This is a genomic window from Enterococcus sp. AMC1157 (genome assembly GCF_058216555.1).
On the sequence record NZ_CM177099.1, the window covers coordinates 2,636,872 to 2,752,214 of the forward strand.

Annotated in this window: 106 protein-coding genes, 1 tRNA gene, 1 pseudogene and 1 other annotated feature (1 of these 109 running past the window's edge); of the genes and pseudogenes, 77 read left to right on the plus strand and 31 right to left on the minus strand. The window is 34.8% G+C overall.

Annotated features, from left to right (window positions below):
- The first annotated feature begins 358 nt into the window (after positions 1-358).
- The 4 genes and pseudogenes from AC4BBX_RS12895 (at position 359) to AC4BBX_RS12910 (ending at position 4,004) form a co-directional block, all read left to right on the plus strand.
- Positions 359-1,879: a phytoene desaturase family protein gene (locus AC4BBX_RS12895; RefSeq protein ID WP_490454215.1), complete on the plus strand. Its 1,521-nt coding sequence runs from the start codon at positions 359-361 to the stop codon at positions 1,877-1,879.
- 5 nt (positions 1,880-1,884) lie between these two features.
- A complete protein-coding gene (locus AC4BBX_RS12900; protein WP_490454216.1) occupies positions 1,885-2,766 on the plus strand; it encodes a phytoene/squalene synthase family protein in 882 nt (293 codons plus the stop codon).
- A 4-nt stretch (positions 2,767-2,770) separates the two neighbouring features.
- Complete coding sequence (locus tag AC4BBX_RS12905) at positions 2,771-3,223, plus strand: MarR family winged helix-turn-helix transcriptional regulator (RefSeq protein WP_490454217.1); 453 nt, start codon at positions 2,771-2,773, stop codon at positions 3,221-3,223.
- 40 nt (positions 3,224-3,263) lie between these two features.
- Positions 3,264-4,004 (plus strand): annotated as a pseudogene (locus AC4BBX_RS12910) (TspO-related membrane protein).
- Positions 4,005-4,139: 135 nt separating this feature from the next.
- Here the strand turns inward: AC4BBX_RS12910 and nrdF are convergent.
- The 5 genes from nrdF to AC4BBX_RS12935 form a co-directional block, all read right to left on the minus strand.
- Complete coding sequence (nrdF, locus tag AC4BBX_RS12915) at positions 4,140-5,105, minus strand: class 1b ribonucleoside-diphosphate reductase subunit beta (RefSeq protein WP_490454218.1); 966 nt, start codon at positions 5,103-5,105, stop codon at positions 4,140-4,142.
- A gap of 21 nt (positions 5,106-5,126) precedes the next feature.
- The gene (gene nrdE, locus AC4BBX_RS12920; RefSeq protein WP_490454219.1) at positions 5,127-7,286 is read right to left on the minus strand and encodes a class 1b ribonucleoside-diphosphate reductase subunit alpha; all 2,160 of its coding nucleotides are present in this window, start codon (positions 7,284-7,286) and stop codon (positions 5,127-5,129) included.
- A 123-nt stretch (positions 7,287-7,409) separates the two neighbouring features.
- Positions 7,410-7,634 (minus strand): glutaredoxin-like protein NrdH, encoded by a 225-nt coding sequence (gene nrdH, locus AC4BBX_RS12925; protein WP_490454220.1) that lies wholly within the window; start codon positions 7,632-7,634, stop codon positions 7,410-7,412.
- A 320-nt stretch (positions 7,635-7,954) separates the two neighbouring features.
- Positions 7,955-8,488 carry an isochorismatase family protein gene (locus AC4BBX_RS12930; protein ID WP_490454221.1) on the minus strand — a complete coding sequence of 178 codons (534 nt, stop codon included), beginning with the start codon at positions 8,486-8,488 and terminating at the stop codon, positions 7,955-7,957.
- Positions 8,489-8,520: 32 nt separating this feature from the next.
- Positions 8,521-9,522 (minus strand): ROK family protein, encoded by a 1,002-nt coding sequence (locus AC4BBX_RS12935; protein WP_490454222.1) that lies wholly within the window; start codon positions 9,520-9,522, stop codon positions 8,521-8,523.
- 168 nt (positions 9,523-9,690) lie between these two features.
- Between AC4BBX_RS12935 and AC4BBX_RS12940 the strand changes: the two genes are divergently transcribed.
- The 5 genes from AC4BBX_RS12940 to AC4BBX_RS12960 all read left to right on the plus strand — a co-directional run bounded on the left by AC4BBX_RS12940 (position 9,691) and on the right by AC4BBX_RS12960 (position 13,959).
- Positions 9,691-9,879 (plus strand): maltose acetyltransferase domain-containing protein, encoded by a 189-nt coding sequence (locus tag AC4BBX_RS12940; RefSeq protein ID WP_490454223.1) that lies wholly within the window; start codon positions 9,691-9,693, stop codon positions 9,877-9,879.
- Positions 9,880-9,963: 84 nt separating this feature from the next.
- Positions 9,964-11,277, plus strand: coding sequence for an IS3 family transposase (locus AC4BBX_RS12945; RefSeq protein ID WP_490454224.1), 1,314 nt, complete (start codon positions 9,964-9,966; stop codon positions 11,275-11,277).
- A 168-nt stretch (positions 11,278-11,445) separates the two neighbouring features.
- Positions 11,446-11,778, plus strand: coding sequence for a DapH/DapD/GlmU-related protein (locus tag AC4BBX_RS12950; protein ID WP_490454225.1), 333 nt, complete (start codon positions 11,446-11,448; stop codon positions 11,776-11,778).
- Between the two features lie 17 nt (positions 11,779-11,795).
- Complete coding sequence (locus AC4BBX_RS12955) at positions 11,796-12,593, plus strand: Cof-type HAD-IIB family hydrolase (protein WP_490454226.1); 798 nt, start codon at positions 11,796-11,798, stop codon at positions 12,591-12,593.
- Between the two features lie 538 nt (positions 12,594-13,131).
- The gene (locus AC4BBX_RS12960) at positions 13,132-13,959 is read left to right on the plus strand and encodes a dihydrodipicolinate synthase family protein (RefSeq protein ID WP_490454227.1); all 828 of its coding nucleotides are present in this window, start codon (positions 13,132-13,134) and stop codon (positions 13,957-13,959) included.
- A 115-nt stretch (positions 13,960-14,074) separates the two neighbouring features.
- Here AC4BBX_RS12960 and AC4BBX_RS12965 read toward each other — a convergent pair whose 3' ends face one another.
- Entirely contained in the window at positions 14,075-14,749 is a 675-nt protein-coding gene (locus AC4BBX_RS12965) for a YczE/YyaS/YitT family protein (protein ID WP_490454228.1), read from the minus strand.
- Between the two features lie 99 nt (positions 14,750-14,848).
- Here AC4BBX_RS12965 and AC4BBX_RS12970 point away from each other — a divergent pair, with 99 nt between their 5' ends.
- Both AC4BBX_RS12970 and AC4BBX_RS12975 read left to right on the plus strand, forming a co-directional pair.
- Entirely contained in the window at positions 14,849-15,622 is a 774-nt protein-coding gene (locus tag AC4BBX_RS12970) for an ankyrin repeat domain-containing protein (RefSeq protein ID WP_490454229.1), read from the plus strand.
- Positions 15,623-15,871: 249 nt separating this feature from the next.
- A tRNA-Lys gene (locus AC4BBX_RS12975) sits at positions 15,872-15,944 on the plus strand.
- A gap of 336 nt (positions 15,945-16,280) precedes the next feature.
- Here the strand turns inward: AC4BBX_RS12975 and AC4BBX_RS12980 are convergent.
- From AC4BBX_RS12980 to AC4BBX_RS12995, 4 genes are all read right to left on the minus strand, one after another.
- Positions 16,281-16,595 carry a hypothetical protein gene (locus tag AC4BBX_RS12980; protein ID WP_490454230.1) on the minus strand — a complete coding sequence of 105 codons (315 nt, stop codon included), beginning with the start codon at positions 16,593-16,595 and terminating at the stop codon, positions 16,281-16,283.
- 158 nt (positions 16,596-16,753) lie between these two features.
- Entirely contained in the window at positions 16,754-17,116 is a 363-nt protein-coding gene (locus AC4BBX_RS12985; protein ID WP_490454231.1) for a MurR/RpiR family transcriptional regulator, read from the minus strand.
- Positions 17,117-17,243: 127 nt separating this feature from the next.
- Positions 17,244-17,657, minus strand: a complete 414-nt coding sequence (locus AC4BBX_RS12990) for a ribosomal protein L7/L12 (RefSeq protein WP_490454232.1) — start codon at positions 17,655-17,657, stop codon at positions 17,244-17,246.
- Between the two features lie 75 nt (positions 17,658-17,732).
- Positions 17,733-18,287, minus strand: coding sequence for a TetR/AcrR family transcriptional regulator (locus tag AC4BBX_RS12995; protein WP_490454233.1), 555 nt, complete (start codon positions 18,285-18,287; stop codon positions 17,733-17,735).
- Between the two features lie 180 nt (positions 18,288-18,467).
- On the opposite strand from AC4BBX_RS12995, the gene AC4BBX_RS13000 reads away from it, so the two are divergent.
- Complete coding sequence (locus tag AC4BBX_RS13000) at positions 18,468-19,397, plus strand: alpha/beta hydrolase (RefSeq protein WP_490454234.1); 930 nt, start codon at positions 18,468-18,470, stop codon at positions 19,395-19,397.
- Positions 19,398-19,448: 51 nt separating this feature from the next.
- On the opposite strand, the gene AC4BBX_RS13005 is transcribed toward AC4BBX_RS13000, so the two are convergent.
- Positions 19,449-20,963, minus strand: coding sequence for a flavocytochrome c (locus AC4BBX_RS13005; RefSeq protein WP_490454235.1), 1,515 nt, complete (start codon positions 20,961-20,963; stop codon positions 19,449-19,451).
- A 363-nt stretch (positions 20,964-21,326) separates the two neighbouring features.
- Here AC4BBX_RS13005 and AC4BBX_RS13010 point away from each other — a divergent pair, with 363 nt between their 5' ends.
- Positions 21,327-21,713, plus strand: coding sequence for a ChbG/HpnK family deacetylase (locus AC4BBX_RS13010; RefSeq protein WP_490454236.1), 387 nt, complete (start codon positions 21,327-21,329; stop codon positions 21,711-21,713).
- A 3-nt stretch (positions 21,714-21,716) separates the two neighbouring features.
- A complete protein-coding gene (locus tag AC4BBX_RS13015; RefSeq protein WP_490454237.1) occupies positions 21,717-22,097 on the plus strand; it encodes a hypothetical protein in 381 nt (126 codons plus the stop codon).
- Between the two features lie 50 nt (positions 22,098-22,147).
- Here the strand turns inward: AC4BBX_RS13015 and AC4BBX_RS13020 are convergent, their stop codons facing one another.
- Positions 22,148-22,762 (minus strand): hypothetical protein, encoded by a 615-nt coding sequence (locus AC4BBX_RS13020; protein WP_490454238.1) that lies wholly within the window; start codon positions 22,760-22,762, stop codon positions 22,148-22,150.
- 251 nt (positions 22,763-23,013) lie between these two features.
- Between AC4BBX_RS13020 and AC4BBX_RS13025 the strand changes: the two genes are divergently transcribed.
- From AC4BBX_RS13025 to AC4BBX_RS13035, 3 genes are all read left to right on the plus strand, one after another.
- Entirely contained in the window at positions 23,014-24,015 is a 1,002-nt protein-coding gene (locus tag AC4BBX_RS13025) for a DUF1002 domain-containing protein (RefSeq protein ID WP_490454239.1), read from the plus strand.
- A gap of 176 nt (positions 24,016-24,191) precedes the next feature.
- Entirely contained in the window at positions 24,192-24,803 is a 612-nt protein-coding gene (locus AC4BBX_RS13030; RefSeq protein WP_490454240.1) for a histidine phosphatase family protein, read from the plus strand.
- A gap of 603 nt (positions 24,804-25,406) precedes the next feature.
- Positions 25,407-26,504 (plus strand): PLP-dependent transferase, encoded by a 1,098-nt coding sequence (locus AC4BBX_RS13035; protein WP_490454241.1) that lies wholly within the window; start codon positions 25,407-25,409, stop codon positions 26,502-26,504.
- A gap of 118 nt (positions 26,505-26,622) precedes the next feature.
- Here AC4BBX_RS13035 and AC4BBX_RS13040 read toward each other — a convergent pair whose 3' ends face one another.
- On the minus strand, positions 26,623-27,936 hold the full coding sequence (locus AC4BBX_RS13040) for an IS3 family transposase (protein WP_490454242.1): 1,314 nt from the start codon (positions 27,934-27,936) through the stop codon (positions 26,623-26,625).
- A 314-nt stretch (positions 27,937-28,250) separates the two neighbouring features.
- On the opposite strand from AC4BBX_RS13040, the gene lplA reads away from it, so the two are divergent.
- From lplA to AC4BBX_RS13060, 4 genes are read left to right on the plus strand one after another with little or no spacing between them, the layout of a single operon-like run.
- Entirely contained in the window at positions 28,251-29,267 is a 1,017-nt protein-coding gene (gene lplA, locus AC4BBX_RS13045) for a lipoate--protein ligase (protein ID WP_490454243.1), read from the plus strand.
- Between the two features lie 9 nt (positions 29,268-29,276).
- On the plus strand, positions 29,277-29,999 hold the full coding sequence (locus tag AC4BBX_RS13050) for an ATP-binding cassette domain-containing protein (RefSeq protein ID WP_490454244.1): 723 nt from the start codon (positions 29,277-29,279) through the stop codon (positions 29,997-29,999).
- Positions 29,996-30,664, plus strand: a complete 669-nt coding sequence (emtB, locus tag AC4BBX_RS13055) for a metal ABC transporter permease EmtB (RefSeq protein ID WP_490454245.1) — start codon at positions 29,996-29,998, stop codon at positions 30,662-30,664. The genes AC4BBX_RS13050 and emtB overlap by 4 nt, the downstream gene beginning before the upstream one ends.
- Before the next feature lie 9 nt (positions 30,665-30,673).
- A complete protein-coding gene (locus tag AC4BBX_RS13060; protein ID WP_490454246.1) occupies positions 30,674-31,483 on the plus strand; it encodes a MetQ/NlpA family ABC transporter substrate-binding protein in 810 nt (269 codons plus the stop codon).
- Positions 31,484-32,334: 851 nt separating this feature from the next.
- On the opposite strand, the gene AC4BBX_RS13065 is transcribed toward AC4BBX_RS13060, so the two are convergent.
- Positions 32,335-32,709: a GNAT family N-acetyltransferase gene (locus AC4BBX_RS13065; RefSeq protein WP_490454247.1), complete on the minus strand. Its 375-nt coding sequence runs from the start codon at positions 32,707-32,709 to the stop codon at positions 32,335-32,337.
- A 344-nt stretch (positions 32,710-33,053) separates the two neighbouring features.
- On the opposite strand from AC4BBX_RS13065, the gene AC4BBX_RS13070 reads away from it, so the two are divergent.
- The 4 genes from AC4BBX_RS13070 (at position 33,054) to AC4BBX_RS13085 (ending at position 38,114) form a co-directional block, all read left to right on the plus strand.
- On the plus strand, positions 33,054-34,859 hold the full coding sequence (locus tag AC4BBX_RS13070; RefSeq protein WP_490454248.1) for an LTA synthase family protein: 1,806 nt from the start codon (positions 33,054-33,056) through the stop codon (positions 34,857-34,859).
- A 176-nt stretch (positions 34,860-35,035) separates the two neighbouring features.
- A complete protein-coding gene (locus AC4BBX_RS13075) occupies positions 35,036-35,467 on the plus strand; it encodes a nuclease-related domain-containing protein (RefSeq protein WP_490454249.1) in 432 nt (143 codons plus the stop codon).
- A gap of 823 nt (positions 35,468-36,290) precedes the next feature.
- Positions 36,291-36,854 carry an elongation factor P gene (efp, locus tag AC4BBX_RS13080; protein ID WP_490454250.1) on the plus strand — a complete coding sequence of 188 codons (564 nt, stop codon included), beginning with the start codon at positions 36,291-36,293 and terminating at the stop codon, positions 36,852-36,854.
- A gap of 72 nt (positions 36,855-36,926) precedes the next feature.
- The gene (locus tag AC4BBX_RS13085) at positions 36,927-38,114 is read left to right on the plus strand and encodes a chloride channel protein (protein WP_490454251.1); all 1,188 of its coding nucleotides are present in this window, start codon (positions 36,927-36,929) and stop codon (positions 38,112-38,114) included.
- A gap of 47 nt (positions 38,115-38,161) precedes the next feature.
- On the opposite strand, the gene AC4BBX_RS13090 is transcribed toward AC4BBX_RS13085, so the two are convergent.
- Both AC4BBX_RS13090 and AC4BBX_RS13095 read right to left on the minus strand, forming a co-directional pair.
- Positions 38,162-38,452 (minus strand): GIY-YIG nuclease family protein, encoded by a 291-nt coding sequence (locus AC4BBX_RS13090; protein WP_490454252.1) that lies wholly within the window; start codon positions 38,450-38,452, stop codon positions 38,162-38,164.
- Positions 38,442-39,179 (minus strand): tRNA1(Val) (adenine(37)-N6)-methyltransferase, encoded by a 738-nt coding sequence (locus AC4BBX_RS13095; RefSeq protein ID WP_490454253.1) that lies wholly within the window; start codon positions 39,177-39,179, stop codon positions 38,442-38,444. The genes AC4BBX_RS13090 and AC4BBX_RS13095 overlap by 11 nt, the downstream gene beginning before the upstream one ends.
- A gap of 157 nt (positions 39,180-39,336) precedes the next feature.
- On the opposite strand from AC4BBX_RS13095, the gene AC4BBX_RS13100 reads away from it, so the two are divergent.
- From AC4BBX_RS13100 to AC4BBX_RS13130, 7 genes are all read left to right on the plus strand, one after another.
- Complete coding sequence (locus AC4BBX_RS13100) at positions 39,337-39,957, plus strand: lysophospholipid acyltransferase family protein (RefSeq protein ID WP_490454254.1); 621 nt, start codon at positions 39,337-39,339, stop codon at positions 39,955-39,957.
- Positions 39,958-40,072: 115 nt separating this feature from the next.
- Positions 40,073-41,194, plus strand: coding sequence for an exonuclease SbcCD subunit D (locus AC4BBX_RS13105; protein ID WP_490454255.1), 1,122 nt, complete (start codon positions 40,073-40,075; stop codon positions 41,192-41,194).
- Complete coding sequence (locus AC4BBX_RS13110; RefSeq protein WP_490454256.1) at positions 41,195-44,290, plus strand: SbcC/MukB-like Walker B domain-containing protein; 3,096 nt, start codon at positions 41,195-41,197, stop codon at positions 44,288-44,290.
- Positions 44,291-44,307: 17 nt separating this feature from the next.
- Positions 44,308-47,484 carry an SNF2 helicase associated domain-containing protein gene (locus AC4BBX_RS13115; protein ID WP_490454257.1) on the plus strand — a complete coding sequence of 1,059 codons (3,177 nt, stop codon included), beginning with the start codon at positions 44,308-44,310 and terminating at the stop codon, positions 47,482-47,484.
- Positions 47,485-48,175: 691 nt separating this feature from the next.
- Entirely contained in the window at positions 48,176-49,891 is a 1,716-nt protein-coding gene (locus tag AC4BBX_RS13120) for an ABC transporter ATP-binding protein (protein ID WP_490454258.1), read from the plus strand.
- An 809-nt stretch (positions 49,892-50,700) separates the two neighbouring features.
- The gene (gene spxA, locus AC4BBX_RS13125) at positions 50,701-51,099 is read left to right on the plus strand and encodes a transcriptional regulator SpxA (RefSeq protein WP_490454259.1); all 399 of its coding nucleotides are present in this window, start codon (positions 50,701-50,703) and stop codon (positions 51,097-51,099) included.
- A gap of 162 nt (positions 51,100-51,261) precedes the next feature.
- Positions 51,262-51,966 (plus strand): adaptor protein MecA, encoded by a 705-nt coding sequence (locus tag AC4BBX_RS13130; protein ID WP_490454260.1) that lies wholly within the window; start codon positions 51,262-51,264, stop codon positions 51,964-51,966.
- A 68-nt stretch (positions 51,967-52,034) separates the two neighbouring features.
- Here the strand turns inward: AC4BBX_RS13130 and AC4BBX_RS13135 are convergent, their stop codons facing one another.
- Positions 52,035-52,553, minus strand: a complete 519-nt coding sequence (locus tag AC4BBX_RS13135) for a GNAT family N-acetyltransferase (protein ID WP_490454261.1) — start codon at positions 52,551-52,553, stop codon at positions 52,035-52,037.
- A gap of 365 nt (positions 52,554-52,918) precedes the next feature.
- Between AC4BBX_RS13135 and AC4BBX_RS13140 the strand changes: the two genes are divergently transcribed.
- Complete coding sequence (locus tag AC4BBX_RS13140) at positions 52,919-53,497, plus strand: DUF1836 domain-containing protein (protein ID WP_490454262.1); 579 nt, start codon at positions 52,919-52,921, stop codon at positions 53,495-53,497.
- A gap of 469 nt (positions 53,498-53,966) precedes the next feature.
- Here AC4BBX_RS13140 and AC4BBX_RS13145 read toward each other — a convergent pair whose 3' ends face one another.
- A complete protein-coding gene (locus tag AC4BBX_RS13145; RefSeq protein WP_490453847.1) occupies positions 53,967-54,926 on the minus strand; it encodes an IS30 family transposase in 960 nt (319 codons plus the stop codon).
- Between the two features lie 125 nt (positions 54,927-55,051).
- On the opposite strand from AC4BBX_RS13145, the gene AC4BBX_RS13150 reads away from it, so the two are divergent.
- The 6 genes from AC4BBX_RS13150 (at position 55,052) to AC4BBX_RS13175 (ending at position 61,750) form a co-directional block, all read left to right on the plus strand.
- On the plus strand, positions 55,052-55,909 hold the full coding sequence (locus tag AC4BBX_RS13150; protein WP_490454263.1) for a DegV family protein: 858 nt from the start codon (positions 55,052-55,054) through the stop codon (positions 55,907-55,909).
- A 269-nt stretch (positions 55,910-56,178) separates the two neighbouring features.
- Positions 56,179-56,883: a response regulator YycF gene (gene yycF, locus AC4BBX_RS13155; RefSeq protein WP_490454264.1), complete on the plus strand. Its 705-nt coding sequence runs from the start codon at positions 56,179-56,181 to the stop codon at positions 56,881-56,883.
- 6 nt (positions 56,884-56,889) lie between these two features.
- Positions 56,890-58,722: a cell wall metabolism sensor histidine kinase WalK gene (gene walK / locus AC4BBX_RS13160; protein ID WP_490454265.1), complete on the plus strand. Its 1,833-nt coding sequence runs from the start codon at positions 56,890-56,892 to the stop codon at positions 58,720-58,722.
- Entirely contained in the window at positions 58,719-60,038 is a 1,320-nt protein-coding gene (locus AC4BBX_RS13165) for a YycH family regulatory protein (protein WP_490454266.1), read from the plus strand. The genes walK and AC4BBX_RS13165 overlap by 4 nt, the downstream gene beginning before the upstream one ends.
- Positions 60,028-60,891 (plus strand): two-component system regulatory protein YycI, encoded by an 864-nt coding sequence (locus AC4BBX_RS13170; protein ID WP_490454267.1) that lies wholly within the window; start codon positions 60,028-60,030, stop codon positions 60,889-60,891. The genes AC4BBX_RS13165 and AC4BBX_RS13170 overlap by 11 nt, the downstream gene beginning before the upstream one ends.
- 52 nt (positions 60,892-60,943) lie before the next feature.
- On the plus strand, positions 60,944-61,750 hold the full coding sequence (locus AC4BBX_RS13175; RefSeq protein WP_490454268.1) for an MBL fold metallo-hydrolase: 807 nt from the start codon (positions 60,944-60,946) through the stop codon (positions 61,748-61,750).
- 92 nt (positions 61,751-61,842) lie between these two features.
- Here AC4BBX_RS13175 and AC4BBX_RS13180 read toward each other — a convergent pair whose 3' ends face one another.
- Positions 61,843-62,466 carry a CPBP family intramembrane glutamic endopeptidase gene (locus AC4BBX_RS13180; protein WP_490454269.1) on the minus strand — a complete coding sequence of 208 codons (624 nt, stop codon included), beginning with the start codon at positions 62,464-62,466 and terminating at the stop codon, positions 61,843-61,845.
- Positions 62,467-63,176: 710 nt separating this feature from the next.
- Between AC4BBX_RS13180 and groES the strand changes: the two genes are divergently transcribed.
- From groES to AC4BBX_RS13205, 5 genes are all read left to right on the plus strand, one after another.
- Positions 63,177-63,461, plus strand: a complete 285-nt coding sequence (gene groES / locus AC4BBX_RS13185; protein WP_490454270.1) for a co-chaperone GroES — start codon at positions 63,177-63,179, stop codon at positions 63,459-63,461.
- Positions 63,462-63,498: 37 nt separating this feature from the next.
- On the plus strand, positions 63,499-65,127 hold the full coding sequence (gene groL, locus AC4BBX_RS13190; protein WP_490454271.1) for a chaperonin GroEL: 1,629 nt from the start codon (positions 63,499-63,501) through the stop codon (positions 65,125-65,127).
- A gap of 452 nt (positions 65,128-65,579) precedes the next feature.
- Positions 65,580-67,064: a nicotinate phosphoribosyltransferase gene (locus AC4BBX_RS13195; RefSeq protein ID WP_490454272.1), complete on the plus strand. Its 1,485-nt coding sequence runs from the start codon at positions 65,580-65,582 to the stop codon at positions 67,062-67,064.
- Entirely contained in the window at positions 67,061-67,885 is an 825-nt protein-coding gene (nadE, locus tag AC4BBX_RS13200; RefSeq protein ID WP_490454273.1) for an NAD(+) synthase, read from the plus strand. Before AC4BBX_RS13195 ends, nadE begins: the two co-directional genes overlap by 4 nt.
- A 727-nt stretch (positions 67,886-68,612) precedes the next feature.
- Complete coding sequence (locus AC4BBX_RS13205; protein WP_490454274.1) at positions 68,613-70,409, plus strand: LTA synthase family protein; 1,797 nt, start codon at positions 68,613-68,615, stop codon at positions 70,407-70,409.
- Between the two features lie 213 nt (positions 70,410-70,622).
- Here AC4BBX_RS13205 and AC4BBX_RS13210 read toward each other — a convergent pair whose 3' ends face one another.
- The 3 genes from AC4BBX_RS13210 to nrdI all read right to left on the minus strand — a co-directional run bounded on the left by AC4BBX_RS13210 (position 70,623) and on the right by nrdI (position 73,665).
- Positions 70,623-72,263 carry a MutS-related protein gene (locus AC4BBX_RS13210; RefSeq protein ID WP_490454275.1) on the minus strand — a complete coding sequence of 547 codons (1,641 nt, stop codon included), beginning with the start codon at positions 72,261-72,263 and terminating at the stop codon, positions 70,623-70,625.
- Positions 72,264-72,355: 92 nt separating this feature from the next.
- Complete coding sequence (locus AC4BBX_RS13215; RefSeq protein ID WP_490454276.1) at positions 72,356-73,180, minus strand: LysR family transcriptional regulator; 825 nt, start codon at positions 73,178-73,180, stop codon at positions 72,356-72,358.
- A 26-nt stretch (positions 73,181-73,206) separates the two neighbouring features.
- Positions 73,207-73,665: a class Ib ribonucleoside-diphosphate reductase assembly flavoprotein NrdI gene (gene nrdI, locus AC4BBX_RS13220; RefSeq protein ID WP_490454277.1), complete on the minus strand. Its 459-nt coding sequence runs from the start codon at positions 73,663-73,665 to the stop codon at positions 73,207-73,209.
- Between the two features lie 117 nt (positions 73,666-73,782).
- On the opposite strand from nrdI, the gene AC4BBX_RS13225 reads away from it, so the two are divergent.
- Positions 73,783-74,352, plus strand: a complete 570-nt coding sequence (locus tag AC4BBX_RS13225) for a GNAT family N-acetyltransferase (RefSeq protein ID WP_490454278.1) — start codon at positions 73,783-73,785, stop codon at positions 74,350-74,352.
- A 179-nt stretch (positions 74,353-74,531) separates the two neighbouring features.
- Here AC4BBX_RS13225 and AC4BBX_RS13230 read toward each other — a convergent pair whose 3' ends face one another.
- Positions 74,532-75,053 carry an LURP-one-related/scramblase family protein gene (locus AC4BBX_RS13230; RefSeq protein ID WP_490454279.1) on the minus strand — a complete coding sequence of 174 codons (522 nt, stop codon included), beginning with the start codon at positions 75,051-75,053 and terminating at the stop codon, positions 74,532-74,534.
- A gap of 30 nt (positions 75,054-75,083) precedes the next feature.
- Positions 75,084-75,953 carry a Cof-type HAD-IIB family hydrolase gene (locus tag AC4BBX_RS13235; RefSeq protein ID WP_490454280.1) on the minus strand — a complete coding sequence of 290 codons (870 nt, stop codon included), beginning with the start codon at positions 75,951-75,953 and terminating at the stop codon, positions 75,084-75,086.
- 129 nt (positions 75,954-76,082) lie between these two features.
- On the opposite strand from AC4BBX_RS13235, the gene AC4BBX_RS13240 reads away from it, so the two are divergent.
- The 7 genes from AC4BBX_RS13240 (at position 76,083) to AC4BBX_RS13270 (ending at position 81,685) form a co-directional block, all read left to right on the plus strand.
- Positions 76,083-76,763, plus strand: coding sequence for a uracil-DNA glycosylase (locus AC4BBX_RS13240; RefSeq protein ID WP_490454281.1), 681 nt, complete (start codon positions 76,083-76,085; stop codon positions 76,761-76,763).
- Positions 76,764-76,915: 152 nt separating this feature from the next.
- Positions 76,916-77,899 (plus strand): phosphate acetyltransferase, encoded by a 984-nt coding sequence (gene pta / locus AC4BBX_RS13245; protein ID WP_490454282.1) that lies wholly within the window; start codon positions 76,916-76,918, stop codon positions 77,897-77,899.
- A gap of 154 nt (positions 77,900-78,053) precedes the next feature.
- Positions 78,054-78,527, plus strand: a complete 474-nt coding sequence (gene tsaE / locus AC4BBX_RS13250; RefSeq protein ID WP_490454283.1) for a tRNA (adenosine(37)-N6)-threonylcarbamoyltransferase complex ATPase subunit type 1 TsaE — start codon at positions 78,054-78,056, stop codon at positions 78,525-78,527.
- Positions 78,520-79,041, plus strand: coding sequence for a GNAT family N-acetyltransferase (locus tag AC4BBX_RS13255; protein WP_490454284.1), 522 nt, complete (start codon positions 78,520-78,522; stop codon positions 79,039-79,041). Before tsaE ends, AC4BBX_RS13255 begins: the two co-directional genes overlap by 8 nt.
- A 195-nt stretch (positions 79,042-79,236) precedes the next feature.
- Positions 79,237-80,286 carry an aldose epimerase family protein gene (locus tag AC4BBX_RS13260; protein ID WP_490454285.1) on the plus strand — a complete coding sequence of 350 codons (1,050 nt, stop codon included), beginning with the start codon at positions 79,237-79,239 and terminating at the stop codon, positions 80,284-80,286.
- On the plus strand, positions 80,287-80,925 hold the full coding sequence (locus tag AC4BBX_RS13265) for an ABC transporter ATP-binding protein (protein ID WP_490454286.1): 639 nt from the start codon (positions 80,287-80,289) through the stop codon (positions 80,923-80,925).
- Positions 80,918-81,685: an ABC transporter permease gene (locus tag AC4BBX_RS13270; protein ID WP_490454287.1), complete on the plus strand. Its 768-nt coding sequence runs from the start codon at positions 80,918-80,920 to the stop codon at positions 81,683-81,685. Before AC4BBX_RS13265 ends, AC4BBX_RS13270 begins: the two co-directional genes overlap by 8 nt.
- Before the next feature lie 48 nt (positions 81,686-81,733).
- On the opposite strand, the gene AC4BBX_RS13275 is transcribed toward AC4BBX_RS13270, so the two are convergent.
- Positions 81,734-82,267 carry a 3'-5' exonuclease gene (locus AC4BBX_RS13275; protein WP_490454288.1) on the minus strand — a complete coding sequence of 178 codons (534 nt, stop codon included), beginning with the start codon at positions 82,265-82,267 and terminating at the stop codon, positions 81,734-81,736.
- 144 nt (positions 82,268-82,411) lie between these two features.
- Here AC4BBX_RS13275 and AC4BBX_RS13280 point away from each other — a divergent pair, with 144 nt between their 5' ends.
- From AC4BBX_RS13280 to AC4BBX_RS13335, 12 genes are all read left to right on the plus strand, one after another.
- Entirely contained in the window at positions 82,412-83,323 is a 912-nt protein-coding gene (locus AC4BBX_RS13280; RefSeq protein ID WP_490454289.1) for a Gfo/Idh/MocA family protein, read from the plus strand.
- Positions 83,324-83,437: 114 nt separating this feature from the next.
- Positions 83,438-84,307 carry a UDP-N-acetylmuramate dehydrogenase gene (gene murB, locus AC4BBX_RS13285; protein ID WP_490455816.1) on the plus strand — a complete coding sequence of 290 codons (870 nt, stop codon included), beginning with the start codon at positions 83,438-83,440 and terminating at the stop codon, positions 84,305-84,307.
- Between the two features lie 282 nt (positions 84,308-84,589).
- Positions 84,590-84,823 (plus strand): CAT RNA binding domain-containing protein, encoded by a 234-nt coding sequence (locus tag AC4BBX_RS13290; RefSeq protein ID WP_490454290.1) that lies wholly within the window; start codon positions 84,590-84,592, stop codon positions 84,821-84,823.
- A 3-nt stretch (positions 84,824-84,826) separates the two neighbouring features.
- Positions 84,827-85,447 carry a PRD domain-containing protein gene (locus AC4BBX_RS13295; RefSeq protein WP_490455817.1) on the plus strand — a complete coding sequence of 207 codons (621 nt, stop codon included), beginning with the start codon at positions 84,827-84,829 and terminating at the stop codon, positions 85,445-85,447.
- A gap of 627 nt (positions 85,448-86,074) precedes the next feature.
- Entirely contained in the window at positions 86,075-87,979 is a 1,905-nt protein-coding gene (locus tag AC4BBX_RS13300) for a beta-glucoside-specific PTS transporter subunit IIABC (protein ID WP_490454291.1), read from the plus strand.
- Between the two features lie 127 nt (positions 87,980-88,106).
- Positions 88,107-89,540 (plus strand): glycoside hydrolase family 1 protein, encoded by a 1,434-nt coding sequence (locus AC4BBX_RS13305; protein WP_490454292.1) that lies wholly within the window; start codon positions 88,107-88,109, stop codon positions 89,538-89,540.
- Between the two features lie 234 nt (positions 89,541-89,774).
- Entirely contained in the window at positions 89,775-90,854 is a 1,080-nt protein-coding gene (locus AC4BBX_RS13310) for a DUF871 domain-containing protein (protein ID WP_490454293.1), read from the plus strand.
- Positions 90,841-91,737 (plus strand): N-acetylmuramic acid 6-phosphate etherase, encoded by an 897-nt coding sequence (gene murQ, locus AC4BBX_RS13315; protein ID WP_490455818.1) that lies wholly within the window; start codon positions 90,841-90,843, stop codon positions 91,735-91,737. Before AC4BBX_RS13310 ends, murQ begins: the two co-directional genes overlap by 14 nt.
- Positions 91,738-91,770: 33 nt before the next feature.
- The gene (locus tag AC4BBX_RS13320) at positions 91,771-93,201 is read left to right on the plus strand and encodes a PTS transporter subunit EIIC (protein ID WP_490454294.1); all 1,431 of its coding nucleotides are present in this window, start codon (positions 91,771-91,773) and stop codon (positions 93,199-93,201) included.
- Positions 93,201-93,818, plus strand: coding sequence for an HAD family hydrolase (locus tag AC4BBX_RS13325; protein WP_490454295.1), 618 nt, complete (start codon positions 93,201-93,203; stop codon positions 93,816-93,818). Before AC4BBX_RS13320 ends, AC4BBX_RS13325 begins: the two co-directional genes overlap by 1 nt.
- A gap of 73 nt (positions 93,819-93,891) precedes the next feature.
- Complete coding sequence (locus AC4BBX_RS13330) at positions 93,892-94,740, plus strand: MurR/RpiR family transcriptional regulator (protein WP_490454296.1); 849 nt, start codon at positions 93,892-93,894, stop codon at positions 94,738-94,740.
- 34 nt (positions 94,741-94,774) lie between these two features.
- Positions 94,775-95,572 (plus strand): sugar phosphate isomerase/epimerase family protein, encoded by a 798-nt coding sequence (locus AC4BBX_RS13335; RefSeq protein ID WP_490454297.1) that lies wholly within the window; start codon positions 94,775-94,777, stop codon positions 95,570-95,572.
- A 229-nt stretch (positions 95,573-95,801) separates the two neighbouring features.
- On the opposite strand, the gene AC4BBX_RS13340 is transcribed toward AC4BBX_RS13335, so the two are convergent.
- The 4 genes from AC4BBX_RS13340 to AC4BBX_RS13355 are packed head-to-tail and all read right to left on the minus strand — an operon-like array spanning position 95,802 to position 98,751.
- On the minus strand, positions 95,802-96,440 hold the full coding sequence (locus AC4BBX_RS13340) for an ECF transporter S component (protein ID WP_490454298.1): 639 nt from the start codon (positions 96,438-96,440) through the stop codon (positions 95,802-95,804).
- Between the two features lie 11 nt (positions 96,441-96,451).
- Entirely contained in the window at positions 96,452-96,994 is a 543-nt protein-coding gene (coaC, locus tag AC4BBX_RS13345) for a phosphopantothenoylcysteine decarboxylase (protein ID WP_490454299.1), read from the minus strand.
- Between the two features lie 24 nt (positions 96,995-97,018).
- A complete protein-coding gene (locus AC4BBX_RS13350) occupies positions 97,019-97,762 on the minus strand; it encodes a phosphopantothenate--cysteine ligase (protein ID WP_490454300.1) in 744 nt (247 codons plus the stop codon).
- On the minus strand, positions 97,759-98,751 hold the full coding sequence (locus tag AC4BBX_RS13355; RefSeq protein ID WP_490454301.1) for an acrylyl-CoA reductase family protein: 993 nt from the start codon (positions 98,749-98,751) through the stop codon (positions 97,759-97,761). The genes AC4BBX_RS13350 and AC4BBX_RS13355 overlap by 4 nt, the downstream gene beginning before the upstream one ends.
- A 302-nt stretch (positions 98,752-99,053) precedes the next feature.
- Between AC4BBX_RS13355 and AC4BBX_RS13360 the strand changes: the two genes are divergently transcribed.
- The 5 genes from AC4BBX_RS13360 to AC4BBX_RS13380 all read left to right on the plus strand — a co-directional run bounded on the left by AC4BBX_RS13360 (position 99,054) and on the right by AC4BBX_RS13380 (position 104,558).
- A complete protein-coding gene (locus AC4BBX_RS13360) occupies positions 99,054-100,139 on the plus strand; it encodes an ABC transporter ATP-binding protein (RefSeq protein WP_490454302.1) in 1,086 nt (361 codons plus the stop codon).
- 10 nt (positions 100,140-100,149) lie between these two features.
- Complete coding sequence (locus tag AC4BBX_RS13365; RefSeq protein ID WP_490454303.1) at positions 100,150-100,956, plus strand: ABC transporter permease; 807 nt, start codon at positions 100,150-100,152, stop codon at positions 100,954-100,956.
- A complete protein-coding gene (locus tag AC4BBX_RS13370) occupies positions 100,953-101,792 on the plus strand; it encodes an ABC transporter permease (protein ID WP_490454304.1) in 840 nt (279 codons plus the stop codon). The genes AC4BBX_RS13365 and AC4BBX_RS13370 overlap by 4 nt, the downstream gene beginning before the upstream one ends.
- The gene (locus AC4BBX_RS13375; protein WP_490454305.1) at positions 101,789-102,862 is read left to right on the plus strand and encodes an ABC transporter substrate-binding protein; all 1,074 of its coding nucleotides are present in this window, start codon (positions 101,789-101,791) and stop codon (positions 102,860-102,862) included. The genes AC4BBX_RS13370 and AC4BBX_RS13375 overlap by 4 nt, the downstream gene beginning before the upstream one ends.
- A gap of 533 nt (positions 102,863-103,395) precedes the next feature.
- A protein-coding gene (locus tag AC4BBX_RS13380; protein WP_490454306.1) for an IS3 family transposase occupies positions 103,396-104,558 on the plus strand; the annotation gives its coding sequence in 2 pieces (ribosomal slippage) (positions 103,396-103,672 and positions 103,672-104,558; 1,164 coding nt in all).
- Positions 104,559-104,782: 224 nt separating this feature from the next.
- Here the strand turns inward: AC4BBX_RS13380 and metF are convergent.
- The gene (gene metF / locus AC4BBX_RS13385; RefSeq protein ID WP_490455819.1) at positions 104,783-105,646 is read right to left on the minus strand and encodes a methylenetetrahydrofolate reductase [NAD(P)H]; all 864 of its coding nucleotides are present in this window, start codon (positions 105,644-105,646) and stop codon (positions 104,783-104,785) included.
- Between the two features lie 4 nt (positions 105,647-105,650).
- The gene (gene metE / locus AC4BBX_RS13390) at positions 105,651-107,897 is read right to left on the minus strand and encodes a 5-methyltetrahydropteroyltriglutamate--homocysteine S-methyltransferase (RefSeq protein WP_490454307.1); all 2,247 of its coding nucleotides are present in this window, start codon (positions 107,895-107,897) and stop codon (positions 105,651-105,653) included.
- A 413-nt stretch (positions 107,898-108,310) separates the two neighbouring features.
- Positions 108,311-108,560 (plus strand) — a binding site (T-box leader).
- Positions 108,561-108,736: 176 nt separating this feature from the next.
- On the opposite strand from metE, the gene AC4BBX_RS13395 reads away from it, so the two are divergent.
- The 8 genes from AC4BBX_RS13395 to AC4BBX_RS13430 form a co-directional block, all read left to right on the plus strand.
- The gene (locus AC4BBX_RS13395; RefSeq protein ID WP_490454308.1) at positions 108,737-110,008 is read left to right on the plus strand and encodes an O-acetylhomoserine aminocarboxypropyltransferase/cysteine synthase family protein; all 1,272 of its coding nucleotides are present in this window, start codon (positions 108,737-108,739) and stop codon (positions 110,006-110,008) included.
- Between the two features lie 89 nt (positions 110,009-110,097).
- Positions 110,098-111,420: a dicarboxylate/amino acid:cation symporter gene (locus AC4BBX_RS13400; RefSeq protein WP_490454309.1), complete on the plus strand. Its 1,323-nt coding sequence runs from the start codon at positions 110,098-110,100 to the stop codon at positions 111,418-111,420.
- A 286-nt stretch (positions 111,421-111,706) separates the two neighbouring features.
- The gene (locus AC4BBX_RS13405) at positions 111,707-112,084 is read left to right on the plus strand and encodes a VOC family protein (RefSeq protein ID WP_490454310.1); all 378 of its coding nucleotides are present in this window, start codon (positions 111,707-111,709) and stop codon (positions 112,082-112,084) included.
- A 15-nt stretch (positions 112,085-112,099) separates the two neighbouring features.
- Positions 112,100-112,885: a Cof-type HAD-IIB family hydrolase gene (locus tag AC4BBX_RS13410; RefSeq protein WP_490454311.1), complete on the plus strand. Its 786-nt coding sequence runs from the start codon at positions 112,100-112,102 to the stop codon at positions 112,883-112,885.
- A gap of 13 nt (positions 112,886-112,898) precedes the next feature.
- The gene (locus AC4BBX_RS13415; protein ID WP_490454312.1) at positions 112,899-113,522 is read left to right on the plus strand and encodes a sugar O-acetyltransferase; all 624 of its coding nucleotides are present in this window, start codon (positions 112,899-112,901) and stop codon (positions 113,520-113,522) included.
- A 19-nt stretch (positions 113,523-113,541) separates the two neighbouring features.
- Complete coding sequence (locus tag AC4BBX_RS13420; protein WP_490454313.1) at positions 113,542-114,537, plus strand: ROK family protein; 996 nt, start codon at positions 113,542-113,544, stop codon at positions 114,535-114,537.
- Between the two features lie 132 nt (positions 114,538-114,669).
- Positions 114,670-115,128: an AAA family ATPase gene (locus AC4BBX_RS13425; protein ID WP_490454314.1), complete on the plus strand. Its 459-nt coding sequence runs from the start codon at positions 114,670-114,672 to the stop codon at positions 115,126-115,128.
- Between the two features lie 48 nt (positions 115,129-115,176).
- Positions 115,177-115,343, plus strand: partial view of a transglutaminase-like domain-containing protein gene (locus AC4BBX_RS13430; RefSeq protein WP_490454315.1) — the 5' portion only. It continues 1,252 nt past the right edge of the window; only the first 167 of its 1,419 coding nucleotides appear in the window; it begins with the start codon at positions 115,177-115,179; its stop codon lies off the right edge, out of view.

Here is a 115,343-nt window from a genome sequence, read left to right on the forward strand (position 1 = left end):
GACTAATCATTGTGACCGAGTCTTTGTCATGTAATATGGTGTTTTAGATGAACAGAAGGATACAAAAAATGAAAACTGATGGATGATTATTTTTCTCGTACAGTAAACGAGAAGTCGATTATCATTTAAACCATATCCATTTCAATAAATTTTTTTAACCGCATTCTTGAGAATATGTTAAAGTAGAAACTAATATTTTTTTGTAACGCCTTTCATTTTACATCGTACACGATTTAATTTACAATTTAAGTAATCCATACACTGGTGTAAGGCAAGGATATAATCACCCAAAATTGTAACGAATCCTTTGGTAAAGTTAGTAGATAAGATAAAAAAATATATTAGAAGAAGGTATAACATGAATGATAATAAGAAAAAAGTAATTATTGTAGGTGCTGGTGTAGCTGGTTTATCCAGTGCAATTCGCTTAAAAGTAGAAGGTTATGATGTAGAAATAATTGAAAAAGAAAGTATTGCGGGAGGGAAAATGAATATCATTGAAAAAGATGGTTTCCGCTTTGATTTGGGACCGACCATTGTGATGATGCCAGATTTGTATCGTGAGATATTTGAAATAGCTGGTAAAAATCCAGATGATTACATTCCAATGACTCGACTAGATCCAATGTATCGTTCATATTTTGATAACGGTACAGATTATATTGATATTTCGTCAGACTTAGTACAATTGACAAAAACCTTAGAGGCTATTGATCCTGAAGATACAGCCGGATTTTTAAGATATTTAAGCAGTATTTATGAGCGTTTTTTAGTGGCGAAAGATCATTTTATCCAACGTCCTTTTCGTAATAAAAAAGATTTTTACAATCCATTTATGCTTCACCAAGCAATGAAATTGAAAACGTTCGACTCAGCGACAAACTCTATTGCTAAATTTGTGAAAAATAAAAAAATTCAACAAATGTTAACTTTCCAAACTTTATATATTGGAATCAGTCCAGAAAATGGCCCGTCTCTATACACAATTATCCCTATGATTGAACTCTTGTATGGTATCTGGTATATCGATGGAGGAATGCATAAGATGGCAGAAGGTATGGAAAAAGTATTTCTAGAACTGGGGGGGAAAATTCGGTTCAATGCTCTTGTTGAGGAAATATTGATAGAGGACGGTATAGCTCGTGGTGTTCTTGTTGATGATGAAGAATGTTTATCTGATTATGTTATCTGCAATGCAGACTTTCCTTATGCAGTAAAGAATTTAGTTAAAGATAAAAAAGCAAAAGGTAAATATACCGATGAAAAAGTTGATTCTCTGAAATATTCTTGTTCTTGTTTTATTTTATACTTGGGAATGGATCGTAAATATGATGAGCTAGAACATGTGCATACATTTGTCTTTTCTAACAATTTGGATAAAAATCTTGAGCAAATCTTTAATGGTGAACATATAGAAGATCCTTCTTTGTATATCGTTGCAGCTTCCAAAGTTGATCCATCTGTAGCTCCTACAGACAAAGAAGGGCTGTATATTTTAGTACCTGTTTCTGAGTTATCTACGGCTCAATATGAATGGAACGAAGAAACAGTAATTTATTACCGTGAAAAAGCATTAAATGTTGTCAGTAATTTACCTGGTATGGAAAATATCAAAGATGAAATTATATCAGAGAGTGTTATTACTCCCATTGATTTCCGTGATCGATTTAATGCATATAATGGAGCATGCTTCGGTTTGCAACCGACTTTATTCCAAAGTAACCATTTTCGACCACAAGCAAAAGCGGAAGCATGTGAGAAACTGTACTTCACAGGAAGCAGTACCCACCCAGGTGCGGGTGTTCCAATCGTTCTGATGTCTGGTAAGATTGCTGCAGAAGAATTGATAATGGATGACAATCCTCAAATGAAAGGATGAGCAATATGACTCTTTCTCAGTTAGAACAAGATTATGCTTATTGTGAGAAAATAATCAAGCGTTCTTCTAAAAGTTTTTATACCGCGTTTTCTAAATTACCAAAAAATAAAGCAAATGCTGTTTATGCTATCTATGCTTTTTGTCGCTTAGCCGATGATACTGTCGATTCTCAAGAACCTAAAGCGGAGAAGTTAGAGAAATTAGCTCTTTTAGAAAGGGAGTTGCAAGCATTCTGTAAAGGTGAGCAGTTAGAAAAACCAACCTGGCGTGCACTACGTGATGTATTCGTGCGTTTTAAAATGAGTTCAACACCTTTCTTTGATCAACTCGAAGGTCAAAAGCAAGACTTGTCATTTCAACCTATTCAAAACTTAAATGAACTAAAAGAATATAGCTACTATGTGGCTGGTTCAGTTGGATTAATGTTATTGCCTATTATAGCTTCTGAACAAGAGTTTACAGATGAGTTAAAACAAAGTGCAATTTTTTTGGGTATAGCTATGCAGTTGACTAACATTTTAAGAGACGTTGGAGAAGATTACAAGGAAAACAAACGTGTCTATATACCAGAACAAATGCTAGCTGAGAGTAACGTTGATATAGCAGAAGTCATTGAGAAGGGGCCAACGTCTTCATTTATTAATTTATGGGAAGACATAGCAAACGAATCACAACTTGGATATGATTACTTCTATCGGCATAGTCATCTTTATGATAAAGATTGTATTTTTTCTGTACTAGCCTCTGCTAAGTTATACAATGCTATCTTGGATGCTGTCCGCAAAAACAATTATGACTGTTTAAAAATAAGAAACTATGTGCCAGAATATAAAATAGTAAAATTACTATCAGAGGTAAAAAAATTTACAAAAACGAAATTATGGTGATGAGATGGATGAATCAATATTTAATCGACGTTTAGAAGACCAATTGTGCTTTCAACTTTATCGAGCGTCCAATGGTCTTGGAAGAATCTATACGCGAGCGTTAAAACCATTTGGTCTAACGTTCTCACAGTACTTAGTTTTGTTAGCTTTATGTGAGGAGGAAGATATTACCGTAACTAATATTGGATTACTAACAGGCATGGTAATTGGCACACTCAATCCGATACTGAATAGAATGGAAGAACATGGATGGATTATTAAAACTCCTTATATAGAAGACAAGCGTATGACTTTAATCTCAATGACTAATCAAGCTCATGAAACAAAACCGAGGATTAATGACTCTATTTTAAGAGAAATGAAAGAGTGTCATTTAGAAGAGCTAGATATACTGACACTTATGCAACAATTAAAGTTGTTGCAAAAACAATTGGATAAGGTGAATGATGAAGCATAATTAAAAGAAAAGTAGAGGTTAAGACGGAGAAAAAACATGGTTGAATATAGGGCTCTTGATGCTTACTTTAGGTATAAATTATCTAGGGGTGGCTGGTTTTATTAACAATGCCTCTCAAGTAGAGGTGTCAAGGCAATACCAAACCCTCATCACTCCCGTTGGTTTTGCATGTAGCATTTGGAGTCTAATTTATTGGCTCTTAATAATCAGTCTCTTTGTTATGCTTGTGAAACACAATGCAAACTTATTACGGTAAAGCAATGGATGTCGTTTCTCCTTTTTTGGGGTGAGTTGTGTATTTAATTTGGGATGGATAGTTAGCTTTTCTTACTATCAAATCGGATTATCAAATTTATTTGTTTTTGGGTATCTTATTAGTTGGGAACTAATCGTACAAAAGTTTTTACGAATTCAAAATGATAAGCGGTGGCTACTTCCCCTAACATTTGGATTGAATGCTGGTTGGCTATTCATTGCTTCAGTGGTAAATGTCTCGGCATATCTTGTTCAAATTGAATGGGACCGATTTGGCATATCAGATGGAACGTCGGCAATTATTATGCTAGTCACCTCTGTTGCTCTTGTTCTTATTGTGGGACTAAACTTGAAAAATGTAGCTTTTTCATTACCGATTGCCTGGGCACACTTCGCTATTTTTCAAGAAATAAACTCAGTAGGTGGTTATTTAACAGTAGCAAGTACTGCAATAGTGGGAATGGTTGTATTATTATTGTTAGCCATATATATGTTCGAAATAATAAGGCTATTATGCCAGTCGTAAATTAAGCTAGATAACTTGAAAAATTATCTATATTCCCTTAAATTTTTATTCTTGCTGTAGGTTTTCTATTTGTCAGGTTGTATTAGAAGGACAAAAAAACCGAACATAATTGTTCGGTTTTTTTGTCAATCATTTTTATTCCAAGCCAATTAAATAATCATCATCGCTCATTGCTTCAACGGTTCCAAGCAAGTAGCCATTTCCGACTTGTGAGAAGAAATCATGGTTGCTTGTACCAGTTGAAATACCATTCATGACAATAGGATTCACATCATTGGCAGTATCTGGGAATAAAGGATCTTGTCCTAGATTCATCAAAGCTTTATTGGCATTGTAACGAAGGAAGGTTTTAACTTCTTCCGACCAACCAATTCCGTCGTATAAAAGTTCGGTGTATTTTTCTTCATTTTCATACAAAGTAAATAACAAGTCATACATCCAATCTTTTAATTCTTGTTGCTCATTTTCAGGCAATTGATTAAAACCTAATTGGAATTTATAACCAATGTAAGTGCCATGAACAGATTCATCACGGATAATCAATTTAATAATTTCTGCCACGTTTGGTAATTTATTGTTTCCTAAATAGTGGAGTGGCGTGTAGAAACCTGAATAAAACAAGAAAGTTTCTAGATAAACACTAGCAATTTTCTTTTGTAGAGGAGTTCCCGTTTTATAGATTTCGTTAATAATTTCTGCTTTTTTTTGTAAAAATTCGTTGGTATTCGTCCAATGGAAAATCTCATCAATCTCTGATTTAGTATTTAACGTACTAAAGATAGAAGAGTAACTTTTCGCATGAACGGATTCCATGAACTCAATATTATTTAGCACCGCTTCTTCATGGGCAGTACGAACATCTTTTTTTAATTGTGCCATACCACTTTCTGATTGAATGGTATCTAATAAGGTTAAACCACCAAATACGTGTCCTACCAATTCTTTCTCTTGTTCTGAAAGACCGCGCCAATCATCTAAATCGTTGGATAGAGGAATTCGCGTATCTAACCAGAATTGTTCTGTTAACTTTTCCCAGGTTGATTTATCAATTATATCTTCAATTTCATTCCAGTTAATTGCTTTATAATAACTGTTTGCCATGAAAAAGGCCTCCTCTTCTTTTTAGATAACACAGCTTTCACATTGGTTGCTGCCGATTTCTTCTGCATCGTCAGTAAAGGTACGTACATAATAAATCGATTTAATGCCTTTATGGAAGGCGTAATGACGTAAAATATTCAAATCACGTGTCGTTTGTTTGCTTGTTGTTTTCCATTCATACAAACCTTCAGGAATCTCTGAACGCATAAACAAGGTCATACTCATTCCTTGATCGATATGTTTTTGCGCAGTGGCATAAATATCAATTACTTGACGCATATCCATATCATAAGCTGATTGGTAGTAGCTAATTGTATCATTTGATAAATGAGCTGCTGGATAATAAATTTTTCCAATTTTCTTTTCTTGACGTTCTTCAATCAAGCGAGTAATCGGATGTAAGCTAGCACTTGTATCGTTAATATAAGAAATAGAACCATTTGGTGCAACAGCTAGGCGGTTTTGATGGTACAAACCATCGGCTTTAACTGCAGTTGCTAAGGCTTGCCAATCTTCACTTGTTGGAATATGGATGCCTGCAAACAACGCTGCAATTTTTTCTGATTTTGGTTGATAGTCTGCTTCAATGTAAGATTGGAAATACGTTCCACTTGCATACTCAGATTTTTCAAAGTTATGGAAGACTTCTTGACGTTCTTTTGCAATATTATTACTTTCAACTAAAGTCCAGTAGTTCAATAACATAAAGTAAATATCGGTAAATTCAATCGATTCTGGAGAACCATAAGCCATTTGATTTTTTGCAAAATAGGTGTGTAGTCCCATCGCACCTAAACCAATTGTATGGTTTAAGCTGTTTCCGTTTTGAATTGGAGGAACGACATCAATATCTGAAGCGTCAGTAACATAAGTCAACGCACGAGTCATCGCACGTACCGATTTTCCAAAATCAGGGCTATCCATTAAATTAACAATATTTGTTGAACCCAAGTTACAGCTAATATCTGTTCCTAGTTCTTCATATTCTTGTTTGCCATTTAATAGAGAAGGTTCTTGGACTTGTAAAATCTCTGAACATAGATTACTCATAATGATTTTTCCATAAACTGGATTTGAGCGATTTGCTGTATCAACATTGATAATATAAGGGTAACCAGATTCTTGTTGTAGTTTAGAAATTTCATTTTCCAAATCACGGGCACGAATTTTTGTTTTGCGGATACGTGGGTTAGCCACTAAATTATCATATTCTTCAGTAATATCGACATAAGAGAAAGGAACACCGTATTCTTTTTCCACACTATAGGGACTAAATAAATACATGTCTTCGTTTTTGCGAGTTAATTCATAAAATTTATCAGGAACAAGTACTCCTAGAGATAACGTTTTTACACGAATTTTTTCATCCGCATTTTCTTTTTTTGCAGATAAGAAACTAATAATGTCTGGATGGAAGACGTTTAGATACACAACGCCGGCTCCTTGACGTTGTCCTAATTGGTTAGAATAACTAAAACTATCTTCGAACAGTTTCATAACTGGCATTACACCACTAGCTGCACCTTCGTAGCCTTTGATTGGCGCGCTGGCTTCACGTAAGTTAGAAAGGGTAATCCCTACACCACCACCGATACGTGACAATTGTAGAGCAGAATTAATCCCACGACCGATTGAATTCATATCATCAGTTAATTGAATTAAGAAACAAGAAACTAATTCCCCACGGCGTTTTCTACCGGCATTTAAGAAAGAGGGAGTCGCAGGCTGGTAGCGTTGATGAATCATTTCATCCGCTAAAGTCAAAGCCAACGCTTCATTGCCATCCGCAAAGTATAAGGCATTAAAAGCCACACGATCTTCGTAGCTTTCTAAATAAGCAGTGCCGTCATTAGTTTTTAACGCATATTGAGAATAAAATTTATAAGCAGCCATGAAAGATTTGAATGTAAAGTTTTGTTCGTCTAGAAACGTGTATAATTGCTCCAAAAATTCTGGTGTATATTTGCGAATAAAGGCTTCTTCTAAATAGTCATTTTCAATTAAGAAATCAATTTTTTCTTGAACAGAGTTAAATTGTTTCGTATTTGGTTCGACATTTTCTTTAAAGAAAGCTGCTAATGCTTCTTTGTCTTTATGCAACGGAATCTGTCCATTGACTGGACGATTGATTTCGTTGTTTAGTTTAAAATAAGTAACATCTTTTAACGTTTTTAAACTCATATTATCTACACAACCTTATCTCTTTATTTTTCTTCCTATATGTTTCATAAAAAAAGAAGGACTTGTAAGCCCCGAAAGGACGGACAAATCCAACGTCTAAATTGTAATTGTGGACACAAAAAATTAGCTAGCTAATTGACGAAGTTGGTCTGGGCGAAACCCAACAACTGTTGTAGCGTCAGATGTAATAATTGGCACACTTTGGTAACCTTGTTCTTTTAAAAAGTTGACTGCACTTGGATCATTGTCAATGTTGATTTCTTCAAAGCTAATATTGTTATCTGCTAAAAAGCGTTTTGCCATTTTACATTGCATGCAGTTGTTTTTTGAAAATAATTTGATATTCATATTAAGTTCCTCCCGGTTAAATTTCTCAATTAGTATATAAGAATAGTATAATGAACTTCTAGAGAAAGTCAATCGAAAAATACCATATATTGTGTTTGTGAATATCACTAAGCACTATTTGTTGTGGTTTTTTAAAAGTCTTTTTAGATAGACTATTGATGAATAAAGGGGTTTGAAATGTAACATGCTTTATATATTCTACCGAAAAAAATTCAAAAAGTAAAAAGAAATTTCGCATGTGAAAAACATCTCAAAAGAAGTCTTTAAAAAAGAAAAGAGGGGAGTAGAAAAACTCCAAGACCTCTTTTCAATGCAAATGTCTATTTGATAATTTTTAGAATTTTTTTAAATGTGTCCGTACCCGCAGCACCTAAAATTTCATAAATCAGGGTTTCGTTATTGGTAATGGAAGCACCTAAATCTCTCATGAGTTCCAATCCATGTTCGGCGTGTTCTTGGGTGCGAGAACTGATAGCATCCTTGACAACTTCCACATGATAGTCTGCTTGCAATAAATCTTTACAAGTTTGGTAGACACAGATGTGGCTTTCGGTACCAATTAAAACGACATTTTTAATCGCTTTATTTTCTAGATATTCTTGAATCTCAGGGATAAAGCCTGAGAAAGTTAATTTTTCGAAGGTAGGAGTCTCTCCTAAAGAACTCGTAATTTCAGGAATCGTATGACCTAAACCTTTTGGATATTGTTCGGTGATTATCATTGGAATACCAGATATTTGAAAGGCTTGAATGATTTGCTGGGCCTTAGAAATAATTTTTGCGCCTTGATAAATCGTTGGTTGCAGTTTTTCTTGCAAATCAATAATCAAAAGTAATGTATCTTCTTTGTTCATATCTTTTCCCTCCTTAGATGATGAAACCCAAATTAAAGTTGATAGGTACTGTCTTGATGAATGAGCCAGCGTAGGCCAAGAGTCAAAGCATCTTGAAAATGGTCAATAAATAAAATAGTTGGTTGATTCATTTGTTTACTTAAAATTTGTGAATTTTCGACTACCTCTAAAACAGTAGATTTACGAACAGATTCTGCTGAAATCACAAAAGAATTGGGTGCAATCACTGCATTATAAATTTCTAGAATTTTCACTAGGTTACCAACAAGCTCCATTTTATTGTTTGGTGTGTCAGAATCAATCAAGTGGGGGAGAAACTTAGCTTCACCCGCTAGGTTATGTCCTCCCTCTAAAATAGTTCCATTACTGTAGATCGTAATACCAGGCATACTATTTTCAGGATAAAAAATACCTACGATTGTATCCGAAAGAGCTATCTTGTGGGAAATCGTATAGCCGACAGTTAGCAAGTGAGCATCGTTTTGGATAACAATTGGAACCGGTGTGATATCCAAAAGAGCTTCAGCAATGTTCCATTGATCAAAAAGACTGTGCCAACTTGAGAGTACTTGACCGTCATATAGTTTTCCGGGAATCGATAAACTAATTTTATCAATCGGTATGGACTGACTTAGAAAATAATGAATTTTTTCAAGAAAAAGAGGAAGGGTAACTTGTTCAAAATTAATTTCTTCTTCTAATTGTACTTCGCCAGCTAAGTTGACGATTTTTCCTAGTAGAATTAAGAAGCGTTTTTCGTTTACTCTTTTTTCTTGAATACTTAATAGAAGGAATTGGTTTTGATTGTAATTAAAATGGTAGGTAATTGCCGGTCTTCCTAAAGATTGTTGGGTTAATTCTCCTTCAATCAATACCTCTTCTTCCACTAGTTGACTGACTAATGAATTAATTGTTACAACACTAATGCCTGTTTCTTTGGACATCTCCGCTTTTAATGCAGAACCTTTTGTAAATAATAGCTGCTTTAACAGCGTCAAATTCTTGTCACGAATTAAATTTTTGTTGTTTACCATCTTGTTCCTCACTCTTAATTAAATAGGTTAATTAATTCTATCTTAACTATAATATAGATGTGATAGGATGTAAAATTTTAATAGTAAGCAGAAAATAGATTGACAAGTAATAATATCATTAATATACTTAATTAAGAACTTTAACAAAAGATAGGAAGCAATTTGGATATGCGTAAACGAAAGGATTCAGGACAGCTATTTCTGGATAATTGTCAAGGTTTGACTGAAGAGCGCCAGCGTTCTCGGGTAACTCGGTATAAATTTAACCAAGTCAGTCCAGAAGATGAAGAAAATAGAGAATTACTGAAAAAAGAAATCTTTGGAAAAGAAACCAACGTCTTTAAAATGGACCCATAGATAAGGACAGTTTGAAAAAACACCTTACCTATAGGTCTGTTTTTGTGTACACTTAAGATAATAAATGACAGGAGGAATGACTAGATGACTGTAAAGTATTTTACACCAGAACAACTTGAAATCTTACTTGCCAATCCAAATGTAGTCACTGCGAGTTCAAAAGCAATTACCTATTCTGTTGATTTTAAAATGAAATTTATTGAAGAATATGAATTGGGAAAATCACCTTCACGTATTTTTGAAGAAGCAGGATTTGATGTTCAAGTACTCGGTACAGAGCGTATCAAAACAGCCACTTTTCGTTGGAAGAAAGCTGTAAAAAATGATGGGACTTTAGGATTACGAGATGCTAGAAAAGTAAAGAGCGGACGTCCATTAAAACGAACATTAACTCCTGAAGAACAAATTGCAAAATTAGAAGCAGAAAATCTTTATTTAAAAGGAGAATTAGATTTCATAAAAAAGTTAGAGCTGAGCGAAAAAGGAAATCGAACCAATAAGTTAACAGCAGAACTTACCTTTTCGCTCATCGAAGAACTTTCTAAGAAATCTAGTCGCTCCATCAGTTTATTTTGTCGCTTAGCAGGTGTCTCTCGTAGTGGTTACTATGCCTATAAGAAGCGTAGTTTTAACGTACAGAAACAGCATCGAGAATTGGTACTCAAAAAAACAATTGAACAAGCACTTGCCTTTCGTTCGAAAGACAAAGGCACGCGATCCATTGTGATGACACTCAAAAACACATTTGGAATTATCATGAATCGAAAGTGTGTTCAACGAATCTGTCGTAAGTTTGGGCTACTTTCATCTGTTAGAAAAGCAAATCCTTATCGAAGACTAGCCAAAGCTACGAAAGAGCACAGTGTTGTAGAAAATAAACTTAAACGAGCTTTCAAACCTGGTATAGCAGGAAAAGTTTTACTGACAGATATCACCTACCTTCCCTATGGAAATCAAGCTATGGCTTATTTGTCGACCGTTAAAGATGCACAAACAAATGAAATCTTGGCTTACCAACTTTCAAATAACTTAAAAATAGATTTTGTATTGAACACAATGACACAATTAGTTGAGAAACATGGGCATCGTTTAGATACAGAAGTATTGATTCATTCAGACCAAGGTTCCCACTACACAAGTCCTAAATTTCAAAAATTGGTAAAATCTTTTGGAATTACTCAATCGATGAGCAGACGAGGAAACTGTTGGGATAATGCCCCGCAAGAATCCTTTTTCGGTCATATGAAAGACGAATGTGATTTTGATAATTGTCAATCTTATAAGGAAGTTCAATCCGTAATAGACGATTATATGGATTACTATAATAATGATCGTGGACAATGGAATTTGAAAAAGCTGGCACCGATTGATTACCGGTACCAGCTAATAGCTGCCTAAAAATTATTGGTTTCTTTTTGAAGTGTCCTTGACTTAGGGTCCACTTTATTTATTGAAAGCCCTTTTTATTTTACTTATGGAACTAATATTGACATTGGCCATAACTGTTATATCAATTATAATTGCAATTTTATCGATGATGGTCAGATTACGATTGGGGGTACAGTCATGTTTGGTTCTAATGTAACTATTGCTACAGTAGGGCTTCCGATTCATCCTGAACATCGTCGATTCATGTATACCAAACCGGTAACGATTAAAAATAACTGTTGGATTGGCGCAGGATCGGTCATTAATCCTGGTGTCACCATTGGCGAAAATTCTGTGATTGGCTCTGGAAGTGTTGTCACCAAAGATATTCCCGCAAATAGTATCGCAGTAGGAAATCCGTGTCGGGTAATCCGTGAAATTAATGAAGAGGATTTAATGTATTATCAAACCGGTTGTCCGATTGATATCGAAGAACTGGAGCAAGTAAGACGTACGAATGAAAATACTTAAAAGAAATGAGGAAAATCATGATTAAATTAGTCATTACCGATTTAGATGGAACATTTTTAAATAGCCAAGGAGACTTTGATAAGGAACATTACAAGAAAGTTCGTCAATTGATGAATGAAAAAGAAGTTGTGTTTGCTGCTTGTACTGGGAAACAATGTGAACGAGTAGAAGAATTATTTGGTGAAGAATTAAGCCAGAATATCTGGATTTTAGGAGACAGTGCCACCAGAATCAAACATAATGGAGAATACGTTTATGAATCATTATTAAAAAATGAATTAGGCGTATCAATTATCGAAAAATTAGAAGAAATAGCGACAGATCATATTATCATTGCGTGTACCCCAACCGCTGCTTTCATTAAATCAACAACGCCAGAAACAGATGCTAAAATGATTCGCAGATCTTATGCAGTCGTAAAAACAGTCGATGACTATCAAGATATTCAAGAAGATTTCGTAAAAATTACGGTGTTTGATAATCAAAAAAGATGTTTTGAGCATGTAAAAGAATTAGATTCCTTTAAAGATCGTGCATATATCGTAGCTTCAGAAGCAGCTTGGATTGACATTTCTAAATATGGCGTGCACAAAGGAACAACAGTTGAAGAGCTACAAAAAATGCTTGGCGTGACTAAAGAAGAGACGATGGCATTTGGAGATGGCTTAAATGACCGTGAGTTGCTAGAAACAGCTACTTACAGTTTTGCGATGAGTAATGCTTTTGAAGAAATTAAAGAAATTGCTGCCTTTGTGACCAAGTCAAATGACGAAAGTGGTGTTTTGACAACGATTGAGAAAATTTTAGCCTTATAAAAATCAATGAAACGATCTCGAAAAAAGAGATCGTTTCATTTTTTTGTTTGTGGAAATGAGGGAGATTCTATTTGAAAAATAATACGCAAGCACAGTCCACGGCTCGAAAAAAGAAGAAACTCGAACGGTGGCAAGCTCCACTGTTCGAGAAACAGAAAAAATCGCACACAAACTTGCTCTTTTGTTCGAGAAACAGAAAAAATCGCACACAAACTTGCTCTTTTGTTCGAAAAACAGAAAAAGTCGTACACAAACTCACTCTTTTGTTCGAAAAACAAAAAAAGTCGCACATAAACTTGCTCTTTTATTCGAAAAACTAAAAAAATCGCACACAAACTTGCTCTCCGCTTCGAAAAAGAAAAATTCTATCCAAATCCAGTCTTCCATCACCACTACTTTTTTATTACAGTCAAATAAATTAAGTTCTATCTAATTTTTAATAGAACAAAAAATTTATTCATTCTAATCTAGTTGATTGTGTTCTGAGAAAAAGTATTGAATAATAAAAGAAAATCTATTGGGAAGAGAGGAGATTTTCATGAAATATGATTTAAAACATTCGTATCATGTAGCTGTTCCAACGGCTTTTCATGAGGACGAATCATTGAATGTAGCGGCAACGATAGAACATATTTTGTATTTGCAAAGTCAAAAGGTATCCTCGGTTTTAGTTTGTGGAACGACAGGAGAACAACATAGTTTGTCTTTGGAAGAAAAACGACAATTAGTGGAAAGTATTGAAAAAGAGGAAAGCTTCCATCCAGAATTTGAAATAATTTTTGGCATTTCAAGTATCAGACAACAAGAAGCGATGAGCTTAGCAAAAATAGTTAGTAATTCTAAAAAAATCTCAGGTGTCCTGGTAGGTTTTTCGCCGTATATTATTCCTAACCAACAGGAAGCGAAAATTTATATCAAAAATATTGCTCAACAAGTCAATAAACCAGTCATCATCTATAATAATCCTAGACGTACAGGTTTTGATTTAAGTGTAGATTCTGCAAATGAGTTATTCCAACTGCCAATTATTATAGGAATAAAAGAAGCAGGAGAGCCAACTAAGGTTAGTCAATTTATCCAACCAGAAGGTAAGGCCTTTTATATTTACGCTGGTGGTGAAGATAATTTAGCTAAAAAAGTCAGATTAGGATTTACTAGGCTGTCTTCAATTGGTGGCAATGTTTTCCCAAGCGAAATTAAGACTTGGTTTAATGAACTTTTGCTTCATCAATCTGAAGCAAGTTTTTGCTATCAACGTGAATTGGATAATATTTTTGCCTCAAGTCCTCTTCCAGCATTAAAAAAAGCAATTAAAGAACATGGAAAAATTGATTTGGGCGTTTGTCGTTCACCTTTAGGAAATTGATAGAAAAGTTCCGCTCTAAAAATTTATGTAGATAAATGTCTACTATGTATATAAAAAAGCCGTAAGAATTTTGATTATAGAATCAATTCTTACGGCAATCATTTTATAGAATAGATTAATAGTCTGTTGGTTTTTCCGAAAGCGTACTATTATCGGCTACGGAAGGGGCAAGCGTTTCAGGCGTTGCAAAAAGATTTTTTGACCAACCAATCGCACCGGATAATAAAAATAGACTAATTAGAGTTCCTTCACGAACAAATAGGGGAAGTGAAAATGAATACGTTAGTAATAAAGAAAATCCCACGCAAAGAATGTCAAAACTATAACGATAAAATGAAAAACTTTTTTGAGTTCGATCTGAAACTAATAGACAGAAGTTTTCAATTGGAAATTTTAATAGGTCTAAACGTAATACTTGCCCTGTTCCAAGACCACCAATGATCGTCCCTAGGGCAAAAATTAACAGACGAAAACCATAAGAAGTGAAAGTTACCTGAGAAAGAAAAGAGTATAAGAAAAGATTGATAATTTCACCAAAACTAACTAGAGAAACCAACATCAGTAGATAGTGTTTTTTATCTCTTTTTGCATCCATCAGCCAACAAACCCCAAGAAAAAATAAATTAAATATCGTTGTAACTGTCCCGATTTTTAAATGAAGCACATCTGCTAAAGCCGTATTCAAAGCATTAAAGCTGCTGACACCAACCATCGCTTTAATGCACAGACTAATTCCTAGCGCACTGATAAAATAAAAGAAAAGAGAATGACTAACTTTTTTTATGGACATAAGATTCCTCCTGAATAAGTGTTTATGCTATTATATGCTAAAATTGAACATAAAAGCATGAGATTTTTTATCTTTAGGAGAAATAAGTGGAAAAATTTTATGAAAATCAAGCAAAAGATATTACTAAGTATGACCATGTTCCTTTTAGTAGGGTGTAGTGAGAAACTTGAAACAGCAGTAGAGGAATTATCAGTTCCAATAGATAGTTTTGTTAAAGATTCAGAGATAACTTCAGATAGTATCGAATCAACTAGTCAGAGTACAGGAGGAGAAACAATGAGTTATTCATCAGGAAGTTTAATCAAAGCAGTGGAAGAAAACAATTTGACTCTTGTCAAAGAAATCTTACAAGACAAAAATTATGATAAAGACGAAAGAAACAATCAAGGAGAGTCAGCACTTTTGATTGCTACTCACGAAAATCAGATCGAAATTGCCCAAGCCTTGATTACGGTAGGAGCCGATGTCAACTTACAAGACCATACTCAGGACAGCCCCTATCTATACGCAGCTACCCAAGGGAAAACCGAAATTCTTAAATTTATGATGGAAAACAGTACACCAAATCAAACGGTTTTTAATCGTTTTGGAGGCAACGGTCTGATTCCCGCAGCTGAAAAAGGGCATCTTGATAACGTTCGTTTATTGTTAGCAGATGATTCAGTAGATATTGATCATCAAAATAATTATGGTTATACGGCGTTAATCGAAGCAGTCGCTTTAAGAGATGGATCGGAAAATTATCAAAAGATTGTTCAAGAGTTAGTAGATAATGGAGCCGATCAGACACTGCGAGATAAACTATGCCAAAACGGCAGAAGATTATGCCAAAGAGTTGGGTTATCAAAAGATGTTAGAGATTTTGCAGAGTAACTAAGTAGAAAAAAACGTATCAACTTTTAACAAGATAAAAATTAAGAATAAAAGATACCTAACCAGAAAACTCGAGTGATTGTTAAGTTTTCTGACTGTTTTTGTATTTTTATCTCGTAGTCTATTTTATGGATGTTAATCTTGTTCAAAAATTACTTTTTGAAATGATAATTAAAAATGAGAAAATTATTTTCCTCTTCTCTTGAAAATTTAAAATCAGAATGCTACTATAAACAGGTAGTTTGATAGGGGGGCATAGCTCAGTTGGTAGAGCAAATGACTCTTAATCATTGGGTCTAGGGTTCGAGTCCCTATGCCCCCATGGGTGCCAAACCCACGAAGCCGGAGAATTGTTGGTGCGAAAGCATTTCGAAAACAATTCTCGCGGCTTCTTTTTTTGTTGATATGACAAGGTTTTGAACCGATTTAGATAAGAAAGTAACTACTAAAAATAGACTATGACACAAGTGTTTTTTCAAATACCTATGCCATAGTCTGTTTTAATGTGAACTCTTAAAAATTTTTTGCCAATAAAATGCCAACACTTTTCTTTTTTTATCTCTAAATAGTCTAATTTAAAAAAATTTTATTCCTCAGTAACAGCAACTAAACCTTCACGATTATCATCACTATTTTTACTAATAATCACTTTAAGATTTTAACCTTCAAAATAGGTTGTTACAACCAAAGATTCACTCTCTTCATTCTCAACGATTCGTGTATCTTCTATATCCAATTTATCTAGTTGGGTTTCAATGAGGAATGTTGTATCCGCATAAGAATCTGAAGTAGAGTAAAGCAATTGATTCGGAGTGGACAGCTTGATACTACTATTGTCTGCTAGAAAATGATTTTCTAGATTGATTGATACTAAAGATAGGGAATTAGAAGAATCTTCTGTGGAACTAGTTTCTTGAACTGCTGAACTTTCGCTAGTTGCTTCAGAGATGTCATAATTTTGGTGAGAACTCATCGCTGCTTCTTGATACATGGTATTTTGAATAGTGAAAATTTCCGCCGACTTTTGGATATGTCTTAATTTGAAAACAAATTCTTCTCCAAGAAAAAGTAAGTTAGATAAAGCAAAAAACTTGAATGTTTTTTGTTGCTTTAATAGGAGGGTAGCTTGCTCTAATTGTTTGGATTGATAAGAGAGAGGCTATCGGCGAGACTTTCTTTTTTTAGCTGAGCTAATTTTCCAGCGATATCTTGAATAGAGTCGTCTTTTACAAACGGCTTATTTGCATCCAAATCTTGAAAATTTGAACGTAAGTAACGAATTTCTTCCAAATATGCTCTTTTGAATTCAGTCCATCCATTAAAGCCTAGTTTCTTAGCAATTCGAACTAGCACAGATGGAGAAGTATAGGTTTCTTCGGCAATTTTTGTCGTTGAGCAAAATTCAATTTGATCTTGTTTGGAAGAAATAAAATCCAAGACAAGCTGTTCATTGGAAGAAAAGGAGATCGTCTGAATTTTTTCTTGTAAAAGCATGGGATTCACCACGTTGTTTAGTACCTCAATAGTACGTTAAGTTTATAGTTGAATCAAGAAATGAATAACAGCTAAACACACAAATAAAAACAGATTTTCAAGAAATAAGAAAATCTGTTTCTATTGATTAAATTGTATTATTGATCCGATCTACAAATTCTTTGGCTTCTTTTAAACCATAACCTGTTTGTTCACGAACATATTTTACCATTTGAATGTTACCCGCACCATTTTTTAATTGTTCACGGACAATCGTAAAGAGCTCTTCTTCATTTGGGGGAACAGTGGGGATGACGGATTGTCTTTCCACAAATTCCTTGGCTGCTTCCAATCCCAGTCCTGTTTCATCGCGAACAAATTTTATGACAGCAATTTTATTTTCACCTGTGGCTAAGCGGCTTTGAACTTCCGGTAAAATTTCATGAGGTTCTCTTTTAATTGAAGAAGACTCATCCAAATCCCGTCTATCTCGTAGCCATTGCCCAATGAAATAAATAATCCCGACAGCTAATAGTAGAATTAGCAATAATTGAATACGCATCTTTTTCACCTCGTTTTCTTTGATAATTTAATTGTACCATATCAATAGAAAGGGAGATAATGATGTCCTTTTTCACTAAGATAAGTTGTGCTCTACTAGCTTACCAACTTGATCAGCTAAATTATTTATGTCAGTATTTTCGGCATCTTCTAAGTACATTTCGATAACCCCAATAATGGCCATACCTAAAAATCGTAAGTAAACATCATCGGTTAATCCATTTCGCTGAATTTTTTCGTGATCAATTTTAGATCCGATATCTGTAGTGATAATCGTTAGTAATTGACTTCGAAAAGAGTTCGTTGCATTGCCATTAAATAAAGTAGAAAAGAATTCTCTGTTTTGTTGGAAATAACCAAACCAAATACGGCTACCTTCAACAATACTTAAGTCTTTTTTTTGAAGACAGATTTCTTTTAAATCTTCTAAATGCTCTTCAATTAATTTATCGAGCAAATCAAATTTATCCATATAATGTAGATAAAACGTTCGATTACCAATATTGGCACCTTCACAAATATCTTTGACGGTAATTTTATCAAAGGTATTTTCTGTTAATAATTCAATGAACGATATTTTAATTGCCGCTTGGGATTTTAAAATTCTACGATCAATTTTTGTTTTTTCCATAAGTTCCTCCTTTTTATTACGTGATTTATTATTTTTCGTGCATTAATGCTTCGTTGTTTTATATTTGGTTATTGAAATAGTGAAGTTCCTATTTTATATTATACACATAAATTAATTAATGCGCTATAGAGTATTAATTAATTTAAGAAAATTAATTAACGAAAAGGAGAAATGTTTATTATGAAACAATCTGTAACATTTCCAAATGCTGGTTTAACAATGGCTGCAAAATTATATCTACCAGAAAACTTCGATGAAAATCAAACTTACTCAGGGATTGTTGTTGTTCATCCCGGTCGTGGAGTAAAAGAACAAACAGCAGCTATTTATGCTGAAAGATTAGCAAACAATGGTTTTGTGATAATTACGTTTGATGCAAGTTATCAAAGACGTAGTGAGGGAGAACCTCGCAATATAGAGGACCCAGCTGTACGTACAGAAGAGATTAGTCGTTCCATTGATTATTTAGTAACACTAGATTATGTAGATGAAAACCGAATTGGAGCTGCAGGGGTTTGTGCAGGTGGTGGTTACACGATTCATGCTGCCAAAACAGAACGTCGTATCAAAGCAGTTGCTGGGATTGCACCAGCAAACGTAGGAGCAACTTTCCGTGGTGCTTTTGGACCAGAAGAAAATTTACTTGGTATGTTAGAGCAAATAGGTCAACAACGTACAGTGGAAGCTCGTGGAGCAGAAGTAAATGAAGTGAAATGGGTTCCAAATTCACCAGAAGAATTAAAAGAATCAGGAATGACTGATATTGACTTTGTTGAAGCAGTAGATTACTATCTCACAGATCGTGGTTTCTGTCCATTATCATCAAATCTAGTACCATTTACTAACTATGCGGCAATTTTAGGATTTGATACGAATATTTTATTAGAAAAATTCTTAACTCAACCATTACAAATTATTGTTGGTGATAAAGTTGGTGCGTTCATGTCATATCGTAATGGATTTGAAGTTTACACTCGTGCAGATTCAAAAGAAAAAGACATTATGGTATTGCCAGGAATTAGTCACTATGATTTATATGATCAACCAAAAGCAGTAGATCCTGCAGTTGAAAAATTAACAGAATTCTTTGGTAAATATTTAGCTGAATAAGCATACAAAAAGCGTAGGGGAATTTTTCCCTTACGCTTTTAATCATTAAATTTATTTTACTAATTCAGCCGCTTGAGTACCTGCTTGACGACCAAAAATGATAATGTCTGCTACTGCATTTCCACCAATTCGGTTGCTTCCATGAATTCCACCAGTTACTTCTCCAGCGGCATAAAGTCCTGGAATAACGGCATCTTCGTTATTAATTACTTGAGTGTTGGTATTAATTTTTACGCCACCCATTGTATGGTGAATACCTGGAGCAATTGGAATAGCATAGAATGGACCAGTAGATAAATCATTATCCATAGCTGTCTCACGTCCAAATGCACTGTCTTCTTTGTCGGCAACTGCCTGATTCCAAGTAGCTAACGTTTCTGATAAGTTTTCTTCTGAAACGCCAATTTCTTGTGCTAATTCTTCAATAGTATCTGCAGAAGTCGTTAAGCCTTGTGATTCATAAAAATCGATGGCTTTTACTCGATCTTTTAAAGAAGCATCAAAGATTAGGAAAGCAGATTGCTCTGGTAAAGCAATAATTGCTGCTGAAACTTTGTCACGTGTTTCCATTTCATTAAAGAAACGATTTCCATCATGATTCACTAAAATGGCACCCTCACCACGAACTGCTTCTGTAATTAATAATGATTTTGATTGATCCACTGTCGGATGGATTTGAATTTGATCTAAATCAACGGTTTGTCCACCTAATGCTTGAATCATTTTAATCCCATCACCTGTTGAACCTTCTTGATTTGTTGTTACATAGCCATCAAGCTCTGGTTTATTTTCTTTCACCATTTCCATATTAGCCCCAAATCCACCAGTCGTTACGATAACTGCTTTGGCCGAAATTGTTTTTTCTTCACCATTGATTGTAGCTATGACACCATCCACCGTTCCATCGGTTTCTGTAATCTCAGAAACATCTGCATTTACGAATAATGGAATTTCTCGTTCATGGACGTTTCTTAGTAAGCCATCCACCAAATATTCACCGACTGCTGATCCATCGGTTGGACGATGAGTTCTTCGTTCACTCATGCCACCTGTAGTTGTTAAATTGTCTAACGTAATTCCCATAGAGTCTAACCAGTCGATAGCATCAGCTGAATGATCTACAAAATAGCGTAGCAATTCTTGATCGTTAGTATTTCCACCACCAGCTAAAGATTCTTCAAAAAACTTATCATTTGAATCCTCAATACCTTCTGCTTCTTGGAATTTTGTTTCTGAAGCATTCATTCCGGCAGATGATTTTAAGGTATTCCCACCAGCAATTGGCATTTTTTCTAAAATAACTGGATTTGCACCTGCTTCTTTTGCTTGAATAGCAGCGGCCATTCCTGCACCACCAGCACCAACAATAATAATGTCATAACTATCTTTTAGCTCTGATGGATCAGTGTATTCTTGAACCGAAGCCCCTGAAGTTACATCCGATGATTCAGTTGAAGTTTCAGCTGGAGCAGATGAGCTAGAACCTGTTGAACTTGTTCCACCTGTACCACAAGCCGTAAACAATAAAGCTGAAACGATTAACAAACTACTTAAAACTTTTTTCATTTTTAAATCCCCCTAAAATTATTTCCGAAGATAGTATAATACATCACAAACACATTGTAAATAAATATGTGAAAAAAGTAATTTGATGTTTGGTTATTAAATGGTTCGGATAACTTTATAAAAGTAAATGTTTGACGGGAATAGAAAATAAATATTGAACAAATATAAAAAAAATGTGAAGATTTGAGTATATTTATTTCTTTAAAAATTGTATATTTCTGTTGGAAAAAAATTCGTATAAAAAAAAGAATGAATTTCACTAAAAGAAATTTAAGAAGAGTATATTTCTATTAAAGTGCTTACAAAATAAATTTGTGGTAGCATTAAAATTAATTTGAATAGAATCTGAAAGGTAGAGAAAGAATGAAAAAAATCTTAATTCGTGCAGATGATCTAGGTTATTCTGAAGCAGTGAACTACGGAATTGAGAAGTCAGTAAAGGATGGACTAATAGCTAGTGTCGGTGTTATGACAAACATGCCTGCATCAAAACATGGTGTCAATTTATTAAAAGATGAAGATATTGCTTTTGGTCAACATACAAATATTTGTGTGGGAAAACCGTTATCTGATCCTGACTTGATTCCATCTTTAGTAACAGATGAAGGCTTTTTCAAATCTTCCAAAGATTTTCGATCTTCGGATATAGATTTTGTTGTTTTTGAAGAAGCACTAATTGAAATTGAAGCTCAATATAAAGCTTTTCTTTATTTAGTAGAAAACCAGATTATTTCGCAGGCCATGCGGTAGTGAGTGATAACTTTTTTAGGGCTTTTGGAATTTTTTGCCAAAGAACATGAGCTAACCTATTTTGGTTTACCGGAGAATGTTGATCCGAATAACATGAGAAATCGGGAATTTGTTTATGTAAATGGAACAAAAGTCTTTTTAACAATGGAAGCGATGTTCCCTGATTATGACCCTAGACAAACATTTATGACAGTGATTGAAAATCTTTCGAGTGATGGTATCGGTATGATGATTTTTCATCCAGGTTATTTAGATGACTTTATTTTAAAAAATTCTTCTCTTTTAATTCCCAGAACACAAGAAGTTGAGATGTTAATTCATCCTAAATGGAAAGGAATATTACAAGAAAAGAATATAGAGTGTGTTGATTTTAGAAATCTGTAAAATTAAAAAAGCCAACCAAAGTTTTTTCAAAAATTTTGGTTGGCTTTTTTTTAATTTCTATGTTTATATTTTTCGTGAATAAATTTTTCACCTGCTGTGGCGTCTTGAGTTTCCAAAAATTCGATATTTTTTTCTCGGGTTACTTGTAGCAATTCTTCAGTAAGTGCGTCTGGCTTTTCAAAATAGCTCAAACGAATTTGCAACAGCTGAAAACCAGCATGGTTATAAGTAAGTGGGGAGTAATTTGTAAATTTATCATCGACTATTTTATCCGTGAGAATATAAAAATTATCTCCTACAAGAATTGGTGAGTACTCATTGGGAACATTTTTTGCTGTGACTCGTAAAATGGCTATAACGTCCGTCCAATTATAAGTAAGTTCACCATGTCGAAGTGTTTGTGGAGTGACTTCTAAAAGAGAATCTAGTTCTCTTAAGGTGTCTGCTCTTTTGCGCAACGATTGTGGAAGAACAAAAGTAAAGACTAAGATTCCACCCAGAGCAACAATCAGTGCAATGAGGGCGATTTGGGTCTGTCCAGTAAAATAAAAATAAGCGGCAACAGCTAAGATAATGAAATCTGAGATAATTCCTATCAACTGGATTCGTTTTATTTGTTCTTCACTGTTTTCACTAAACTGACGATTTTTTTGATATTTAGCCATAAAGACCTCTCCTTTTTTAGTGAGTAGCTGATTTTTTCCTTACTTTAACTGTAACAAATCACCTAAATAAACAAAATTATCTTGCCTGTAGAAATGTCTTTTTTAGTAACAATTCATCAAGATTTCTTTAAATTTAGGGCAAAAATTGGATTCATCTTTGAATATCAAAATATCTAAGGCTACAATGTTTATTATAAACAAGTAATTATGAGAAAAAATAAACAGATAAAATATTGAAGTGAGGGTAAAAAATGAATACTAAAAAAATAATTGGCACTACTTTAATGGCGAGTATCTTATTGCCATTTACTTTATCAGTAACGACAGTTTTTGCTGATACAACTAAAGCAAAAGATGAAGGCTGGGATATTCCAAGTGTGGCTTTAGGAAATGGTTTAACAGAGAATGAGCAAGCTCAAACACTTGAACGATTAAAAGTGACGGAATCTGCTTACAATACATTTTTTGTTGATGGAGATGATTTAGTTAAATATGTAACTGATGTCCCTTCATTTACGTCAGACTCTAAAGCCTATTCTAGCGCTTATATGGTTCGAACATCAGAAGGCTCTGGTGTCAATGTAACTATTGAAACGCCGGAGAATATTACTTCTCGAACTGAAGCAAACTATCGTAATGCAGCCATTACTAGTGGTGTCTATGATGCGGATATTCGAATTGCATCAGTTAGAGTCATGGATGGTAGTGGTGCACTTGCTGGAATTTATAAAATTTATGATGAAGTAGAGCCGGCAGCTACCGAAGAAGAAGCACAAGAACGTGCAGAAAATCGAGAAGTAGCACAGGAAGAAAGTTCAGTGGTCTCAGAAATTACTGAAGAAAATCAAGACAATGAAAATTTCTCTGATGATAATTTAGCTGTGGCTTTGGCAGAAATTAAATTAGAGCTACAAAAGATAAGAGAAGAATTGGCTAATTTAAATGAAGCTGAGGGCCGTGAAAGAGTGAAGACGATTGTCATTGAACAATTGAATATCCAAGGTTTAGAAAATGTGTTGAATACAAATCAAATCGAGGCTTTATCAAATACAATGTATAACTTCTCTCAAGCACCAGTTATCAATAATGAACAAATTACCGAGCAATTGAATAATTTGAAAGATGATTTAATTGAAAATGGTCGCAATTTTATTGATAATGCTAAAGATCGATTGAATAGTGAAGAAACAAGAGGATTTTTCGCAAACTTGTGGGAAACAATTCGTTCATTTTTTGCAGGTTGGTTTAATTAGATCATAAATAAATGAGTAAACAATAAAATATCCGAACGATAAAAAGTTGCTGAAGAGATAATAATTCTTTCTGAAAGGTTTACCTAAACTAGGTAAAAATACAGCCGACTTGTTCGGATGTTTTTCTTATTTATGGAAATCAATTACGTTATGCTAGGAATAATCAGGAGGCAGTTATGGCAAGATTATATTTTGTAAGACACGGTTTAACTAAAAACAATACCCTTCATCGATTCAATGGGAGCCATGCCAACGCTTCTCTATTGCCTGAAGGAAGAATCCAAGCAACAAGATTAGGTGAAGTATTAGCAGTGACTTCTTTTACAGGAGTGTATACTAGTCCGCAATTACGTGCACTGGAAACCGCAGTAGAAATCATAAAAGTAAATGCAAATTGGCAAGGGGAAATCATTCAAGATTCGTTATTGAAAGAAATTGACTTCGGTGAATGGGACGGAGAATTGTTGGAAGATAAACGGAATCATCCTCAATTAAAAAATTTACAATACTATCCAGAAAAATATGATCCTTCTGAATTTCAAGGAGAAAGTTACTTAGCGCTAATTGACCGTGGGAAACAATTTCTCACAGGCCTTGCATATGGCAAAGAAGAGAATCATTTAATTGTGGCACATGGAGTTCTGTTGACAACTTTAGGACAGATTTTACAGCAAAAAGAGATTAGTCGGATAAGAGAAGATGGACTTTTGGCGAATGCTAGTTTGACGACCTTTGAAACTGATGGTGAGAATTTTGAATTGCTAGCTTGGAATCAAGTGTATAGTTAGTTTTAAGTGAACCGTTCTAAGTTTTGTTCTGAATGATTCAGACACTAAGATGATAGTTACTATTCACAGTTACCTTTAACAATTGATTGGTTACTGGGCGTGTGAAGCTTGAAAGCTCCAAGACTACAGGCTTGGAGTGGTTCCAAGCTGACCTAAGCAAGCCTCTCTCGCAGTGAAGCGTCAAATTTGCTGTGAATAGTAACAGATGATAAAGAACCATACAGAAAGGCTATTTAACTATTTATTGACTTTTTCTCCCAATAAAAGCTATACTTATGACATAATCTTATTTATTTTTAATAATATAAAACGTTGAAGAGAAGAGTAGCTATGGAAATTGGAAAAGAGAACCCGGATTGGTGAGAAAGGGAACTGATGGAAGTAGTGAAGATGAACTCTGAGTAGAGCGTTGGTTCACGCTAACGATACGGGAGCAACCGTTATATTGCAAGGTTTCAACTGGAACCAATAAGGTATCTATCTGTGAAGAAGATATAAATTAGGGTGGTAACACGAGCTGTTTCGTCCCTTTGTTCAAGACTATTGTTTTGAGCAAAGGGGCGTTTTTTTATTCATTTTAATAGATAAAAGGGAGAGAAAAGCATGGTTGAAAAAAAAGTATCTACAGAATTAGTTCAGTTAGGGAACCGTACAGATCTACAAAATGGGGCGATTAGTGCGCCAATATATTTATCCACTACTTATGCACATCCAGGTTTGGGAGAAAGCACAGGATATGACTACACTCGAACAAAAAATCCAACGAGAGATATATTAGAAGAGGGATTAGCAAAATTAGAATCAGGAGCAAAAGCAGTTGTAACTAGTTCAGGAATGAGTGCGATTCAATTAATTTTTAGTTATTTCAAGGTAGGAAGCAAATTTTTAGTTTCTCGAGATTTGTATGGTGGAACTTTCCGTTTCTTTGATGATCTAGAAGAAAAAGGAATAGCTATCTTTGAATATTTTACAGATTTAGCAGATTTACAAGCTAAAATTACGTCCGAATTTACAGGTGTTTTTTTAGAAACACCTACTAATCCACTGATGAATGAAGTATCAATTAGTGAAGTGGCAGAATTAAGCAAAGCAAATGAGTGTTTATTAATTGTGGATAATACCTTCTTAACGCCTTTGCGTCAACAACCGTTAAAAGAAGGGGCGGATTTGGTCATTCATTCAGGAACAAAATTTTTAGCAGGTCATAATGATATTTTAGCTGGCGTAGTGATTGCCAAAGATTTAGAGCTTGGCGAAAAATTAGCTTGGTTAGCAAATACTTCAGGACCAACTTTGGGTGCATTTGATTGTTGGCTCTTTATTCGTAGTTTGAAAACCTTGGAAATCCGTTTTAATCAACAAGAAAAAAATGCCCAAGAAATAGCTAAACGCTTAGCCGAGCATTCAGCAATCAAGGATGTTTTTTATACAGGTGTTGGAGCAATGATTAGTATAAAAGTTGTAGACGAGAGAAAAATTGGTGAATTTTTACAAAGTTTAGAAGTTTTTAGCTTTGCTGAAAGCTTAGGTGGTGTGGAAAGTTTAATCACTTATCCAACAACTCAAACTCACGCAGATATTCCTCAAGAGGTTCGTGAATCTTATGGTCTAACGCCAGATTTATTACGAATTGCTGTGGGAATTGAACACATTGATGATTTAGTAGCTGATTTAGATCAAGCTTTGTCAAAATTACTATAAATTTTAGCAGTTCCAAATAGATCATTATATAAAATTTGATTTAGCGTAAAAGTAAAACTACTTCTATTTATAAAGTGGACCCTAAGTCAAGGACACTTCAAAAAGAAACCAATAATTTTTAGGCAGCTATTAGCTGGTACCGGTAATCAATCGGTGCCAGCTTTTTCAAATTCCATTGTCCACGATCATTATTATAGTAATCCATATAATCGTCTATTACGGATTGAACTTCCTTATAAGATTGACAATTATCAAAATCACATTCGTCTTTCATATGACCGAAAAAGGATTCTTGCGGGGCATTATCCCAACAGTTTCCTCGTCTGCTCATCGATTGAGTAATTCCAAAAGATTTTACCAATTTTTGAAATTTAGGACTTGTGTAGTGGGAACCTTGGTCTGAATGAATCAATACTTCTGTATCTAAACGATGCCCATGTTTCTCAACTAATTGTGTCATTGTGTTCAATACAAAATCTATTTTTAAGTTATTTGAAAGTTGGTAAGCCAAGATTTCATTTGTTTGTGCATCTTTAACGGTCGACAAATAAGCCATAGCTTGATTTCCATAGGGAAGGTAGGTGATATCTGTCAGTAAAACTTTTCCTGCTATACCAGGTTTGAAAGCTCGTTTAAGTTTATTTTCTACAACACTGTGCTCTTTCGTAGCTTTGGCTAGTCTTCGATAAGGATTTGCTTTTCTAACAGATGAAAGTAGCCCAAACTTACGACAGATTCGTTGAACACACTTTCGATTCATGATAATTCCAAATGTGTTTTTGAGTGTCATCACAATGGATCGCGTGCCTTTGTCTTTCGAACGAAAGGCAAGTGCTTGTTCAATTGTTTTTTTGAGTACCAATTCTCGATGCTGTTTCTGTACGTTAAAACTACGCTTCTTATAGGCATAGTAACCACTACGAGAGACACCTGCTAAGCGACAAAATAAACTGATGGAGCGACTAGATTTCTTAGAAAGTTCTTCGATGAGCGAAAAGGTAAGTTCTGCTGTTAACTTATTGGTTCGATTTCCTTTTTCGCTCAGCTCTAACTTTTTTATGAAATCTAATTCTCCTTTTAAATAAAGATTTTCTGCTTCTAATTTTGCAATTTGTTCTTCAGGAGTTAATGTTCGTTTTAATGGACGTCCGCTCTTTACTTTTCTAGTATCTCGTAATCCTAAAGTCCCATCATTTTTTACAGCTTTCTTCCAACGAAAAGTGGCTGTTTTGATACGCTCTGTACCGAGTACTTGAACATCAAATCCTGCTTCTTCAAAAATACGTGAAGGTGATTTTCCCAATTCATATTCTTCAATAAATTTCATTTTAAAATCAACAGAATAGGTAATTGCTTTTGAACTCGCAGTGACTACATTTGGATTGGCAAGTAAGATTTCAAGTTGTTCTGGTGTAAAATACTTTACAGTCATCTAGTCATTCCTCCTGTCATTTATTATCTTAAGTGTACACAAAAACAGACCTATAGGTAAGGTGTTTTTTCAAACTGTCCTTATCTATGGGTCCATTTTATTATTTGGAAGTGGTTTTTTCTATTTTCGTGAAAGCAAAGATTTTAAAGATAGAGTCAATTAGTCTCTCGAAAAGGGAAATTTCTCTTTACTTTATAGTACAGTTTTGGTATAAAATAGATACAGAATAACGTGAGCATTAAGTTTGCTTATTTTCCTTAAAAAAGGGATGATAGTAAAGGAAATAAACTAAATTGAAAGAAAAGGTGCCGGGGATGCGCTATCATATTATGGAAAGTGATGATATTCGTTGGAATTTAGCCGCTGAAGAGTATTTGATGAATACTGTAGATGTTACAGAACCACTGCTTCTGTTATATATTCAAAAACCGTGTGTTATAATCGGACGTAACCAAAATGCTTACGAAGAGATTAATTTTAACTATTTACGCGACAATCAGGTCATTTTAACTCGTCGAATTTCTGGTGGTGGAGCTGTTTACGACGACTTGGGAAATATGAGTTTTAGTTTTGTAATGAAAAAAGATGATACGACTTTTGGTGATTATCGTGGGGTAACCACGCCTATTTTACAAGCTTTACAGGCAATGGGAGCTACTCGGGCAACAGTAGCGGGTCGCAATGACTTATATATTGATGAAATGAAGTTTTCTGGAAATGCGATGTATACTCGCAATGGGCGTACTTATTCTCATGGGACTTTGATGTATGATGTAGATTTAACTGTGTTAGATAAAATTTTGACTGTTTCAAAAGAAAAAATTGCTTCTAAAGCAACAAAATCAGTGCGTAAAAGTGTGACAAATGTTAAACCGTTTTTAAATTCTGAGTATCAACAATTGAGTACTTATGACTTTCGTGATGCGTTGCTCTGCCATATTTATCAAGTAGAAGATTTAGCTGAAATTCAGGATAAAGAATTATCTTTAACAGATTCTGATTATCAAGCCATTCAAGAATTATTTGACACACGTTATGCGAATGACGATTGGATTTATGGAGAAGCGCCTAATTTTGAATTTAATCGCCGTACGCGAATTCCAGGAGTTGGGATTGTGGATATTCATTTATCTACAGAAAAAGGCCGAATTTCTGCCATTCAATTATTCGGTGACTACTTTGGAACCAAGGATACCTCAGAATTGGAAACATTGTTGTTAGGAACTGTTTTCAAATATGAAGAATTATCAGAAACCTTAGCCAATGTAGATGTCTCAGAATATATTCTAAATTTCTCAAACCAAGATTTACTGAATTTATTGGTGGATTAGGAGAGCATCATGTACACATTAGAACATGTTTCAAAAATTTATGATAATACGACTGCCCTTCAAGATATTTCTTTTTCAGTGAAGCAAGGAGAAATCGTTGGGATTGTTGGGAAAAGTGGTTCGGGTAAATCGACCTTGTTGCGTTTGCTGAACTTATTGGAAACACCAACAGAAGGTCGATTACTCTTAGACGATCGAGATGTTACAAAGCTACATAAAAAAGAAATTCAAGAACAAAAGCAAAAGATTGGCATGGTATTCCAACAATATAACTTACTAAGTAATTTAACTGTTTGGGAAAATGTTATGTTGCCGTTGAAACTTCTAAAAACCAAAAATTCCGATCGTGTGCAAGAGTTGTTGAACTTTGTTGGTATGGCACATAAAGCTGAAAGTTACCCTGCACAGCTTTCTGGTGGAGAAAAGCAACGAGTGGCACTAGCTCGTGCTCTTACTCGCAATCCAGATGTCTTGTTATGTGATGAAGCGACTAGTTCACTGGATGAAGAAAATACCGAAGATGTAATTCGTTTGTTGCAACGTATTCATCAAGAATTTCCAGTAACCATCTTTTTTGTCAGTCATGAATTGGATACGGTCAAAAAATTATGTGAACGTGTCTTAGTAATGGAAGATAGTCGATTACTTGGAAGTTTGAAAAATGATATTAGTTACTCTGACAAGATCGACACGCCTTACTTTGAGAAAGTTCAAAGGAGGTTGGCCGAATGAGTTTTTTAGAGAGTATTGAGTATTATTTACCAGAGTTTATTTTATCTTTGAAGCAAACAGGAATTATGATGGGAATTTCAATGACCGCTTGTCTTTTTTTAGGTTTACCTTTAGGGGTGGCACTTTTTATGTCTAACCGAAAAGAAAAAGGCAATGTGAGTACTTATTTGGGATTGAACTTTTTAGTAACCTCTGTCCGTTCCTTTCCATTTTTGCTATTCGTGATTGTTTTAATTCCTGTCACAAGAGCCTTAATTGGCCGTGCCTTTGGTCCAGTTCCAGCTTCTTTTCCACTAAGTATAGTGGCGATTGCGATTTACGCCCGTATGGTGGAGCAAGTCTTGTATGATGTTCCTGATGAAATTCGTTTGTTAGCAGATTCTTTAGGCACAAGTACTTGGCAGTATATTTGGAACTTTTTATTAGTCGAAGCTCGCAGTGGTTTGGTCTTAAGTTATACGACTACCGCTGTTAGCATGGTATCTTTTTCAACGGTAATGGGAATCGTTGGTGGAGGTGGAGTTGGCGATTTTGCCATTCGTTATGGATACCAAAGTTATCAAACTGGAATTATGTACTTTGCGGTCATTCTAATGATTCTCATAGTATTTATTATTCAACTGTTGGGGAATTTTATTGCCCACAAATTAGATAAAAGAAAGTAGGAGAAGAAAGTGAAGAAAATTTACATCGGTGTTTTATCAATTTTAGCAGCAGTAACTTTGGCTGCTTGTGGTTCAAATGGAGACTCAGCGGAAGATAAAGTCATTAAAGTAGCTGGTCAAGCGCCACCAATGACAGACGTAGTTAAAGTGGCAGCAGAAGTGGCTAAAGAAGATGGCTGGGATATTCAGCTAGTTCAAGTCAACGACAATAATGCCTATAATGACATGGTAAGTAGTGGTGAAGCAGATGCTAGCTTTGCGCAACATAAACCATTTATGGAAAAATATAATTCTGAAAAAGATGCAAACTTAGTAGCAATCCAACCAATTTATGATGCAAAAGTTGGTTTCTATTCAAAAGATTACACGTCAATTGATGAAATTCCAGAAGGTACAAAAGTAGCACTTCCAAATGATGTGTCAAATGAAGGTCGAGCATTAGCGATTCTTGAAGAACAAGGCTTGATTAAGTTAACTGATGGTGTAGGAGTTAACGGAACAATTAAAGATGTCGTAGAAAATCCGAAAAACTTTGAATGGTTATCTGTAGATTTGTTAAACTTAGCGGAAGCCTACAGCGAACCAGATGTATCATTGGTTTATAATTATCCAACGTATATTTCAAAAATTGGTTTGAAACCAGCGGATGCACTATTCTTAGAAGAAAATATCGACCAACGTTTTTCAATTCAATTAGTGGCTCGTGAAGACAACGAAGATTCAGAAAAAATTCACGCATTGCACAAAGCAATGACAAGTGATAAAGTTCGTGAATTCTTAGAAAATGAACACAGTGAAACATTGGTACCATCGTTTTAATTAGCGACACTTAGGGACTATCACATAAGTGAAAACAAGATAAAATGTTCAAACAAAATAGAAGGAGTTATGTCAAATCTAGCTTCAATTGTTCGAATATTTTACTGTTAAACTATGTATGTGATAGTTCTTTTTTTACATAATTACAAGTCTTTTACAAAATTTTCGGGATATTTATGCCAATATTCTTTATAGACAAAATCAGTAACCGGCTTAAAATTTAGTTGGTACATCCGAAAAGTTACCCAAATCTTTTTTGGCTGCCAAAATTCTCTGTAGGAGTATTGATAGGTCATACCCAATTTTTCCATAACTTTACCACTTGCTGGATTGTCAATATCATGAGTGGCAGTGATGTAGGAATGTCCTTGATTTTTTGTTACTATTCACGGCAAATCTGACGCTCCACTACGAGAGATTCTTGCTTAGGTCAGCCCGGAACCGCTCCAAGCCCGTAGTCTTGGAGCTTTCAAGCTTCACACGCCCAGTAACCAATCAATTGGCAACTGTGCGTAGTTCACATTGAATTCTAGACGTGGCGACAACGCAAGCCTCTCTCAACGTTTGCGCTGAAACTTGATTGACAGTAATCTATTACACTCATTGCTATCATTATTTTTACTGTATGTCAGCACTTGATTAGTTAACCTACAGAAATGTTAAAAGCTATCTAGCGTAACGGAACAACGAAAGCTGCGCAGTCACCGTGAAAAGGGAGCCAATGTGAACTATTGTAACTTAGCGCTTAAGCGATTAGTTACAGTTTGAAGCTTGGCAGACTGGAGACTACGGGCTCTAGTTGGTCCCACGGTCGACAAAAGCAGAATTCGTTGTGGAGTGTAGTGAATGGATTAGAAAGATAACTGTGAATGGTAACGATTTTTTAAATAGAGAATGACGGCTTGGGAAGCTGCAGTGATTATTCCTTGATTCCAGTAACTTCTTTTTAAAGCGTAACCGAAATCATAACCAGATCCATCATTGACTGTTAAATAGCCAATTGGAAGATTATCTTTTTCTAAACAAATAGCTAGATAGAGTCCTTTTTTCTTAAGATACTTTGGCAAGATTTTTTCATGATAAAATTTTTCAGCATCCTGTAGTGATTGGAGTGGAAACTGAGGGAGAAATTGATTGACCTCTTTGTCGGAGAGTAGCTCGTAAAGTGCCTGTAAATCTTGTTGAGAATTTTGAAAATTCCTTAATCGTAAGCGTTGTGTTTTCATGATAAACTCCTTTTTATTGTTGAGTATCCTATTTTTGATTAGACTAAATTTACACTAATAGAGAAAAGGATGATGGACTTGTATAATACGACACTGATTAAATCGACAAGTTTTGATCAAGACATTAGTAGAACAATTCCATTTTATCCTGAATTTTATGCACAAATCATTGATTTGGTTAAAATTAGACGAAAAAAGGAATCCGTGTTAGAATTTTTTGTTGTTATTAAAAGAGCGTGCTTTCAATATTGTAAGAGTTAAGAAACAGTAAAGAAAGATTGTTTTTAAGGGTTCCGTGCTATAATTAAATTGAGAATAGATTAAAGTAGATAGGAGGGTACGAGATGCTAGTAATATTCCTGTTCTTGTTATTATTTGTTATGAAATCAGCCAAGTCTTCCAAACAGCCGTGGATTAGTAGTGTTAGTTATACGGCTTTTTTATATGTGTCCTCAGTTCTGTATTTCTTTCATCAACAGAAACTTTCATGGACGTTAGGTAATTTCTTCTTACCGATTACTGATTTCCCTAAAAGTGCAGTCATTGTTTTAGTGAGTGCTTTGATTATTTGCGGCATGGTGGGAGGTTTTTTATATCTGATAAAAAAAGAAAAACTAGCAAAAAAATATTCGTTAGTGAATAAAGATTGGTTATATTTTAGTAGTACAATCTTGCTAATCTTTGGTGGTGCTTTAGCTTTTACTAGTAGTCGTTGGGCGATGAATGGAATTGGCAATATGCGTTTCGATCAAATTGTTTTTGCTTTGACACAACCTTTAAAAGGCAGTGATCCAGGGCAGATTCAAACCTTTATTTTACAGCCCTTCTTAGAAGCAGTGTTATTTAGCATCCCGATTTTAACTGTTATTTATTTGATTAGTACTTATTCACTGATTAAACAAAAAGTGCAAAATTATCCAAAACGACGAGTGTTATCTTTGGGGTTTGTAGGTTTATTTATTGGAATTTTCTTAAGTGCCAAAGTCATTGGTTATGCAGATATTAAAGCTTATTATTTTGAAAGTACGAAGATTTATGAACAGCACTACGTGGATCCTAAAGAAGTTCAACTGACTTTTCCAAAAGAAAAACGTAATTTGATTTATATTTTTATGGAATCAATGGAGAGTAGTTATTTATCAACAGAATATGGCGGTAGTCAATCACAAAATCTGTTACCTAATCTAACTACATTAGCTGAAAATCAAGGAATTCACTTTAGCCATAATGGACAAATAGGTGGGGGGATGCTGCAGTCACCTGGGGCAAATCAAACAGCAAGTTCGATGGTGGCACAAACTTCGGGATTACCTTTAAGACCAGCAACTTCCTTTGGCTTAACAGATGGTTCAGGTGCAAATAGTGCGGAATATTTTCCAGGAGCGTATTCTCTCGGAGAAATTTTGTCTGAACAAGGCTATAATCAAATTTTATTAATGGGCTCGAAGGCTGAATTTGCTGGTCGTGACCAATATTTCCAACAGCATGGAAACTATGAGATTCGCGATTATAATTGGGCGATTGAAAATGGTAAAATTCCTGAAGATTACTATGTTTGGTGGGGATACGAAGATGATAAATTATTTGATTTTGCCAAAGAAACTCTAGGTGAATTAGCGTCCGAAGATGAGCCATTCAATTTAACGATGCTGACTGCGGATACTCATTTTGAAGATGGTTATGTTACGGAAGAAACGCCTAATTTATTTGATAATCAATACAGTAATGTTATTCACGCTTCTGATCAACAAATTATGGATTTTCTGACATGGGTACAAGAACAACCTTTTTACGAAGATACTACTATCATTTTGTCAGGAGACCATTTGACAATGGACAGTGATTTTTTCTTAGAACTTGATCCAGAGTATCAACGTTCGATATATAATGTTTTCTTAAATACGAACCAGTCTTCATCGGTAGAGACAACTCGCCAATTTAGCGCGATGGATATGTTTCCAACAACATTGTCAGCTTTGGATGTCAAAATTTCTGGCAATCGACTAGGTTTGGGAACTAATCTATTTTCTTCGGAAGCAACCTTGGTTGAGCAACTAGGTTACGAAAATTTTGAATCGGAACTGATGAAAGGTTCAGAGTTTTATGAAGAAAAACTAATGTATACTGAAGAAACAACAGCATCAGAATAAAAGGCAAGCCCTATTCGAATGAGCGTGTAGCGATCCTCAAAATCAAACCTTTGAGGGACATTACACGATTTGAGAAGGGCTTTTTATTTTGGAAAAATAAAATTTTCCTTAAACTACGCATGAATATAAAAATTTGCTTTTTTTGACTATTTAAGTAGTAGACAGGAGGAGACTGAGTGAAAATATATAGCGAAGGTTTGTCAGAAAGGGAACCTAGTTTTTATGAATGGGAGAAGGTTTGTTATGTACGTCGCAATACTAATTTTTACAGTAAAAAAAGAGAGACTCAATTTAAGCATATAGAAGCTTGCGTATCAGGAGAACAGCGGGCCTTAGATTATATTTGCCAGAATGTACCTAGTAGTTGTTCGGTGATTCGTAACTTCTGGATCGATTATCATGGAACTTGCGAATTTGATTTAATTTTAGTTAATGATACAAATCAAGTTTTTCTGTTTGAGGTAAAAAACTATCGAGGAGTTTTCAGTTATAATAATGGAGAATGCAGGATAAATGGCCAAGTAATCGCTCATAATTGTGTAGCACAAGCCAGAAAAGCTTTAATAAATTTACAAGCCATTTGTCGAGAGATTTCTCCTCACTTATAAGTGAATGGAATATTATTGTTTATTGGACAGGATAGTTGGGTGGAGTTAAAAAGTGAGATTGAACAAATACAGGTAATAACAGGGAATCAGTTTTTATTTTTTCTGAAAAGAATAGTGACTAAATCAAAGAGTGAGAAGTCTACTTTCAACACCATTGAGAAAGTGTTAAGAGCTTGTGAACGTTATAAAACTGAAAATCCTTTTGCCCCAAAATCAATCGATAGCGAAATGTTCAAGCAATTAAGAAAAGGAATTTATTGTGAATCTTGCCAGAGTTTTAATCTTAGAGTTGAAACGTGTTCTATGTAAAGACTGTGAGTCAGTAGAGTCAAAAGAAAAAGCCGTCTTGCGAATGATTCATGAGTATGGTTTGCTGAATTTTCATGGAGAACTAACCACGGGACAGCTACTAGAATTTTTTGATTATCAAATTAAAGAATACAAGTTGAGAAAAATTTTGAATAAGTATTTTGATAGAGTAGGGAAGACCGGGGATACTTTTTATAAAAATAAAAAAGTCCCTTTTTCAATAGCTGACTATTCTAGTTTTAATTTGAAAAGATGAAGGGATACAAGCGTTCGTTCTTTGAAAAAACGAGAAAATGAAAGAAAACAGGTGTTCGTTCTTCGAAAAAAAGAGAAAATGAAAGAATACAAGTGTTCGTTCTGTGAAAAAAAGAAATAATAAAAGAAAACTACTTATCAAAGTTCCGAAATTGCTTATACTCACTCGGAAACGTTTTTTTCTGAAATACTAGCGTTATCAAGGATGTTCTGCTAAAATGATAAAGGATGATTTTAAGATTAAAGGAGACGTTAAAATATGATTTCAGCAAGTGATTTAAGAGCTGGTAACACTTTTGTACAAGATGGTAAATTAATTAAAGTTTTAGACGCAAGTCACCACAAACCTGGTAAAGGAAATACGGTTATGCGTATGAAATTGAGAGATGTGCGTTCTGGTGCGACTTATGATACAACTTTCCGCCCAGATGAAAAATTTGAAAAAGCACACATTGACACAAAAACAGTTCAATATTTATATACAATGGATAGTACTGCCTTTTTCATGGATTTAGAAACATACGATCAATATGAATTACCTGTAGAAACTGTAGAAGATGAAATGAAATACATCTTGGAAAATATGGAAGTTAAAATTCAATTCTTCGGTAGTGAAGTGATTGGAATTCAATTACCAACAACAGTTGTTTTACGTGTTGAAGAAACTCAACCATCTATTAAAGGTGCGACTGTTACTGGTTCTGGTAAACCAGCTACAATGGAAACTGGCTTAGTTGTCAATGTTCCTGACTTTGTTGAAGCTGGCGAATTATTAGAAGTAAACACATCTGAAGGTACTTACGTAAAACGTGCTGGAAAATAAAATGTTTTTTGAAACGTTGAGTGGTGTCATACTACTTAGCGTTTTTTATTTTGGGAGAAAGAAGTGTGGGAGATGTCGAAGCGTACAGAGTGGGTGATTGTTAGTTTATTGAGTGTAGGGATCGGATTAGTAGTTGGTGCTGTGGATACTCTTTTTGGTAGAGTCTTATTGGCAATTACTGAATTCAGACAAGAGCATTTTATCTATTTAATTCCCTTCTTGGCTCCTGTGGGGATGTTGTTTATTTACTTATTCCTGACTTATGGAAAAACCAGTTCTCAAGGAATGGGATTGATTTTTCAAGCAGGGCAAGAAGGAAAAGCAATAATACCCAAGCGTTTAACTCCGTTTGTAATCGTAGGAACTTGGTTAACTCACTTATTTGGTGGGAGTGCGGGACGAGAAGGGGTTGCTGTTCAACTCGGAGCAGCAATTGCCCATCAAGTCAGCCGTTTTTTCAAAAAGATGGAGCCTACGCAATTTATTGTAATTGGGATGGCTGCTGGATTTGGCGGTCTTTTTGAAACACCTATTGCAGCTACGTTTTTTGCTATAGAAGTTTTAGTGGTTGGAAAACTGCGCTATGAATCTTTTTTTCCAGCTTTAGTGGCGGCAATGACTGCAAGTTGGGTTTCTGCTAGTCTTGGATTGGAAAAATTTTCTTTTGCGTTAACGACCGCAATAGAGTTAGATTATCTGACTTTAGGAAAACTAGCACTATTAGGTGTGGTATTTAGTTTGGTGGGAAGGCTTTTTGCACGTAGCTTAAAGCAGATGAAAACCTTTTTCGCAACTAAAATCACTAATCCAATTTTGCGGATAGGAGTTGGAGGTCTTTCATTAAGTATTTTACTCTTTCTGTTGATGAACGGTCGGTACTCTGGTTTGGGTACAAATTTAATCAATCTTAGTTTTCAAGAAGGTCCAATTTATTCCTATGATTGGTTGTTGAAATTACTTTTAACTATTTTGACGATTAGTGTGGGTTTTCAAGGTGGAGAAGTAACGCCGTTATTTGCAATCGGTGCTTCGTTAGGTGCACTATTGGCTCCATTTGTGGGTTTACCAGTGGGGTTAGTTGCAGCTTTGGGTTATGTAGCGGTATTTGCTAGTGCCACGAATACTTTGTTAGCGCCGATTTTTATCGGCGGGGAAGTTTTTGGATTTACTTACTTGCCTTATTTCGTGATTGTTTGTAGTTTAGCTTTTGCCTTGAATGGTAATGAAAGTATTTATGGGAAACAACAAATTTTAGAGTAAAGAAATCGCCAGACAAAGAGTAAAAGTCCTCGTTGTCTGGCGACTTTTTATTGTACTTTCTTTCTGATTAAATTTTGATTATCAGAATTTTTTAAATAGCGCTCTTTTTGAAAGCGAGATAATTTTTTAAAGGCAGCTTCGGCTTTAGTAGCAGCACTACGCGTTTCAAAAACCTCGGCATGAATCATTTTTAGTGGCCGACGACTAGCTAAGCGAGTATATTTGGCACCAATTCCTTCGTTATGTTCTTTTAAGCGTCGTTCTAAATCAGTTGTGTAGCCACCGTAAAAACTACGATCTTTACAATGTAGGACGTAAAAGTAATGTTTATTTGCCATATATCATTTTCCTTGTTTCAGGGTTATAATCGCCATTTTCATCATAAGTGATTATCGGTGGAGCCACTTTAAATCCGTCTGTTTTACCGTCTTTGATGCCTTCAATCAGAAGAATGTTGGCTTCTTTACCGGCTTTCGGATAGATAAATTGGATTTTTTTAGGAGCAATTCGATTATTTCGCATAGCTTCAATAATATCTAAAAAACGATCTGGTCGATGAACCATCGCTAAGCGCCCGTTAGTTTTTAAAAGTCTACTAGACATTGAAACGACTTCATCCAAATTCGTCTGAATTTCGTGTCTGGCAATGGCTAGATGCGGATTAGGATTTTTAATACCCGTTTCAAGATTTTTGAAATAGGGTGGATTGCATAAAAGTAAATCTACTGAATCGCCTTTAATTTTTGTTAGACTATCTTTTAAATCAATGGGATAGACGGTCATTTGTTCTTCTAGTTTGTTTAATTGAATGCTGCGTTGGGCCATATCGGCTAATTTTTCTTGTAATTCAACTTGATAAATATGAGCGTTGGTTTTTCGGCTGACAAATAACCCCACTGCGCCATTTCCTGCACATAAATCGACAATTTTACCTTTTTTGGGAATTGCCGGAAAGTTAGCTAGCATTACGGCGTCTAGAGAAAAAGAAAAAACAGTGGGACTTTGAATAATTTGGATATCATCGGCGTAAAGTTGATCAATGCGTTCGCCTGCTTTTAAGAGCATGTTTTGGGCCTCGATTTCTATTTAAATTTAATTCTGGGTGAATCATCTGGATTATTATACTATAGTAGATAGTTTTGGTAAATTCTGAGAGAAAAAGCTTGTCAATCTACTTTTTTTTTTGCATACTGAATTTAGTTAGTGAGAAAGGAAAGAGTTTATGTTTTTTACATTTATGCGCGGGCTTGTTCGTTTTGTGTTATTTCTCGTGAATGGCAATGCCCGTTATCAAAATCGAGAGTTATTACCTAAAGATGAAAATTATATTTTAGTTGCTCCTCACCGAACTTGGTGGGATCCTTTGTATTTGGCAGTGGGAGCTCGTCCCAAGAAATTTGCTTTTATGGCAAAAGAAGAATTGTTTAAAAATGGTTTTTTACGATTTATTTTAACTCATGCTAATGCATTTCCCGTAAAACGTGATAAACCAGGACCAAGTGCAATCAAAACACCAGTTAAAATTTTGAAAGACACAGATTTGAGTTTAATCATGTTTCCAAGTGGCACCAGACATTCAACAGCTTTAAAAGGCGGGATGGCAGTGATTGCAAAAATGGCAAAAGTTCGCATTGTTCCTTCTGTTTATCAAGGTCCACTAAGTCTGAAGGATTTATTTAAACGCAAACGTGTGACTGTTCGTTTTGGTGAACCAATTGATATCAGTGATATTAAAAAAATGAATGCAGAGGGATTGGCAGAAGTAGAGCGACGAATTCAAACCGCTTTTGATCAATTAGATCACGAAATTAATCCAGCTTTTCAATATAATCCAGATAAATAACTAGCGAAGTATCCACTATTTTTGAGTGGATACTTTTTTTATTTCTAAGCACTGAAGAATTTACAGGAAAGTGGTATAATAATCGGAAGAACATTTTTTACAAGGAGTGAAAAAAGTGCGTTTTTTACATACTGCAGACTGGCATATCGGTAAGAAATTACATGGTTATGATCTATTAGAAGACCAGCGAGAAATTATTAACCAAATTATTGAAATTGCTGAAAAAGAAGCAGTGGATGCGATTGTGATTGCAGGCGATTTATACGATCGCTCAGTTCCCAGTGTGGAGGCTGTCGAACTATTAAATAAAAAATTGATTGAAATGAATTTAGAAAAGAAATTTCCAGTTCTAGCCGTTTCAGGTAATCACGATTCCAGTACTCGACTGGCAACCGGTGCTCCATGGTTTGAGCAGACCAACTTTTATATGGTGACTCAGCTTGAAGAAGCGTTTAAGCCAGTGACTATTGGAGACACACAATTTTTCTTATTGCCGTATATCGAACCGATTGCTGCTCGCTTATATTTTAAAGAAGAGTTTGCTTCGATTCAAGAAGCTGTGCAACGAATCCTGAGTGAGATGGAAAGATTATTCGATGCAGATAAAAAACAGGTATTGATTACACACTTTTTTATTGCAGGTGGATTACGAACTGATTCAGAAACTCAAATTGAAGTGGGTGGTTTAAATAGTGTCGCGTATGAATTAATGGAAAAATTTGATTACGTTGCTTTGGGGCATTTACACTCAAAAAATGCGTTAAAGACAGGGAAAGTTCGTTATAGTGGTTCACCGTTAAAATTTTCTTTATCCGAGTTGACCGATGAAAAAGGTGTCTGGATTGTAGATTCTGAAAATATGGAACCTATTTTTCAACCATTGTATCCTAAAAGAGACATCAAAAAAGTTGAAGCATCTTTTGATGAATTGTTAGATCCTACCTTTTATCGTACTTTGGATCGAGAAGCATTTTGGCAAATTTTGCTGACAGATCGTGCAGTGATTCCAAATATGATGAATCAATTACGTGAGGTTTACCCATATATTTTGAATGTTGAACGGTTGCATGGACGAGAAACAGCCACAATCAAGCAACGTTTACGCAAAGAAGAAGCACCAGATAAAGTATTAGCAACTTTTTTTGAAGAAATCACAGGAGAAACATTAACTGATAAACAAAGTGACTGGTTAGCTAAAGGGCTACAAGTAGCGATAGATACGGAAAAGAGGGATTAGATGCAGCCAAGAACATTGAAAATGCAAAATTTTGGTCCGTTCATTAATGAAACCGTTGATTTTGGTGACTTTCAAGAGGCTGGTCTTTTTTTAATTAGTGGTAAAACCGGTGCTGGAAAAACGACTATTTTTGATGGTATGACCTTTGCTTTGTTTGGTGAAACTTCCGGGCAACTACGTTCAGGCAAAGAGATGCGTTCAATGTTTGCCACACCCCTTGAAGAAACTGTGGTAACTTTCACCTTTGAACACCAAGAGTTTCTTTATGAGATTGAACGTTATCCTGAACAAGAAGTACTCAAAAAACGTGGTGAAGGAACTCGGACTCAAGCGATGAAAGTTCGTTTGACGATTTATAAAAATGGCGAGGTACAACGGCAATATTCCAAACGAGGAGAAGTTGATCAATTCATTAAAGAACTACTTCATCTAGATGCTAAACAATTTTTCCAAATTATTTTATTGCCGCAGGGGGAATTTCGTAATTTCTTAGTTGCGTCTAGTAGCGAAAAAGAAAAGTTATTACGGAATTTATTTGGTACTGAATTGTATCAACGTTTAAATGATTGGCTAAACCAACAAAAAAAAGTATTGGAACAAGGATTAAGCAAGCAACAGCATCAAATGGAAGCAATTACTGCTCGCTTTCAATGGCAAGAAGAAGCTATCCAAGCGGTCTCGATTAATGAAACTTTACAATTGTGGGAAGCAGAGATGCAAGAATTGGTTCAACTTCAACAAAAAGAGGAGAAAGAATTACTCCTTATGAAGGAAAAAGAAAAACAAGCCGAAAAAAAATTGTATGAAGCGAAAGATTTGGCAAAAGCATTAATAGAGTACGAAAAACTAAAAGCAGATCAGACCAAATATGCTGAAATGAAACCCGATATCGACCTCATGAACGGACGTTATCAACGCTTGTTGTGGATAGAAAAACAAGAAAGTTTATTAAAAAATTTAGATGATTGTCAACAAGAACGTCAGAAAATTGCTAGGAATATTACTTCTTTAGAAGAAGAACTCGCACAAAATAAACAAGCAATTGAACAATGGCAAGGGAAAATGGCACAGATAGAAACCCAACGTCAATTAGTTACTGAGCAGGAGAAGAAAATCCAACGTCTGGAGGATTTATTACCTCAAGCTGAAGCTGTTCAAAGTTTGCTAAATCAAAAGCAAAAAGTAGATCAGTTTTTACAAGAGATTTCTAGTGAAAAAACAAGTATAAAAAATCAATTAGTTGAATTAGCCACAGAAATTACTGATAAAGAAAAACAACTAAATAAGCGTCAAGATCTGCAACAGAAAGAAATTCAATTAATACAAGGAAAAAATCTTGTGGCAAGCTGGTCGGATTTGAGAAATGCTTGTGACAAGCTGGAAAACAAAATAAATGAGTTGATTGAAACAGATCGACTACGAGAAATAGAAATAGAGCAATTCAATCAGCAACTAACAATTGCTGAAGAACAACTGAAGCAGGTTCGAAGCCAAAATGCCAAAATGCAAATTGCTCGATTGCAACTATTGTTGGTAGATGGAGAAGCTTGTCCCGTTTGTGGATCGACAGAACATCATCATGAACAAGCAGAAAGTTATAATTCCGAAGAGATTCAGCAAAGCGAAGTTGAATTAACTGAAGTTGAAGAACAAATTAAACAACTAGAACGTGTTATCCAACAGAAAATTTTTGAAAGTTCAAGCGATCAACAGACGGAGTTAACTATTGAGCTTTCTCGAAAGCAAGATCGATCGAAAGAAATTTTTGGCGAATGTGAAGCTTTGTTTGAAACAAAAATTGCGACAACACCGCTTGCTATTTTGGAAGAAGAAGAAGGCAAATTTCAAGAAGAAAAAGCACAGTTTGAGCAAGCTGAAATAGATAAAAATATATTAACGAAACAGCAAATGAACTTGCAAACGAAAGAAGCTGATTTACAAGAAAAACTTCAAGAGTACCAAGTGGAACAGCAACAAATAGTGACCAAATTGACGATTTTGCAAGTGCAAATGCAACAACGTAGTTATACCGAGCTAAAAGAAGAACTGGAAGAATTCCAGCGTAGTAACACCAATAACAAAACGGAAATTTTGACTTACGAAGAACAGGGTGAATCTTTACGTCTTTCTCAAGCAAGTTTGACAGAAGCTCATAAACAACAAAAACAAAATTTGCAAACCTTAGCAAATAGGGAAGACAATTATCAAAAAGAGTTAAACAAATCTATTGAAAATAGTGATTTTGAGATTACAGAAGAGCAGATACGTCATGAAATTAATGAATTATGGGAATTGACTGACTTGAAACGACAATTAGAAGAGTACCAACAAAATTGTCAATTTGTTAGTCAACGTTTAGATGAGCTTTCTGGTATTGCTAATCAGGAAGTACCAAATATTCCACTACTGGAAGAAGCTTTTCAACAGGCCGAAGAAGAAGTGGAAAATCGTCAAAAAACGATTATTCATTATGAAGAACGCTCTCGGCATAATCAAACACTGTTTGACGAATTACATGAATTAGTTCAAGACAGTCGTGAACGTATAGATGAATTAAGCCAATTGGAACAACTATTTAAGACGATGAATGGAGACAATCCTGAACGAATTAGTATTGAGCGTTATGTCTTACAATCGTTTTTAACAGAAATTTTAGAAGTTGCTAATCACCGCTTGATTAAACTGACAAGAGGGCGTTATCAATTTTTATTGAATGAAGAAAAGGGCAGCTATCGAAGTTCAACTGGACTGGAAATCAATATTTTTGACGATAATGCTGGAATGAGTCGGCGAGCGCACACCTTATCAGGTGGAGAAAGTTTTATTGCGGCCTTAGCATTGGCTTTATCCTTAGCCGATGTGATTCAAAATCGATCAGGAGGGATTGCCATCGAAGCCTTATTTATTGATGAAGGCTTTGGTTCATTAGATGAAGAATCTCTAGAAATGGCAATGGAAGCTTTGGAATGGATTGAAAACGAAGGACGTTTGATTGGAATTATTAGTCATGTTAGAGAATTAAAAGATCGTGTGCAACAACAATTAATTGTTGAAACCAACGGGAGCGGTCAGAGTCATATTAAAACCCGAATTTAGAGGGGAGGACTAAATGAATGAAGTGGAGTATTCCAGAAAAAATTGTAGAAAAAGGCCGAACATATTTAAATGAAGGTCGCGTTTTATCGGTCACTCCTGATGCTGAAAATCAAGTCTGGCATGGGGAAGTTTTAGGAAGCGAACTGTACCGAATTGATTTAGACGCTAGTGCCAAAGAGGAGGACTATTGCCAATGTCCGTACTGGGAGGAGCACCATTTTTGTAAACATACGGTTGCCGTGGAGTTGTATCTACGCAAACAAGGGAAGACCCGTATGATTGCCAAAAGCGACAGTGCACCAAAAGATACCTTCTCGCCATCAACGATGTTTTCTAATGGTTTTCAGCGCTTAACCAATGAATCGGATAGACCTTATGTTCCTTTGGCTGTTGAATGTCAGTTGGATAGTTTACCAACGAATCCTTATCGTTATGAATTAGATGTTTTGGGAATTTCATTAAAAATAGGAGAACGAACAGGTCGAAGTTACGTTGTTAAAAATATTTTTAAATTTCTACAAGTATACGAAGAACAAAAAGTCTTTTTAGCGAATAAACAAAATAGTTTTACTTTGGATCATCAAGCCTTTGATGAGGAAACCAATCAGTTTCTATCTGATCTAGCTCATTTAGCTCAAACACAACAATTAATGGGACATGCCGGTATTCAAGTCAAAGGAAAACTAGATAAAAAATATTTATTATTACCGATAGAATCAGCAAAAAGTTTGATTGAACGAATGTTACAATTTCCATTTTTACTTCAAACAGAGGAATTAAAAATTCGTCAGTTACGTTTTACAGAAGATTCACAGCCTTTACAATTTTCATTGATTCGTAAAGAAGAACAATTTGAATTACGGGTAGACAAATCATTTGATCATGTGTACCAATACTATGGTTGGGGTATTGTTGATGAACAGATTTACCCATTAACAGCCCAACAAATGGATATTTATATTACCATGGAGCAGTTGTTAAAACGGTTGGAAGAACCGATGATTCAGTATCCTAAAGAAGAATTATCTATTTTGTTTAAACAAGTTTTGCCATTTTTAAGAAAAATTGGTCAATTATCAATCTCTGAAGAAGTCTATCATTATATTAGTGATGCGGAGTTACAAGTTATTTTTTATTTGCGAAAACGTCAAGGGAATATTGATGTAAGAGTGGATTATGTCTATGGAGATGTTACCTATTCTAGCGATGAGAAACAACAAGTACTTCCAGAAAATCATGCCGAGGTTTTAAGAGATTATAAAACAGAACAACGGGTAGATAAACTGCTTCAAAACTTACAGTTTATTAAAAATACAACTGGTTGGCAAAAACCATTGCCAATTGGTGAAGCCTTGTACCGCTTTTTCACTAGAGAGTTAGGTTATATGCGTCAACTGGGTGAAATTCGGATGGGGAAAAAACTGCGGGAACGTTATATAGACGGAAAACAATTACAACCGCAAATAGAAGTATCACATTCAGGATCATGGTTAGATGTATCTTTTGACATTACGGGGATTCAAACCAATGAAATTGATGCTGTTTTACAAAGTTTACTGCAGAACGATCAATTTTATACATTGGAAAATGGCCAAGTACTTTCTCTGGAATCAGAAGAGTTTCAAGAGACTAGTCGAATTTTAACACAACTACGATCAACAATTCAGACCAATCAAGGAATCACAAAAATTCCTCTGAACCAAGGATTGCAATTACAGGAACAATTAGCAGACCATGCTTCTTTCAGTGATGGCTTTCAACGAATGGTTCAAGATTTAACCCATCCAGAAGCTTTTGAAGCTCAATTACCTGAGAATCTTCAGGCGAATTTACGAGAATATCAAGAAACTGGTTTTCGTTGGTTGAAAATGCTAAGTTACTACCAATTTGGTGGGATTTTAGCAGATGAAATGGGTCTAGGGAAAACCTTGCAGACTATTGGTTATTTACTTTCTGAAAAGCAAGAAAAACAGAAAATTTCTACATTAATTGTGGCACCGGCCAGCTTAACTTATAATTGGCAACAAGAAATTAAAAAGTTTGCACCTTCACTAAAAGCAATAGTTGTTAGTGGAAGTAAAGAAGAACGAGATCAATTAACCAATCAAGAAGTAGATATTTGGATTACGTCTTATGCTAGTTTACGTCAGGATATTGATGTTTACCAAGACAAAGCATTGGAATACTTAATTTTAGACGAAGCACAAATGGTTAAAAATAGTAGCACTAAAACGGCTCAAGCTTTACGTTCATTAAAAGTTCCCCATCGTTTTGCCTTGAGTGGTACACCGATTGAAAATAATTTAGAAGAATTATGGGCATTGTTCCAAATGATTATGCCAGGCTTTTTCCCTAGCAAACAAAAGTATCGAGATTTAAGTACAGAAAAGATTGCCTCTATGATTCAGCCATTTATTTTACGTCGTGATAAACGGACGGTATTAAAAGACTTGCCAGAAAAATTAGAGCGAAATTACTATAGTGCATTAACTTCAGAACAAAAAACCGTCTACTTGGCATATCTGCGTCAAATGCGGGATGAAATTTCTGGTATGGATTCATCGACCTTTAAGAAAAATCGAATTAGTATTTTAGCCGGATTAACTCGTTTACGACAAATTTGTTGTGATCCAAAATTATTTATTGAAGATTACCAAGGCGGTTCGGGTAAATTGGAGCAGGTCAAAGACTTGATTGAAGCAGCCAAACAAAATAATCGTCGTGTCTTGTTGTTCTCTCAATTTACTAGTATGTTATCGATTATCGAGGAAGAATTAGCGGAATTAGGTTTAGAAACCTTCTATCTAAGAGGTAGCACACCGCCAAAAGAAAGAATCGAAATGGTAGATGCTTTTAATGCAGGTGAAAAAGATGTTTTCTTGATTTCCTTAAAAGCTGGTGGGACTGGTTTGAACCTAACTGGTGCCGACACAGTTATCTTGTATGATTTATGGTGGAATCCTGCGGTAGAAGAACAAGCCGCTGGACGTGCTCATCGAATTGGTCAGAAAGAAGTTGTCGAAGTATGGCGAATGATTGCAGAAGGAACGATTGAAGAACGAATGAATTCCTTGCAACAAGAAAAACGTGAACTTTTCCAAAAAGTAATTCAAGGAAACGAGACACAATTGCAACAGATGACAGAAGATGATATTCGTCTTATCTTGAGTGTCGGAGACGAATTAGCTAATTAAACAACCGATAAGTTCCTTATTATTTGAAACAATCAATGACCTCTTACAGGTATCAAGGTTGTTTCAAACAATAAGGGCTTTTTTGAGCTTTCAGTTTTTATTAAATCTTGTCATAATAGCTATTTATCTCCACTCAAGAAAATGAAAGATAAAACTTCCAGAACAAAACTCCGAAAGCTCATTGGTCGTGCGAGACCGCCACGAGCCTCTTGCAGAGTCTCTTTGGCTGCTGACGTTCAAACACTGACTAAGCGCTAAAATCGCACTAAGTCAGTGTAATTCATTCAGCTCTGTAAGACACGACCAATGACTTTCTCCATTTTGTTCTTCCAGTTTCAGTGAATATGATTACTCAATATAAAATGAGAAAAATTCGTCAAAACTGGAAAGCCATCTGGGAGAAAAGACAGACATCGCGATCTAAAGATGAGGATGAATTATCCAATGTTGAAAGTAGTGAACTGCTAATTTCTTACAATGCGTTTGAACGCCGAAAGGTTTGAGACTCATAAGAGGCTCAGACCGGTCTCTCACAATGTTTGTTCTTTGCGGACAGATGGATTGGAAGTTTTAATAGATTTTCTTATTTGATGGTAAAGAAAATCATTTTCAGAAAGCTTGCAGATTTGCTTCATTGCTTTTCTTTCTGGGTTTCTCTATAATGAAAATTAATGAAAAAGGGGGAATTTTAATGCTGAAGCGTTTTTTTAGCTATTATCGACCATATAAGTCGTTATTTTTATTAGATTTTTGCTGTGCCATTCTAGCAGGGGCTCTAGAATTAGCTTTTCCAGTGGCGGTAAATCAAGTCATTGACAAAATTATGCCTCAAAATAATTTCCGCTTAGTAATGATGGCATGTTTAGGGTTGTTTATTTTTTATATTATTAACACGATTTTACAATATATTGTTGTCTATTACGGTCATAAATTAGGAGTTAATATTGAGACGGATATGCGTCGTGAATTGTTTACGCATCTTCAAGATCAATCTTTTGAATACTATGACAATCAAAAAACAGGAAAATTAATCAGTCGACTAACAACAGATTTGTTTGAAATTTCTGAAGTTGCTCACCATGGACCAGAAGATGTCTTTATCACGATTATGACGTTAGCGGGATCTTTTGTTTTAATGATAAATATGCACGCTCAATTAGCCTGGGCAACTTTTGCTTTAATTCCGTTAATTTCTTTAGCTTTGATTTTCTTTAACAAGCGTATGACCAACGTCAATACTGAAATTTATGACAATTTGGGAGAATTTAACTCAGGAGTAGAAGCGGCAGTTAGTGGAATTCGTGTTACACAATCTTTTGCTAACGAAGAATTTGAACAAGGACGTTTTAATGGTTTAAGTGAGTTGTATCGCCAGTCTAAAATTGTTTTCTATAAAATTATGGCTGTGAGTTCGGCTTATAATTATTTAATGATTCGCTTAATCAATTTGTTTGCTTTAATTTTTGGTGCTTATTATACCATTCGTGGAGAATTAACTTATGGTGAATTTGTTGGATTTATCTTATTGTCGAATGTTTTTGTTCGACCAATTGAAAAAGTGAATATTATGATAGAAAGTTATCCAAAAGGGATTGCTGGTTTTAAACGTTTAACTGAAGAACTAGATAAGAAACCTTTGATTCAAGACAAAGCTGGTGCAAAGCCTGTAAGTCATCTAAATGGAGATATTTCCTATAAAAATGTTACTTTTGCTTATGCAGATGCCACTAAAGTATTAAACAATATTTCTCTAGATATTGTATCAGGAGAAACAGTGGCCTTTGTTGGTCAAAGTGGTTCAGGTAAAACAACTTTATGTAATCTATTGCCACGATTTTATGAAGTGACAGAAGGGCAAATTACCATTGATGGTAAAGATATTCAAGAAATGACCTTAAACTCTTTACGTCATCAAATTGGAACCGTGCAACAGGATGTATTTTTATTCCCAGGTACGATTCGTGAAAATATCGCCTATGGAAAACTAGATGCTACGGATGAAGAAATTTTACATGCGGTGAAGTTAGCTCATTTAGAGGGCGTTATTCAACAAATGAGTGATGGCTTAGACACTGTGATTGGAGAACGTGGTGTGAAGTTATCTGGTGGTCAACGACAACGGGTAGCGATCGCAAGAATGTTTTTGAAAAATCCGCCAATTTTAATTCTTGATGAAGCGACCTCTGCTTTGGATACCGAAACAGAACAAGTAATTCAAGAATCATTAAATTCACTAGCTGAGGGACGAACTACGTTAATTATCGCTCATCGTTTAGCAACAATTAAACATGCGACAAGAATCGTTGTTATGAGCGAAAATGGCATCCTTGAAGAAGGTACTCACGAACAGTTAATGGAAAATAAAGGACATTACCGTAAATTATACGATGCACAATTTCATGATTAATTATTGACTAGAGACGGGCCTGAGACATAAGTAAAAACAAGACAAAAATATCTGACTACATAGAATGAGTTTCGGCCATTCTATGCGAAATTGCGATTCAGACCAATCTTCTATCGATCGGATATTTTACTGTTAAATTACTTATGTCACAGGACCGTCTCTTTTTTGTTAATTGAAACACGTATTTTGAGTAAGATACCAACGAACAATTTTGTCACATGAGTCATTTTTGGTCTTTTATATGTAAATTATTAGTTTTCTCATTTTTCTTTAAAAGTATAAAATTAATTTTCATGAAAATATTCATTTTTTTTGATATTTGAAAATTATAAAAAATGAGAAAAGTAGACAGTTATCAAAAGGGTATAATGTATAAGATAAAATAACACGATTAGGCTATATTTATTGACTAAAAATGACAAAGAGATTTTCTCTTACCAAAAAGCTGTGTTATCGCTATATTAAAGGGATTTTACTTGGGAAAACAATTGTTTGAAAAAGTGCAGATTTGAGCCGGAAAAATACTTAGAAAAAAATAACTACAATAAAATAGTGCATTAGGAGTGGGTTTCTGTTATATAATAATAAAAAAATGAGAAGATAGTGGCAGAAAGATTGAAAATGAAAAAAAAGGTTGATAAAAAAGGGTTACTATAGGTAAGATAGTTTAATAAATAACATTTTTTTTAAGAATAAACTTCAGTAAACCACTAGTAATTCTAAAAAATGTGTTTTATAATAGAGACAGAAACAAAAATAATTTCTCTGTTTTCTATTAAATAGATGACAGAAAGAAGGAGTGATGCACGTTGTTGACACTATATACTTCCCCAAGCTGTACCTCATGTAGAAAAGCTCGTGCTTGGCTACAGGAGCATGAGATCCCATTTGTTGAAAGAAATATTTTTTCTGAACCGTTAAACATTTCAGAATTAAAGTCTATTTTACAAATGACAGAAGATGGCACAGAGGAAATTATTTCGACACGTTCGAAAGTTTTCCAAAAGCTAAATATGGATCTTGATGAATTACCGTTAAAGGATTTATTGACACTAGTTCAAGAAAATCCAGGTTTATTACGTCGTCCGATTATGATTGACGAGAAAAGATTGCAAGTTGGTTTTAACGAAGATGAAATTCGTCGATTCTTACCACGTGATGTTCGTCAATTAGAATTACGTCAAGCGCAATTAATGGCAGGTTTATAGAAATTTTACAATGGATACTCATATATGGGTGTCCATTGTTTTTTCGTTAAGAATCCTAAGGTAGTAAAGGCTATTTGGAGTTTCTAATGTTTTTCTCTTTACATTTCTAGCGCTTCCGTTACAATGTAGCTATAGTACCAAAATAAGTGAGGTGTAGCTAATATGGAAATGGAACATATTAATGAAAATACAATCCGTGTCTTAATTAAAAGCGAAGATTTAGCTGCTAGAGGAATCACTTTTTTAGACTTATTGGGAAATCACAAAGAAGTTGAGAATTTCTTCTACAGTATATTAGAAGAAGTCGACGTTGATGAACAATTCAAAGGAAGCGAAGCAGTAACATTTCAAGTGATGCCTAAAGGAGATGGCTTGGAACTATTTATTAGTAAAAATGCTTCTCTTGAAAACTTAGATCCTTATGAGGTGTACGGAGATTATTATTCGCCAGAAGAAATTACTGAATGGCTAAAAAATGAAGATCCTGAATCCTATGAAGGGTTTTCTCAAGAAGAATTGATGTCTTGGTTCAAAGAACAATTACCATCTAAAAAAGAGAAACAAGAGGAACCTAAAGCAATTAGTCGTGAACTAGTTTTTGAACTGATGAATTTTGAAGCTATGGTTCAATTAGCAAGTGAAATTCACTTAGATAATGTATTTACCAATCTTTATGTTATGAACGACACGTATTTTTTAGAAGTCATTTTCTTAGGAGAAGAATCTGATAAACAAATAGAAAATCAAGTCTCTGTAGTAACAGAGTTTGCACAAAAAAGCGTTCTGACTTCAGATGTGTTAATGGAACATGGAGAACTAATCATGGAAAATGATGCCATTGGTATGACACGAAGATACTTTAACTAAATCTTGAAGAATAAAAAGCCAATTTCTGGCAAGTATGAGATTACTTAAGTCAGAAATTGGCTTTTTTTTTATTTAAGTTTTTTAACCATGATATAGTCTGTTTGTTCATCGTCACCCATAAAAAAGGAGTGTGATCCTTGTTGTTGATAACCCATTGATTGGTAAAAAGCTTTAGCGGGTTCATTATGTTCCCAAACACCAAGCCAAACAAGTTCTTTTTCAGAATTCTTTGCTTCTTGAATCGCAAACTCCATCAGTTTACGACCATAACCACGACGCTTGAAGTCTGGTCGAACGTAAAGTCTTTCAATCTCTAAAGCATTTTCCGAAATGTCTTCAGTTTGAGCCTGATTTTGATTGAGTTTGAGATAACCAACTAACTGATTCTGATCATACAACAAATAAAAAGTAGAATCTTTGGTTTGGATTTCAGAAATAAGCTTTTCTCTATTATAAGCACCATCTAAATAAGCCTTCATATTTTCAGGAGTATTAAACTCTCCGAATGTATCAATGTAAGTCTCAAAACTAATTTCTTGTAAAGTTGAAAAGTCTTCAGTGGTACATTTGTTAAAGTTTAGTGTCATATGTATACCTCCAGTGATCGTAGTTAAAATTAATAATACTAGCTGGAAAAAGGCTTGGCAAGTGATTAAGAAGGATTAATGTTTGAGGAGATTCATGTTCTTCCAATCTAGGAAATAAAAAAGTTACACGAAATCAAAAAAGCCTTCATATTTTTTTCACATTTATTCTCTATTATATAGACATACCAACAAAACGTCTTTGTAAAAGACACCCTAACACTTTTTCATTTTTTACTCCTTGCCTGTCGATCCCCGTCGACAGGCATATTTTTTTATAAAAATAAATTTTTCTTTACCTAGTTTTCAAAACTAGGTATAATGGTTGTTGTAAACTTTTTTATAATTTTTGAAAAGAGGTGAACTTCTTGGAAAAATTAAACAATGAGATTTTAGATTGGGCAACGTCTCTAATTGAATTTCATTTGCCTAGATGGGATGAATTGCCAGATTTAGAATTATATATGGATCAGGTAATTACTTTGATTGATAAATATGTTTCCCCAGTTATTCAAACTGACAAACATCCTTTATTGACCGCTTCAATGGTTAATAATTATGTCAAAAAAGATATGATCCCTGCACCAGAGAAAAAAAGATATAATCGGAAACATGTTGCTTTTTTGGTAGCTATCACATTATTAAAACAAGTCCTTACTATTCAAGAGATTAAGGATGGTATTTTATTTCAAGGGAAAATCATCGGAATTCGAAATGCCTACAATCTTTTTTGCGAAGAGCAAGAGCAGGCAATCCAGCGAGTCTGTTTACAAGCAATGGGCGAAAATATCAGTCATTCTACTCAACCAATTCCAGTTGAGTATTTGGCAGTTAAAGCTGCTACAGTGTCCTTTGCTAATAAATTAATGGCAGAAAAAGTGATTGAATGTGAAGTCAATTATTTGAAAAATCTAGAAACAAAAAAATCTGAGAAATTGAAAGACTAAAATTCAGAAATTTAAATATTTTAATACATTAAAAGAAATAAGATTGCCAGTTCCACTGAGCAAGGAGGAAGAGTAGTGGAATGGTATCCGGCATTTCGATCAAACAAAAATTTCGATTTTCAGAAATTTTAATACATTAAAAGAAATAAGGTTGCCAGTTCCACTGAGCAAGGAGTAAGAGTAGTGGAATGGTATCCGGCATTTCGATCAAACTAAAATTTCAATTTTCAGAAATTTTAATACATTAAAAGAAATAAGGTTGCCAGTTCCACTGAGCAAGGAGTAAGAGTAGTGGAATGGTATCCGGCATTTCGATCAAACAAAAATTTCGATTTTCAGAAATTTTAATACATTAAAAGAAATAAGGTTGCCAGTTCCACTGAGCAAGGAGTAAGAGTAGTGGAATGGTATCCGGCATTTCGATCAAACTAAAATTTCAATTTTCAGAAATTTTAATACATATGATTTGTCAAATTAAGTTAGAATAAAATGCTTCTTGTACATAGCTCAAAAATACTTCGATAGGTGTTTTGTAATTCAAGGATTTTCTTGGAATATGATTACGTTGATTGCTGACGCTTGAAATAAATGGTTGGTCGACTTCTCTAAAATCCATTGATTTTGGTAATCCGTTACGACGTAGAATCCCGTTGGAATTCTCGTTTAATGGACGTTGAGAAGGTGTTCCAGGATCAGCAAAATAAATAGCAATATCATGCTGATTACTGACAGTTTTCCAGTTAGAAAATTCTTTTCCACAGTCAAAGGTAATGGATTTAAAGAAGTTTTTAGGAAAGCGAGAAAACCAACAGTTAAGGGCAGTTTCAATATCTGATGCCTTACGGCCGTTAGGTTTAATCGTGATAATTACTTTAGATAATCTTTCAACCAAAGTAATGACGGCACTTTTATGATGAACGCCAACAATTGTATCACCTTCAAGGTGACCGAATTCAGAATTGAAATCTGGATAATTATCAAGTCGATTATGGATTGAACGCTTAAACTGTTGTTTTCCACGTTTTTCCTGATGGCCATTAGGTTTTCTTTTCCCTTTCATAGGTAGTGTTTCAACATCAAATATTCCTTTAGAAAACAAACGGTAGAGTGTTCTCATACCACATGAAATAGTTAATTCTTGACGCCCAATAATGGTGTCAGGCGTCCAACCAAGAGAAACTTTCTCTTTAATGTAATCCACTTCATGAGCAGGTAATTGAATGACTTTTCTACCACATTTTTTCTTATTTTCTTTATACTGATACCAATAATCAAGTGCTGTCTTGCCTAATTTAAATTGATTAACGACCGTATAAATCGTTTGAATAGCGCGTTTCATTCGTTTGGCAATATCAGTCGGTTTAGTCCCTTGAAGAAAATAAGATTCTATCATAGTCAGTTCGTCTATGGTAAGATGTTTGTAGGTCATTTATGGTTTACACTCCTTTGTTTTCTTTGGTCGGAAATACAATTTGAGTGTACCATAAATGGCTTTTTTATTTTTCTAACTTAATTTTACAATTCGCGACATTAAAAGAAATAAGGTGGAAAAAAATGAATAAAAAAATTGCATTGTTGGTAGATTCAGGGACAGATGTTCCTCAAGAAGTGATGGATAGATATGGCATATTTATGATTCCATTAAAAATTATTTATAAAGATCGAACTTACACAGATAAAGTAGACATTACTCCTGAAGAAGTGTATGAAGGTTTTAAAAGAGAAATTCCAAGTACTTCATTACCAGATGGCGAAGGAATTCAGAAAATATTTGATGAAATCAAAGCTCAGGGGTATCAACAAGTATTAGTTATGACTATTTCTAGTGGTTTGAGTGGAACTCACAATATTTTACGTTTAATGGGCGAAGAACAAGAAGGATTGGAAGTTTATGTCCTTGATACAAAAAGTATCGGCATAGGAGCAGGAATTCAATGTATTTTAGCAGCGGAATATATTGATCAAGGGTTAGAATTTGAGGAGTTAATTGCTAAACTCGAGAAAAAAGTTAAAGAATCTAAAGTATATTTTAATGTAGCAACCTTAGAATATTTACAAAAAGGTGGAAGAATTGGTTTAGTTGCTTCAATTGTAGGAACTGCTTTGAAACTAAATCCGACGATTTCTTGTAATGAAGAAGGAATTTATTATACTGTGGCTAAATCTCGCGGACGTAATAAAAGTGTGGAAAAAATGATTAAGGTAGTGAAGGAATTCATCGGTGATTATCCAAAGTTTCGTTTAGCAGTAGCTCATGGTGATGCTCTAGAAGAAGGGCTTGAAGTTCAAAAAAAATTAGCAGCAGCTTTTCCAAAGGCGGAGTCTGTTTTATTTGGAACTATTTCTCCGGCCTTAGTTGTGCATACAGGACCAGGTTTACTAGGAATCGCTCTACAACTATTGGATAATTAATACTTTTAAAACACTCAAGAAGATTTTTCTTTCTGAGTGTTTTTTGTTAAATATAACCTAGTCAAAAAAATACACAACGAAAACTCTGTTTGAAATTAAAAATGCCAATATTATGATCAGACCCAACCGATTGGAAAAAGAGCTCTCATATTTTCTTAAGAAGCTCTTAGTGAAAATAGACTTTTAATGAAAGACAGGTCAAAATCATGTATAATGATTACGATACCTACAAATAGTGAGTAGTATAAATAAAGATGAGGTGACCTTTTGTGAAAAAAATATTAGTCGTAGACGATGAAAAACCAATCTCAGATATTGTCAAATTCAATCTCACCAAAGAAGGCTATGAAGTCTATACAGCTTATGATGGGGAAGAAGCGTTAGAGCAAGTAAAGGAAGTTGAACCTGATTTGATTTTACTTGATTTAATGTTACCGAAAATGGATGGGTTAGAAGTGGCTCGTGAAGTTCGTAAAACCTATGATATGCCAATTATTATGGTTACAGCAAAAGATTCAGAAATTGATAAAGTATTAGGTTTAGAATTAGGCGCAGATGATTATGTGACGAAACCTTTCTCTAACCGTGAATTAGTAGCGAGGGTAAAAGCTAATCTTCGTCGTGGTTCTTCAGCTGGAAAAGAAGTCGAAGAGCCAGCGAATTCAGAATTACCAATTGGTGATTTGACCATCCATCCAGACGCATATATGGTAACAAAGCGTGGTGCCGCAATTGAATTGACTCATCGTGAATTTGAATTATTGCATTATCTTGCCAAACATATCGGACAAGTAATGACACGAGAACATTTATTGCAGACTGTTTGGGGATATGATTATTTTGGTGATGTACGAACAGTAGATGTGACGGTTCGACGTCTCCGAGAAAAGATCGAAGATAACCCTAGCCATCCGAATTATTTAGTCACTCGTCGTGGAGTAGGGTATTATCTACGCAATCCGGAACAGGAGTAAACATATATGAAAAATAAAGTTCGCTTTTTTCAATCGGTGAACTTTAAAATCGCCCTGACATTTATCTTGATTTTGTTAATCTCAATCCAGATTATCGGGGCGTATTTTATTCGCGGATTGGAAAGAACAACCATCGATAGTTTTAAAAATGGGATGAATATTCAAGTTGAAACCTTGGCAAATACCTTGGGGAATTATTTGGTTGGTCAAGATGGAACCAACGATGAGCAAGTGAATAGTGAAATTCAACGAATAATTGAAAACAGTGATTCGCCAGATATTATTGAAATGACCGTGGTAGATCAAAAGAGTATTATTCGAGCAACAACGAGTGCGGATCGAACAGCTATTGGAAAAAAGAATGAGGAACCTCTGATTGATGATTTTACGAATCGTAGTTTTAGTGCAGTAGACGGTGAAACAGGAGAACGAACTCAATTTAATGTTCAAGTAATTCAAGCTGCGGGAGATACCGTGGTGGGTGTGCTGTTCGTGAAAAGTGATTTGGAAGAAAAATATCGAGAAATTATTAATATTGCTTATATCTTTATCACAGCTTCAATTGTAGCCATTGTTATCTCCATTATTGTTGCAGTATTAATTTCTCGCTCGATTACACAACCGATTGGTGAGATGCAAGACCAAGCATTGCGCATTGCTAAAGGCGATTATGGTCGAAAAGTACCAGTAAAAGGAAAAGATGAACTGGGGCAACTAGCCGAAACTTTTAATCAATTGGGTGAAAGAATTGCAGAAACTCAAGAAGCGATGGAATCGGAAAGAAATCGCTTAAACAGTGTACTAGCTCATATGACTGATGGGGTTGTAGCCACTGACCGTCGAGGAAAAGTCATTATCATTAATGAGATGGCCTTGTCTTTATTGAACGTTAAGCAAGAAGAAGCGATTGGGCAATCAATCCTGACTCTATTTGATATGGATGAGGAATATACACTACGCAAACTTTTAGAAAATCCAGACGAAATTTTATTGAATCGTCCATCAAATGATGCGAATATCGAATCGTTAATTTTAAGAATTGATTTCTCAATGATTCGTCGAGAATCCGGATTTATATCTGGTTTAGTGGCGGTAATTCATGATGTCACTGAACAAGAAAAAACGGAACAAGAAAGAAGAGAATTCGTTTCGAACGTTTCTCATGAATTGCGTACACCACTTACGAGTATGCGAAGTTACTTGGAGGCGTTAAATGAGGGCGCTTGGAAAGATGAGAAAATTGCTCCTAACTTCTTAAAAGTGACTCTAGACGAAACGGATCGTATGATTCGAATGATTAATGATTTGCTTAATCTTTCTCGAATGGATAGTGGAAATACCGACTATCAGTTTGAATTAATCAATTTTAAAGATTTGGTTCATTTTGTCTTGGATCGTTTTGATATGATGGTCAATAATCATGAGAAAAATTATATTATCCGTAGAGAATTCACACAAAGAGATTTATGGATGGAAGTTGATGCCGATCGAATGATTCAAGTTATTGATAATATTATGAATAACGCGATTAAATACTCCCCAGATGGTGGTGTGATCACGGTTCGATTGGTGGAAACACATAATAATATAATTTTAAGTGTAACCGATCAAGGTCTAGGAATTCCGAAAAAAGATTTAACGAAAATTTTTGATCGTTTCTATCGTGTAGATAAAGCGAGAGCTAGAGAACAAGGTGGAACGGGTCTAGGATTGGCGATTTCAAGAGAAGTGTTAAAAGCACATGGTGGAACAATTTGGGCAGAGAGTCGTGAAAATGTAGGCTCAACTTTCTTTATTAGTCTGCCTTATGAACCTTATGAGGAGGATTGGTGGGAATGAAATTAGTGGAAAGATTCGTTCGTTTTGGTTTAGTTGCGATGATTGCCTTAAGTTTCTTTTTAACCTATCTTATTTGGTTAAGTCCTACCAATCGCGATTTGGATACAGAAAAAGAAGTGAATTCTGAATTACAAAACGAACAAAATGTAAAAGATTCGTCAGAGATTTTTTTGCCTTTACGATTAACACGAATATCGAATGAAGATATTCAAGAAACAAATACAGAAAGTTTTATGAAAAGGGTTCAAACCTTATTAAGTGATGCGGACTATCAAGAGGCCGAATTGATAAAATACTCAACAAAAGAAGAGTATGCAGCAGCAGCTACCTTAATGAATGGAATTGAAATGACTTATGCCGCGTCTTTACCTTTGGAGGTCTATTTAACAACATTTGATGTTGGCTTACCAACTACAAATGCCATACGTCGTGACCGTGCTTTTTTACAAATTCAAATCGATTTAGAAACCAAAAAAATTCGATTTTTGAATCGAATTGAGCAAACTATAATAGAAGCGGACATCACTTCAGAAGTAAATGATTTCCAAGAAATATTCCAAGATGACACGGCAGCTTGGGTGGATGTCTTCCGAGATTCAGAACTAAAATTTTATCAGTACTACACGTATGAAACGGTCAAACTTCCAATGTTTAGTTATATTTCAGCCTTGAGACCCTACACTGTTTTCCGTGATTCCTTTTTTACAAATCCAAAAAATATTCGAAGTAATGATGCTAGTGCTAATTTAAACCTTTATGATGGATCGGAATCCATGAATATTAGACAAAATCAGCAACTTGTGACCTATCGAGGAACGACAAAGATTGAGAACATTGTAGATATGTATGATCAAAGCTATCGATACATTCGCGGCTTAGGAACAAACTATGGCTCATTACGCCTGTTTGACCAATCTCAGTCTATGATGGACTATCGGTTTTTTGTGGAAGGTTTTCCAATTTTTAGCAATCAAGATGAAGGAAGAATTCAATTGAATTTCTCTAACAATGCTTTAGGGAATCAACGAATTGTGGAAATCAGAGCAGCTCTGAACACTATTCAAGTACCTATCCCTTCTGAAAATGAAAGAGAGCTGCCATCTAGTCACTCTGTAGTTAGCAATTTGATTGCCTATGGAGCTGATAAAGAATTGATTGAAATGATTATCGTTGGTTATAATTGGCGTAATTTAGAAGATAGTGGTGTAGTTGACCTAGAACCAAATTGGTATGTTAAGTATGAAGGGATTTGGGTGCAATACCATCAGCTATTAAATCAACTTCAAGAAAGTGAGGGACCATTGAATGGACTTTAAGCGAGTTGAATGGATTTTTTTCTTAGCTTTTCTTGGATTAAATATTTTCTTATTTTCGATTTATCGGGATGCGCGTTCTGAACAAGACGTTGTTTTTCGATCAAATCAAAGAGTCCCGATTGAACAGCGTTTGTCTTCAGAAAATATTCAAGTAAATAATGAATTGTCTAAAGAACGTTTAGAAGGATATTATTTAAGTGGTGAACCTGCGGATATGAAAAACTTGTTAGATGAAGCTCGTGCTCAATCAAACAATCCTGATTTACTAAAAGAAGGGACTACGATTGAAGGAGGAACTTTGATGCATCAAGTTTCTAAACAGGTTTATATTAGTGATAGTGATAGAATGGATGAAACATTACAAAACTATTTTAATCAAGAGGATTCCGTTCTTTTGGGTCAGGAATATGTTTATGTGAGTGAGTGGTCGTCAATTGATGGAGAATTTCCAGAAGCTGTGGCCGCTCAAACCTATGAAGGAATTCCAATTAATGATCCTTCAGGAAGACTAAATCTGTCATTAGAACGACACGAAGATTTATTGGAAGTGGATAGTTATACTCAAACGTACATTTCTAATCTAATTCCTTTACGGGAAGGAATGTCTCTTTATTCTGAAGAAGAAATAATAAACACACTGTATATAAATAATAAAATTCCTAGTAGTAGTATTATTAGATGGCAACAGTTAGCCTATACATTAACTTTAAGAGTTCGTGGGAAAAGTGTCTACGTTCCTGCGTGGTATGTAGCAATCGAAATGCCTGATGGCAGTGTTCAGATTGAACGAGTTAATGCTTTAACCAATCGAATCATCACAAATAGTACAGTTCGAACGGTAGAAAATCAATAGCAAAAGAGTTATAATAGAAGATAGTTTTTTAACGAGAGAGGAAGTCGCAACAATGGAGAAACAACAAGCATTTCAAATCAGCATATTAGCCAGTGGTAGTTCTGGTAACTCCCTGTTTATCGAGAGTGATAAGAAAAAAATCTTGGTAGATGCCGGTTTGAGTGGGAAAAAAATTACTTCATTGTTGGCTGAAGTAAATCGTAGACCTGAAGAACTAGACGCTATTTTAGTCACTCATGAACATCGCGATCATATTCATGGTGTTGGAGTACTTGCTCGTAAATATAAGTTAGATGTCTTTGCTAATGAAAAAACTTGGGAAGCAATGTCACCACTTATTGGAAATGTCGATATTGCACAAAAGCATTTATTTGAAATGGGAAAAGTTTTAACCTTTGGCGACATGGACATTGAAAGTTTTGGTGTTTCCCATGATGCAGCCGCACCACAGTTTTATCGTTTTTATAAAGATGGTAAATCATTTGTTATGTTGACAGATACTGGTTACTGTAGCGATCATTTACGAGGAACGATTCGTGGGGCAGATGCCTACTTAATGGAAAGTAATCATGATTTAGAAATGCTACGAATGGGTGGTTATCCATGGAATTTAAAACAACGAATTCTTGGTGACAGAGGTCACCTATCTAATGAAGATGGTGCGCTAGTAATGACTGATATTCTAACGGATAATACAAAACGAATTTATTTGGGACATTTAAGTCGAGAAAATAATTTAAAAGAATTGGCACATATGACTATGGAAAGTGTTTTAAGAGAACACGATTTTGGTGTCGGTGAACAAGTAAAAGTTTATGATACAGATCCAGATAGAGCTTCAGCCTTATTTGCGATCTAATAAAATATAAGTCAGTTTATAGAAAAATATCCGAACAAGGGAAGAACTTCACCTAAATCTGTGAAATGACTTCTAACTTGTTCGGATATTTTTTACGTAAAGATTAATGAGACAATAACTACCAAAGCATTCATTCCCGCATGGGCAATAATCGATGTCCAAATGCTCCCAGTTACATAATAGAGAAGACTAAAAAACATTCCTAAAGAAAAATAAAGCAAAATGTGTCCATCAAAATGAGCGATGGCAAATAACAAAGAGCTAATGACAAAAGCTAGCCATGTATTCATTTTTGATTCTAAAAGACCAGGAAGCGCCCGTCTGAACACAAATTCTTCCATTACTGGTGCACCTATTGTTATCGCAATAATAAACAAAGGTTGCAACTTAACAATTTCAAGAATTCCTTGCGTGTTTTCAGAGCCAACAGATTGTCCTAAGAATTGTTCAATTTGCATAACAGCATTTTGCAATAAAATGGACAAATAAATACTTGCTAAACCGATTAATAAAATTCTCATCCACGAATTCTCTTTGCTTTCAAATGAGAGTAACTCCTTTTGTGTGAAATACAAACCAAGCATTAAAAGAGCACCTGCAAAGTACAAAATAGTAGTGACTATAATAGGATCACCGCTAAGGCTAAAAAAAGCTGGAGTTATAAAGACAATTGAATATAAGACAATTGTCAACAAACTATATTTTTTTGTAGACATAATCCCCCTCCGTTTCTATGCTTTTATTATATCAAAAAGCCAGATTTTGGTGTAGACAAAGGAATTCTATTTTTAATTGACTTGGAATGTAAAGATCATTAATTTTAATTTGAAATTTCCAGAACAAATCTCCGAAAATACCCTTGTTGTGTGAGATCGCCAAGAGCCTCTTTGCAGAGTCTCTTTGGTTGCTGACGTTCAAACTCTGATTAAGTGCTAGTCGCACTAATTCAGAGTAATTCATTCAGCTCTTTAGCACACTACAAGAGTGTTTTCTCTGTTTGTTCCTCCAATTTCTGGCTATGGCTTTATTCTTGTGAATTTAAAAAAATCAATTGTTAAAAACTGGATGACCAGTTGGGAAAAAGATTACTAATAGTCAGCTGAATATGAGGATGAAATATACCGTGTTGGAAGTAGTGGGTTGCTACTTTCTACACGGTGTTTGAACGCCTAAAGTTTTGAGACTTTGAAAGAAGGCTCAGAGTGGTCTCTGGTAATGAGTAACTTTTTAGGAAAGAGGGTCTTCCAGTTTTGTGCTGAATTATAAATGCCAAGCTATTTCAGTATCTGAATAAAAAATTAATTCAAAAGACTTGCATTCTGTATCGAAAATGAGTAATATTAGTTTTGTAAGTTAGCACTCGAACTATCAGAGTGCTAATTCTAAAAAAATCATAGTTAATAGAAATTAATTGGAGGGATTTATCGTGTTGAAACCATTAGGTGATCGAGTATTGATCGAAGTCGCAAAAGAAGAAGAAAAAACTGTTGGAGGATTAGTTTTAGCCTCAGCAGCAAAAGAAAGACCACAAACAGGAACAGTCGTTGCTGTGGGAGAAGGTCGCGTCTTAGATAATGGTGAATTAGCAGCAGCTCCAGTCAAAATTGGAGACACTGTATTATTCGAAAAATTTGCTGGTTCAGAAGTAAAATATGATGGTAAAGAATATCTAATTTTTTCAGCTAAAGATATCGTTGCAATCGTAGAATAATTTTTTAACATAAAAAAATTTTGAGGTGAAAGAAATCATGGCAAAAGAAATTAAATTTGCAGAAGACGCTCGTGCAGCAATGTTACGAGGAGTAGATAAATTAGCAGATACAGTAAAAGTAACATTAGGTCCAAAAGGTCGTAACGTCGTTTTAGAAAAATCTTATGGTTCTCCATTAATTACCAACGATGGTGTAACAATCGCCAAAGAAATCGAATTAGAAGACCATTTTGAAAATATGGGAGCAAAATTAGTATCAGAAGTTGCTTCTAAAACTAATGATATTGCCGGTGACGGGACAACAACAGCAACAGTTTTAACACAAGCCATCGTTCGCGAAGGTCTAAAAAACGTAACAGCTGGTGCTAATCCATTAGGTATCCGTCGAGGAATTGAGTTAGCGACTAAAGCAGCTGTTGAAGAATTACACAGTATTTCTTCTATCGTTGATTCAAAAGAAGCGATTGCACAAGTAGCAGCAGTTTCTTCTGGTAGTGAACAAGTAGGTCAATATATTGCGGATGCAATGGAAAAAGTTGGCAATGACGGTGTAATCACTATCGAAGAATCTCGTGGGATTGAAACTGAATTAGAAGTTGTTGAAGGTATGCAATTTGATCGTGGTTACCTATCTCAATATATGGTAACAAACAACGATAAAATGGAAGCTGATTTAGAAAATCCTTATATCTTAATTACAGATAAAAAGATTTCAAACATTCAAGATATCTTACCTTTATTAGAGCAAATTTTACAACAATCTAAACCATTGTTAATTATTGCTGATGACGTAGATGGTGAAGCTTTACCAACTCTAGTATTAAACAAAATTCGAGGAACTTTTAATGTCGTAGCTGTTAAAGCTCCTGGCTTTGGGGATCGTCGTAAAGCAATGTTAGAAGATTTAGCAGTTCTAACCGGTGCGACAGTGATTACTGAAGATTTAGGTTTAGAATTAAAAGATGCAACGATTGATACTTTAGGACAAGCAAGCAAAGTTGTGGTTGATAAAGATAATACAACAATTGTTGAAGGTTCTGGAAGTAAAGAAGCAATCGATGCTCGTGTTCAAGTAATCAGAAATCAAATTGCTGAAACAACTTCTGAATTTGATCGTGAAAAATTACAAGAACGTTTGGCTAAATTAGCTGGTGGAGTAGCAGTAATCAAAGTTGGTGCTGCAACTGAAACAGAATTAAAAGAATTAAAACTACGTATTGAAGATGCTTTGAATGCTACTCGTGCGGCAGTTGAAGAAGGCATGGTTTCTGGTGGAGGAACAGCTTTAGTTAATGTTTTAGCTAAAGTAGCTGAAGTTGAAGCAGAAGGTGACGTAGCAACAGGAGTGCGTATCGTTTTACGAGCGTTAGAAGAACCTGTTCGTCAAATCGCTGAAAATGCTGGTTATGAAGGATCAGTAATTATTGATCGTTTGAAAAATGCTGACCTTGGTGTTGGTTTTAATGCTGCAAATGGAGAATGGGTGAACATGCTTGAAGCAGGGATTGTCGATCCTACTAAAGTAACACGTTCTGCATTACAAAATGCTGCTTCAGTCGCTGCATTATTATTAACAACTGAAGCTGTAGTTGCGGACAAACCTGATCCAGCAGGTGCACAAGTTCCACCAATGGACCCATCAATGATGGGTGGAGGAATGATGTAATCCTTCTTTAAAAAGAAAAGTTAGAATTTTCTCTGACTGTAAAATACCCAAACTAAAATGAGAGGCGAAATTGAGTAGTCTTTCTAATAGTTTGGGTATTTTTATACTATACAAGAAAGTTGTTAGGAGGAGCAGCATGACTTTTATTTATTGGCTATTTATCCTCGTTATCATTGGTATTGCTACAGTTATTTTTGTTTCTCAAGTCAAACGTTTTAAGCAGAAAGTAACAGAGTGAGAAGAAGAGGAATGAAGCTTCTACTGATTGAAACTAAAAGCAGACTTCGTGGTGGAGTGTAGCGAAGGTTTTAAAAAGAAAGCTATGAATATCAACGAAAAAGGATGTCTGTCAAAATAAATGATAGTCATTCTTTTTTTGAATGAGTTTTGTTCTGTTTTTTTTAGATTATTTGTTATAATAATAGATAGAAAACCGACAGGAGAGTAGTCTGATGCAAAAAATTTATCGAGATGATAGTTTAACTTTACACACAGATCTGTATCAAATTAATATGATGCAAACATACTGGGAATTAGGACGAGCAGACAAGCATGCTATTTTCGAATGCTATTTCAGAGAAATGCCTTTTAAAAATGGTTATGCAGTCTTTGCAGGTTTAGAAAGACTGGTTCAGTATTTAGAGCAATTATCTTTTACAGAAACAGATTTAACTTATTTACGAGAAATTGGTGGATATTCGGAAGAATTTTTAGATTATTTGAAAGACTTTAAATTTTCTTGTACTGTGCGATCAGTATTGGAGGGAGATTTGGTCTTTAATAATGAGCCGATTATTCAAGTTGAAGGACCTTTAGCACAAGCACAATTAATTGAAACCGCGCTGTTAAATATTGTTAATTTCCAAACACTAATTGCAACGAAAGCAGCTAGAATCAAATCAGTGATTGGTAATGATCCATTGCTAGAATTCGGTTCTCGTCGTGCACAAGAAATGGATGCGGCTATTTGGGGAACTCGAGCAGCTTACATTGGTGGAGCTGATGCAACAAGTAATGTTCGAGCAGGGAAAATCTTTGGTATTCCAGCTAGTGGAACCCATGCGCATTCATTAGTACAATCTTATGGCAATGATTACGATGCATTTATGGCTTATGCCAAAACTCATAAAGATTGTGTCTTTTTAGTAGATACCTATGATACGTTGCGATCAGGAGTGCCAAATGCCATTCGTGTTGCTCGAGAAATGGGAGATGAAATTAATTTCTTGGGCGTTCGTATTGATAGTGGGGACATGGCTTATATTTCTAAAAAAGTTCGCGAGCAATTAGATGAAGCAGGTTATACTGAGGCAAAAATTTATGCTTCCAATGATTTAGATGAGAGTACAATTTTAAGTTTGAAGATGCAAAAAGCTAAAATTGATGTGTGGGGTGTAGGAACTAAACTAATTACAGCCTATGATCAACCAGCTTTAGGTGCTGTTTATAAATTAGTAGCCATTGAGAACGATCAAGGAGTATTGGAAGATACGATCAAATTATCTAGCAATGCTGAAAAAGTTTCAACTCCAGGAAAAAAACAAGTTTGGCGAATTACGCGCAAATCCGATGGCAAATCAGAGGGTGATTATATTACTCTTTGGAATGAAAATCCTTTAGAACAAGAGAGTATTTATATGTTCCATCCAGTTCATACTTACATTAATAAGACCGTCACTGACTTTGATGCTCGTCCGTTATTACAAAATATTTATTCGGATGGAGAATTAGTTTATACTTTACCTGAATTGGATCAAATTAAAATATATTCTCATCAATGCTTAGATGCGCTTTGGGAAGAATATAAGCGTGATCTAAATCCCCAACCTTACCCGGTCGACTTATCTAGTGAATGCTGGAATCATAAAATGGCGATTATGGATAAAGTTCGTAAAGCAGTCAAAGCGTTTAGTGAACGAGGAGGAGAAGTTTCATGAGTTTACAAGAAGAGATAATTAAAGAACTAGGTGTTCAACCAGAAATTGATCCACAAAAAGAAATTCGTAAAAGTATTGAATTTCTAAAATCGTACTTAAGAAAACATCCTTTTTTGAAAACTTTTGTTTTGGGAATTAGTGGTGGGCAAGATTCTACATTGACTGGACGTTTGGCACAGTTGGCGATGGAAGAAATGCGTCAAGAAACCAATGATTCAGACTATTATTTCATCGCTGTACGTTTACCTTACGGCGAGCAAACGGATGAAGAAGATGCTAAAAGAGCGATGGCTTTTATTGAAGCGGATAGTCAATTAACTGTAAATATCAAACCTGCTGTGGATGCTCAAGTTGCTGCTTTAGAGGCAACAGGAGTAACTATATCTGATTTTAATAAAGGAAATATCAAAGCAAGACAGCGAATGATTACACAATATGCTATTGCTGGAGAACATGCGGGAGCTGTTTTAGGAACTGACCATGCAGCTGAAAATATTACAGGTTTCTTTACTAAGTTTGGTGATGGCGGAGCAGATATTTTACCGCTATTCCGTTTGAATAAACGTCAAGGAAAACAATTATTAGCAGAATTAGATGCGCCAGCAGAATTATATACTAAAATACCAACTGCAGACTTAGAAGATGGCAAACCTGGATTAGCTGATGAAGTAGCTTTAGGTGTTACTTATGAAAACATCGATGATTATTTAGAAGGAAAAAAAATCCCAATAGAAGCACAAGAAAAAATTGAAAACTGGTGGAATAAAACCCAACATAAACGTCATCTACCGATTACTGTTTTTGATGAGTTTTGGAAATAAAACGCAACATAAAAACTGACCTTTCAGTAAATGTTAAATCCTTATAAAATCTGTTTTTTGTAAATAGATTTTATGAGGATTTTTTTATGAATAGTAAAAACTATTATTGTATACAGTTAGTGTCAGATCAAATTTGAAACTTCCAGAATAAAACTCCGAAATCTCATTGATTGTGTGAGACCGCCAAGAGCCTCTTGACAGAGTCTCTTTGGCTGCTGACGTTCAAACACTGACTAAGTGTGAGACACTAAGTCAGTGTAATTCATTCAGCTCTTTAATACACGACCAATGAGTTTCTTCGTTTTTTTCTTCCAGTTTTAGCGAATGAAACATTGATACATTTGATGAGAAAAAATCCGTCAAAACTGGAAAGCCATCTGGTAGAAAAGACAGACATCGTGAGTTAAAGATGAGGATGAATTATGCAGTGTTGAAAGTAGTGAGTTGCTACTTTCTTACACTGCGTTTAAACGCCGAAAGGTTTGAGACTCATAAGAGGCTCAGACCGCTCTCTCACAATGTCTGTTCTTTACGGACAGATGGATTGGAAGTTTGTTACTTTATTATTAATAGTAATTAAAAACGAAAGATAAATGTGCGGATTAAGGACTTTTTACAAAGCTACTAGTAGTTGTTATCCGTGAAGGATTCTACTATAATAAACAAATAGGGCTGTGACTTGTAGAAGTCATGACCTTTTTTTCTTGAAGATAAAGGAGGTTTTTCTTTGGAAAAAAGTAAAAAAATAAAGTGGTGGCTCACTCCACTCATTATTGCGGGAATTATTTTAAGTAATTTGTATTTACAATGGTGTCAAAATAATCTATCTATTGATTTAATGTTAAAATTTGCTTTTTCCTGGCATACAGAAAAATTTTTACTCGGAAGTCTTGTATTGCTGGTTTTTTATCTTTTTTTAAGTAGCTTATCAGGATCGTTAAAAGTAGGTGGCGCATTATATAGCGTATTTATTACTTTATTGGGCTACGCAACCTATTTAAAAATGCTTTATCGACAAGAGCCAATCTATCCAGATGATTTAAAAATGATTACGCAATTTAACTTAATTAGAGAAATGATTGGCATAGGCCCTTTTATTCTAGCTCTATTTGCAATTATTTGTGTTCTGTCATTGGTTTTATGGCAAATCTATCGTAGTTTGAAATTCCCTAAAAGAAAACAAATTCTTCGTGTAAGTTTGCTGATATTGAGTAGTTTAGCATTAGTTTATATTAGCGACTTCAATAATGAAAACAACTTACTAAGAAGGGGGTATAACCGTACGGCGTTGTGGATTCCCTATTCACAGAAAATGAACTATTATAATACGGGTTTCATTGGTGGTTTTTTGTTTAATTTACGTGTAGATGCGATGGAAAAGCCTGAGAATTATTCAAAAGAAATGATTGAAAAAGTTGTTGGGAAATATCAAGTTAATGAGCAAATACAAGAAACAGAAACACCTAATATTATCTATATCATGAATGAAAGTTTTTCCAATCCGCAACATTTAAATGGGGTAGAAGTTCAAGGAGAACCATTGGCAGATTATTATGAAAAGGCTCAACAGACCTACAGTGGGAAAATGCTCTCTCAAAATTATGGAGGGGGGACCGCAAATATTGAATTTGAAGCATTAACAAGCTTTTCAATGGAATTGTTCAATCCTCAGATGACAACTCCATACACGATGCTTGTTCCAAAACTAGATCAAATTCCGTCAATTGTTTCTCTTGTGGAAAATCGTGGCTATCAAACAACAGCCATTCATCCTTACGATACGTCAATGTATAAACGTAAAGATGTTTATGATGTCTTTGGGTTCGATCAATTTCTAGATCAAGATACTATGGATTATACTGAGACAATTGAGAATAACCCTTACATTTCAGATGCGGCAGCCTATCAACAAATTTTAGATATTATTGACTCTGGAAATCAACCGCAATTTGTTCATTTAGTGACCATGCAAACCCACATGCCTTATGGTGAAAAATACGAACATCTAGAGTACGGTGTCTCTGGTGCAGTGAATCAAAATACTTTAAAGAATTATTTACAGGATATTGCCTATGGGAGTCGAGCGTTAAAGGATTTTTTAGAAGCGTTAGATCAACTTCCTCAGCGAACCTTAGTCGTTTTTTGGGGAGATCATTTGCCAGGAATCTATCCTGAAGAAATCCAAGCAGAAAATACAGAAGTTGCATTAAGAAATACAGAATTTTTAATGTGGGATTCTCAAGAGGATTGGGCTTTTGAAGAAAATCAAGTAACTAGTCCATTCTATTTTACTGCCAATCTCTTTGAAAGAAGTCAGTTGGCTTTAACTCCTTTTCATCAGCTTCTTTTAGAGTTAGAAAAAGAGTTACCAGCCTTTGAAAAAGGAATGTATTTAGAAAAAGAATGGAGCGAAACCTTGCCAGATTCTACGAAACTTCAAGAATTGTATCAAGACTATCAATTGATTCAATTTGATATTGTTCAAGGAAATCAATACAGTTTAGCAAGTCATTTTTTTGAGTAAAAAAATTTTGTTTCACAGAAAATTAACTTTTGTTATTCATGTAAGCGGAATAAGTTGAGTGATTAAACAACTTTTCTATAAAAATATCAGATGAAATTCTGTGAAACGTCAACTAATTGTCTGAATTGCAAACAAAACTGTGGATAAATAAAACCAGTAAGTCCAGCTTGAAGAATTCATCAGCTGACCTTACTGGTTTTTGTTTATAGATAATTAGTACCATGTTTTGTATTCATCAAAAAATGAAGCTTTGTTCTGTGCCTGGTGGACAATTTCTTCTGGGTAACCTAAGACGCTTAATAAAGCAATCGCATTTCGAGTTTGTGCGGGGCCAGCTTTTACTTTATAGTCAAAAGAAATTCCTTCATCTTCTGTGACTTGCTCTGAAAAATGAATATTGTCGCAATTGGATTTTAACATCTCAGTCAATTCGATGTCATGAGTAGCAACTATTGCCAAACTACTTGATTGAGCAAGCCATGAAACAATACTAGAAGAAGCGGCAATTCTTTCTACTGTATTGGTTCCTTTCAAAATTTCATCAATAAAACAGTAACAATGCTCCTTTGTTTTGACTAAATCCAATAAGCGTTTGACAGATTTAATTTCAGCTACAAAATAACTGTCTCCTTGAGAAAGATCATCCTCGACTGCCATTGAGGTCAATACATGACCGGATGCTAGTTCAAATGATTCACCAATTGCAGTTTGAATTGTTTGAGCTAAAATACAATTAATTGCAATACTTTTAACATAGGTTGATTTTCCTGAGGCATTAGAACCAGTTACTAAAGTTGTTTGTTGCCAGTCAACAGAGTTGGTGACCGCTTGAGCTAATAGTGGGTGATAAATTTTCTCCCCTTTGACATCACTATTTACAATAGTTGGCTGACAAGTCAAAGGCATGAAGGTTCGAAAATTTAAAATGGCAGCTGCGACTTCTAATTTCCCTAATAATTCCCAAAGATGAAGGGCCTCTTTATTATGGCGTGAAATTTTATTTAATACAAAACTGTATGAAATAAAAGGCAGCATCAACATCATGTTTAAATAGTCAAAAAACATTTCTGCTTCAGAATTATTTTTAATTCGAAAAGAAAAACCAAAGCGAGGAATGCTTCTTAAATGAGTTAAACTTTGTATTAAGTCTTTTTGCAAGGGAGAATCTAGCTTGGCAATTTTTGTTCCGGTAGAAATAGTTTGAACCAAATAACGCATACTATTTAACTCAGTCTCTAGTTGAGCTTTTTTTAGTTGATAATAAAGCATATTAAAAACCAAGCTACCGATAACAATAGCGATACCAATGGTCTGACCGAATAGGATTAAAAACAATCCTAAAAATGGTAGTAATCCTAAAATTAGGAAGAACGGAAGACTTCCAATCGTCGTTTTTTGATTTTGACCAAGATAATGTTTTGAAAAGTTTCGATCTTGTTTCCCTAATTGAGCAAAACGATATTGAGTTTTTTCTCGTATCTCAGGATGTTGCTGGTAAAAATTTATCAGTGTCTCTAGTTCTGTATCTGTTTGCCAATTGTAATTTCGTAAGCGTTGATACAATGCTTCAGAACCAACACTAGAATAGGTGCTATTAATTAGTTCAAAAACAGCAAACATATCTAAATCATTCCAAGTAATATCATCAATCTCACTATCGAAATTTGTATACTTACGTTCTTCTAGCCAAGCATTTTTTAAACTATGTTCTTTATCAAAACGTGGTTGTTTCGGGAGTTTCCCCCAATGCTCTTTGACGTTCTGTTTTAATTTAATTCGTTGATAAACATCTAAAATAGTTAAAAAAGCAACTACAACAATGATAATCCACATAACTACTATTCGTTCCTGCATATTCTTCCTCCATCTCGAAATTTTGATAAATAACCACTCCCAAAATAAGTGATGTTATCTTGGGAGTGGTTATTTTTAGCCCTCAGAAAAAATTAGTGATTATATTTATCAATGAGTTCTTGAATAAATTCAGAAACTTCGGCTAGTTCTTCAGAGACAATTTTTTGACGAGTAAGAAAATATAAACTTCGTTGGCTCTCCAAATCAAGTGATACCCAAGGAATATCTTTTTCTAAAGCAAGTTTGGAGATAATGGTTTTACCAATACCACTTTTAATCAGAGAAAGTGTCATTTCTTGCCGGTTGGTACGAATAATATGAGGGACTAGGTTTCTTACTTTTAGATAATTTTCGTTCACTTTTCCTAAAGGAGAGATGGAGTCTGGTAAAATCCAATATTCAGAATCAGGATTTCCTGCAACAACTAGTTCATCTGTGGCAATTAAATGTCGGTCAAGTTGATTACTACGTTCAGGTGTTTCAATTAATCCAAAATCAACCTTTGATTTTTCTAAACCTAATACAATATCTTCACTGGACATGACAAGGAAACTAAAATCAATCAAAGGAAATTTTGTTACTAAAACAGAAGCGAATTTTGGTAATAAGTAAGCACCGCATGTCTGTGAACTGGCGATGATACACTGCTCTCTAAAATGCTGTTGTGTATTGACATGATGCATGGCATCTTCCCATTCTTCCAAGATTTTTTGGATTTTTGGGTAAAGAAAATCAGCTTCCTTAGTAGGAGTGATTTCTTGTTTTCCTTTACGAACAAATAAAGTTACATTTAATTGTTCTTCTAATTTTTTGATTTGAGTCGAAACAGTGGGCTGTGATAAAAATAAACTATCCGCACTTCTTGTAAAATTATGCGTCTCATAGACGGAAAGAAATGTTCTTAGTACATGAAACAAAATGTCACCTCATTTATTTTTTGTTATTAATCAGCTATATGTGTCCATTTTTCTGTCAATAATTGATAGATTTCTTCAATTTCTGATGAATTCCCTCGAAGTTCAAAATCAGCTAAAAAAGGAATTTCAAACTGGTCAGCATATTGTTTGGCAGTTAAACAGTATTGATGGTTAAAATTCTTATTTCCGCCACCAACTACCCCTAAACAGTAGGAAGAATTATTTTCATAAGCAATGTATTCACGTAAAGCTTCGGTCAAAATTTCTTTATCGCCATTGTCTAAACCATTCCCACCTTCAAGATAAGTAGGTACGATAGCAAAAAAAGGTTTGGTCTCTTTAGAATCTAAAGTATTGTCGTGAACCTCTTTAGCTTGTATAATAGGAAAATCAGGGTTTTCTGCATGTTTTTCAATTGCTAGTTGTTGCATTCGAGTGACAAAAGATCGAGTATTTCCTGAAATTGAGATATAAAGAATATTCATTTCAGACCCTCCTAGTAAATTTAATAATTTCGTCACTGCTTTTTGTGACTTGTTACTAGTATATCAAATATTGTGTCATTCAGCAGAAAAAAACAATAAAAGTGAAGGAGAATTTTTATGATTCGTTTTGCCGAAAAAAATGATTCGTTTGCTATTGCCCAATTAGTCTTAGTTATTTTAAAAGACATGGAGCTGCCATTTGTCCGTAATGTTGGGGATGAAAAAACAATTGAAGTGTTGATGGAGGCAATTGCAGATCCAACTTATCGTTATGGATATCAACGGGGATTAGTGAAAGAGATTGATGGAGAGGTTGCAGGAATTGCTTTTGGTTATCCAGCAGAGGATGAACCAATGATTGAAGAACCTTTTTATCGAGTGTTGGAAGAAAAGGGGATGGAGAAACAACCACTTTTTTCAGATCCTGAAACTTTACCTAATGAATGGTATTTAGATACGATTTGTGTGGACGAAAAATTCAGAGGCTTAGGAGTGGGTTCAGAGTTATTAGACTCATTGGAAATTATTGTCCGTCGAGAGAAAAAAGACAAAATCGGTTTGTGTGTGGATCAAGCCAATCCTAATGCGCAACGTTTGTATGAACGAAAAGGCTTTAAAGTAGTAGCTGAGCAAGTTATCAGCGGACACTTGTACAATCATATGCAAAAAATGATTGAAGTGAAATAGAACGTTAACCAACTGATAAAAAATAGTCGAACAATTAAGGATACATCCTGCTTCTTTAATGGTAGTGTAATCCTAGTTGTTCGACTATTTTGTTATTTATTCTTTAAGTTAAATGAAGATTTGACTCTACAGCCTAAGCACACTTGTATAGTAGCTACTTGACTGTAAATCAAATAGAGTTAATTGAAAGTATCGGATAATTTTAATTTAAAAGCTGTTTTTTGCTGTTTATTACGATTGTATAACCAGTAATCCATAATAGCTGCAATACAGATACATTTTGGTGCATCCACATCATTGGCTACATTTAAGACATAATAATCACCAGTCAGCAAGGTGGTTTTATCCATCGTCATAATTTCTTTGGTAAAATGATGGATTTTGTAGCGATGCTGATAGATATTTCCATGGACTTGCCATTTTAATTGTTGGATATAATAAAAATCTCCTGGCCAATTAAATATTTTGTGGAGTGTTCCGACTTTTTGAAAATCCTCATAAATTTCAAAACGATTACCAAAAGTAAAACTAATTTGCTTAATACTTGCCACTAAAGAGCCATCCATGCGATAGAGTGACAAAGCATCGCCTTTTGCTCCCCAACGTCCGACTAACAAATAGAGAGAATGCCCCGTTTCATCTTTAACAACGGTACGTGTAACTTTACTTAATTGTTTATCTTGAATAAAAAACTCGGACACAATCTCACCTCCAACTTCTACAAAGGTTGATTATAATTCTTCATCAACTGCACGGCGAATGGCTTTTCCAACACCAGATTCGACATTAGTTACAGTAAGATATTTAGCATGTTCTTTAATTTCTGGAGCAGCATTTCCCATTGCAAAACTAACACCTGCAACTTGGATCATACTCATGTCGTTTAAATTATCCCCAATCGTCATTACCTCTTCTAAATCAACTTGACGTTTCTGTGCCAATCGGGCAACAGCAATTCCTTTTTGAGCGTTTTTATGATTGATTTCAATATTGTTTGCTCCAGAAGAAGTGATAACTAAATCTTCAAATTCATGAAGTCTTTTAGCAGCAACACTTAAATGTAGAGGTCCTTCTTTATGGAAAGCGATAATCTTTAATACAGAAACACGATTGTCATTAACGAATGTTTTTAAATTATCCACCGTAGTGATGGGGAAAAATTCTAAACGAGCCATGGCCATCGCAATCGCCATTTTTCGAGTAAGATGAGGCATCATTTCTGCAAGAACAGCTGAAAAATTCTCAATTCGTTGTTCTTTTTTTGCTGTATAAATGCCATTTTCTGTAGCGATTTCATAATAAATATCTTCCTCATCTAAAATATCAAAAACAGTTTCAATTAATGAAGAATCGATAGGTGCACTAAAAACGGGTGTTCCTGTTTTATCAAAAACCAAAGCTCCGTTTAGTGTGATCATGGGACAAGTAATCCCGGCTTCTTCTAGTGCAGGAATGGCTTCTGTTCTCCCACGACCAGTCGCAATAACGAACTCGACTCCTGTAGATTCTGCATAACGAATAGCATCAATATTTTCTTGAGAAATTTGGAGTTCCGAATTTAACAATGTTCCATCCATATCAGAGGCAATTAATTTAATCATGTTAGCATCCTTTCTACTTCTAATTCTTCTATAGTTTACCATAAAAAAGTGAAATATTCTTGAAGCTAAGAAGAGATTTTCTTGGCTAGACAACAAAAAAATAGTAAGCTAAACAAGAGGAGGCGTATCATGAAAAAAATTATTCATAACAGTTGGCAAGAAATTTTAGCAGATGAATTTCAGAAACCTTACTATCAAGAACTTCGTCAATTTTTAAAAAATGAATATCAGACACAACAAATACATCCGGATATGTATCATATTTTTGAAGCCTTAGAAAAAACACCTTATGAAGAAGTGAAAGTGGTAATTTTGGGACAAGATCCTTATCATGGTCCAAATCAAGCACATGGTCTTTCGTTTTCTGTACAACCAGGAATCAAAGTACCACCTTCGTTAAAAAATATTTATAAAGAATTAGAGGCCGATTTAGGTATCTCTCCAGTTTCCCATGGTTATTTAACTTCTTGGGCAGAACAAGGAGTGTTATTGTTAAATTCAGTTTTGACTGTGCGGGAAAGTCAAGCTTATTCTCATAGAGGAAAAGGTTGGGAAAAGCTGACGGATGAAATTATTCAAAAGTTGAATCAACGAGAAAAACCTATTGTGTTTATTTTGTGGGGTAAACCAGCACAACAGAAAATTTCAATGATTGATACAACAAAGCACGTAATTATTTCTTCTGTTCATCCAAGTCCTTTGTCTGCTCATCGTGGTTTTTTTGGTTCCAAGCCATTTTCTCAGACAAATCAAGCTCTGTTACAAATGGGAGAAACACCAATTAATTGGCAACTTCCTGAAAGAGTATAACAGTAAAATTTGAAAATTGTAGCAGTTTGTAAAAAATACGTGAAAAGTGTAACTAAATAGCTTTTTTTAGATTGGTACAGAGAAAAAAACTGTTTTTTTTTGGCTAGATAGTGTATGATAGATATGTATAAAAAAACTGGAGGTTATCATCCATGGAATTATTTGACAGTCTAAAATTTAAAATTGTACGTCGTGGTATTCGAATTGCTTTTCCAGAAGCTTCAGACACACGTATTCTAGGTGCAGTTGCTCGTTTGAAGGGTGAAGATTTGATCGAACCTGTATTAATTGGAAAACAACATGAAATTGAACAAGCAGCAGCAACTCGTGGAATCAATATTGCCAACATGACAATTTATGATCCAGACAACTGTGGACGTTGGGACCAAATCGTTGAAGCTTTTGTAGAACGTCGTAAAGGGAAAGTGACGAAAGAACAAGCAGAAGTTTTATTAAAAGACGAAAATTACTTTGGAACAATGCTGACTTATATGGGAATCACTGATGGTTTGGTTTCTGGTGCGATTCATTCAACAGGTGATACTGTTCGTCCAGCTTTACAAATTATCAAGACAAAACCAGGAATTAGCCGCACAAGCGGTGCATTCTTAATGATGCGTGGGAACGAGCAAGAGAAATATATTTTCTCTGATTGTGCAATCAATGTTGCTCCATCACCTCAAGAATTGGCAGAAATCGCTGTCGCTTCTGCTGAAACAGCAGAAATGTTTGATATAGAACCACGTGTAGCGATGTTAAGTTTCTCTACTAAAGGTTCAGCAAAAGCACCTCAAGCAGAAGCTACAATTGAAGCAACTCGTCTTGCCAAAGAACTAGCACCTGATTTAGCAATCGATGGTGAATTACAATTTGATGCAGCTTACAATCAATCAGTCGCAGCTTTAAAAGCTCCAGAATCTGATGTTGCAGGTAAAGCTTCAGTCTTTGTATTCCCAGATTTACAATCAGGAAACATTGGTTACAAAATTGCACAACGTTTTGGTAACTTCGAAGCAATTGGACCAATTTTACAAGGCTTAAATAAACCAGTTTCTGACTTATCTCGTGGATGTAACGAAGAAGATGTATATAAACTTTCAATCATTACTGCAGCTCAATCATTAATGAACGAATAATTTACTAGAAAAAGGATTGTCTCGCTTAAAGTTGAGACAATCCTTTTTTTGCTATTTAGCAGAAAAAAAGCTATACTATTGCAAGAATTCGCAGGTTTTCTTGAAGAGTTAAAGATAATTTTTCAAAAAATTTTGTAAGGAAAGGGAGAACAGGATGATTGTTTTAGAAAATTTTGAAGACACAACACGTTTGGCAGAATGTATTGGGAAAGTAGCCAAAGCTAGCGATAACTTAGTTTTAACAGGGGATTTGGGAGCGGGAAAAACCACATTGACCAAAGGAATTGCCAAAGGTCTTGGAATTGACCAAATGATTAAGAGTCCAACCTACACAATTATTCGAGAATATGAACAGGGACGAATTCCGTTGTATCACATGGATGTTTATCGTGTGGAACATGGAGCAAGTGATTTAGGTTTGGATGAATACTTTGAAGGTGATGGCTTATCAGTGATTGAATGGGGAAATCTTTTGCAGGAAGCCCTACCTGTAGATTTTCTTGAATTAATTTTAACAAAAGATCCTGAAGATCTAAATAAACGGTATGTTGAATTAAACGTATTTGGCAATCAAGCGCAAGAGTTCAAAAAACGAATCGAGGAAGCATGGGGAGAAATCAATGAGTGAAGTAGAGATTACCCTTAGAGAAGCGATTCCTGAAGATGCAGAAAAGCTGTTACAATTATCTAAACAAGTGAGTCTTGAAACGGATTTTTTAATTATGGATGAACGAGGGATGAATCTTTCATCAGAACTGTTGGCAGGGGAATTAGCAGCGATTTATGAAAGTGAAAGCAATTATTTACTCTTAGCTTTTGCTGACCAAGAAGTGATTGGAGCTGCTTCTATTCGCGCTAGTGATGAAGAGCGAATTGCTCACATTGGAGAAGTAGGTGTCTTTATTGCCAAAGAGTATTGGGGAATGGGTTTAGGAACCTTGTTGATGGAAGAGCTGATTGACTTTGCCAATGAAAGCTCAATCATTGCTAGATTAGAATTAACTGTTCAGTCTCGCAATCAAGCTGCCGTTCATCTCTATGAAAAAATTGGTTTTGAAACAGAAGGACTTTTAAAAAGAGGGGCAAAAAGTCAACAAGGTGAGTATTTAGATGTGAGACTTATGAGTTTAATGATTAACTAAAAAGTTAGGTAAATATGCCTAACTTTTTTTGACATTATAAGGTCATTGAATTACTATTACTATTGAGTGAAAGCCTTGTCAAAATCACCGATTGTACATCTGAATTAGTAAGATGATACAGGTAGAAAAGATTAGATTAACCATTTTGGAAATAAAACAATTTTATAAATAAACAGAAAAATAAGGAGGAAAAAAATGAATAAAATCAATTTTGGCAAATCAAAAAATAACGAAGATGTTTTTTTATATTCCTTTGAAAATGAAAAAGGATGGAAGATGATTGTTAGTAACCTTGGTGCCGTATTAACCAATTTATGGATTACAGATAAGTCAGGGAAACTAGTCGATGTCGTTCTAGGATTTGATACACTTGCTGAGTATGAGACAAATGATGATTCCTATTTAGGAGCTACTGTAGGTCGTAGTGCGAACCGATTGGCAGAGGCAAAATTTGAATTGAATGGAGTAAGCTATCAATTAAGTAAAAATGACAACGAAAATAATTTGCATAGTGGTCCAAATGGGTATCAAATTCGTATGTGGGAAGTCAAAGCACTTGAGGAAGATTCAATTACTTTCTTTTTACACAGCCCTGATGGAGATCAAGGTTATCCAGGAGCGTTGGATTTAGAAGTGAGTTACCAGTTAACTGAAGAGGGAATCAAAATTACTTATCTTGGTCAGTCTGATAAAGATACAATTTTTAATCCGACTAATCATAGCTATTTTAATTTGAATGGTCATCAAAGCGGGACTATTTTGAATCATCGTCTACAATTAAATGCGAGTGCCTTTACTCCGATGAAAGATAGTAAATCTATTCCAACGGGTGAAATTGCTTCCGTAGAGGGGACACCAATGGACTTTAGAATCAGCAAAGCTATCGGTCAAGACATTGATTCTGAGTTTGAACAACTAATGTTTTCACAGGGGTATGATCATAATTTTGTTTTAGACAAAGAGTCAGATACTTTTGCTGAATTGATTGGTGATCAATCAGGTATTCGAATGAAAGCAGCAACTGATTTACCGGGAGTTCAATTTTATAGCGGAAACTTTTTTACAGGACTGGAAGGTAAAGAAGGAGCTGTTTATAAGAAGCGAGAGGGAATGTGTTTAGAAACGCAGTATTTTCCAAATGCGGTCAATGAACCAAATTTTGATACACCTTTATTAGAAAAAAACAAGCCAGCGATATATTGGACAACATATTCGTTTGATATTGAATCTGAGAGGATTGATTAAATGTCTTGTCTTAAAATAGATGGAATCACTTACGAACTTGATGGACAAACGTTAATAAAAAATGTTTCTTTTTCTATTGATAAAGGAGAATTTGTGACGATAACAGGCTCATCAGGAAGTGGGAAAAGTACCTTACTTAAAATAATTGCTTCTTTACTGACTCCTTCAAAGGGAGAAATCTATCTAGAGGGGATACCGCAATCAAAGTTTGTACCCAATGACTATCGGAAGGAAGTCTCTTATTGTTTTCAACAACCTGTATTATTTGGTAAGACAGTAAAAGACAATCTTATTTTTCCATCTATCATTCGGAAACAACCCTTTGATTCGACACGCGGGAAGGAGCTGTTGCAACAAGTTGCTCTAGAACCAGTATTTTTAGACAAAAAAATTACTTCTTTATCAGGTGGAGAAAAACAGCGCATTGCTTTAATTCGTAATCTTATGTATTTGCCACAAGTTTTATTATTAGACGAGGTAACTGTGGGATTAGATACGGAAAACAAAGAGATCATTCATCGTTTGATTGGACATTTAAAGCAGCAAGGATTGACGATTCTTCAAATTACCCACGATTCAACTGAAATCGAAACAGCGGAACGAATCTTGACGATGGAAGGTGGGGAAATACATGGATAATCAATTAAATGTTCATACGATGTCTCTCGTATTTTCTTTTTTGCTTGTGTTACTTGCTATGTTTATTAGTAAAAAAGAACAATTAGGCTTATCAAAAGATATTCTTTTTAGTACGATTCGAGCGATTATCCAACTAAGTGGAATCGCCTATGTATTAAAATACGTCATTCAGGTAAACAATTTCTTCCTAACGCTGACAATGAGTTTTTTTATCATTGTCAATGCTTCTTGGAATGCTCACAAGCGTAATCCAAGTAAGCACAAAGTTTATTGGCATTCTTTATTGGCGATAGGCGTGAGTACCTATGTCACGTTAGGCATATTAGTTCTTTCTAAAACATTGGCCTTTGTTCCTTCCCAAGTCATCACAATTACCGGAATGATTGCTAGTAATTCAATGGTAGCGATTGGTTTGTGTTATCGAAATTTGAATACACAGTTCAAAGACCAACGGCAACAAGTCTTAGAAAAACTAGCCTTAGGTGCCGAAGTTAAACTAGCAGCTAAAAGTATCTTACAAGCAAGCATTCGTGTGGCAATGCAACCGACAATTGATTCAGCCAAAACAGTGGGCCTTGTTAGTTTGCCGGGAATGATGTCGGGGTTAATTTTTGCCGGAGTTGATCCAGTTCATGCCATCAAATATCAAATTATGGTGACTTTTATGCTCTTATCGACGACCAGTTTAGGTTCGATTATTGCTGGATACACTAGCTATAAAAATTATTTTAATGAGCATCAGCAGTTAATGGATTTATAAATAGTAAAAGGAAAGGAGAAATCAGGGGACTGATCTTCCCTTCCTTTTTTATTTCATCAAAACTAATTTTTTTAATGGATCTGTGCCGAACATTTTTTCTTGATGTAAAAGAATTTGAGCGCAAGCACGACTATCCTCTAGGGCATCGTGATGATTAATTAAAGGGATATCGAGATATTCACACATGGTGTTTAAGCGATGATTCGGAATTTCCGGATAAAGTTTCCGGCTCGTTTTCACTGTGCAAAGAGACATATAACTTGGTTGATCCAAGCCATAATAATCAAGACAGCCAGCTAAAACTCCAGTATCAAAGCCAGCATTATGGGCAACAATTAAACTGTTTTGATGATAAAAACGAGCAATCTGTTGCCAAATATCAGGAAATTTAGGGGCATTGAGAACATCATTTGGTCGTATACCGTGAATTTGGATATTTTTCCAGAAAAAATCGGTCTCTGGCTTAATTAAGGTATAATACTCATCTACGATTTGACTATTACGAACCATAACCAAAGCCAGTGAGCAAGCACTATGTTTTTGATAATTAGCTGTTTCAAAGTCCATGGCAATAAAATTCATTTTCTGTCTCCTATTTTTAAACAAAATTTACTTCATCTACTGTATTTTAACGGAAGATGAAGTAAGATGAAAGAAAGGATGTTTAAAAAGATTTAATTAGAATAAATATTTTTAAAAACAGTTAATTTCTAGGAGGTTTACTAAATGAAAGTTGGCGTGATTGGTTTAGGAGGAATTGCACAAAAAGCATATCTTCCAACTTATATTAAGTTACAAGATCGAGGGGAATTTATATTTGCTACACGGAATAAAGAGGTACAAACCAGATTATCGACGCAATATGGCTTACCAGAACTGAAAAATAATTTACAGGAATTGATTGTAGAAGGCATTGAAGCCTGCTTCATTCATACAGCAACCAGTAGCCATTACGAACTGATTAAAACTTGTTTGTTGGCAAATATTCATGTCTTTGTAGATAAACCAATCAGTGAAAATATTGAAGAAGTGACTGAACTACAAGCACTGGCAAAAGAAAGACAATGTATTTTGATGGTTGGCTTTAATCGACGCTTTGCTCCTATGGTGGAAAAACTCAAACAAATTCCTGAGAAAAGAACCTTGATTTTACAAAAGAATCGTGCGTATTCTGAACAACCAACTGCTTTTGAAATTTTTGATTTATTTCTTCATTTGGTTGATACTGCAGTGTATTTGTTGGATGACGAAATTATTTCTTCGACTAGTCGAATTCGTGAGAGTGAGACAGGGATGGAAATCGCCGTATTACATTTAGAAACTGCAACAGCGACGGCTATTTTATCAATGGATTTAAAAAGTGGAGCGAATCGTGAAGTATTTCAAGTGACGGCTCCAAGTGGGACAACTATTGTCGAAAACTTGATTGACTTTAAAACCGTCACATCTGTTGAGCAATCGGAAAGTTTTAATGATTGGCAAACAACTTTGGAAAAAAGAGGTTTTCAGCAAATGGTGGAAGTATTTTTAGATGCACTAGAAACTGGAGTGCAGCAAGAATTAAAACAAGAAAATATCTGGTTAAGTCATCAGTTGTGTCATGAAATGTTAAGACATCATCAAGAAAACAGCAACTAGTAGTCAGTTATCTCAGAACGTGATAAAATGAACAGGATATTTGATCAGAATTATTAAATAAGGGGTATGTAATCATTGAAAATCCAAGAAAAGTTTTTAAGCCATTTTCCTGAAATGAACTTATTGATTGATGAGCCATTAATGAATTATACGTTTACACAAACCGGCGGACCAGCTGATGTTTTAGCATTTCCAAAAACACAAACAGAAGTGGTGAAATTAATCAATTTCTGTCGACTTGCAGAAATTCCATGGTTGGTTTTAGGAAACGCTAGTAATCTAATCGTAAGAGACGGTGGGATTCGTGGTGTTGTCATTATGTTATTAGATATGAATACCATTACAATTCAAGATACCGTCATTACTGTAGAGTCTGGTGCACGTTTAATTGATACAAGTTATACTGCTTTGGAACATTCCTTAAGTGGATTAGAATTTGCTTGTGGGATTCCAGGAAGTGTCGGTGGTGCAATCTATATGAATGCAGGTGCCTATGGTGGAGAAATTCAAGATGTATTTATTTCTAGTGATGTGTTATTTCCAGATGGAAACATTCGCACATTAACAAGTAAGGATATGGACTTTAGTTATCGCCACAGCGCCCTCCAACTTTTGGGTGGTATTGTTTTATCTACACGCTTTGAATTGACTAAGGGAGATCCTGAAGTCATAAAGAATAAAATGGATGAACTAACTTATTTGCGAGAATCCAAACAGCCATTGGAATATCCTTCTTGTGGAAGTGTGTTTAAGCGTCCGGAAGGGCACTTTACTGGTAAATTAATTCAAGATGCTGGTTTGCAAGGTTTAGTTTGGGGTGGAGCCCAAATTTCTGAAAAACATGCAGGCTTTATTGTGAATATCAATCAAGCAAGTGCGACGGACTATGTTGAATTGATTGCCCATATCCAAACAGTAATCAAAGAAAAATTTGATGTCCATTTGGAACCAGAAGTACGTATTATTGGCGAAGAAGTGGTTTAACCACTTCTTCTTTACTATCAAAAAAGTCAAATGGAGCTTGAAAATTTCACAAAAATTGGTCAAAAAACAAGTGTGTTTTAGTGAGTGTTCTTAATAAATTGACTGCAAATTTCCGAAAAAAGAAGCCTTTTCATGAAAGCGTTACAAACGTTGACAAGTAAAGTTTCCTATAGTATATTGTGCAAAGGATAGTTATTATTTAGTTAAGCTAGACCTAAACGGATAGTTGCATCTGTTTAGGTTTTTTATTATCTTTAGAATTGAACTGGAAAAGAGAAAAGGGTGAATCGTTTGAAAATTCTAAGAATCTTGAATAATAATGTAGTGATTGCTTTAAACGATGATGGGGAAGAATTGGTTTTAATGGGGAACGGGTTAGGTTTTCAAAAAAAGCCCGGTTTTGAAATTGATCAGACAAAAGTTGAAAAAGTATTTGAAGTGAAAGATGAATTAGAATCTTTAAGAGTCGAAAAACTATTCTCCGAGATTCCAGAAGAAATCATTAAAATCTCTTAAGAAATTTTAAGTTACGCAAGAGAAAATTTGAAAAAAGATTTAAATGAAACGACCTTTATTGCTATCGCGGATCACTTGCACACAGCTATTCAAAGAACTCAAAAGAACATTCACATGAAAAATTTTCTATTATGGGATGTAAAACGGTTCTTTCCCCAAGAATTAGAAGTGGCTCGAAAAGCTATTACTGTGGTGAATGACCGAATGAATGTAGAATTAACAGATGATGAAGCTGGTTTTTTGACTTTGCATATTGTTAATGCAGCCATTGATTCCAACCAAGAGAGTGCTATAGATTTGACTCAAATGATTGAAGAGATTTTGACAGTCATTAAATATACACTTAAAATTAATTTTGAAGAAAATGATATTTATTTTCAACGATTTATCACTCACTTACGATTTTTCTCAGAGCGAGTTTTAAATCCTCACAGCGACTCTCTTGATGAGGATCAAGTAGAGAACGAATTATTTGAATTAGTAAACAGAAAATATCCAGAAGCTTTTACAGCAACTAAAAAAGTTGTCGAGTTATTAAAAACTCGCCGGGGGTATGAAACATCGAAAGACGAACAAGTATATATTACAATTCATATAGCAAGAATTATTGAAGCGATGAAATAGTCGTTACTATTTAGCTGTTACTGGAAAGCGTAGGAACTAATTGTTATATTCACGGTAAACTTGACGCTTTACTGCGAGAGAGGCTGAAAATTGATTGAGAGGTATCATCTGTTGCGCTCATTTCTGCTATTATTTTTAGCGTATGTCATCATTCTATGAGTTAATCTACAGAAATTTTGAAAGCTATCTAGCGTAACGGAACAACGAAAACTGCAAAAAGAAGTCAATGTGAACTACTGTCACTTAGTGTAGCGATTAGTTAGAGTTTGTTCCACGATCGACAAAAGCAGAAATCGTTGTGTAGTATAGCGAATGGATTATAAAGATAACTGTGAATACTAACAACTAATTCTTGCTTTAAAAAATTCGTTTGAAAGCGTTGACATTTTCATTTAATTACAGTATATTAATTTCAGGATAGTTATTATTCAGTTAAGCTAGACCTAAACGAGAGCGTTAGTGGCTCAGTTTAGGTCTTTTTCTGTTTTTTCAGACCGAAAAAGATAACTACTAGGATTCTGGAAAGAAAGGAGTGTATTCATCCCGTTGTAAGGGAATAGGGTCGTTACATTTAGTTGGCGAGACCTCTGGATTAAAAAAATAAATTAATTTTGGAGGCAAAAAATTATGGGGAAATATGAACAATTAGCAGAAGATATCGTTAGAGAAGTTGGTGGAAAAGAAAACGTTAACTCTCTAACAAATTGTATTACACGCTTACGTTTCAAATTAAAAGATGAAAGTAAAGCAAATGATGAAGTATTAAAAAATATGGACGGTGTCGTAACTGTCATGAAATCTGGTGGACAATACCAAGTTGTTATTGGAAATCATGTACCAGATGTACGTAAAGATGTAGATGCTGTTTTAGGTGTGTTAGAACCTACGGAAGACTCAGGACCAAAAGGCAATCTCTTTAGTCAGTTTGTTGATATTATTTCAAGTATATTCCAGCCAATTTTGGCTCCATTGTCTGCAGCCGGTATGTTAAAAGGTCTTGCGGCAGTCCTTTCTTTCGCAATAGGTTCAGGTTTTTCACAAACTCCAACCTATGCAGTACTAAATGCAATGGGTGATGGATTATTCCTATTCTTACCAATCTTTTTAGGATTTACGGCAATGCAAAAATTTGGTGGATCACCATTTGTTGGTATAATGATTGCAAGCAGTATGGTTTACAGAGGATTTATTGATGGCTCTATCGCAGCACAATTTGCTGAATCTGGTGGCTTAAACTTCTTTGGAATTCCATTTTCTGTTCCTGCAGCTGGATACGGATCTTCAGCAATGCCAATTATCTTTGCAGTGGCATTTGCAGCTTTCCTTGAAAAACAGCTAAGAAAAATTATTCCAGATGTTGTAAAATTATTCTTGGTTCCATTCTTTACAGTACTAATTACATTACCATTAACATTCTTAATCATTGGCCCAATTATGACTGTTGCTGCAGATTGGTTGGGAGCAGCTTTCATGGCTATTCAAAGCTTTAATCCAATTATTTATGGTGCTGTATTAGGTTTTACATGGCAAATTTTAGTAATGTTCGGTTTACACTGGGCGATTATTCCATTCTATTTAATGGAAGTAGCTGCCGGCAATCCAACTGGATTACTTTCTCCAAGTGGTAGTGTATCATTTGCACAAACAGGTGCTGTTTTAGCAATTATGTTAAAAACCAAAAATCTGAAATTAAGAGAATTATCAATTCCAGCATTTATCTCTGGTTTGTTTGGTGTTACTGAACCAGCAATTTACGGTATTACTTTACCTAAGAAAAAACCATTTTGGATTTCTTGTGTGGTTGGTGGCTTGACTGGAGCAATTGCGTTAGGTTTGGGTACAGTGACTTATCGTGCAGGTGGATTAGGAATTTTCCGTTATCCAAACATGATTTCAAATGAAGGAGATCCAACGTTAGCTATTTATGCTGTGATCCTAGATATTGCAGCTCTAGTACTAGCTTTTGTCTTAGTTTGGATGTTAGGATTCGATGATGAAGTTACAGCAGCAATGAGCAAAGATGAAGCAAAAGGTTCATTTGGTGGCGGAAAAGCGCTAGTTAAAAAATTGGGTAAAGAAGAAGTTCTTTCTCCAATCGAAGGTAAATTATTACCATTAAGCGAAGCGAAAGATGCTGCTTTTGCTGAAGGAATCATGGGTAAAGGTGTCGTTGTTGAACCGACTGTTGGTGAAGTTGTTGCACCATTTGACGGAACTGTAATGGCTATGTTCCTAACAAAACATGCAATTGGTTTAATCTCTGATACTGGATTAGAAATTCTAATCCACTTAGGTATTGATACAGTTCAATTAGATGGTTTACATTTTGAATCATTTGTTGAACAAGGAACAAAAGTGAAAAAAGGCGATCGATTAGTTACCTTTGATATTCCAGCAATTGAAGCTGCTGGCTACAGTACTCAAGTACCGATTATTGTGACAAATACACCAGATTACACAGATGTGATTGAAGCAACTCAACCAACTGTGAAACAAGGGGATGTCTTGATTACAGCAGTAATTTCAGAGTAAAAGAATGAGAAACATTTAGCTTTAAGAATAAGCTGTAAAATCTAAAAGTAGTATACCTACTATTCAAGATTTTACAGCTTGTTTTGTTTCAATTGAGCTTAGATCAAAAATAAAGGAGCGACAATCTATGAGTTTTCCAAAAAAATTTTTATGGGGTGGCGCAACGGCTGCTAATCAGTGCGAAGGAGCCTGGAATGTAGATGGCAAAGGAGATTCTATTAGCGACCATAACAGGGCTGGTAGTCGAACTTCAGGTACGAGACGTAGCTTTGATTTAGAAATTGATGATGAAAATTATTACTACCCAAGTCATACGGCAATTGATTTTTACCATCGTTACAAAGAAGATATCGCTTTGTTTGCTGAAATGGGCTTTAAAGTTTATCGTCTATCAATTGCTTGGACGCGTATTTTTCCAAATGGCGATGAAGAAACGCCTAATGAAGCAGGACTACAATACTATGATGATTTATTTGATGAATTGCATAAATATGGCATTGAGCCATTAGTGACTATTTCTCATTTTGAATTGCCTTTTAATTTAGGTAAAAAGTATGATGGTTTTTTGGATAAGCGTACGATTGGTTTTTACGAACGTTATGCAACTACTCTGTTTGAACGTTATAAGGATAAAGTCAAATATTGGCTGACTTTTAATGAAATTAACTTTGGGACTTTAGAACACGGAAAACGAATTAGTGGTTTGTTCAATCGTGAGTATTCAGAGTCAGAACAATTTCAAGCATTGCATAATGTATTTTTAGCTTCGGCAAAAGCGGTAACGGCAGGACATAAAATCAATCCTGATTTCCAAATTGGTTGTATGTTGGCTTATATCACCATGTATCCAAAGACTTGTCGTCCAGATGATGTATTAAAAACCCAACAAATGAATGATCGCTTAAATTATTTCTGTGGAGATGTTCAAGTTAAAGGCCACTATCCGTACTATATGAAAAGTTACTTTGAAAAAAACAATATTGAAGTTGAAATTACAGAAGAAGACCAAGCAACTTTGCAAGCTGGAAAGGTTGATTATTATACATTTAGTTACTACATGAGTACATGTATTGCTGATAATTTAGATAATCGTAATGATAAATCAGGTGGGAATTTATTTGGTGGTGTTTCCAATGAATACCTTGAAACCAGCGATTGGGGTTGGCAAATTGATCCAGTTGGTTTACGTTATACATTAAATCAGATTTATTCTCGTTATGAAGTACCATTGATGATTGTTGAAAATGGCTTGGGTGCTTTTGATAAAGTCGAAGAAGATGGCTCAATTCAAGACGATTATCGAATTGAATACTTTAGAAAACATATTGCAGAAATGGGCAATGCGATTGATGACGGCGTGGATTTAATTGGCTACACACCTTGGGGCTGTATTGATTTGATTAGTGCAGGAACTGGTGAAATGAGCAAGCGTTATGGTTTCATCTATGTAGATCGTGACGATGAAGGAAATGGAACGTTAGAAAGAAGTCCGAAAAAATCGTATTATTGGTACAAACAAGTGATTGAGTCAAATGGGGAAAATTTGACAGATTTAGACTAATTTTTTAAGACTTAGAAAGAACTTTCTTTCTAGGTCTTTTTTTTATTTCATTGAATTAAAGAATAATTTCTGTAATCTTTCAAAATATTTACATATTTGTTCTCGTTTTCATTTAATTATTATAGGATAAAAAGAAATTTTATTTCTTTTTATTAGCTTTTATCTAATAATACTTGAAATTTTATTTCTTTATGTTTATAATGAAAGCGTATTAATGAAATAGGAGGTGAGAAAGTGTTAGGTTTTTCTGTTTTTTTGGGAGATACGTTTCATCAGGAGAAAAAAAATTATGTAAAGGAAATGTTTGAACTAGGCTTTAGAAAAGTATTTACGTCCTTACACATTCCAGAAGATGATGCTTCGCAATTATTTAATAATTTAAAGGTACTAGGTAGTTTAACAAAATCACTGAATATGGAATTAATGGCAGATATCTCTGTGGATGGATTAAAACGTTTAGGTATTGACTTAACACAGACAAATGCAATTCAGGAACTTCAAGAACTAGGTGTAACAGGTATTCGTATGGACTACGGAGTTTCAAATGAAACAATTGCTAGTGTTTCAAATTTAATGTCTGTTGGTTTGAATGCTTCAACATTGACTGAAAAGGATGTAGAAGAATTAATTAAATATCAGGCTAATTTTGATCAAATGGAACTTTGGCATAACTATTATCCACGTCCTGAAACAGGCTTGTCTGAGGAGTATTTCATCAAATTAAATCAAAAATGGCAAAGTTTAGGAGCAAAGATTGTTGCTTTTGTTCCTGGGGATGAAAATTTACGCGGGCCTTTGCATCAAGGTCTCCCAACCTTAGAATGTCATCGAAAGAAACATCCTTTGTTTGCAGCAACTGATTTATTACAAACTTATCATTGTGATATTGTTTGTATTGGTGATGAAGGATTACAAAAAAGAACTAAGAAGCAATTCAAGGCATATTTTTACGATAAAAGGATTATTCTTCATGTATGTAATGTTGTTAAAACACATCAAGATTTATTTATAGGGAGTCATACGAATCGTTTAGACGATGCACGGGATGTTATTCGAAGTCAAGAAGCACGTTTCAAACAAATTCCTAAAATCAAAGCGAATCAGACAAAACAACGAAAATATGGAAGTGTGACTTTAGATAATGAACACTATTTACGTTATATGGGAGAATTACAAATTACTAAAGTTAATCTAAAGGCAGATAAAAAAGTGAACGTAGTGGCAGAAGTCGAAGAATCAGATTTGGATTTGATTCAGTGTATTTTGCCTGGCCAGCAATTTGAATTGAAAGAAAGTAGGAATAAATGTGAGTAATTTAGAAAATTTAACAACAGAAACACGCAATCCTAAAACCATGGAATTAGATCAAATGTCTATTATGGAAATCTTGAAGACAATGAATGAAGAAGATCGTAATGTTCCTTTAGCAATTGAAAAATGTTTACCGCAAGTTGAAAAAGTTGTTGAACAAATTATTCAAGCTTTTTCAAAGAACGGACGTTTAATTTACATGGGCGCTGGAACAAGTGGAAGACTAGGGGTTTTAGATGCTGCGGAATGTGTTCCTACTTTTGGTACAGAGCCTGAAATGGTTCAAGGATTGATTGCAGGTGGAATGAAGGCAATGACTGTTGCAGTTGAAGGTGCAGAAGATTCCGCTGAATTAGGGAAGGAAGATTTAATAGCTATTCAACTTACTGACAAAGATGTTGTTGTAGGAATAGCAGCAAGTGGTCGAACACCTTATGTTATTGGCGGTCTAGATTATGCTAATGAGATAGGTGCAACTACAGCAACTGTTTCATGTAACTTAAATGCCGAAATCAGTAAGCACGCTACTTATCCAATTGAGGTTGAGGTTGGACCAGAGATTTTAACTGGTTCTACTCGTTTAAAATCTGGAACGGCACAAAAACTAGTATTAAATATGCTTTCAACGGTATCTATGATTGGAAATGGAAAAGTATACAATAATTTAATGGTAGATGTTCGTCCAACAAACGAAAAACTTGTTGAGCGTGCAAAACGAATTATTATGCAAGCAACAGAATGTTCTTACGAAACTGCGGAAGTAGCTTTCAATGAAGCTGAAGAAAATGTAAAATTAGCTATTGTAATGATTCTAACAGATTTAGATAAAGCAACTGCAGCTACAAAACTAAAATCAGCAAAAGGTTTTATTCGTCAAACACTTTAAAAAAATAGTCAAAATTGAGGAGAGAAAAAAATTATGGCAGACAAAAATGTTTTAATCGCAAACGGCATATATGAGCATGTCGGCGGTATGGGAAATGTAAATAAAGTTGTTCATTGTATGACTCGTGTCCGTATGGAAATCAGGGATTACAATAAAGTAGATGTTGAGGGATTAAAAAAAGTTCCTGGTGTTATGGGAGTTGTTGAAGACGATACATTGCAAGTAGTTGTTGGCCCTGGAACGGTTAATAAAGTTGCACAAGAAATGGTTAAAATGGCCGGAGTTGGATTGGGGGATGTCATGCCTTCTGAAACTAAAAATGGTCGTTCAGCTGTAGATGAAAAAGCTGCTCAAACAAAAGCAGAGGTTAAAAGAAAAAATCAAAAACCTTGGTCAAAAGCTCTTAAATCAATTGCAAATATTTTTACTCCACTGATTCCTGCATTTGTAGGAGCTGGTATTATCGGTGGGATTGGTTCCATTTTAGGTAACATGCTAACTGCAGGTGTCCTTAGTGCAGATATGTGGATTTACATTCGATCAATTTTTGGAATTATTCAAAATAGTTTGTTTGCTTATTTAGTTATTTATGTGGGTATTAACAGTGCACGAGAATTTGGTGCTTCTCCGAGTTTAGGGGGAGTAATTGGTGGTTTAACAACACTATCAGGAATGAATCCTGATTTACCCCTGATGAATGTCTTTACTGGTCAACCGTTAAATGCTGGTCAAGGTGGAATTATTGGTGTAATTATCGCTGTATTCTTAATGTCTTTCGTTGAAAAATGGTTAAGAAAAATTATGCCAGAATCGATTGACATTATTGTTACACCAGTGATTACCTTACTAGTCATGGGTTTAACAACTATTTTCTTGATTATGCCACTAGCAGGATTTATTTCAAATGGTTTGGTAGGAAGTATTAACTGGATACTAGAAGTAGGAGGAGCCTTCTCTGGTTTTGTTTTAGGCGCAACTTTCCTACCTATGGTAATGTTTGGCTTGCATCAAATTTTAACTCCGATTCACTTACAAATGATTGAAAGTACAGGAAGTACTATGCTATTACCAATCCTAGCAATGGCTGGAGCAGGACAAGTCGGAGCTGCTATGGCTTTATGGATTAAATGCAAACGCAATACGCAATTAACAGAAATGATTAAAGGTGCGCTACCCGTTGGTATTTTAGGAATAGGGGAACCATTAATTTATGGAGTTACTTTACCGTTGGGTCGTCCATTTATTACAGCGTGTATTGGTGGAGGTATCGGCGGAGCTGTTATTGGTTTGTTCGGTAATGTCGGTGCGACATCGATTGGACCAAGTGGTGTTGCGTTAATTCCATTGATTGCTAATGGTCATTGGTTGAACTATGTAATTGGCTTACTTGCAGGTTACATGGGTGGATTCGTTATTACTTACTTCTTTGGTACAACTAAAGAAATGCGAATTGGAGTAGAGTAATGAAAAAAGCAGTTATTTTTGATATGGACGGGGTAATTGTTTTTTCTGAAAATGCCTATCAAAGACGACGAGATATATTTTTTGAAAAGCATGGTATAAAATTAACAAACGAGATACAGGAACAACTTGTAGGCTCCAATGTAAAGGATATGTTTATAAAATTAATTCCTGATGATGAGAATAAAAGAATTGACTTAATGGAAAAGTATGAAGATTTTAAATCTATTTATCCGATTGATTATCAAGAAATATTGAATCCTGATATTACTCAATCCTTAAAGGAATTATCAGATATGGGGATTCGTTTAGCGCTTGCTTCCTCGTCCTCTTTAAAAAGTATTCACAGTATATTATCGGATAATCAAATTCTTGATTATTTTGAATTACTAGTTAGTGGAGAAATGTTTGAAAAAAGTAAGCCTCATCCAGAAATCTATCAGTACACGGTTAAAAAATTAGATCTAGATTTATCAGATTGTTTAGTTATTGAAGATTCGGATATTGGTATGAGTGCAGCTCTAAATGCTGGATTAGAAGTTGCTTTATTGAATAATCAAAATTCTAAATCAACCCACCATATTCAATCATTACACGAGATATTGAAATATGTTAAATAAATATTGGGGAGCATACAGTTCTACTGTATGCTCTTTCAGTTATTTATTGTATGATTAGAATGGGAGGATGCTTATGAATATTTTATTTACAATCCAACATCAATTAGATAAACTTTCAAAAACTGAAAGAAAGTTAGCCGAATGGATATTGAATCATTCTGAGGAAGTGATTCATATGAGTGCAAAAACTTTATCTGAAGCAGCGCAAACGAGTCCAGCAACGGTTGTTCGCTTATGCTATTCTTTAGGTCTCGAAGGATTTACTGATTTAAAACTGAGACTTTCAGCCAATCTACCTGAAATTAAAGCTGGTTTGTACTCTGATATTGTACCAGATGAAAATATAGAAAGTATCAAACAAAAAATTAAATTGAAGGTTACTGATGCAATTGAAAAAAATGGTGAAGTTTTAGAAAATAGTGCTATTGAACAGGTTTTAGATTTATTAGAAAAAACTGATATATTTTATACTTATGGTATTGGTGCTTCTGGAACAGTAGCGGATGACTTTGCTCAAAAATTTTTGAGAATAGGTAGAAAAGTTATTTATAGCCAAGATGCACATTTGTTGACGACAATTATTGTGACAAATGATACGCCAGCCTTTCTCTTTCTTATTTCAAATTCTGGAGAGAAAAAAGATGTTTGTAAGTTAGCAGCTTTAGCGAAACATTATCAAGTTCCAGTTGTAAGCATGACCAGTAAAGGGCAATCTAGTTTAGCGAAATTATCAGATATTGTTCTGCATATCGAAGATGGGGGAGAGGCTCCTTTACGCAGTTCTGCAACAAATTCGTTACTGGTTCAGTTATATACGATAGATGTTTTGTTTTCGGCATACGCCTCAAAACACTATGAAAAGACGATGTTTCAATTGGAAAAAACCAAAAATGCTGTGCAGATATTGGAAGAGTATGAATAATTTCTATCTATTTAATTAGTAAAGGAGTAATTAAATGAAAATCGCGATTTTCAATCAACACATCACCGATGCTGCCAAACAAAGCGGATTTTCCAGAATTGAAATTCTGAAACAGTTACGAAAAAAGGGAGTCACCGGGCTAGAATATGGGATTCAAGAATTAGAAGATGTAGAAGTGACTAAAAAAGAACTAATAGAAGCAGAAATGGAAATTATTTCTATTTATCAACTTTGTCATTATGAATCAAATCTAAAAGCAGATACAAAAATTGTGGACGTAGCTGCTAGATTGGGAGTAGATAAACTTTTAATTATTCCAGGATTTTTTCAGGAAGATCAATCGGATGCAGAAGTTTTAGCTAGTTGTAAAAAAGCGATGAATGAATTAACAGCTTATGCAAAATCCAAAAGTATTCAAATCACGATTGAAGATTTTGACGCATCTAATAGTGTTATTCTTGATTCAGAAATGATGCGTTGGTTTGGTGAAAATGTGACTCACTTGACCTATACCTTTGATACTGGAAATTTTATTTACAGTGGAGAAGATGAATTAGTAGCCTTTGAGCAGTTAAAAGATAAAATTGTCCATGTTCATGCCAAGGATCGAGGAGCTAAAATGATTCCTCAAGCAGACGTTACAGTTACTACCAGTGGGCACCAATTATATACAGTTGCTACGGGTCAAGGAATTATAAAAATTTCAGAAGTAATCGAGCGACTAAAAGCACTGGATTATCAAGGATACGTTACGATTGAACACTTTGGGGCAGACGACTATCTACAAACGATGCTTGATTCTGTCGATTGGTTAAATCAAAAAATCAAATAAGAAAAATTCGAGACAAAAAAGATTCCCACCATGCAGAGCCGAAGCTTGCTAGTGGGAATCTTTTTTTATCGTTCTAATCTCTTCGTTAAACTAAATAGAAGGCAATATTTCTGTAGGACACCTAATAAAGGAATAGAAATGAGTCCAACAGCTAACATTTACCAATCAATCTGCAGTGAAGGGGCACGTTTGCCGTGAATAGCAACCTTTTTTTATATTTTTTAAAATCTTAGGCAATTCCATCTCTTTGTTTTACGAGTCTTAACAAGACAGAGGCAACAGCTGCAGTAGCGATACCAGCAACAATGGCTTCAGGAATTCCTTGAGTTAGAATAATTGTAAGGATTGCAATATAAATGGCATTGCCAGCTTCACCAATGACTTGTCCATATTCTCTTTGGAATAAAAAGTAAATCAGATTCATTACGAGAATTGTGTTTGTTAAGCCACCAGCTATACCACTAAGAAATAAGCTAAAGCTATTTGCTTTGTTCTTAAATAGTTTTTTGCCCCATTGATAGGTAAAGTAAGGAACTACACCAATCAAAATACGTGGGACAATCGCGATAATTATGGCCTTCCAACTACCATTTTCTGCACCGATTGGTGGGATAAATGGAGAAAAAGCAAAAGATAGCGGGGTTACGATCACTGTGGAACGAATCATACTAATAATTCCAAATGACCCACCCAAAAAAGCTCCTAGCTTTGGTCCTAAAACAATCGAAGCAATGATAACAGGAATGTGCAAGGTGGTAGCATTGATTATGCCTAGTGGGATAAAACCTAAAAAAGGCACACTAGCCAATAAAATTAAAATAGCTAGGAAAAAAGCAGTTAAAACTAGCCGAAAGGTATTATTTTTCATAAGAATCTCCTTTAATTTATAGCATTTTCAACATATTGAAGAATAGTCTCAACGGTTGCTAAAGCACCAGAACCAAAATCACCACATGCAAGCAAGGATTCTCTTGGCGTGATTTCTTTATACCCAACTTCCTTTAAAATAGCAAGATTTTTTTGCAAAATTGGATTAAGATACATATTGGTATTCATAGCAGGAGCAACTAATCTAGGCGTATCAAAGGGCAGTGCCATAGCTACAGTCGAAACTAAATCATCGGCTAAACCATTAGCAATTTTACCAATGACGTTGGCACTAGCTGGAGCAATCAAAAAAAGATCGGCTTGCTTGGCTAATTCGATGTGATTTATTTTACTGGGATTGATTTCTTCCATCACATCAACATGAATGGGTCTTTTAGAGAGAGATTGTAAAGTTAACGGCGTGATAAAAGCTTGGCTACTTTTAGTCATCATTACATCTACTTCGTAACCTAATTTCGTTAATTCATTGGTTAAATCAGCTGATTTATAAGCAGAAATACTGCCACTAACAGCTAATAAAATTCGTTTTGTCATAACAAATACTCCTTTTTTATTCCATTACTTGAATTCTGGTAAGAGTGTCTGGACAATCAATTGAGCGATTGCCTCTTTACTGTCGACTTCACCGATAATTTGACCTTGTGGATCGATTAAATATCCTACATGTTTGTCAAATTCAATAGAAGTTAAATCATTAGCTAACACATAATCGGCTTGGTTTTTGTGTAGACTGGCAGTGGCAACTGTCAATAATTCTTCCTTAGAAACATCAACTAAAAGTTTAAAACCAACTAATAAGGTGTTGGGTTGAAGCTGTTTAATTGATTGGATGACTTTGGGTGTTTTATCTAAAATGACATATAATTGATCGGTGTCTGAAGAAATTTTGGTGACAGTTTCTTGATTATCTCCAACTAATTGTTTTAAATCCTCCGCAGTAAGAATGGATTTATTTTCAATCAAACGATTAATTCTTTCTAGAAATTGTTCTTGAGAAAGACTTTGTGTCGGTGTGAAATCACTAACTGCCATACTATGAATCACAGCTGCATAGGTGTTCTCTTTCAAAAGTGTCTCCAACGTTTCTGCAAGACTACGAGTGTCAGTAATTGAATGAACGGTCAAATCCTTTTGAGAAGCAGGTTTTTTAGCTATCGCAGTAGTAACATAATCGACTTGAATACTATTTTCTAAAAAGGTTTCTGCAATTAAACTTCCTAAACTCCCCGTCGAATGATTTGTTATGGAGCGGACATCATCGATTTTTTCAGAAGTACCACCAGCAGTAATCAATACTTTCATATTTTCACATCCATGTTTACAATGGTTCGTCCTTGATGTTCACCAGCTAATAAGGCATCAATTGTAATATCTAAGTCAGTCAATAAAACTTCTTGATAGTTTAAATTGTTGATTACATCACGATTTTCAGCTAAAAAAGGCCAAATTTCTTTACGAAGGTCCATACTTGCATGAACAGAGTCAATACCGATGAGCTGAATTCCTCTTAAAATAAAAGGTAGAACAGTCGTATCTACTTTAATTCCTCCAGCATTTCCACAAATAATGGCACTTCCTTCATACTGAAGTAAAGGCAACAAATTAGCTAACAATGAACCGCCAACGGTATCAATTAACGCAGCGATTAACTGTTTTCCAAGAGGTTTATTCTTCTCTGGCAACACCTCTTCAGGTGTCGCAATTTGAGTTGCTCCTAACTGTAGTAACCAATCAACGTCTTTTTTGCGAGAAATAGCAGTGATATTTGAATACCCTAGTTTACTTAGCAAGGCAATCGCAATGCTACCCACGCCACCAGTAGCACCAGTGACAAAAATCGGTTCATCTTTATCAATTTGTTTTTTCTCTAGAGCTAGTACACATTGAGTCGCAGTAAAACCAGCTGTTCCAAAAATCATACTTTCTTTCGGTGATAAGTCCTTAGGCAAAGCCACCAACCATTCCACAGGTACTTGTTGATATTGGGCAAAGCCACCATCCACACCCACACCTAAATCATAGCCAGTCACAATTACTTGTTTACCAACAGGCCAATCTTCGTGAGTGGATTCAATAATTTCACCGGCTAGATCAATCCCAGGAATTTTAGGATAAGAACGAATCACGCCAGTATCTTTAGTAGCAGCTAAAGCATCTTTGTAATTAATATCTGAATAGGCAACTTGGATTAATACGTGATCTTTTAATAGAGGTAGCTGTTCTTTTTTCACAACGCCTCGGGTAAAGATATGTTCATCTTGGGAAACTTCAAAAGCTAGAAATGGATCCATATATATCACTCCGTTACTCGTTTTAGAATACTCTTGCTATCTAATTTTTTAAATAAAATAAGTAGCAAATTTTTTAATACTTTCATGATAACACAAAAATTTTTTGTTGCTTAAAAAAATAACTTTTTTTGAACAAATATGCTTGTAATTTATGATAAAAAAATTTATTCTTAAACAGTATGTTCGAGAAACAAAAAAATGCGTTTATCTATTGTAGAAAAAAGATCTTTTTCTATTACAAACAACGAACGATCATTCAGAAACAATGACATATAATAAACCGAATCGGGGAGGAAAGAATAGTGGGAAAACCAATCATTTCATTTAATAATGTGGTGAAGCGGTATGATGATGAGACAATTTTAAAGAGTGTAAATTTTGAGATAGAAGAAGGCAAATTTTATACCTTACTCGGTCCATCTGGATGTGGAAAAACGACCATTTTGCGAATAATCGCTGGGTTTTCTGAGGCTACAGACGGAGATGTTTTCTTTGCAGGAGAACGAATCAATGATGTACCTGCGAATCAACGCCAAGTAAATACTGTCTTTCAAGACTATGCATTGTTTCCGCATATGAATGTATTTGAAAATGTGGCTTTCGGCTTAAAAATCAAAAAATTGCCGAAGAAAGAAATTGAAACGAAAGTGAAGGATGCTTTACGTTTAGTACAACTAGGTGGTTATGAAAATCGTGAAATCAGTGAAATGTCAGGTGGACAACGTCAACGTGTGGCAATTGCTCGAGCGATTATTAATGAACCAAAAGTATTATTGCTAGACGAACCTTTATCAGCCTTGGATTTAAAATTACGTACTGAAATGCAATATGAATTGCGTGAGTTACAACAACGTTTAGGCATTACCTTTATCTTTGTTACTCACGATCAAGAAGAAGCTTTGGCAATGAGTGATGAAATCTTTGTTATCAATAAAGGCGAAATCGTTCAAAGTGGAACTCCTGTGGATATCTATGATGAACCAATCAATCATTTTGTTGCGGATTTCGTAGGTGAAAGTAATATCGTTAATGGTACGATGATTGATGATAATTTAGTCGAATTTGTTGGCAAAACTTTTGAATGTGTCGATGGTGGGATGCGTAAAAATGAAGCCGTTGAGATTGTGATTCGTCCAGAAGATTTGAGTTTAACAACTCGTGAAAATGGCAAGCTAAATGTTCGTGTGGATACACAGTTATTCCGTGGAGTTCACTATGAAATTATTTGTTACGATGAACAAGATAATGAGTGGATGGTTCACTCAACCAGAAAAGCAGTCGAAGGTAGTCAAATTGGTCTATCCTTTGAACCAGAAGATATACATGTTATGCGTTTCAACGAATCTGAAGAAGACTTTGATGCACGTTTAGAAAGTTACGAAGAGTAGGGGGGACGAAATGACAAAAATTAGACGTATCTATGGAATTCCTTATTTATTTTGGTTGCTTTTATTTGTTATTGCGCCCGTATTAATGATTGTTTATCAATCATTCTTTGATATGAATGGTCAATTTTCTCTAATTAATTACCAAACCTACTTTGCTTCAGGCAAGTACTTAGAGATGACCTTGAACTCAGTTTGGTATGCTTTTTTAATTACCTTCATTACCTTGCTGATTAGTTATCCGACTGCCTACTTTTTGACAAAATTAAAGCACAAAGATCTATGGTTGTTGTTAATTATTTTACCAACTTGGATTAACTTATTACTAAAAGCTTATGCCTTTATTGGTATTTTTGGAATTAACGGTAGTATTAACAGCTTCTTACAATTTATTGGTATTGCACCGAAACAAATTTTATTTACGGATTTTAGTTTTCTAGCAGTTGCGACATATATCGAGCTTCCATTCATGATTATGCCGATTTACAATGCTTTAGAAGAATTAAATCCTTCTCTAATCAGTGCGAGCCGTGATTTGGGAGCAAATGGTTTTGAAACTTTCCGTCGCGTTATTTTTCCACTTTCCTTAAACGGAGTGAAAAGTGGTGTGCAGGCAGTTTTTATCCCGTCACTTTCTTTATTCATGTTAACACGTTTAATTGGAGGGAACCGAGTTATAACTTTGGGAACGGCAATTGAACAACATTTCTTAGTGACACAAAACTGGGGGATGGGATCAACAATTGGTGTAATCTTAATTATTGCGATGTTTGCGGTTATGTTATTAACAGGTGAAAAAAGAAAAGGAGGCAGAAAATGAAAAAATTTCCATGGTCTCGTCTTTATTTAGCCTTAGTTTTTATTATCCTGTATGCACCAATTTTTTATCTGATTTTTTACTCATTTAATGAAGGTGGCACGATGAATAGTTTCACAGGTTTTACTTGGGAACACTATGCAGCTGTCTTTGAAGATTCTCGTTTACTGATTATTGTTTTGAATACCTTTATGTTGGCATTTTTATCAGCTTTACTTGCTACAGTTATCGGTACTTTTGGAGCGATGGGCATCTACTATACACGAAATCGTGGAGCGAGAAATGCATTATTAAGTATGAATAATATTTTACTAGTGTCACCAGACGTTATCATTGGTGCTAGTTTCTTGATTTTCTTTACGATGGTGGGGAGCGTCTTTCGTAGTTTTAACTTAGGATTTTTCAGTGTGTTACTTTCTCATGTAGCTTTTAGTATTCCGATTGTTGTTTTAATGGTTTTACCAAAATTACAGGAGATGAATGATTCTATGATTGATGCAGCTAGAGATTTAGGTGCCAATAGTATGCAAGTGATTAGCAATATTATTTTGCCATTCCTTTCACCAGGTATTATTGCCGGCTATTTCATGGCTTTCACCTATTCTTTAGATGATTTTGCGGTGACTTTCTTTGTAACAGGTAACGGTTTTAGTACTTTATCTGTTGAAATTTATTCCAGAGCAAGACAAGGGATTAGCTTAGAAATTAATGCGCTAAGTACCTTGGTTTTCTTATTCTCTATGGTGTTGGTAGTTGGATATTATTTTATTAGTCAAGAAAATATTTCCCGTCGTGTCCGAAGAAATCGTGCAAAAAGCGAGGTGACGGATTTACAATGAAAAGATTACAGTCATTAATTATTGGAATTCTGGGGATTATTTTAGTTTTGATTCTCGGTGTTCGACAACTGGAGCGATCTACAGGTATAGCAGGTGCTCAGGTATTAAATGTCTATAACTGGGGCGATTATATTGATCCTGATTTGTTAACCCAATTTGAAGAAGAATATGGTTATAAAGTAAACTATGAAACTTTTGATTCAAATGAAGCAATGGTAACAAAAATTCGTCAAGGTGGGACTTCTTACGATATAACGATTCCAAGTGAATATATGATTCAAAAAATGATTGAAGAAGATTTAGTTCTCGAATTAGATCATTCTAAAATTGTTGGTATGGAAAATATCGATCCGCGCTTCTTGGATTTAAATTTTGATCCTAATAATGCTTATTCTGTTCCTTACTTCTGGGGTACTTTAGGAATTGTTTATAACGATAAAGTAGTTAATGAAGAAGATATGACTTCATGGGATGACTTATGGCGACCAGAATTGAAAGATAATCTGATGCTAATTGATGGTGCCCGTGAAGTAATTGGTTTAGGTTTAAACAGTTTAGGCTATTCTTTAAATAGTAAAAACGATCAAGAATTGCAAGAAGCAGTTGCGAAACTTCGTGAGATGACCTCCAATGTCAAAGCCATTGTAGCTGATGAAATCAAAATGTATATGATTAACGAAGAAAGTGCAGTAGCAGTTACTTTTTCAGGAGAAGCCGCGGATATGATGTGGGAAAATGAGCACATTCATTATGTGATTCCAGAAGAAGGCTCCAATCTTTGGTTTGATAATATTGTTATTCCTAAAACAGCAAGGAATGTTGAAGGTGCCTACGATTTTATTAACTTCATGTTAGATCCAGAAAATGCTGCACAAAATGCGGAATACATTGGCTACTCTACGCCAAATAAAGAAGCCATGTCGATTTTACCATCGGACATCACAGAAGATGAACAATTTTATCCATCAGATGAAATGGTTTCACACTTAGAAGTGTATGAAGATTTAGGCTCAGAATATATTGGTATTTATAATGATCTGTTCCTAGAGCTGAAGATGTATCGTAAGTAAGGATAAAAAAGCGGTATTGTATAGTCTATCACCTAGAAGTCGCTAATATTAAATTAAGTGAGTAGCAACCATAAAGCTACTCACTTTTTAATTACTTAAATTTTCAATTGTTAATTCAGATAACTTCAATTTTATTGTAAAGGTACAGCAGCTAATTTTAATGTCAAAGGAGATAAAATTTTTGAAGATGGTCCAATACATTTTCAGAATTACACTGAAAATCCAGTAAAACAAAATTTTGAATTTGGAATAAATATCACTTATTATTTTGACGATAATGGATTTTCAACTTTTAGTGATGAAACAGGTCTATTCGGTATAATACAAGTAAGATGATCGTTATTTATTAGTTGGTAAGTGTTGGATAATTTAAGAAGAATATTTTGATGAGAATACATTTTTAAGTTTAATCTATCGGTTCTTTGATTTGATTAGTGTTACTGTGTGGTTTTCGCTTGTATGGATAGGTTACACTGGACTAGACAGAAAAAATAAGGTGTGTACAATAAGAGAAAACACCTGGAGGAAAAATTATGTCAAAACGTCAAAGAAGAACCTATTCAAAAGAATTTAAACAACAAATGGTAGACTTGTACAATGCTGGGAAACCGCGAGCAGAAATCGTTCGGGAATATGAATTAACCCCCTCAGCTTTTGATAAATGGGTCAAACAAGCCAATACAACAGGATCATTCAAAGAAAAAGACAACCTAACCCCTGAACAAAAAGAATTAGCTGCTTTACGAAAAAGAAATCAACAGTTAGAAATGGAGAATGATATTTTAAAGCAAGCGGCGCTGATATTCGGACGAAACGACAAGTAATTGATGCCAACAAGCACAAATACTCTATATCAGCGATGTGTCAATGTCTAGGGATTTCTCGCCAAACATATTACTATCAACCAAAGAAAAAACAAAGTGAAGCTGAAATTGAAGAGGCGGTAACCGAAACCTTTTATCAAAACCGCAAAGTCTATGGTACGCGTAAAATAAAAAAGAGCCTAGAAAATCAAGGGATTCGTGTTAGTCGGCGTAAAATCGGCAGAATCATGAAGAATCGTGGGTTGAAGTCTACTTATACGATGGCCTACTATAAGCATCATGGGACTTCTTGTAATGAAGCGCCAGTTAAAAATCTATTGAATCGTGAGTTTTCACATAAAAATCCATTAGAAGCAATCGTAACGGATTTAACCTATGTACGAGTTGGAAAGAAATGGCACTATATTTGTTTGATATTAGACTTGTTCAATCGTGAAATCATTGGTTATTCTTGTGGCGAGCATAAATCTGCGGCTCTAGTAAAAAAAGCTTTCAGCCGTATATCTTATCCATTAACAGAAGTAGAACTTTTTCATACGGATCGTGGGAAAGAATTTGATAATCAAACAATTGAAATGATTTTACAAGCATTTGGTATCACACGTTCACTTAGTAAAAAAGGCTGTCCTTATGATAATGCCGTAGCAGAATCTACGTATAAATCCGTCAAAATCGAATTTGTTTATTCAAAAAAATTTGAGACTTTGAAAGAATTAGAACTAGAATTATTTGATTACGTACATTGGTGGAATCATCTTCGTTTGCACGGTACACTTGGCTACGAGACACCCATTCATATCCGTTATCAGAGATTGGCGCAGCAAACCCTTGACAATGAGCATGGTCATGATAGCGAAAGCGAGGCAGCGTAATTCCCAATTGAGCTTCTGCCGTTGAAATTCATGACCATGGAGGCTCGTTGTCAAGGGCAAACGGAACAAAGTGCAAGAATTCTATATACACCTTATAAAATTTGTCAAAATAAGTGTTGCCATTTCAGTAACTAAATTTAAATAGAACAGGTCATAAAAAAAACACTATACATCAATGCTTGGGTGAGTATGGTGTTCTTTTTCTTGTAAAGTATTTACAAATTTTAGATAATTATTTCTTCTTTAAAAAGTGATTTTGTCGCACGATAAATGCTTAAGGCTGTTTGCGAGTGATTCATTGTGTAAAGATGGATGCCTGCTGTATCTTGTGTGACCAAATCAACAATTTGATCAATCGCATAGGCTAAACCTGCTGCTCTTAAGGATTCAGGATTGTGTTCGTATTTTTCTAAAATGGCAATAAATTTTCTTGGTAAAGCTGTCTGTGTGGTCTTGATTAGACGTAACGCCTGATTCCGATTGACAATCGGCATAATTCCAGCATAGATTGGTACGTCAATACCGACAATATCGCAATTTTCACGAAAGCGATAAAAAATTTCATTGTCAAAGAACAGTTGAGTGATTAAATCGTCACAACCACTATCCACTTTTCTTTTTAAATTTTGTAAATCTTTCACCCGATTTTTGGCTTCAGGATGAATTTCAGGATGACAAGCACCGCTAATTTGAAAGGTTGGTTCCTCTTCTTTAATAAATCGGATTAAGTCACTGGCATATTTGAAATCATCCAGAGGTAATTTGTCGGGATAAATATCTCCACGCAAGGCTAGAATTCGATTTGTTTTAAATCTTTTTAGTAGTTGAATAGCTTCTCGAATATCGTTTTTAGAAGAATAGGCTGCCGTCAAATGAGCAATACTAGGCACGTTCAAATTTTTTTGAATATAACCAGCTAATTTTAAGGTAGTGGTTTTTAAATCAATATTTTTATTGCTACAAGTCACACTGATGAAATGCGGACCTAAGTCATGCAATTCATCTAGTGTGTCCAAAAGTAATTCGTTGGATGATTTTGTATTGGGTGGAAAAATTTCAAAAGAAAGGGAAGGATGTTGCCTTTCCAAAGTATCAACCATTGACAAGCTCCTCTCGTATTTCTTTGGCTGCCACTACTAAGTTTTCTAAACTAGCATATGTTTCTTTTTCACCGCGGGTTTTTAAGCCACAGTCAGGATTGATCCAAACTTTATCGGTTGAGATTTTTTCTAAGATTTTACCAATCGTTTGTTTGATTTCTTCTACAGAAGGAACACGTGGTGAATGAATATCGTAAACACCAGGACCGACTTGTGTTTGGAAATTGTTACGATTTAAGGCATCTAATAAGGCTAAATTAGAACGAGACGCTTCAAAACTAATGACATCAGCATCCATATCATCAATTGCCTTAATGATATCCTCAAATTCGCTATAACACATATGCGTATGAATTTGAGTTTCTGGTTGAACTTTGCTATGAACCAGACGGAAAGCCGGAATTGCCCAATCCAAATACTCACTGTACCAATCTGTTTGACGTAAAGGTAATTTTTCACGTAAAGCTGCTTCATCAATTTGGATGATACGAATCCCATTTGCTTCTAAATCTAAGACCTCTTCTTGAATCGCTAAAGCTAATTGGTAGGTACTTTCTTTAATTGAGATATCCTCACGTGGGAAAGACCAGTTTAAGATGGTGACAGGACCTGTTAGCATTCCTTTGACAATCTGTTCTGTTTTGCTTTGAGCATATTTTGACCATTGAACGGTGATAGCTTTTGAACGAGAGATATCACCCCAAATAATTGGTGGTTTCACCCCACGTGTACCATAAGATTGTACCCAACCATTTTTAGAGAATAGATAACCATCTAGTGCTTCTCCGAAAAATTCTACCATGTCATTACGCTCGAATTCCCCATGAACTAAAACATCTAAGCCGATTTTCTCTTGGAAAGTGATGCAGTCATCAATTTTCTTCGCAATAAATGCATCGTATTCTTCTTGATTAATTTCGCCACGCTTAAATTTTCCACGAATAATTTTGACTTCTTTTGTTTGTGGAAACGAGCCAATTGTTGTCGTTGGTAATTTTGGTAACTTCAACAAGTTCGTTTGTAAAGTTTCACGTTCACCAAAAGCTGGCAAGCGAACAAAATCAGCCTCTGTCAGTTGTGCGATTTTCACTTGTAGTGCTTTGTTAGCAGTGATTCGTACTTGTTTGAAAATACGATTATTTTTTTCAATCGCTGCTTGATCGGTTTTGTCTAAGGCAACCAATTCTGCTAATTTTTCTTTGGCAAATGCAAAATATTGTTTGATTTCATCTGAGAAAACTTCATTTTCAACAGAATATGGAACATGTAGCAGTGAACAAGAAGTCGTTAATACGACATTTTTCGGTAATTTTGCTAATAAGTCAAAGGTACTTGTGTAGTTATTTGTCCAGATATTTTTCCCATTAATCACACCGGCGAATAATTTTTTGTCTTCTGGAAATGGTGTATTTGTGATTAAGTTTAAGGTTTCTTTTCCTTCAACAAAATCTAAACCAATTCCATCAAAATCTAAGGTAATCACTTCTTCATAAATATCACGAATATCGCCAAAATAAGTTTGTAATAAAATATCTAGTCCGTGTTTATTTGCTAATAACGTTTCATAGAATTTTTTAAATCGAGCAATATCATCAGCAGTTAAATCTAAAACTAAGCCTGGTTCATCAATTTGAATCCACTCTGCGCCGGCTGTTGCCAACTTAGCAAATACTTCTTGGTAGACCGCAAGTAAATCATCTGCGAAATCATCACTGGTCGTATCATCATGGTATTGTCCTAATTGTAGCAAGGTAAAAGGACCTAAAATAACAGGACGAGTAGTAAGTCCAAGCTCTTTGGCTTCTAAAAATTCATCGAAAATTTTAGTGGCATTTAATTTAATTTCAGTACCTTTTTCAAATTGAGGAACTAAATAGTGGTAGTTTGTGTTGAACCATTTTTTCATGGGTAGGGCATGGACATCGCCTTTTTCACCTTGATAGCCACGAGCTAAAGTAAAATACTCTTCTAAGTTATCAAAATCTAGTTCTTTTACTTTTTTGGGAATAATATTAAATAAAACCGAAGTATCCAAGGTATTGTCATAGAAAGAAAAATCATTACTTGGAATTTGATCAATTCCTGAGTCTTTTACAATTGTCCAATGTTTTTTTCTTAATCCTTTCGCAAAAGATTGTAGTTCTTCTGCGGTAATTTCTTTCCTAAAGTATTTTTCTGTTTCAAATTTTAGTTCTCTTGATTCGCCTAAACGAGGAAATCCGATAATTGTTGTTGTCATTCACAAGCACTCCTTTATAAGTAATTAATTGGTAATATATCATTGGATAGAAATTTTGTATAAGTATCTTTTTCTATTATTCGTTATAGATTAAATTTATAATAAAGGTCTATTTATAAAATAAAGGATAAATAAAGGATGTTGTAGCCATGAAATGTAAAGAAAATTTGAATTTTTAACGATAAACCGAGTATTGTTTTGTAGCTAATCAATTTATGACTAGTGATTAGATTTTTATATAATAAGTTCAATTATTAGCAAAGTCATTAGATAAAAGTGACGAGTGGGGTTTATTAGTGGCTTTTTTGTCGTGATAGAGAATTCATATCATAGATAAAAATATGAAAAAATTAGTTTTTTAGCAGTTTGACCAACGGTTTTGAATTTGTTATGATTCATTCAACTTAGAACACACAAACACGTAGATAAAGAAAGTAGCTTCTTTTTCTTTTACAAACAGAGAGTCCTGGCAGCTGAAAAGGGACGTTTAAGAGGAGAAATGAAAATGGCTTTTGAGTGGTTCTGGTGAGTCGAAAGATAAGCTAGAAACGGATGCCCCCGTTACAGAGGTGCAAGTATAGATCTTTTGTACTTGATAAGGTGTTGATTGTAAGGTCAACATGAACATAGGTGGTAACATGTATAAACCAATACATCCTTGGAAGAGACTATTCTTCTGAGGATTTTTTTATTGGTTGTACATCAAGAATGAAAATTTTAAATGATTGGAGGAAGCTACGGGTTTTTATTTTTAGTATACCTACAAGGTGAATCAAATTTTTTGTAGGCAATGAACAGTAACAAATTATCTAAATAAAACGATAAAGGAGAAGAAACAAATGACAGAATATAAGTTTGAAACAATTCAGCTTCATGGAGGACAAACTGTTGATGAAACAGGAAGCCGAGCTGTCCCTATTCATCAAACAACGTCTTATGTATTTAAAGATGCCGATCAGGCTGCAGATAGATTTGCGTTAAGTGAAACAGGAAATATCTATACCAGAATCACGAATCCAACAACTAGTGTTTTAGAAGAACGTTTGGCATTGTTGGAAGGCGGTGTCGGTGCATTAGCGACTGCTTCTGGATCAGCGGCCATTGCTTATTCGATACAAAATATTGCTAGTGCGGGTGACCATATTGTTTCTGCAGCAACGATTTATGGTGGTACATATAATTTGTTTGCTCATACGTTGCCAGAGTTTGGAATCACGACTACATTCGTTGATCCAGATGATTTTGATGCGTTAAAAGGAGCAATTCAAGAAAATACCAAAGCAGTTTTTGTCGAATCTTTAGGTAATCCCGACATCAATATTGTGGACTTGGAGAAAATTAGTGAAATTGCTCATGAAGCAAAAATTCCAGTGATTGTGGATAATACCTTTGCCACCCCTTATCTATTTAAACCTTTTGAATATGGGACAGATATCGTTGTCTATTCAACAACAAAATTTATTGGCGGTCACGGTCTGTCTATTGGTGGAGCAATTGTTGATTCAGGAAACTTTGATTGGACAAATGGCAAGTTTCCAAAATTAGTGAATCCTGATCCAAGTTATCATGGACTTTCTTGGACAGAAGCAACCGGAAAAGCAGCCTATATCACACGTGCCAGAACGATTCTGTTGCGAGATACCGGTGCAGCCTTGTCGCCATTCAATGCTTGGACAATTTTATTAGGGATCGAGACTTTGTCTTTACGTCTGGAACGACATGTAGAGAATGCCCAGCAAGTGGCAGAATTTTTAGAACAACATCCAAAAGTTTCATGGGTCAAATACCCAACATTAAAAGGCAATAAATACTATGATCGTGCACATAAGTATTTTCCTAAAGGTACGAGTGCAGTCTTTTCCTTTGGGTTGAAAGATGGTGCTGAAGCAGGGAAGAAACTAGTTGGATTAACAGAGATCTTCTCCTTACTGGCTAATGTGGGGGATGCAAAATCATTAATCATTCATCCTGCTTCAACAACACATTCTCAATTAAGTGAAGCGGAACTACTTCAAACTGGAACGACTCCAGAAACGATCCGATTATCTGTTGGTCTTGAAAATATTGATGACTTACTTGCAGATTTATCTCAAGCTTTGGACAAAATATAATTGGAATATGTTAATTGGAATTAAACGGATGTATTTTTTATTGATGAGACACAAGTAGAATAAATTAGTCAAATAAAGGAGAAAAATGAATGGAAAATTATTTATCATGGGTAGCACTGGGAGTAATGTTAATCGTCTTTTGGGGTTTGAATACGTTGGAAAAGAAACATATTGATTTTGGAATTAGAACCTTAATTGCACTTGGTTTAGGAGTGATTATTGGTTTCTTGTTTAAAGGACATACGGAGTACGTTGCTGTATTTGGTCGTATATTTACGAGACTTATTTCGGTTATTGTTTTACCTTTATTATTTTTTAGTATCTTATCAAGTATTACGTCACTCGATAATATTAGTCACTTAAGAAGACTGGGATTAAGAAGCTTGTTTTGGTTACTTCTAAATACAGTATTAGCAGCTAGTTTAACACTTGTTGTCACGGTGTTCTTTAAAGTCGGAAGCGGCTTTACGGTAGAATTACCGAATGATTACGTTGCAAGGGAAGTGCCAACATTTTTAGATACGCTTGTTGGATTTGTCCCTAGTAATATTTTTGCACATGCAGCTGAAAACCAAGTGATACCTTTCATTGTTTTCACCGTATTAATTGGTGTTGCGTTGATTAGATTAAATACGAGACAACCTGAGAAAGCAAAAGTAATTATAAACTTTATAAAAGCAGGAAATGATTGGATTTTTGAACTTGTAAAAATCGTAATCAAATTGACGCCTTATGCGATTGTTTCTTATATTGCTGAAGTGTTTACAAGAGATGGTGCAAAAAATTTAGGTATCTTTGTTTCTGTTATCATCGTCGCTTATGCAGTGAGTTTAATTCAAACCTATTTAATTCATGGAACGCTAGTAGCAGTATTTGGCAAGTATAATCCAATCAAGTTTTTCAAAGAAATTTGGCCAGCTCAGATTGTAGCTTTTACCTCACAAAGTAGTATTGGAACGATTCCTGTGACAGTCAATCAATTAACAAAAAAAATTGGTGTTAAAGAAGAAGTGGCCTCTTTTGTTGCAGGTCTTGGCGCAAATACAGGTATGCCTGGATGTACAGCAATTTGGCCGGTTTTATTAGCTGTCTTTAGTATTAACGCTTTGGGGATTGAATTTAGTGTAAGTCAATATCTTCTATTAGTTGTTTATGCTCTAGCTGTGTCTTTTGGAACTGCGGGTGTACCAGGTACAGCAACTATCACTGCTACAGCAATTTTATCTGCAGCAGGACTTCCATTAGAAATCATTATTGTATTAGCACCAATTGGCAGCCTTGTTGATATGGCGAGAACTTTAACGAATGTTACAGGCGCTGCCACAGCTGCTCTAATCGTAGCAAGAAAAGAAAATGCCTTAGAAGAAGTGACGGAAGTGACAGAAATTAAGGAAGTCAGCGAACCTATTTAAATAGGAGAATCATTTAATTTAGAAAGTAGTTATTGTTGATGAAATTAATAAATGGATGATAGAAAACATTTATAATTAATTTAGTAGAAAAGGACTTCATTGTGACTGATGAAGTCCTTTTTCTGTTTCCATTAAAATTTCTACCATTTGTCAATTCTAGTATGAAGTAACTTCGAAGTTTATAAACTTTATTTATAAACTTTATTTCTAATTCAATTTCAAGTAGAATAAAGAAGAATTTAAAGATCCACAAGATAATATTAAAAAATTTTAGAAGAGGTGTCGTATGCATTTAGAACATATTGCTATTTGGACCAAAGATTTAGAAATGATGAAAGATTTTTATGTAGAATTTTTTGCGGCAAAAGCAAATGAACGTTACCACAATAGAAAGACAGGCTTTCAATCGTATTTTTTAACATTTGATTCAGGTAGTCGGATTGAATTAACTACGAAACAATTTTTATCAGCTAGAAGTGCAGATGCTTTGGGTTATGCCCACATGGCAATTTCGGTTGGTAGCAAAGAAAATGTAGATAAGTTTGTTGAAAAATTTTTAGCAGCAGAATTACCATTGTTAAATGGTCCTCGTACAACTGGAGATGGTTATTACGAAGCAGTTGTTCAAGATCCGGAAGGGAACTTAATCGAGCTAACGATTTAATAGGAGGAAAGCACTATGAAAAAATATGCAGGAGTCATTTTCTTTGATTTAGATGGTACATTATTGAATTTAAATTCAAAAATCAGCGAAAGTAATTTAGCCTTATTGGAACAACTAACAGAGAAAAATTATTTAGCGGTTATCGCTAGTGGTCGTTCTCCGATTGAAATAGAAGAAATTACCAAAGGGACAGCGATTAATTCTTATGTGAGTCTTAACGGTCAGTATGTAGTAATTGAAGGGAAAGTTTTCGCTAGTCATGTAATAGAAACAGCTTTAATTGAAGAGGTACTAGCTTTTGCAGAGGAATTAGGGCATCCAGTTTCTTGTTACACTCCCTATGAATATCGCATAAATTTTATTGATGAAGCCACCAAAAAATTATACGAATTAGATAATGCACCTTTACCAAAGGTGGATTCGAAATTCTACCAATCAAATGATATCAATATGCTGTATCTATTTAGTGATGAAATGAAACATGATGAATTATTGATTGAAAAATTTAATGAAAAGTTGACCTTTTATCGAGATAGTCCTTATTCGATGGCAATTGTTAATAAAAATCGCTCAAAAAAAGCCGGAATCATAGAATTATTAGAGAAGCTTGAACTAAAGGATTTAACGAATACCTATGCTTTTGGTGATGGAAATAACAATATTAGTATATTTGATGTAGTCACTCATTCTGTTGCGATGGGAAATGCAAACGATACTGTAAAAGCAGCCGCAACGTTTATTACTCATGATCATGAGTCTGATGGGATTGAGTTTGCTTTGAAAAAATTAAATGTTTTGTAAGGAGGTTAGATAAATGAGAAATCAATTTGAACGTATGATTGCAGGAGAATTATATATTGCACATGATCCAATTTTAGGAGAAAAATTTACAAAGTGTCAAACCTTGTTATTTGAGTACAATCAAACTCGATTTGATCAACAAGAAAGAAGAGCTGAGATTTGCAAAGAATTATTTGATTCTGTCGGAGACAATGTGACAATTATTCCACCACTAAGAAGTGACTATGGGTCAAATATTAAAATTGGCAATAACTTTTTTGCTAATTACGATTGTATTCTTTTAGATGTTGCTCCGATTGAAATTGGCAACAATGTTATATTTGGACCGAGAGTTGGCGTGTATACTGCGGGACATCCTCTTGATGCAGAAGTGAGAGATACTGGGCTAGAATTTGGTACGCCAGTTAAAATTGGTAATAGTGTTTGGATTGGCGCAAATGCTGTGATTAATCCTGGAGTAACAATTGGGAATAAAGTAGTAATTGGTTCTGGTTCAGTCGTGACCAAAGATATTCCTGATAATGTGATTACGGTAGGAAATCCTTGTCGAGTGTTACGTGAAATATCAGTAGAAGATAAAAAAGTTTGGAAAGAGTTGCAAGAAAACTATGAAAAAGAATATGGCATTTCTTTATAGCCGACAGGAGTGAAGTGAAATGGAAGCCCATAAACCAAAACATGTAAAAAATCATAATTTAGATTTATTGAGACAGTTGTTTAGTCAAGGGGCTAGTTATTCCTCCAAAGAATTATCTGATCAAACTGGATTAAGTGTTGTCAGTATCAATAAGTTGTTAAATGAATTAATAACTAAGGGAGAAATTCTGGCTAATGATGAGGCAGTAGTCACTGGAGGTAGACGCGCTGCTGTCTACAAGTACAACTCAAATTTCAAACAAATGATGATTTTACAATTTATTGAATCAGAAGAAGTTATTATTGGGAGATTATTCATCAGTAATATCTTTGGAGAAATCATCAGTGAAAGAAAGTTAACTGCTCAGGAATTAGTTTTTGAAGCATTGAAAAAAGTTATTCATGAGGTTTTAGAAGAATTTCCAACGGTTTGTCTTTTGGTTTTCGGGATACCAGGAGTTGAGCTTGACGGAAGATTACAGATTATGGATTTTGAGCCGCTATATAATTTGAACTTTCGACAACTGATTCAGGATGAATTTTCTTTAGAGGTAATTATCGAAAATGATATTAATGCAGCTACACTAAACAACAGTTTGAAAGAAAACGACAGCGGAATTTTTGTCTCAATCTATTATCCTGAAAATTATCCTCCAGGGGCAGGAATCGTTATTAATAGGAAAATATTTCACGGTAGACATGGTTTAAGTGGAGAAATAAAACATTTACCCTTAGAGAATCAAGAAATCTTTCCAAAAAACGAGGCTGTTTTAGAAAAGCAAATCAAAGAAGTCTTACAAACGGTGATTAGTATGTATGATCCAACGCAAATTGTTTTATATAGCAATTATTTCGTATTCTCAGAAGAAAAACTTGAAGAAATTCGAGCTGATTTGAGAACAATTTTTCCTTACTTTGATTTACCGGCAATTTCTTTAAAAGATACTTTCCAAAAAGACTATTTTACTGGTTTAATCCATTTAGGTTTAGAACAATTGATGACGATTCCTGTGTAAATTAGCAATCAATCCCATGTTCAAAACGACTTAACTCTTCCGAGAGTGACCTCTTATGTGTATAATAATGATATCTGCATGAGAAAATAATTATAAAAATTAACGTATTATGAGAATGAGGCGCATGAAATAGTGAAAGTACTACTAACAGGTATGTCTGGCGTTGGCAAATCAACCATCCTTGATTATCTAAAATTAGATGGGTATCAAACAATTGATTTAGACTATGATGAATGGATTAATTATGATGATGTGATGAATGATTATGTGTTGGATACCAAAAGAATGATTACCTATTTGGAACAAAATAATCACAGAAATGTATTCTTGGCAGGGACAACAAGCAATCAAAAAGAAATCTATTCATATTTAGATTATGTGATTGTTCTTACTGCACCGATTAAAATAATGAAAGATAGAATACAAACGAGAGATAATTCTTTTGGAAAATCTGAAGCAGAGTGGAACAAAATCAAGAGTGATAAAGAACTCTTTGAACCTTTGATCATTCAAAGTAGCGACTTTACTATTTCCACAGATAAAGCCATCTCCGAGGTATTGAGTGAACTTTACCATCTGATAGGCTTTTAGCGTGATTAATTTGAATATGCAGCAATGATAGAGAAAGTAGGGGAATAAATGGAACCTTTTGAATTAAATGAAATTGCTTATCAATCAGTCCCACTTCCGGAAGATATTCAACGGGCGAAGGACTTTGGAGATTTTGAGTTATCCAGAAAATTGATTGAAAATAAATTGAACAAACCACAAACGAGTGAGACGTTAAAAAAACGTTTGACGATCGA

What these genes read in the sequence shown, in the direction of transcription:
- AC4BBX_RS12895 (WP_490454215.1), top strand. Translation starts at nt 359, where the DNA reads ATGAATGATAATAAGAAAAAAGTAATTATTGTAGGTGCTGGTGTAGCT.
- AC4BBX_RS12900 (WP_490454216.1), top strand. Translation starts at nt 1,885, where the DNA reads ATGACTCTTTCTCAGTTAGAACAAGATTATGCTTATTGTGAGAAAATA.
- AC4BBX_RS12905 (WP_490454217.1), top strand. Translation starts at nt 2,771, where the DNA reads ATGGATGAATCAATATTTAATCGACGTTTAGAAGACCAATTGTGCTTT.
- nrdF (WP_490454218.1), bottom strand. Translation starts at nt 5,105, where the DNA reads ATGGCAAACAGTTATTATAAAGCAATTAACTGGAATGAAATTGAAGAT.
- nrdE (WP_490454219.1), bottom strand. Translation starts at nt 7,286, where the DNA reads ATGAGTTTAAAAACGTTAAAAGATGTTACTTATTTTAAACTAAACAAC.
- nrdH (WP_490454220.1), bottom strand. Translation starts at nt 7,634, where the DNA reads ATGAATATCAAATTATTTTCAAAAAACAACTGCATGCAATGTAAAATG.
- AC4BBX_RS12930 (WP_490454221.1), bottom strand. Translation starts at nt 8,488, where the DNA reads ATGAACAAAGAAGATACATTACTTTTGATTATTGATTTGCAAGAAAAA.
- AC4BBX_RS12935 (WP_490454222.1), bottom strand. Translation starts at nt 9,522, where the DNA reads ATGGTAAACAACAAAAATTTAATTCGTGACAAGAATTTGACGCTGTTA.
- AC4BBX_RS12940 (WP_490454223.1), top strand. Translation starts at nt 9,691, where the DNA reads ATGCGTAAACGAAAGGATTCAGGACAGCTATTTCTGGATAATTGTCAA.
- AC4BBX_RS12945 (WP_490454224.1), top strand. Translation starts at nt 9,964, where the DNA reads ATGACTGTAAAGTATTTTACACCAGAACAACTTGAAATCTTACTTGCC.
- AC4BBX_RS12950 (WP_490454225.1), top strand. Translation starts at nt 11,446, where the DNA reads ATGTTTGGTTCTAATGTAACTATTGCTACAGTAGGGCTTCCGATTCAT.
- AC4BBX_RS12955 (WP_490454226.1), top strand. Translation starts at nt 11,796, where the DNA reads ATGATTAAATTAGTCATTACCGATTTAGATGGAACATTTTTAAATAGC.
- AC4BBX_RS12960 (WP_490454227.1), top strand. Translation starts at nt 13,132, where the DNA reads ATGAAATATGATTTAAAACATTCGTATCATGTAGCTGTTCCAACGGCT.
- AC4BBX_RS12965 (WP_490454228.1), bottom strand. Translation starts at nt 14,749, where the DNA reads ATGTCCATAAAAAAAGTTAGTCATTCTCTTTTCTTTTATTTTATCAGT.
- AC4BBX_RS12970 (WP_490454229.1), top strand. Translation starts at nt 14,849, where the DNA reads ATGAAAATCAAGCAAAAGATATTACTAAGTATGACCATGTTCCTTTTA.
- AC4BBX_RS12980 (WP_490454230.1), bottom strand. Translation starts at nt 16,595, where the DNA reads ATGAGTTCTCACCAAAATTATGACATCTCTGAAGCAACTAGCGAAAGT.
- AC4BBX_RS12985 (WP_490454231.1), bottom strand. Translation starts at nt 17,116, where the DNA reads ATGCTTTTACAAGAAAAAATTCAGACGATCTCCTTTTCTTCCAATGAA.
- AC4BBX_RS12990 (WP_490454232.1), bottom strand. Translation starts at nt 17,657, where the DNA reads ATGCGTATTCAATTATTGCTAATTCTACTATTAGCTGTCGGGATTATT.
- AC4BBX_RS12995 (WP_490454233.1), bottom strand. Translation starts at nt 18,287, where the DNA reads ATGGAAAAAACAAAAATTGATCGTAGAATTTTAAAATCCCAAGCGGCA.
- AC4BBX_RS13000 (WP_490454234.1), top strand. Translation starts at nt 18,468, where the DNA reads ATGAAACAATCTGTAACATTTCCAAATGCTGGTTTAACAATGGCTGCA.
- AC4BBX_RS13005 (WP_490454235.1), bottom strand. Translation starts at nt 20,963, where the DNA reads ATGAAAAAAGTTTTAAGTAGTTTGTTAATCGTTTCAGCTTTATTGTTT.
- AC4BBX_RS13010 (WP_490454236.1), top strand. Translation starts at nt 21,327, where the DNA reads ATGAAAAAAATCTTAATTCGTGCAGATGATCTAGGTTATTCTGAAGCA.
- AC4BBX_RS13020 (WP_490454238.1), bottom strand. Translation starts at nt 22,762, where the DNA reads ATGGCTAAATATCAAAAAAATCGTCAGTTTAGTGAAAACAGTGAAGAA.
- AC4BBX_RS13025 (WP_490454239.1), top strand. Translation starts at nt 23,014, where the DNA reads ATGAATACTAAAAAAATAATTGGCACTACTTTAATGGCGAGTATCTTA.
- AC4BBX_RS13030 (WP_490454240.1), top strand. Translation starts at nt 24,192, where the DNA reads ATGGCAAGATTATATTTTGTAAGACACGGTTTAACTAAAAACAATACC.
- AC4BBX_RS13035 (WP_490454241.1), top strand. Translation starts at nt 25,407, where the DNA reads ATGGTTGAAAAAAAAGTATCTACAGAATTAGTTCAGTTAGGGAACCGT.
- AC4BBX_RS13040 (WP_490454242.1), bottom strand. Translation starts at nt 27,936, where the DNA reads ATGACTGTAAAGTATTTTACACCAGAACAACTTGAAATCTTACTTGCC.
- lplA (WP_490454243.1), top strand. Translation starts at nt 28,251, where the DNA reads ATGCGCTATCATATTATGGAAAGTGATGATATTCGTTGGAATTTAGCC.
- AC4BBX_RS13050 (WP_490454244.1), top strand. Translation starts at nt 29,277, where the DNA reads ATGTACACATTAGAACATGTTTCAAAAATTTATGATAATACGACTGCC.
- emtB (WP_490454245.1), top strand. Translation starts at nt 29,996, where the DNA reads ATGAGTTTTTTAGAGAGTATTGAGTATTATTTACCAGAGTTTATTTTA.
- AC4BBX_RS13065 (WP_490454247.1), bottom strand. Translation starts at nt 32,709, where the DNA reads ATGAAAACACAACGCTTACGATTAAGGAATTTTCAAAATTCTCAACAA.
- AC4BBX_RS13070 (WP_490454248.1), top strand. Translation starts at nt 33,054, where the DNA reads ATGCTAGTAATATTCCTGTTCTTGTTATTATTTGTTATGAAATCAGCC.
- efp (WP_490454250.1), top strand. Translation starts at nt 36,291, where the DNA reads ATGATTTCAGCAAGTGATTTAAGAGCTGGTAACACTTTTGTACAAGAT.
- AC4BBX_RS13085 (WP_490454251.1), top strand. Translation starts at nt 36,927, where the DNA reads ATGTCGAAGCGTACAGAGTGGGTGATTGTTAGTTTATTGAGTGTAGGG.
- AC4BBX_RS13090 (WP_490454252.1), bottom strand. Translation starts at nt 38,452, where the DNA reads ATGGCAAATAAACATTACTTTTACGTCCTACATTGTAAAGATCGTAGT.
- AC4BBX_RS13095 (WP_490454253.1), bottom strand. Translation starts at nt 39,179, where the DNA reads ATGCTCTTAAAAGCAGGCGAACGCATTGATCAACTTTACGCCGATGAT.
- AC4BBX_RS13100 (WP_490454254.1), top strand. Translation starts at nt 39,337, where the DNA reads ATGTTTTTTACATTTATGCGCGGGCTTGTTCGTTTTGTGTTATTTCTC.
- AC4BBX_RS13110 (WP_490454256.1), top strand. Translation starts at nt 41,195, where the DNA reads ATGCAGCCAAGAACATTGAAAATGCAAAATTTTGGTCCGTTCATTAAT.
- AC4BBX_RS13115 (WP_490454257.1), top strand. Translation starts at nt 44,308, where the DNA reads ATGAAGTGGAGTATTCCAGAAAAAATTGTAGAAAAAGGCCGAACATAT.
- AC4BBX_RS13120 (WP_490454258.1), top strand. Translation starts at nt 48,176, where the DNA reads ATGCTGAAGCGTTTTTTTAGCTATTATCGACCATATAAGTCGTTATTT.
- AC4BBX_RS13130 (WP_490454260.1), top strand. Translation starts at nt 51,262, where the DNA reads ATGGAAATGGAACATATTAATGAAAATACAATCCGTGTCTTAATTAAA.
- AC4BBX_RS13135 (WP_490454261.1), bottom strand. Translation starts at nt 52,553, where the DNA reads ATGACACTAAACTTTAACAAATGTACCACTGAAGACTTTTCAACTTTA.
- AC4BBX_RS13145 (WP_490453847.1), bottom strand. Translation starts at nt 54,926, where the DNA reads ATGACCTACAAACATCTTACCATAGACGAACTGACTATGATAGAATCT.
- AC4BBX_RS13150 (WP_490454263.1), top strand. Translation starts at nt 55,052, where the DNA reads ATGAATAAAAAAATTGCATTGTTGGTAGATTCAGGGACAGATGTTCCT.
- walK (WP_490454265.1), top strand. Translation starts at nt 56,890, where the DNA reads ATGAAAAATAAAGTTCGCTTTTTTCAATCGGTGAACTTTAAAATCGCC.
- AC4BBX_RS13165 (WP_490454266.1), top strand. Translation starts at nt 58,719, where the DNA reads ATGAAATTAGTGGAAAGATTCGTTCGTTTTGGTTTAGTTGCGATGATT.
- AC4BBX_RS13170 (WP_490454267.1), top strand. Translation starts at nt 60,028, where the DNA reads ATGGACTTTAAGCGAGTTGAATGGATTTTTTTCTTAGCTTTTCTTGGA.
- AC4BBX_RS13175 (WP_490454268.1), top strand. Translation starts at nt 60,944, where the DNA reads ATGGAGAAACAACAAGCATTTCAAATCAGCATATTAGCCAGTGGTAGT.
- AC4BBX_RS13180 (WP_490454269.1), bottom strand. Translation starts at nt 62,466, where the DNA reads ATGTCTACAAAAAAATATAGTTTGTTGACAATTGTCTTATATTCAATT.
- groL (WP_490454271.1), top strand. Translation starts at nt 63,499, where the DNA reads ATGGCAAAAGAAATTAAATTTGCAGAAGACGCTCGTGCAGCAATGTTA.
- AC4BBX_RS13195 (WP_490454272.1), top strand. Translation starts at nt 65,580, where the DNA reads ATGCAAAAAATTTATCGAGATGATAGTTTAACTTTACACACAGATCTG.
- nadE (WP_490454273.1), top strand. Translation starts at nt 67,061, where the DNA reads ATGAGTTTACAAGAAGAGATAATTAAAGAACTAGGTGTTCAACCAGAA.
- AC4BBX_RS13210 (WP_490454275.1), bottom strand. Translation starts at nt 72,263, where the DNA reads ATGCAGGAACGAATAGTAGTTATGTGGATTATCATTGTTGTAGTTGCT.
- nrdI (WP_490454277.1), bottom strand. Translation starts at nt 73,665, where the DNA reads ATGAATATTCTTTATATCTCAATTTCAGGAAATACTCGATCTTTTGTC.
- AC4BBX_RS13225 (WP_490454278.1), top strand. Translation starts at nt 73,783, where the DNA reads ATGATTCGTTTTGCCGAAAAAAATGATTCGTTTGCTATTGCCCAATTA.
- AC4BBX_RS13235 (WP_490454280.1), bottom strand. Translation starts at nt 75,953, where the DNA reads ATGATTAAATTAATTGCCTCTGATATGGATGGAACATTGTTAAATTCG.
- AC4BBX_RS13240 (WP_490454281.1), top strand. Translation starts at nt 76,083, where the DNA reads ATGAAAAAAATTATTCATAACAGTTGGCAAGAAATTTTAGCAGATGAA.
- pta (WP_490454282.1), top strand. Translation starts at nt 76,916, where the DNA reads ATGGAATTATTTGACAGTCTAAAATTTAAAATTGTACGTCGTGGTATT.
- tsaE (WP_490454283.1), top strand. Translation starts at nt 78,054, where the DNA reads ATGATTGTTTTAGAAAATTTTGAAGACACAACACGTTTGGCAGAATGT.
- AC4BBX_RS13255 (WP_490454284.1), top strand. Translation starts at nt 78,520, where the DNA reads ATGAGTGAAGTAGAGATTACCCTTAGAGAAGCGATTCCTGAAGATGCA.
- AC4BBX_RS13260 (WP_490454285.1), top strand. Translation starts at nt 79,237, where the DNA reads ATGAATAAAATCAATTTTGGCAAATCAAAAAATAACGAAGATGTTTTT.
- AC4BBX_RS13265 (WP_490454286.1), top strand. Translation starts at nt 80,287, where the DNA reads ATGTCTTGTCTTAAAATAGATGGAATCACTTACGAACTTGATGGACAA.
- AC4BBX_RS13270 (WP_490454287.1), top strand. Translation starts at nt 80,918, where the DNA reads ATGGATAATCAATTAAATGTTCATACGATGTCTCTCGTATTTTCTTTT.
- AC4BBX_RS13275 (WP_490454288.1), bottom strand. Translation starts at nt 82,267, where the DNA reads ATGAATTTTATTGCCATGGACTTTGAAACAGCTAATTATCAAAAACAT.
- AC4BBX_RS13280 (WP_490454289.1), top strand. Translation starts at nt 82,412, where the DNA reads ATGAAAGTTGGCGTGATTGGTTTAGGAGGAATTGCACAAAAAGCATAT.
- murB (WP_490455816.1), top strand. Translation starts at nt 83,438, where the DNA reads ATGAACTTATTGATTGATGAGCCATTAATGAATTATACGTTTACACAA.
- AC4BBX_RS13300 (WP_490454291.1), top strand. Translation starts at nt 86,075, where the DNA reads ATGGGGAAATATGAACAATTAGCAGAAGATATCGTTAGAGAAGTTGGT.
- AC4BBX_RS13305 (WP_490454292.1), top strand. Translation starts at nt 88,107, where the DNA reads ATGAGTTTTCCAAAAAAATTTTTATGGGGTGGCGCAACGGCTGCTAAT.
- AC4BBX_RS13320 (WP_490454294.1), top strand. Translation starts at nt 91,771, where the DNA reads ATGGCAGACAAAAATGTTTTAATCGCAAACGGCATATATGAGCATGTC.
- AC4BBX_RS13325 (WP_490454295.1), top strand. Translation starts at nt 93,201, where the DNA reads ATGAAAAAAGCAGTTATTTTTGATATGGACGGGGTAATTGTTTTTTCT.
- AC4BBX_RS13330 (WP_490454296.1), top strand. Translation starts at nt 93,892, where the DNA reads ATGAATATTTTATTTACAATCCAACATCAATTAGATAAACTTTCAAAA.
- AC4BBX_RS13335 (WP_490454297.1), top strand. Translation starts at nt 94,775, where the DNA reads ATGAAAATCGCGATTTTCAATCAACACATCACCGATGCTGCCAAACAA.
- AC4BBX_RS13340 (WP_490454298.1), bottom strand. Translation starts at nt 96,440, where the DNA reads ATGAAAAATAATACCTTTCGGCTAGTTTTAACTGCTTTTTTCCTAGCT.
- coaC (WP_490454299.1), bottom strand. Translation starts at nt 96,994, where the DNA reads ATGACAAAACGAATTTTATTAGCTGTTAGTGGCAGTATTTCTGCTTAT.
- AC4BBX_RS13350 (WP_490454300.1), bottom strand. Translation starts at nt 97,762, where the DNA reads ATGAAAGTATTGATTACTGCTGGTGGTACTTCTGAAAAAATCGATGAT.
- AC4BBX_RS13355 (WP_490454301.1), bottom strand. Translation starts at nt 98,751, where the DNA reads ATGGATCCATTTCTAGCTTTTGAAGTTTCCCAAGATGAACATATCTTT.
- AC4BBX_RS13365 (WP_490454303.1), top strand. Translation starts at nt 100,150, where the DNA reads ATGACAAAAATTAGACGTATCTATGGAATTCCTTATTTATTTTGGTTG.
- AC4BBX_RS13370 (WP_490454304.1), top strand. Translation starts at nt 100,953, where the DNA reads ATGAAAAAATTTCCATGGTCTCGTCTTTATTTAGCCTTAGTTTTTATT.
- AC4BBX_RS13375 (WP_490454305.1), top strand. Translation starts at nt 101,789, where the DNA reads ATGAAAAGATTACAGTCATTAATTATTGGAATTCTGGGGATTATTTTA.
- metE (WP_490454307.1), bottom strand. Translation starts at nt 107,897, where the DNA reads ATGACAACAACAATTATCGGATTTCCTCGTTTAGGCGAATCAAGAGAA.
- AC4BBX_RS13395 (WP_490454308.1), top strand. Translation starts at nt 108,737, where the DNA reads ATGACAGAATATAAGTTTGAAACAATTCAGCTTCATGGAGGACAAACT.
- AC4BBX_RS13400 (WP_490454309.1), top strand. Translation starts at nt 110,098, where the DNA reads ATGGAAAATTATTTATCATGGGTAGCACTGGGAGTAATGTTAATCGTC.
- AC4BBX_RS13405 (WP_490454310.1), top strand. Translation starts at nt 111,707, where the DNA reads ATGCATTTAGAACATATTGCTATTTGGACCAAAGATTTAGAAATGATG.
- AC4BBX_RS13410 (WP_490454311.1), top strand. Translation starts at nt 112,100, where the DNA reads ATGAAAAAATATGCAGGAGTCATTTTCTTTGATTTAGATGGTACATTA.
- AC4BBX_RS13415 (WP_490454312.1), top strand. Translation starts at nt 112,899, where the DNA reads ATGAGAAATCAATTTGAACGTATGATTGCAGGAGAATTATATATTGCA.
- AC4BBX_RS13420 (WP_490454313.1), top strand. Translation starts at nt 113,542, where the DNA reads ATGGAAGCCCATAAACCAAAACATGTAAAAAATCATAATTTAGATTTA.